The sequence below is a fragment of the Streptomyces sp. AJS327 genome (genome assembly GCF_013450295.1).
Classification (GTDB): Bacteria; Actinomycetota; Actinomycetes; order Streptomycetales; family Streptomycetaceae; genus Streptomyces.
Genome location: NZ_SKBR01000004.1, coordinates 547,501 through 662,843, shown reverse-complemented (window position 1 = coordinate 662,843; position 115,343 = coordinate 547,501). Strand labels below are relative to the sequence as shown.

The 115,343-nt window shown below is 73.0% G+C and carries 92 protein-coding genes, 2 rRNA genes and 1 riboswitch (1 of these 95 running past the window's edge); of the genes, 41 read left to right on the top strand and 53 right to left on the bottom strand.

The features are described from left to right. The first annotated feature begins 251 nt into the window (after window positions 1-251). The 6 genes from E0L36_RS24630 to E0L36_RS24605 all read left to right on the top strand — a co-directional run bounded on the left by E0L36_RS24630 (window position 252) and on the right by E0L36_RS24605 (window position 8,650). A complete protein-coding gene (locus E0L36_RS24630; protein ID WP_180931448.1) occupies window positions 252-1,181 on the top strand; it encodes a UbiA family prenyltransferase in 930 nt (309 codons plus the stop codon). A gap of 192 nt (window positions 1,182-1,373) precedes the next feature. Then, entirely contained in the window at window positions 1,374-1,796 is a 423-nt protein-coding gene (locus E0L36_RS24625) for a MerR family transcriptional regulator (protein ID WP_180931447.1), read from the top strand. Window positions 1,797-1,913: 117 nt separating this feature from the next. Next, window positions 1,914-3,200 carry an MFS transporter gene (locus E0L36_RS24620; protein WP_180931446.1) on the top strand — a complete coding sequence of 429 codons (1,287 nt, stop codon included), beginning with the start codon at window positions 1,914-1,916 and terminating at the stop codon, window positions 3,198-3,200. 48 nt (window positions 3,201-3,248) lie between these two features. Further along, window positions 3,249-3,692 (top strand): hypothetical protein, encoded by a 444-nt coding sequence (locus E0L36_RS24615; RefSeq protein ID WP_180931445.1) that lies wholly within the window; start codon window positions 3,249-3,251, stop codon window positions 3,690-3,692. A 143-nt stretch (window positions 3,693-3,835) separates the two neighbouring features. Further along, window positions 3,836-6,217, top strand: a complete 2,382-nt coding sequence (locus tag E0L36_RS24610) for a tetratricopeptide repeat protein (RefSeq protein ID WP_180931444.1) — start codon at window positions 3,836-3,838, stop codon at window positions 6,215-6,217. A 369-nt stretch (window positions 6,218-6,586) separates the two neighbouring features. Then, the gene (locus E0L36_RS24605) at window positions 6,587-8,650 is read left to right on the top strand and encodes a WD40 repeat domain-containing protein (RefSeq protein ID WP_180931443.1); all 2,064 of its coding nucleotides are present in this window, start codon (window positions 6,587-6,589) and stop codon (window positions 8,648-8,650) included. Between the two features lie 44 nt (window positions 8,651-8,694). Here the strand turns inward: E0L36_RS24605 and E0L36_RS24600 are convergent, their stop codons facing one another. Further along, window positions 8,695-9,255, bottom strand: coding sequence for a hypothetical protein (locus E0L36_RS24600; protein WP_180931442.1), 561 nt, complete (start codon window positions 9,253-9,255; stop codon window positions 8,695-8,697). Between the two features lie 273 nt (window positions 9,256-9,528). Between E0L36_RS24600 and E0L36_RS24595 the strand changes: the two genes are divergently transcribed. Further along, complete coding sequence (locus E0L36_RS24595) at window positions 9,529-10,164, top strand: hypothetical protein (protein ID WP_180931441.1); 636 nt, start codon at window positions 9,529-9,531, stop codon at window positions 10,162-10,164. A 54-nt stretch (window positions 10,165-10,218) separates the two neighbouring features. Continuing rightward, window positions 10,219-11,022: an AraC family transcriptional regulator gene (locus E0L36_RS24590; protein WP_180931440.1), complete on the top strand. Its 804-nt coding sequence runs from the start codon at window positions 10,219-10,221 to the stop codon at window positions 11,020-11,022. Window positions 11,023-11,113: 91 nt separating this feature from the next. Here E0L36_RS24590 and E0L36_RS24585 read toward each other — a convergent pair whose 3' ends face one another. The 3 genes from E0L36_RS24585 to E0L36_RS24575 form a co-directional block, all read right to left on the bottom strand. Beyond that, complete coding sequence (locus tag E0L36_RS24585; RefSeq protein WP_180931439.1) at window positions 11,114-12,082, bottom strand: hypothetical protein; 969 nt, start codon at window positions 12,080-12,082, stop codon at window positions 11,114-11,116. Between the two features lie 439 nt (window positions 12,083-12,521). Beyond that, complete coding sequence (locus E0L36_RS24580) at window positions 12,522-14,453, bottom strand: long-chain fatty acid--CoA ligase (RefSeq protein ID WP_180931438.1); 1,932 nt, start codon at window positions 14,451-14,453, stop codon at window positions 12,522-12,524. 484 nt (window positions 14,454-14,937) lie between these two features. Continuing rightward, window positions 14,938-16,248 carry an acetyl-CoA C-acetyltransferase gene (locus E0L36_RS24575; RefSeq protein WP_180931437.1) on the bottom strand — a complete coding sequence of 437 codons (1,311 nt, stop codon included), beginning with the start codon at window positions 16,246-16,248 and terminating at the stop codon, window positions 14,938-14,940. A gap of 71 nt (window positions 16,249-16,319) precedes the next feature. Here E0L36_RS24575 and E0L36_RS24570 point away from each other — a divergent pair, with 71 nt between their 5' ends. Continuing rightward, a complete protein-coding gene (locus E0L36_RS24570; protein WP_180931436.1) occupies window positions 16,320-17,705 on the top strand; it encodes a 3-oxoacyl-ACP reductase in 1,386 nt (461 codons plus the stop codon). Then, on the top strand, window positions 17,706-18,938 hold the full coding sequence (locus tag E0L36_RS24565; protein WP_308416920.1) for a MaoC/PaaZ C-terminal domain-containing protein: 1,233 nt from the start codon (window positions 17,706-17,708) through the stop codon (window positions 18,936-18,938). It begins immediately after the preceding gene. Here the strand turns inward: E0L36_RS24565 and E0L36_RS24560 are convergent. Then, window positions 18,871-19,500: a TetR/AcrR family transcriptional regulator gene (locus E0L36_RS24560; RefSeq protein WP_180931700.1), complete on the bottom strand. Its 630-nt coding sequence runs from the start codon at window positions 19,498-19,500 to the stop codon at window positions 18,871-18,873. The two genes, E0L36_RS24565 and E0L36_RS24560, sit on opposite strands and share 68 nt — an antisense overlap. Before the next feature lie 405 nt (window positions 19,501-19,905). Further along, complete coding sequence (locus tag E0L36_RS24555) at window positions 19,906-20,637, bottom strand: N-acetyltransferase (RefSeq protein ID WP_180931435.1); 732 nt, start codon at window positions 20,635-20,637, stop codon at window positions 19,906-19,908. Between the two features lie 632 nt (window positions 20,638-21,269). On the opposite strand from E0L36_RS24555, the gene E0L36_RS24550 reads away from it, so the two are divergent. The 6 genes from E0L36_RS24550 (at window position 21,270) to E0L36_RS24525 (ending at window position 28,926) form a co-directional block, all read left to right on the top strand. Further along, a complete protein-coding gene (locus E0L36_RS24550; RefSeq protein ID WP_258016541.1) occupies window positions 21,270-22,013 on the top strand; it encodes a hypothetical protein in 744 nt (247 codons plus the stop codon). Between the two features lie 566 nt (window positions 22,014-22,579). Continuing rightward, on the top strand, window positions 22,580-24,238 hold the full coding sequence (gene abc-f / locus E0L36_RS24545; RefSeq protein ID WP_180931434.1) for a ribosomal protection-like ABC-F family protein: 1,659 nt from the start codon (window positions 22,580-22,582) through the stop codon (window positions 24,236-24,238). 142 nt (window positions 24,239-24,380) lie between these two features. After that, a complete protein-coding gene (locus E0L36_RS24540) occupies window positions 24,381-25,331 on the top strand; it encodes a phosphotransferase (RefSeq protein ID WP_180931433.1) in 951 nt (316 codons plus the stop codon). Between the two features lie 311 nt (window positions 25,332-25,642). Beyond that, the gene (locus tag E0L36_RS24535; RefSeq protein WP_180931432.1) at window positions 25,643-26,275 is read left to right on the top strand and encodes a GyrI-like domain-containing protein; all 633 of its coding nucleotides are present in this window, start codon (window positions 25,643-25,645) and stop codon (window positions 26,273-26,275) included. Window positions 26,276-26,452: 177 nt separating this feature from the next. Further along, complete coding sequence (locus tag E0L36_RS24530) at window positions 26,453-27,067, top strand: hypothetical protein (RefSeq protein ID WP_180931431.1); 615 nt, start codon at window positions 26,453-26,455, stop codon at window positions 27,065-27,067. Window positions 27,068-27,717: 650 nt separating this feature from the next. Next, window positions 27,718-28,926, top strand: coding sequence for a Cmx/CmrA family chloramphenicol efflux MFS transporter (locus E0L36_RS24525; protein ID WP_258016606.1), 1,209 nt, complete (start codon window positions 27,718-27,720; stop codon window positions 28,924-28,926). A 296-nt stretch (window positions 28,927-29,222) separates the two neighbouring features. Here E0L36_RS24525 and E0L36_RS24520 read toward each other — a convergent pair whose 3' ends face one another. Then, window positions 29,223-29,579 (bottom strand): hypothetical protein, encoded by a 357-nt coding sequence (locus tag E0L36_RS24520; RefSeq protein WP_180931430.1) that lies wholly within the window; start codon window positions 29,577-29,579, stop codon window positions 29,223-29,225. 333 nt (window positions 29,580-29,912) lie between these two features. Between E0L36_RS24520 and E0L36_RS24515 the strand changes: the two genes are divergently transcribed. The 4 genes from E0L36_RS24515 to E0L36_RS24500 all read left to right on the top strand — a co-directional run bounded on the left by E0L36_RS24515 (window position 29,913) and on the right by E0L36_RS24500 (window position 36,357). Continuing rightward, window positions 29,913-30,857: a MurR/RpiR family transcriptional regulator gene (locus tag E0L36_RS24515; RefSeq protein ID WP_374705585.1), complete on the top strand. Its 945-nt coding sequence runs from the start codon at window positions 29,913-29,915 to the stop codon at window positions 30,855-30,857. A gap of 900 nt (window positions 30,858-31,757) precedes the next feature. After that, on the top strand, window positions 31,758-32,714 hold the full coding sequence (murQ, locus tag E0L36_RS24510) for an N-acetylmuramic acid 6-phosphate etherase (protein ID WP_180931429.1): 957 nt from the start codon (window positions 31,758-31,760) through the stop codon (window positions 32,712-32,714). A gap of 483 nt (window positions 32,715-33,197) precedes the next feature. Next, window positions 33,198-35,246, top strand: coding sequence for a PTS transporter subunit EIIC (locus E0L36_RS24505; RefSeq protein ID WP_180931428.1), 2,049 nt, complete (start codon window positions 33,198-33,200; stop codon window positions 35,244-35,246). Window positions 35,247-35,685: 439 nt separating this feature from the next. Beyond that, on the top strand, window positions 35,686-36,357 hold the full coding sequence (locus E0L36_RS24500; protein WP_308416918.1) for a hydrolase: 672 nt from the start codon (window positions 35,686-35,688) through the stop codon (window positions 36,355-36,357). 172 nt (window positions 36,358-36,529) lie between these two features. Here E0L36_RS24500 and E0L36_RS24495 read toward each other — a convergent pair whose 3' ends face one another. The 5 genes from E0L36_RS24495 to thrC form a co-directional block, all read right to left on the bottom strand. Next, on the bottom strand, window positions 36,530-37,351 hold the full coding sequence (locus E0L36_RS24495) for a MerR family transcriptional regulator (protein ID WP_180931427.1): 822 nt from the start codon (window positions 37,349-37,351) through the stop codon (window positions 36,530-36,532). A 198-nt stretch (window positions 37,352-37,549) separates the two neighbouring features. Continuing rightward, the gene (groL, locus tag E0L36_RS24490; protein ID WP_180931426.1) at window positions 37,550-39,178 is read right to left on the bottom strand and encodes a chaperonin GroEL; all 1,629 of its coding nucleotides are present in this window, start codon (window positions 39,176-39,178) and stop codon (window positions 37,550-37,552) included. A gap of 343 nt (window positions 39,179-39,521) precedes the next feature. Beyond that, window positions 39,522-39,725, bottom strand: a complete 204-nt coding sequence (locus E0L36_RS24485; RefSeq protein ID WP_016472377.1) for a cold-shock protein — start codon at window positions 39,723-39,725, stop codon at window positions 39,522-39,524. Window positions 39,726-40,186: 461 nt separating this feature from the next. Next, entirely contained in the window at window positions 40,187-40,468 is a 282-nt protein-coding gene (locus E0L36_RS24480; RefSeq protein WP_180931425.1) for a MoaD/ThiS family protein, read from the bottom strand. A gap of 602 nt (window positions 40,469-41,070) precedes the next feature. Further along, entirely contained in the window at window positions 41,071-42,372 is a 1,302-nt protein-coding gene (gene thrC, locus E0L36_RS24475) for a threonine synthase (protein ID WP_180931424.1), read from the bottom strand. Between the two features lie 15 nt (window positions 42,373-42,387). Beyond that, window positions 42,388-42,529: riboswitch (SAM riboswitch) on the bottom strand. 138 nt (window positions 42,530-42,667) lie between these two features. On the opposite strand from thrC, the gene E0L36_RS28040 reads away from it, so the two are divergent. Further along, window positions 42,668-43,966 (top strand): glucosyl-3-phosphoglycerate synthase, encoded by a 1,299-nt coding sequence (locus tag E0L36_RS28040; RefSeq protein ID WP_258016539.1) that lies wholly within the window; start codon window positions 42,668-42,670, stop codon window positions 43,964-43,966. A 29-nt stretch (window positions 43,967-43,995) separates the two neighbouring features. Next, window positions 43,996-45,579 (top strand): trehalose-6-phosphate synthase, encoded by a 1,584-nt coding sequence (locus E0L36_RS24460; RefSeq protein WP_180931423.1) that lies wholly within the window; start codon window positions 43,996-43,998, stop codon window positions 45,577-45,579. A 522-nt stretch (window positions 45,580-46,101) separates the two neighbouring features. Here E0L36_RS24460 and E0L36_RS24455 read toward each other — a convergent pair. Then, on the bottom strand, window positions 46,102-46,677 hold the full coding sequence (locus E0L36_RS24455) for a TerD family protein (protein WP_180931422.1): 576 nt from the start codon (window positions 46,675-46,677) through the stop codon (window positions 46,102-46,104). A gap of 309 nt (window positions 46,678-46,986) precedes the next feature. On the opposite strand from E0L36_RS24455, the gene arfB reads away from it, so the two are divergent. Next, complete coding sequence (gene arfB, locus E0L36_RS24450; protein WP_374705584.1) at window positions 46,987-47,415, top strand: alternative ribosome rescue aminoacyl-tRNA hydrolase ArfB; 429 nt, start codon at window positions 46,987-46,989, stop codon at window positions 47,413-47,415. A 212-nt stretch (window positions 47,416-47,627) separates the two neighbouring features. Here the strand turns inward: arfB and E0L36_RS24445 are convergent, their stop codons facing one another. Continuing rightward, entirely contained in the window at window positions 47,628-48,209 is a 582-nt protein-coding gene (locus tag E0L36_RS24445) for a flavin reductase family protein (RefSeq protein ID WP_308416917.1), read from the bottom strand. A 506-nt stretch (window positions 48,210-48,715) separates the two neighbouring features. On the opposite strand from E0L36_RS24445, the gene cdgB reads away from it, so the two are divergent. Continuing rightward, complete coding sequence (gene cdgB / locus E0L36_RS24440; RefSeq protein WP_180931419.1) at window positions 48,716-50,395, top strand: diguanylate cyclase CdgB; 1,680 nt, start codon at window positions 48,716-48,718, stop codon at window positions 50,393-50,395. Window positions 50,396-51,033: 638 nt separating this feature from the next. Then, window positions 51,034-51,978 (top strand): hypothetical protein, encoded by a 945-nt coding sequence (locus E0L36_RS24435; protein WP_180931418.1) that lies wholly within the window; start codon window positions 51,034-51,036, stop codon window positions 51,976-51,978. 185 nt (window positions 51,979-52,163) lie between these two features. Here the strand turns inward: E0L36_RS24435 and E0L36_RS24430 are convergent, their stop codons facing one another. From E0L36_RS24430 to E0L36_RS24420, 3 genes are all read right to left on the bottom strand, one after another. Further along, window positions 52,164-53,093 carry a 1-phosphofructokinase family hexose kinase gene (locus E0L36_RS24430; protein ID WP_180931417.1) on the bottom strand — a complete coding sequence of 310 codons (930 nt, stop codon included), beginning with the start codon at window positions 53,091-53,093 and terminating at the stop codon, window positions 52,164-52,166. Between the two features lie 137 nt (window positions 53,094-53,230). Then, on the bottom strand, window positions 53,231-54,376 hold the full coding sequence (nagA, locus tag E0L36_RS24425; protein ID WP_180931416.1) for an N-acetylglucosamine-6-phosphate deacetylase: 1,146 nt from the start codon (window positions 54,374-54,376) through the stop codon (window positions 53,231-53,233). Beyond that, on the bottom strand, window positions 54,373-55,296 hold the full coding sequence (locus E0L36_RS24420) for an ROK family protein (protein ID WP_308416938.1): 924 nt from the start codon (window positions 55,294-55,296) through the stop codon (window positions 54,373-54,375). The genes nagA and E0L36_RS24420 overlap by 4 nt, the downstream gene beginning before the upstream one ends. A gap of 551 nt (window positions 55,297-55,847) precedes the next feature. Here E0L36_RS24420 and E0L36_RS24415 point away from each other — a divergent pair. From E0L36_RS24415 to E0L36_RS24400, 4 genes are all read left to right on the top strand, one after another. Then, window positions 55,848-57,131, top strand: coding sequence for an extracellular solute-binding protein (locus E0L36_RS24415; protein ID WP_180931415.1), 1,284 nt, complete (start codon window positions 55,848-55,850; stop codon window positions 57,129-57,131). A 98-nt stretch (window positions 57,132-57,229) separates the two neighbouring features. Then, window positions 57,230-57,538, top strand: a complete 309-nt coding sequence (locus tag E0L36_RS24410) for a DUF3263 domain-containing protein (protein WP_180931414.1) — start codon at window positions 57,230-57,232, stop codon at window positions 57,536-57,538. Between the two features lie 65 nt (window positions 57,539-57,603). Then, window positions 57,604-58,488 carry a trehalose-phosphatase gene (gene otsB, locus E0L36_RS24405; RefSeq protein WP_180931413.1) on the top strand — a complete coding sequence of 295 codons (885 nt, stop codon included), beginning with the start codon at window positions 57,604-57,606 and terminating at the stop codon, window positions 58,486-58,488. Between the two features lie 66 nt (window positions 58,489-58,554). Next, window positions 58,555-59,064 (top strand): hypothetical protein, encoded by a 510-nt coding sequence (locus E0L36_RS24400; protein ID WP_180931412.1) that lies wholly within the window; start codon window positions 58,555-58,557, stop codon window positions 59,062-59,064. Between the two features lie 137 nt (window positions 59,065-59,201). Here E0L36_RS24400 and E0L36_RS24395 read toward each other — a convergent pair whose 3' ends face one another. The 5 genes from E0L36_RS24395 to E0L36_RS24375 all read right to left on the bottom strand — a co-directional run bounded on the left by E0L36_RS24395 (window position 59,202) and on the right by E0L36_RS24375 (window position 64,145). Beyond that, the gene (locus E0L36_RS24395) at window positions 59,202-60,596 is read right to left on the bottom strand and encodes a dicarboxylate/amino acid:cation symporter (protein WP_180931694.1); all 1,395 of its coding nucleotides are present in this window, start codon (window positions 60,594-60,596) and stop codon (window positions 59,202-59,204) included. A 516-nt stretch (window positions 60,597-61,112) separates the two neighbouring features. Continuing rightward, window positions 61,113-61,403, bottom strand: coding sequence for a DUF4229 domain-containing protein (locus E0L36_RS24390; protein ID WP_308416916.1), 291 nt, complete (start codon window positions 61,401-61,403; stop codon window positions 61,113-61,115). A 223-nt stretch (window positions 61,404-61,626) separates the two neighbouring features. Then, window positions 61,627-62,721 carry an aminofutalosine synthase MqnE gene (locus E0L36_RS24385; protein WP_180931411.1) on the bottom strand — a complete coding sequence of 365 codons (1,095 nt, stop codon included), beginning with the start codon at window positions 62,719-62,721 and terminating at the stop codon, window positions 61,627-61,629. A 188-nt stretch (window positions 62,722-62,909) separates the two neighbouring features. Beyond that, the gene (locus E0L36_RS24380; RefSeq protein WP_180931410.1) at window positions 62,910-63,362 is read right to left on the bottom strand and encodes an Lrp/AsnC family transcriptional regulator; all 453 of its coding nucleotides are present in this window, start codon (window positions 63,360-63,362) and stop codon (window positions 62,910-62,912) included. Between the two features lie 51 nt (window positions 63,363-63,413). Continuing rightward, window positions 63,414-64,145, bottom strand: coding sequence for a UbiX family flavin prenyltransferase (locus E0L36_RS24375; protein WP_180931409.1), 732 nt, complete (start codon window positions 64,143-64,145; stop codon window positions 63,414-63,416). A 138-nt stretch (window positions 64,146-64,283) separates the two neighbouring features. Here E0L36_RS24375 and E0L36_RS24370 point away from each other — a divergent pair, with 138 nt between their 5' ends. Together E0L36_RS24370 and E0L36_RS24365 are read left to right on the top strand one after the other, a co-directional pair. Beyond that, window positions 64,284-65,648, top strand: a complete 1,365-nt coding sequence (locus E0L36_RS24370) for a hypothetical protein (protein ID WP_258016538.1) — start codon at window positions 64,284-64,286, stop codon at window positions 65,646-65,648. Between the two features lie 132 nt (window positions 65,649-65,780). Next, complete coding sequence (locus E0L36_RS24365) at window positions 65,781-66,377, top strand: rhomboid family intramembrane serine protease (protein WP_180931408.1); 597 nt, start codon at window positions 65,781-65,783, stop codon at window positions 66,375-66,377. Between the two features lie 112 nt (window positions 66,378-66,489). On the opposite strand, the gene mqnP is transcribed toward E0L36_RS24365, so the two are convergent. Continuing rightward, window positions 66,490-67,413, bottom strand: coding sequence for a menaquinone biosynthesis prenyltransferase MqnP (gene mqnP, locus E0L36_RS24360; RefSeq protein ID WP_180931407.1), 924 nt, complete (start codon window positions 67,411-67,413; stop codon window positions 66,490-66,492). 79 nt (window positions 67,414-67,492) lie between these two features. Then, on the bottom strand, window positions 67,493-68,944 hold the full coding sequence (locus tag E0L36_RS24355) for a menaquinone biosynthesis decarboxylase (protein ID WP_180931406.1): 1,452 nt from the start codon (window positions 68,942-68,944) through the stop codon (window positions 67,493-67,495). Between the two features lie 93 nt (window positions 68,945-69,037). On the opposite strand from E0L36_RS24355, the gene E0L36_RS24350 reads away from it, so the two are divergent. Continuing rightward, complete coding sequence (locus E0L36_RS24350; RefSeq protein ID WP_180931405.1) at window positions 69,038-69,535, top strand: PLD nuclease N-terminal domain-containing protein; 498 nt, start codon at window positions 69,038-69,040, stop codon at window positions 69,533-69,535. Between the two features lie 93 nt (window positions 69,536-69,628). On the opposite strand, the gene E0L36_RS24345 is transcribed toward E0L36_RS24350, so the two are convergent. From E0L36_RS24345 to hemL, 10 genes are all read right to left on the bottom strand, one after another. Continuing rightward, window positions 69,629-71,266, bottom strand: coding sequence for an ABC transporter substrate-binding protein (locus E0L36_RS24345; RefSeq protein ID WP_308416915.1), 1,638 nt, complete (start codon window positions 71,264-71,266; stop codon window positions 69,629-69,631). A gap of 8 nt (window positions 71,267-71,274) precedes the next feature. Then, window positions 71,275-73,413 (bottom strand): ATP-binding protein, encoded by a 2,139-nt coding sequence (locus E0L36_RS24340; RefSeq protein WP_180931404.1) that lies wholly within the window; start codon window positions 73,411-73,413, stop codon window positions 71,275-71,277. A gap of 203 nt (window positions 73,414-73,616) precedes the next feature. After that, window positions 73,617-73,901, bottom strand: a complete 285-nt coding sequence (locus tag E0L36_RS24335; protein ID WP_180931403.1) for a hypothetical protein — start codon at window positions 73,899-73,901, stop codon at window positions 73,617-73,619. A 350-nt stretch (window positions 73,902-74,251) separates the two neighbouring features. Continuing rightward, entirely contained in the window at window positions 74,252-75,292 is a 1,041-nt protein-coding gene (locus tag E0L36_RS24330; RefSeq protein WP_308416914.1) for a hypothetical protein, read from the bottom strand. A 146-nt stretch (window positions 75,293-75,438) separates the two neighbouring features. Continuing rightward, window positions 75,439-76,494, bottom strand: a complete 1,056-nt coding sequence (gene ccsB, locus E0L36_RS24325; RefSeq protein WP_180931689.1) for a c-type cytochrome biogenesis protein CcsB — start codon at window positions 76,492-76,494, stop codon at window positions 75,439-75,441. 59 nt (window positions 76,495-76,553) lie between these two features. Then, window positions 76,554-78,416, bottom strand: a complete 1,863-nt coding sequence (locus tag E0L36_RS24320) for a cytochrome c biogenesis protein ResB (protein WP_180931402.1) — start codon at window positions 78,414-78,416, stop codon at window positions 76,554-76,556. A 3-nt stretch (window positions 78,417-78,419) separates the two neighbouring features. After that, window positions 78,420-79,190, bottom strand: a complete 771-nt coding sequence (locus E0L36_RS24315; protein ID WP_180931401.1) for a cytochrome c biogenesis CcdA family protein — start codon at window positions 79,188-79,190, stop codon at window positions 78,420-78,422. Between the two features lie 7 nt (window positions 79,191-79,197). Continuing rightward, window positions 79,198-79,800: a TlpA disulfide reductase family protein gene (locus E0L36_RS24310; RefSeq protein WP_180931400.1), complete on the bottom strand. Its 603-nt coding sequence runs from the start codon at window positions 79,798-79,800 to the stop codon at window positions 79,198-79,200. A gap of 266 nt (window positions 79,801-80,066) precedes the next feature. Then, window positions 80,067-80,714 (bottom strand): histidine phosphatase family protein, encoded by a 648-nt coding sequence (locus E0L36_RS24305; protein WP_258016601.1) that lies wholly within the window; start codon window positions 80,712-80,714, stop codon window positions 80,067-80,069. Window positions 80,715-81,103: 389 nt separating this feature from the next. Then, window positions 81,104-82,423 (bottom strand): glutamate-1-semialdehyde 2,1-aminomutase, encoded by a 1,320-nt coding sequence (hemL, locus tag E0L36_RS24300; protein WP_180931398.1) that lies wholly within the window; start codon window positions 82,421-82,423, stop codon window positions 81,104-81,106. A gap of 116 nt (window positions 82,424-82,539) precedes the next feature. On the opposite strand from hemL, the gene E0L36_RS24295 reads away from it, so the two are divergent. From E0L36_RS24295 to E0L36_RS24285, 3 genes are all read left to right on the top strand, one after another. Continuing rightward, window positions 82,540-83,088: a hypothetical protein gene (locus E0L36_RS24295; protein ID WP_180931397.1), complete on the top strand. Its 549-nt coding sequence runs from the start codon at window positions 82,540-82,542 to the stop codon at window positions 83,086-83,088. An 882-nt stretch (window positions 83,089-83,970) separates the two neighbouring features. Beyond that, window positions 83,971-84,528 (top strand): hypothetical protein, encoded by a 558-nt coding sequence (locus tag E0L36_RS24290; RefSeq protein ID WP_180931396.1) that lies wholly within the window; start codon window positions 83,971-83,973, stop codon window positions 84,526-84,528. Window positions 84,529-85,225: 697 nt separating this feature from the next. Continuing rightward, window positions 85,226-85,618 (top strand): hypothetical protein, encoded by a 393-nt coding sequence (locus tag E0L36_RS24285; RefSeq protein ID WP_180931395.1) that lies wholly within the window; start codon window positions 85,226-85,228, stop codon window positions 85,616-85,618. Between the two features lie 13 nt (window positions 85,619-85,631). Here the strand turns inward: E0L36_RS24285 and E0L36_RS24280 are convergent, their stop codons facing one another. The 3 genes from E0L36_RS24280 to E0L36_RS24270 all read right to left on the bottom strand — a co-directional run bounded on the left by E0L36_RS24280 (window position 85,632) and on the right by E0L36_RS24270 (window position 90,507). Then, a complete protein-coding gene (locus tag E0L36_RS24280) occupies window positions 85,632-86,540 on the bottom strand; it encodes a ketopantoate reductase family protein (RefSeq protein WP_180931688.1) in 909 nt (302 codons plus the stop codon). Between the two features lie 490 nt (window positions 86,541-87,030). After that, window positions 87,031-89,052 carry a long-chain fatty acid--CoA ligase gene (locus E0L36_RS24275; protein WP_180931394.1) on the bottom strand — a complete coding sequence of 674 codons (2,022 nt, stop codon included), beginning with the start codon at window positions 89,050-89,052 and terminating at the stop codon, window positions 87,031-87,033. Between the two features lie 261 nt (window positions 89,053-89,313). Then, a complete protein-coding gene (locus E0L36_RS24270) occupies window positions 89,314-90,507 on the bottom strand; it encodes an RtcB family protein (RefSeq protein ID WP_180931393.1) in 1,194 nt (397 codons plus the stop codon). 292 nt (window positions 90,508-90,799) lie between these two features. Here E0L36_RS24270 and E0L36_RS24265 point away from each other — a divergent pair, with 292 nt between their 5' ends. From E0L36_RS24265 to E0L36_RS24255, 3 genes are all read left to right on the top strand, one after another. Continuing rightward, entirely contained in the window at window positions 90,800-91,720 is a 921-nt protein-coding gene (locus E0L36_RS24265; RefSeq protein WP_180931392.1) for a hypothetical protein, read from the top strand. 186 nt (window positions 91,721-91,906) lie between these two features. Further along, window positions 91,907-92,596, top strand: a complete 690-nt coding sequence (locus E0L36_RS24260) for a DUF3558 family protein (protein WP_308416912.1) — start codon at window positions 91,907-91,909, stop codon at window positions 92,594-92,596. Window positions 92,597-93,309: 713 nt separating this feature from the next. Further along, window positions 93,310-95,094, top strand: a complete 1,785-nt coding sequence (locus E0L36_RS24255) for a DUF2637 domain-containing protein (RefSeq protein WP_180931390.1) — start codon at window positions 93,310-93,312, stop codon at window positions 95,092-95,094. Window positions 95,095-95,246: 152 nt separating this feature from the next. Here E0L36_RS24255 and lysS read toward each other — a convergent pair whose 3' ends face one another. The 7 genes from lysS to E0L36_RS24220 form a co-directional block, all read right to left on the bottom strand. Continuing rightward, entirely contained in the window at window positions 95,247-97,028 is a 1,782-nt protein-coding gene (gene lysS, locus E0L36_RS24250; RefSeq protein ID WP_180931389.1) for a lysine--tRNA ligase, read from the bottom strand. Window positions 97,029-97,367: 339 nt separating this feature from the next. Then, on the bottom strand, window positions 97,368-98,360 hold the full coding sequence (gene hemB, locus E0L36_RS24245; protein WP_180931388.1) for a porphobilinogen synthase: 993 nt from the start codon (window positions 98,358-98,360) through the stop codon (window positions 97,368-97,370). Then, the gene (locus E0L36_RS24240; RefSeq protein WP_180931387.1) at window positions 98,357-100,066 is read right to left on the bottom strand and encodes a uroporphyrinogen-III synthase; all 1,710 of its coding nucleotides are present in this window, start codon (window positions 100,064-100,066) and stop codon (window positions 98,357-98,359) included. Before E0L36_RS24240 ends, hemB begins: the two co-directional genes overlap by 4 nt. Next, a complete protein-coding gene (hemC, locus tag E0L36_RS24235; protein ID WP_180931386.1) occupies window positions 100,063-101,067 on the bottom strand; it encodes a hydroxymethylbilane synthase in 1,005 nt (334 codons plus the stop codon). The genes E0L36_RS24240 and hemC overlap by 4 nt, the downstream gene beginning before the upstream one ends. Next, window positions 101,064-102,419, bottom strand: coding sequence for a glutamyl-tRNA reductase (locus E0L36_RS24230; RefSeq protein ID WP_180931385.1), 1,356 nt, complete (start codon window positions 102,417-102,419; stop codon window positions 101,064-101,066). The genes hemC and E0L36_RS24230 overlap by 4 nt, the downstream gene beginning before the upstream one ends. After that, window positions 102,416-103,228 carry a redox-sensing transcriptional repressor Rex gene (locus tag E0L36_RS24225; protein ID WP_180931384.1) on the bottom strand — a complete coding sequence of 271 codons (813 nt, stop codon included), beginning with the start codon at window positions 103,226-103,228 and terminating at the stop codon, window positions 102,416-102,418. Before E0L36_RS24225 ends, E0L36_RS24230 begins: the two co-directional genes overlap by 4 nt. Window positions 103,229-103,515: 287 nt before the next feature. Continuing rightward, window positions 103,516-103,755, bottom strand: coding sequence for a glutaredoxin family protein (locus E0L36_RS24220; RefSeq protein ID WP_180931383.1), 240 nt, complete (start codon window positions 103,753-103,755; stop codon window positions 103,516-103,518). A 190-nt stretch (window positions 103,756-103,945) separates the two neighbouring features. On the opposite strand from E0L36_RS24220, the gene E0L36_RS24215 reads away from it, so the two are divergent. The 3 genes from E0L36_RS24215 to E0L36_RS24205 all read left to right on the top strand — a co-directional run bounded on the left by E0L36_RS24215 (window position 103,946) and on the right by E0L36_RS24205 (window position 108,135). Beyond that, on the top strand, window positions 103,946-105,046 hold the full coding sequence (locus E0L36_RS24215; RefSeq protein WP_180931382.1) for an HAD family phosphatase: 1,101 nt from the start codon (window positions 103,946-103,948) through the stop codon (window positions 105,044-105,046). 688 nt (window positions 105,047-105,734) lie between these two features. Then, complete coding sequence (locus E0L36_RS24210; RefSeq protein ID WP_180931381.1) at window positions 105,735-106,583, top strand: ECF subfamily RNA polymerase sigma factor, BldN family; 849 nt, start codon at window positions 105,735-105,737, stop codon at window positions 106,581-106,583. 256 nt (window positions 106,584-106,839) lie between these two features. Then, window positions 106,840-108,135, top strand: a complete 1,296-nt coding sequence (locus tag E0L36_RS24205; protein WP_180931380.1) for a DUF5667 domain-containing protein — start codon at window positions 106,840-106,842, stop codon at window positions 108,133-108,135. 114 nt (window positions 108,136-108,249) lie between these two features. Here E0L36_RS24205 and E0L36_RS24200 read toward each other — a convergent pair whose 3' ends face one another. The 9 genes from E0L36_RS24200 to E0L36_RS24160 all read right to left on the bottom strand — a co-directional run. Then, window positions 108,250-109,209 (bottom strand): lysophospholipid acyltransferase family protein, encoded by a 960-nt coding sequence (locus tag E0L36_RS24200; RefSeq protein ID WP_180931687.1) that lies wholly within the window; start codon window positions 109,207-109,209, stop codon window positions 108,250-108,252. A gap of 91 nt (window positions 109,210-109,300) precedes the next feature. Next, window positions 109,301-110,392, bottom strand: coding sequence for an NAD-dependent epimerase/dehydratase family protein (locus E0L36_RS24195; protein ID WP_258016537.1), 1,092 nt, complete (start codon window positions 110,390-110,392; stop codon window positions 109,301-109,303). Between the two features lie 196 nt (window positions 110,393-110,588). After that, the gene (locus E0L36_RS24190) at window positions 110,589-110,687 is read right to left on the bottom strand and encodes a 30S ribosomal protein bS22 (protein ID WP_003948845.1); all 99 of its coding nucleotides are present in this window, start codon (window positions 110,685-110,687) and stop codon (window positions 110,589-110,591) included. 157 nt (window positions 110,688-110,844) lie between these two features. Then, window positions 110,845-111,054, bottom strand: coding sequence for a helix-turn-helix domain-containing protein (locus E0L36_RS24185; RefSeq protein ID WP_180931378.1), 210 nt, complete (start codon window positions 111,052-111,054; stop codon window positions 110,845-110,847). Window positions 111,055-111,182: 128 nt separating this feature from the next. Continuing rightward, the gene (locus E0L36_RS24180) at window positions 111,183-111,302 is read right to left on the bottom strand and encodes a phosphatase (protein ID WP_374705583.1); all 120 of its coding nucleotides are present in this window, start codon (window positions 111,300-111,302) and stop codon (window positions 111,183-111,185) included. Between the two features lie 479 nt (window positions 111,303-111,781). After that, on the bottom strand, window positions 111,782-112,963 hold the full coding sequence (locus E0L36_RS24175) for an acetoin utilization protein AcuC (RefSeq protein WP_180931377.1): 1,182 nt from the start codon (window positions 112,961-112,963) through the stop codon (window positions 111,782-111,784). 22 nt (window positions 112,964-112,985) lie between these two features. After that, window positions 112,986-113,633, bottom strand: coding sequence for an HAD family phosphatase (locus E0L36_RS24170; protein ID WP_180931376.1), 648 nt, complete (start codon window positions 113,631-113,633; stop codon window positions 112,986-112,988). A 124-nt stretch (window positions 113,634-113,757) separates the two neighbouring features. Further along, a 5S ribosomal RNA gene (rrf, locus tag E0L36_RS24165) occupies window positions 113,758-113,874 on the bottom strand. Between the two features lie 140 nt (window positions 113,875-114,014). Further along, a 23S ribosomal RNA gene (locus E0L36_RS24160) occupies window positions 114,015-115,343 on the bottom strand; it runs 1,797 nt beyond the window's last position.

Sequence of the window (115,343 nt, the reverse complement as noted above, 5' to 3'; positions counted from 1 at the left end):
GGCGTCAGCCACCCACCGCACGGGGCGAGTTGCGAGCGGCCCCGACCCGCGCGAGGCGTCACCCCGTCCCCGGCGGGGTCGTTGTGCCGCACGTGAACGCTGACCTCTCCCCCGGCCGCGTACGCCGCGCTCTCGGTCGCGCGCGTCGCTCTTCCGACGCCGCGCGGAGCACCCCCGGCCCGCCACCCCCCACACCCTCCTCCCCGGGGCCCGCCGGCTCCCGCCTCCGGACCTGGGCGCGGCTCAGCAAGGTGGACTCGGCCGCGATCTACTGGGTTCCCCTCCTGGTAGCCGCCTCCCTCGTACCCGCCGGGGCGTGGACGCCACGGACCGCCTGCGTGGCGCTGCTCGCCCTGCTCGGCTCCGTGGGACTGTTCACCGCGACCGTCGCGCTGGACGACGTGCAGGGCCACCGGGACGGCAGCGACGCCGCCAACTACGCCCACCACGAGGCCCGTCGGGACGCCAGCCGGAAACCTCTCGTCTCCGGTGTCATCCCACCCCGGCGTGCGCTCGCCTTCGGCTACGCGACCTGGGCGGCCGGTGCGGCGCTGTGGTGCGCGGCGGTGGCCGTCGCCCCGGTGCGGCCGGTCGTCGCGGTGGCGTTGACGGCTGGCCTCGTCGTCATCGCCCCGCAGTACTCGTGGGGCCTCCGGCTGAGCTACCGGTGCCTGGGCGAGGCGCTGATGGCGTACTTCTCGATCACGCTGGTCGTCGTGCCCACGCTGCTCTGCGGCGGAACAGCCGGAACAGCCGGAACAGCCGGAACAGCCGGAACAGCCGGAACAGCCGGAACCAGTCTGGTCTGCCAGGCGGCGCTGGTCGGGCTCTGGCACCTAACGGTCAGCTCGTACGCGAACACCGCGGACGCGGCCGGGGACGGCGCGGCGGGCCGCCGCACCCTGACGACGCTGCTCGGCCCGGGACGTAACCTCCGCTACCTCGCCCTGCTGACGACGGCCGACCCGGTGCTGGTGGCGGCGGTCGTCCTCACCTCCCCGCCGTCGTGGTGGAGCGGGCTGCTCCTCGCGCCCCTGCTCTGCCTGCGGACCCGCCAGGCGTGGCTGTTCTCCGCGACCCGGGACGCGCGGGCGGCCAACGACGGCTTCTGGCGGCTGTACTGCGCGGGCGGCTGTGTACTCGTCGCCGCGAACCTGGTGGGGCAGGCCCTCACCGGGTAGTCCCCTCCCCCGCCCGGGCGCCGGTCGGCCCGTCGGGGCGCCGGTCCGGTTCCGCCCGTTTCCACCCGATTCCCGGTTCCCCGGCTGGCGGGGCGGCCGGGCATCTTCCGGCCGTGTCCGGTGTTGTCCCAGGCAGGGAACCAGCCGGGCGGCAGAGCGTCCGGCTCCACACGAGTGCCGGGAGGCAGCGGGATGCAGATCGGGGAACTGGCGCGGCGCACCGGGGCGAGCCGCCGGTCGATCCGGTACTACGAGCAGCGGGGACTGCTGGAGGCCGCCCGGACGGGCAAGGGCTGGCGGGCGTACGACGAGCGGAGCGTGCACCGGGTCATGAACGTCCGGGCGCTGCTCGGCGCCGGGCTCACGGTGGACGACATCGGGCACGTGGTCCCCTGTCTGGACATGAAGACGGAGGACTTCCTGGCCTGCCGGGACAGCCCGGACGGCGTCCTCGCGATGTACGAGGGACGGCTCGCGGCGGTCGAGGAGAAGGCGGCGGAGCTGGAGCGGTACCGGGCCGAGCTGGTCGAGCGGATCGCGACGCTCCGTGCCGGGCGGCCGGACGGCGACCTGGGCGAGGTGCTGCGCCGCGCCGAGGCGGCCTCCCCAGCCTGAAGCCCGCACACCCGCCCCCGGAACCGCCACCCGCTCCCGCGCGTGGCGGCGGCCCGCGCCCTCGGGCGACGGCGGACTTGAAGGTGACACCGGTGTCAGTACCTACCGTCCGACGGCATGGGTACGACAACCGGAGAGAAGCCCGCGCTGCCGGGCTGGCTGTACGTGGTGTTCCTGGCGCTGCTGGCCACGGCCACCGACGAGTTCGTCATCGCGGGGGTGCTGCCCGCGCTCGCCGACGACCTGGGGGTGAGTACCGGCGCTGCCGGGCAGCTCGTGACCGTGTTCGCCGTGGTGTACGCGGTGGGCGCGCCGACGCTGGCGGTGGTGTGCGAGCGGTTCCCGCGCCGCACCGTGATGGCGGCCGCGCTGGCCGCGTTCGTCCTGGCCAACGTGGCCGCCGCGGTGGCGCCCGGCTACTGGTGGCTGATGGCGGCGCGGGTCGTCGCCGCGCTGGCCGCCGCGATCGTCGCCGCGGCCGCCTTCGCCACGGCGGCGGCCGGTGCCCCACCGGGGGAACAGGGCCGCTACCTGGGGGTGGTGACGGCGGGCATGACCGCGGCGCTGTTCACCGGCGTACCGCTGGGCTCCTGGCTGGGCGGCGCGCTGGGCTGGCGGGCCACGTTCTGGCTGATCGCCGCCGTGGGCACGGTCGCGGTCTGCGGGTTCCTGCTCACCGCGCCGTCGGTGCCGGGCGGGGCCCCGGTGCCCCTGCGCGAACGGCTGGCGCCGCTACGGAACACGGCCGTGCTGCGACTCGTCTCGGTGACCTTCCTCGCGGCCAGCGGCGGCCTGATGTTCTACACCTACCTCGGCCCCTACACGGCACGGGTCTCCGCCGGGGCCTCCGCGTCCTCGGGGGCCTCCGGTCCGCTGCCCCTGGCGCTGTTCCTGGTCGGTGTGGCGGGTCTGGCCGGTGCGCTGCTGGCGGGGCGGCTCACGGACGTCTGGGGGCCCAGGCGGACGCTGCGGACGGTGCTCGGGGGGCACGCGGTGGCGCTGGGACTCGCCGCGGCGCTGGTCCTCACCGGGGTGGACAGCCGTCTCGTCCTCCTCGCGGTGATCGCCTGCTGGGGTCTCTTCGCCTGGGGCCTCGCGCCACCGGTACAGGGCTTGGTCCTCGCGGCGGCCGGTCCGTCCGCCGGGATGACCGCGCTCGCGCTGAACATCTCCGGTCTCTACCTGGGCACCGGGGTCGCGGGGGCGCTCGGCGGGGCGGTGGTCAGCGTGGCCGACGTACGGTTCCTGCCGGTCGCGGCGACGGCGCTGATGGTGCTGTCCCTCGCCCTGACCTTGCGCCCGACCACCAACGCCCGCCCGGCCACCGGGGGTTCGGGGAACGACGCGGCCTCCCCGGCCACGGCGGGAGGGCGCGGGGACGGCCGGAACGCTCGTTCCCGGTGACAGTCCCATCGCCTAGAGTCAACCCCCACGGCGTCCCCGGGGGTGTGTATGGACCCGATCGTCCTGGCCGCGAGCACCGCGCTGGTCAGCGCCATGGCCACGGACAGCTGGGAGCAGGTCAGAACCGCCGTGACCGCCTGGTGGGGGCGCGTGCGCCCCGGGCGGGAGGACGGCGTCGACACCGACCTCACGACCCTGCGGGGGCAGGTCCTGGCCGCCCGCCAGGAACCGGATCCAGCCGCCGCCGAGCGCGAACTCGTCGCCGCCTGGCGCGCGCGCCTCCAGCGGCTGCTGGCGGAGGGCCCGGAGGAGAGCCCGGAGGAGAGCCCGGCACTGGCCGGGGAGTTGGCGCGGCTGCTGGAGGAACGGCTCGTCCCCGTGCTGCCGCCCGAGGAGCGGGAGCCGGTGCGGCGCGTCGTGCAGCACGTCGACGCCCGGGACAGTGCCCGGGTGTACGTGGCCGGGCGCGACCAGCACATCACCGAAGCGTGACACCCCCGACGGGACCCCCGGGCCCCGCGGATCCCCCCGGCCCACCGGGTCCCCCGGAACCACCGAAGCCCCTGAAGCCTCCGGAACCATCGGAGCCGCCAGGGCGGACGGACCGGAGCGACCCCGCCGACCCGCCGGGGACGGTGCGCCAGACCACGCACGCCAGGGACCGGGCCCGGGTGTACGAGGCCGGGCGCGACATCACCGTCTACGAGAGCCCCCGCCCCACCGCCGCCACCGGCCCCGCCCGCGAACTCCCGCGCGACCTACCGACCTTCACCGGCCGCGAGGCGGAACTCGCCCGGCTGCTCAGCGCCGCCGGGACGGGCGGGGTGGTCGCCGTCCACACCGTCGACGGTATGCCGGGCGTCGGCAAGACCACCCTCGTCACCCGCGCCGCGCACACGCTCGCGGACCGCTTCCCGGACGGGCAGCTCTTCGTCCGGCTGGACGCGCACACGCCCGGGCGGGAGCCGGCGGACCCGTCAACGGTCCTGGAGTCACTGCTCATCGGCGAGGGGATGGCCCCGCAGGAGATCCCCGCCACGCTGGACGGGCGGGCGCGGCGCTGGCGGGACCGGCTGGCCGGGCGGCGGGTCCTGCTGGTCCTGGACGACGCGCTGAACGAGGGGCAGATCGAGCCGCTGCTCCCGGGCGGTCCCGGCGCCCTCGTGCTGATCACCAGCCGGAACCGGCTGGTGGCCTTCGAGAGCACGGACTCCCTCGCGCTGGACGTGCTCCCGCCCGACGAGGCCGCGCTGCTCCTCAACCGGCTGTCCCGGCACACTCCCACGCCGGACGAGGTCCCGCTGGTGGCCGAACTGGTCGGCATGCTGGGCAGGTTGCCGCTGGCCATCTCGCTGGCAGCCGGCCGGCTCCGGCACGGCGGAACGGACCTCACCGAGCTGACCGTTCGCCTCCGTTCGGCCGATCCGCCGGACCTCCTCGGGGAGTTGACCACCACTACGGGCAGGGCGGTGGCCGCCGCCTTCGACATGTCCTACGGGGCCCAACCACCTGCTCGGCGGCGGCTGTTCCGCCATCTGAGCCTGCATCCCGGTGGTGAGGTGGACGGTTACGCCACCGCCGCGCTGGCGGACGTGCCCCTGGCCGAGGCGCGCGCGCTGCTGGCGGCGCTCTACGAGGAACACCTCATCGAGCAGCCCGCCACCGGCCGCTACCGCCTCCACGACCTGCTGCGCTCCTACAGCCGCACCCTTCTCGCCCAGGACCCGCCCGCCAGCCGCGAACCGGCCGCGGCACGGCTGCTGGACTACTACCAGCACGTCGCGGGCATGGCCGACCGCCATCTCACCGACACCCCGCTGCTGGCCGATCCCGCCGCCGGGGAAGGCGTCGCCGCACCGCGGTTCGCCACCTACGGGGAGGCCGTGCGCTGGATGCGCGTGGAGCACCCCAACCTGCTCGCCTGCGCCCGGCACGCCCTGGCCACCGGGCGGGACGACCGCGTCGTCGCCCTGCACATCGCGCTCACCGCGTTCCTGCGTCAGCAGGGGCCGTGGGGCGAGGCGGTCAGGCTGCACGAGGCCGCCGCCGAGATCGGGCGGCGGACCGGTGACCCGTTCAGCGAGGCGCACGCGCGGTGGGCGCTGGGCCGCGTGCGGACCTGGACCGGGGAGTACGAGGAGGCCGCCGCGCTGCTCCAGCGGGCCCTCGTCCTCATCCGCGAGGTCGGTTTCGAACTGGGCGAGGCCGGAGGGCTATGGGCGCTCGGCCGCCTGCGGACGGTGACCGGGGAGTACCCCGAGGCCGCCGAACTCCTCCAGCGTTCCCTGGAGTTGTTCCGCGCGGGTGGGTTCCCCCGGGGCGAGGCCGGTTCGCTCTGGGCGCTCGGCCGGGTGCGGACCCTCACCGGGGAGTACGCCGAGGCGAGCACGTTCCTCCAGGGGGCCCTGGAGCTGCACCACGCCGCCGGCTACCAGCAGAGCGAGGCCGACGCGCTCCAGGAGCTGGGCCGGGTGCGGATGCTCACCGGCGACTACCCGGAGGCCGCCGAACTCCTGGGCCGGGCCCTGACGTTGATGCGGGCCATCGGCTACCAGCACGGCGAGGCCGACGCGCTGCGCACCCTGGGCCGCGTCCGGCAGCTGACCGGCGAGTACCCCTCGGCACGCCAGCTCCTCGGCCAGTCCCGGGCCCTGTTCCACGACCTGGGGGACGTGCAGGGCGAGGCCGAGGTGCTGAACAGCACGGGAGCGCTGCTCGCGGAGGCGGACGGTCCGGGCCCCGCGCTCGCCGTCTTCCAGCGCGCGCTGGAACTGGCCCGGCGGGTGCACAGCCCGCTGGACGAGGCCCGCGCGCTGGAGGGCGCGGCCCACTGCCGGGCGGCGGCCGGGAACGTCCGCGAGGCGCTGGCCGACCAGCGGGAGGCGGTGGCCCGCTACCGCCGTATCGGCGCCGCCGAGACCGCCGCCGCCGAGACCTTCCTGGCGACCCTCGCGGCACCGGCCCCCGGCACCGAGGGGCCGACGGGGAGCGGGGCGGAGGACGCGCCGCCGGGCTGACCACACACGGGGCTGGCACGGAGGCGCGGCCGGAGCGGGAGCGGGACGGACGGCCTCAACCCCGCCGGGTGGGCGAGGCGTTGACCGAGGCGGGAGGGCATCCACCCCGGCCACACCCCGGCTCGGCGGCCGCTCCGCCCCAGCCCTTCCCCGGCCACCACACGGACGGCCACCGGTCGGCCCCCGCACGGCCGCCGGAGAACCGCTCGACGACCGCCGGAGGGGCCACCGGACGAGGCTCGCGGGAGCCGTCCGCGAACCCGGCCCAACCCGGGGCGTCCCGGGACCTCTTCGGAGGCCGGAGGCGTGCCGTTCGGAGGCCGGAGGCGTGTCTCGCGGTGTCGCCCGGGGGTAATAGGGTCGCCCGGCATGGACATCAGGAACCGCGCCGTCGGGATTCGCGGCACCTTCACGACTCTCGACGAGGGCGAGGCCGAGCGGCGACTGCGGGCCGCCGGGGTACGGGTGACGGACGAACTGGCCGAAACGGACGTACTGTTCGTCGGCGAGCGGCTGTCCGAGGGGGAGCGGGAGGACTGCGAGCGGGCGAGCGCCGAGGGCATCCTCCAGTACGAGAACGAGGAGGCGCTGCTGCGCGCGCTGGACGAGGTGGAGCGCCCCGACGAACCCTCCCCCGACGACGCCCCGGGGGCCACCCCGGAGCTGGAGGACGTGTCGGGCGACGCGGCCCCGCCGGAGGCGCCCGCGCGGTTCGTCGACCACGCCGAGCTGCGCGACGCGGAACCGGACCGGCTCGTGGAGCTGCTGGACGAGGCGGACTGGGCGCGCTTCCTCCCCGAGCGGGACCTGTTGCCGCTGCGGGAGCGGCTGTCGGAGCTGGAGGCGGCGCACGGCGTGACCCCGGCGCACCGCGTCGCGACCGACGGGGTGCGGAGCTACGGCACCCTGCTCAGCCGCCCCTACGGCCACCGTTCGACGCTGGTCGCGCTGGCGTTGAGCCCCGACGGCCACCACCTGGCCACCGGCAGCTGGTACCACGAGGACCAGTACGGGGAGAACGGTGTCCTCCAGGTCTGGGAGCTGGCCACCGGCCGCTGCGTCAACACCCTCGACTTCGTTGAGGGCGGGCTCGGTTGGTACGGCCACCGGCGCACCATGCAGTGGTCCGCCGACGGCCGGACGCTCGGCATGGTCGTCAACACCAACGAGGTCAGCACCTGGGACCCGTTCGGCGCGTCCATCGAGCCCTGGTCCGCCGCCGACGTGACGCCCGGAGTGCCCCGCCCGCCCTCCTGGGCGCTGCACCCCGACGGCCGCCGCGCCTACATAGCGGCCGGGAAGGCGAAGCGTGAGGGGGTGAACGGCGCTCTGGTCCCGCTGGACCGGGGGAGGCTGCACTGGCCCGCCGAACGGGCCCCGAAACAGCACCCGTTCTGGCTGGACGCGAAGCTGCCCACCTCGCGGGACGGACGGCATCCCCGGTCGCTCTGGGTGGAGAACCCCCAGTGGTCCGCCGACGGCCAGCGGCTCTACTCCCGTGGGCGGCGCGACGCGTTCGTCGTCGACCTGGAGCGCGGGGAGGTGCGATGGCACGCCCCGGTCGGTGACGTGTCCGCCTGGAGCCCCGACTTTCGCTACCTGGCGCACACCCAGCGGCGGCGGATCCACTTCCTCGACGCCGAGACCGGCGAGGAGGTGGAGCGCTCCGGCGGGCGGGAGCCCGCCGACCTGCTCCCGAAGCGCACCCTCGGGCGGGCCAACGCCGGGCTGTACTGGGCGGCCCGGGGATCGGTGGCCCGGCTGGCCGCGGTACTCGGCCCCGGCTCCCCGCAGCCCGGTGTGCACCTCTACGAGGACGGCGTCCACCGCCACCACCTGCCCGTCCAGCCGGCACGGGCGCAGGGCGGCACCGACTTCGAGCCGTGGGCCTGGGCGCCCTCCGGCGAGCGGGCGGCCCTCCTCACACACGACGGCGGCGTCGAGATCTGGGCCCTGGACGGCGCGGAGCCGGAGTTGCTGCGCACCGAGAACGCGCCGTACGACGCGCTCGGGCTGGTCTGGGGCGCGGGGGACGTCCTCGTCGCCGCCGGACCCCGGTCCCTGCGGTTCCTGTGTGCCGTGACCGGTGAACTCCTCGGCGACTACACCTTCCTGCGTACCCCGGACGCCGAACCGCCGCTGGCGGAGGAGGCGATGGAGGAGCTGTGGGGCATCGTCTTCGCCCTCGACGAGGAGACCTGGTGCCTCCCCGTCGAGCCGGAGTCCGCCATCGCACCGCCCGAGCGGCGGGAGGAGGTGGAGGCAGTGCAGGCGTGGACGGTCGACCGCCGCTACTCCTGGCCGCTGCGCTGGGGCCGGTTCGATATCTGGCCGGACGCCGAGACCGCCTCACCGCGGCTCCGCTACGACTCCTTCACCTCCGACTTCGTCCACCGGTACCCCCACGAGGTCATCGACGACGCCGACATCTGACCCACCGGGCTCCCCCGCCCCGCCACCCGTCCCCGCCGGGTGGGTCACCCGGGGCACCGGAGGTCGGCGAGGAGAGTGTCGAGGGCCTGCCTGCTCCTGCCCCAGTCCAGGAGCTGACCGGGGATCTCGGCCCGGGCCCGCACCGTGGTGTGGCCCTCGGCGCCCCGGCCGACGGTGACCGTCAGCACACCGCCGAAGGTGCGGGCGTCGGAGGGGATCTCGGCGGTCAGCGTGCAGCCGTCCGCGTGCTGTTCCACCGCGCTGACCGGCTGGGCGTGCCGGGCGAGGGAGCAGAGCACGGCGGTGGTGACCCAGCCCACCGGCCGGGGGAGCGCCTCCTCGCGCGTCCTACCGGTCCGCAGCCCCAGTCTCCTCCCGAGCCGGTTGCCGTGGGCGGCGCCGTGGACCGCCTGGTGGCCCACGAACGGCAGTACCGCGAACGCCCGGGCGAGGAACTCCTCCGCGCTCATCGGGGCGCGTGCCCCGGCGGCGCTGGCGCTGACCGCCTCGCGGACCTCCGGGGTGGAGACCAGCACCTCGTATCGGTGCTCGTCCCACCAACCTCCTTGGTGCGGCGATTCGTTGGTGTGTGGCGCTGATGGCATGACCGTTCCCCCTCACCCGGAGTCCCCCGGCCGCGGGAGCCTCCGGCCACGTGACGACCCGCACACCCGGGCCGGGTGGCCCGGTGACGGAACGCGGTGGCCGCCGGACCGTCCGTCGGGAACCGTACAGCGCGGCGGCGGCGTCTCGGCGCACAACGTCCCATCGGTCCGACGTCACCCCGAGCCCACGACATTCCGGTCCGGCGTCGCCCGATCCAACGACACGACGCCGCCCGGACGTTCGCGTGCGGGCGAGGTCGCGGGAGGAGACCCGTGTTTCCACGCCGCGCGCTTCCGGCCGAGCTGGGCAGAGCGATCCACGTGGACCGGCCACGTCATCCGGCGGGCTGGCTGGGCCCGTTGGTCTTCGCGGCGGTGTTCGCGATCCCCGCGGGGTTCGGCCCGCCGGGGCCCCTCATCGGGCTGCTGGTCCTCCTGCTGATCGGTGTGCCGATGGTGTACGGGGTCTCGGAGTGGTTCCTGCTCCAGCACCGGATCCACGAGCACGGGCTGGTCCTGCGTACCGAACTCCCCGGCACCTACGCCTACGTCGTGCCGCTGTCCACCATCGACCCCGCCCGGGTCGAGGTGGGGACGCGCACCCGCTTCGCGTCGGACGCCCCGATGGCCGAGCGGGCGTCCCGGAGCTACCGCCAGAACCCGCTCCTGCGGGGCACGGTCATCGTCGAGGGCCTCGACCCCCACCCCGCACGGCAGTTGGCCAAGCGGCGGATCCCGTGGCGGGTCGCCGCCCACGAGAACATCCCGCCGGGCCCCAAGCGCTGGGAACTCAGCACCCGCGACCCGGAGGCCCTGCGGCGGCGCCTCGTCGCGGCGATCCACGCGAGCCACGCGGTCCGGCCCCCGGACGGCCCCGGCCCCGACGGGACGCGGGGCGGCGAGGGCTGACCGCCCGCTCGACCCGCGCCCGTCGCGGCCCCGGCCAGCGCCTAGGCTCCCTCCATGGACGCACCGGAGTGGACGTTCGTCAGCCGCGCGCCGGACGCGCGGCTGGCCGGGCTGGTGCTGAACTACGAGGGGTACACGATCTCCTCGGAGCGGCATCAGCGGCGGCGCGAACTGCCGCGCACCACCCTTCCGTTGGTGATCTCCTTCGGTGACGCCTTCCAGCTCGACGGGCAGCCGCTGGCCGCGTTCACCACCGGTATCCGGCAGAACAGCGTGGTCACCCGCTGGCCCACGCGCGTGTGGGGGATGCAGGTCGACCTGTCGCTGCCCGGGGCCCGGTCGCTGTTCGGCATGCCGGTGTCCGTCCTGACCAGCCGCATCGTGTCGCTGGACGAGGTGCTGGGGCCGATGGCCGGTCAACTGGCTGAGCGGCTGCCCACGTTGCCGGACTGGTCCGCCCGGTTCGCCCTGCTCGACGAGGTGTTCCTGGCCCGGCTCGACGCGGCCCGGTCACCGGACCCCGCCCTGCTCCGCGCCTGGCGGCGCATCCACGACAGCGGCGGAAACGTGGACATCCTCGGCCTGTCCACCGAACTCTCCTACAGCCGCCAGTACCTGAGCACCCACTTCCGGCACACCTTCGGGGTGCCACCGAAGACCCTGGCGCGGCTGCGCCGGTTCGAGCGGGCGGCGATGCTGGTGGAGCACGGCGAACTGACCCTGGCCGACGTGGCGTTCCGCACCGGCTACAGCGATCAGGCGCACTTCAACCGGGAGTTCCGGCGGCTCGCGGGGTGCAGCCCGCGGGAGCACCTGCGGCTGCGCCGAGCCGAGCCCGCCGAGACGGCCCGCTACTGAGCCTCCAGCCGGGGAGGCGCGGAGGGCCGGGTGGCCGCTGGCCACCCGGCCCTCCGGGGGTGCGCACGGGTCCCGGGCGCGGTCGGACGCCCTACTTGGGCGTGCGGACCTCGTCCCGGATGGTGTTGACACGCTCGGCGAACTTCTCCAGGTCGTACGAGCGCGGCTTGATCGAGTACGTGGCGGCGCTGTCCTCCGCGACGTATCCGCCGCTGCCGGGGTTGGCCCAGGCGCAGACGGGGATGGTGAGCTTCTCGCCACCCTGGCTCTTCACCAGGATCTGGCAGCGCAGCGACTCCGAGGCGCCCTTCGGCGTGATGTCGCGCCGCTGGACGGCCACCTTCATGCCGTTGCTGGTCTCCATGCCGTCCAGCATGGCGTCCTTGGTGTTCTCCGGGCTGCCGCCGTCGTCGCCCATCATGCCCGCGTAGAGCAGCTGGCGGGCGCTGGAGCTCTTGGAGACGTACTTCCCGAGGTGTGCCGTGGTGCCCGGGGGCATGTCGTTGCCCACGCTGTCGCTGAGGTCCTCGGTACGGCGGTACTCGCCGCCCTCCAGGGTGCGCGGGAACGCCAGCTTGTACTCGGTGTCCTCGTCCGAGCCGTCCTCCGAGGGCGACTCCGAGGGGTCCGCGGAGGGCGAGGAGTCGTCGCCGCCGGACTGTCCCTCGGAGGACTTCTCGGGGGCGTTGGTCTGCTTGTCGTCCGCCTTGTTGTCGTCGGAGTCGTCGTCCCCGCTGAACAGCAGGATCGACCCGCCGACTATGAGCGCGACGACCAGCACGCAGGCCGCGATGATCGCCGCGATCGTGCCGGAGCTGCGGCGCGGCGGCTGGGGCTGCGGCGAGCCGAACGGGCTGGGTCCTCCGGGACCGGGCGGACCGCCCCAGCCTCCGGGCGCGCCCGGGCCTCCGGGCGGCGGGACGCCGGGTCCGCCCGGTCCGGGCGGACCTGCGGAACCGGGGGGCGGCGGCGCGCCGAACCCACCGGGCGGCGGCCCGGGCGGGCCGGGCGGGTTGGCCGGGCCGAACGACCCGGGCGGCTGTTGCGGCGGAGTGGCCATGCCGTCCTCTCTTCGGGTTTCCCCGTCCCCCTGTAGTGCCTGGAGCGGTGCGGGTACGGCCACCGGGGTGGCCTGCGGGTGTGGTCACCGGTTGGTGGCCCACCGTCCACGGTAGCGGCAGACTCCGCACGCTTCCGGGTCGGTCAAGGGGACCATACGCTGCGGCGCGCTCCTTCGGCACGGGGTATCAAAGGGCGGGATACCCAGGTAAGTACCGTTACGGAACAGTGACGGAGGCGGGACCGAGAGAAGCGCGAACACCCTTCTTTCCCGAAATCACCCCTCTCGCCCCACCCATCCCCATCCACCCTCCCCGCGCACCCAACTCGCCCGGAAACGCGCACACTCCGCCTTATTCGCCCATACGGTGCGTATCGGACAGTGGCCGGTCCGGCGCCTCCGACGCACCCGGTCCGCAGCTCCCCGGGCTCCACCGCCGTCACCTCGCGTACAGCTCGTCGATCCGGTCGGCGTAGTCCAGCACGATCTCGGCACGCTTGAGCTTGAGCGACGGCGTGAGATGGCCCTTCTCCTCGCTGAAGTCGCGGTGCAGCACGGTGAACCGGCGGATCGACTCCGCCCGCGACACCTGGGTGTTGACCTCGTTCACCGCCTGCTGGAGGTTGCGTCGCAGGTCCTCGTCCTCGGCGAGCTGTTTGGCCGTCATGTGCTGCTTGCCGTGCATCCGTTGCCAGTGCGCCACCCCGTCCGGGTCGAGGGTGATGAGCGCGGCGACGTAGGGCCGGTCGTCGCCCACCACGAGGCACTGGCTGACCAGCGGGTGCGCGCGCATCCAGTCCTCCAGCGGGCCGGGGACGAGGTTCTTGCCGCCCGAGGTGATGATGACGTCCTTCTTGCGGCCGGTGATGGTGAGGTAGCCGTCCTCGTCGAGCGCGCCGAGGTCCCCGGTGGCGAACCAGCCCTCCGCGTTCAGCCAGGGGACGGCGGTCTGGCTCTCCGCGTCCCAGTACCCGGCGAAGACGTTGTCGCCCCTCAGCAGCACCTCACCGTCGTCGGCGATGCGCACCGCGCTGCCCGGGAGCGGCCAACCGACCGTGCCCAGACGGGGTTTGAGGGGTGGGGTGACGGTGGCGGCGGCGGAGGTCTCGGTGAGCCCGTACCCCTCGAAGATCTCGACCCCGGCGCCGTTGTAGAACTCGCCGAGGCGCCGTCCGAGGGGCGAGCCGCCGCACACCACGTACCGGCACCGGCCGCCCAGCGCGTCCCGGATACGGCGGAAGACGAGCACGTCGTACAGGGTGCGCGCGGCCCTGAGCCCGAGCCCCGGGCCGGGGCCGCCGCGGTGCACGCGGTCCTCCACCGCGGCGGCGTGGCGGCGGGCGATGTCGGCGCCACGGTCGAAGGCGGCGGCACGGCCCATCTTCTCGGCGGTGGCGCGGGCGGTGTTGTAGACCTTCTCCAGCACGTAGGGGATGCCGAGCAGGAAGGTGGGCTGGAACCCGGCGAGGTCGGCGAGCAGGTCGTCGGTCTTGATGCTGGGGGCGTGCCCGAGGCGGACGCGTTCGCGCAGGCAGGCGACGGCCACCATCCGGCCGAAGACGTGCGAGAGCGGCAGGAACAGCAGGGTGGAAGCGGGCTCCGTGGTACGGGACTTGAAGACCGGGTGCAGCAGCTCGATGGCGTTGTCGACCTCGGCGAAGAAGTTGCCGTGGGTGAGGACGCAGCCCTTGGGTGAACCGGTGGTGCCCGAGGTGTAGATGAGGGTCGCCGCGTGGTGCGGGCCGACCCGCTCCCGGCGTCCGCTGATCGCGCTGTCCGGCAAGTGCCGTCCACCGTCGCGGACTTGGTTCATCGCGCCGGTGTCCAGCTGCCAGAGGCTGTGCAGCGCCGGGAGGTTGCCGCGCTCGGCGCTGAGCAGCCGGGCGTGCTCCACGTTCTCCACGAAGCAGGCGCGGGCGCCGGAGTCCTGGAGGATGTGCCGGGCCTGCCGGGCCGAGGAGGTGGGGTAGATGGGCACCGTGACGAGTCCGGCAGCCCAGGCGGCGAAGTCGAGCAGCGTCCAGTCGTAGACGGTCCTGGACATGATGGCGACGCGGTCGCCCGGCTCCAGCCCGCTGGCGATCAGCCCCTTGGCGGTGAGCAGTACCTCCTCGGCGAAGACGCGGGCGGTGACGTCCCGCCAGCCGTCGCCCTCCTTGCGGCTGAGCACCGGCGCGTCCGGCGCCTCCACGGCGTTGGTGAACGGGATGTCACCGAGCTGGCCGCTGGTGACGCGCGGCGCGACGGGCGGTACCGACACCTCGCGCACCGCGCCGCCGACGGTGCGTTTCGTCGGCTCGACGAGCCGGGGTTCGGGCGTGGGCCCACCCTCGGAGGCGGGGGCGGCCGACGCGCTGGGCTGTCCTGACATGGCGGCTCCTCACTGCTCGGCTCCCGGACGAGCTACGCGTGCGCGTCAACTGACGGCGGCCCGGCGGGCGTTGACCCACCCGGCCCCGTCGCCGTGACGTCCGGCCGCCGCCCCCACGCGGCGGGCCACCGTCGCCCCGGACCCGCGGGCGACCGGGCCGTCGCCTCCGCTGGCTGGGCGGGGGCGGCCGGGCGGGCCACCGCGGTGTGCCACCGGCGCCCGGCGGACCGGGCGGTCGGCGGTACGGGGCGGACGCGTCCACATGCCGGACACGGGGTTTCCTCTCCCACCCTTCGTACCCCGTCACTCCCAGCACGTATGCCACGGGACAGCTGTCCACCACGTGCCCGACACGACCTCTCCACACCGCGTGCCCGACGCCCGGCCGCCCCGGCCTCCGGCCCGGCCGCCCCGACCGGGGCCACGGACCCGGCCGACTCCCCCGCTCCTCCGAAGGGTGGCGGAACACGGCCGGTTGGGCCGCTCAGGCACGTTCGAGGATCGCGGTGACGCCCTGCCCACCGGCGGCGCAGATGGAGATCAGCCCCCGGTCGCCGGGCTGCCCTCCCTCCCGCTCGGCCAGCAGTTTCGCCAGGGTGGCCACGATGCGGGCGCCGGTGGCCGCGAAGGGGTGGCCGGTGGCGAGCGAGGACCCGGCGACGTTCAGCCGGTCCCGGCCGACGGGGGCGAGACCGCGCTTCTCCCAGGCGGCGAGCGTGGCGAGCACCTGGGAGGCGAACGCCTCGTGCACCTCGAACAGCTGGAAGTCCTCGAAACCGAGCCCGGCCCGCTCCAGCATCCGGGGAACCGCGTGCGCGGGGGCCATCAGCAGCCCGTCGCACTCGCCCTCGCCGTCGACGAAGTCCACGGCACCGGTCTCGTAGGCGGTGAGGTAGGCGAGCGGGGCGAGGCCCCGGCGCTCCGCCCACTCCTCGCTGGCCAGCAGCACCGTGGCGGCGCCGTCGGTGAGCGGCGTCGAGTTGCCGGGCGTCATGGTGGCGCCCTCGGGGTCACCGTCCTTCCCGAGCCCGAACACCGGGGTGAGCGTGGCCAGTTTCTCCGGTGTGCTGCCCGGCCGCAGGTTCTGGTCCCGGGCGAGGCCGTTGAAGGGCACCACCAGGTCGTGCAGGAACCCCCGGTCGTAGGCTCCGGCCAGCCGCTGGTGGCTGGCGGCGGCCAGCGCGTCCTGGTCCTCGCGGGACACGCCCCAGGCCCTCGCCGTACGCGCCGCGTGCTCCCCCATCGACAGCCGGGTGCGGGGCTCGGCGTTCCGGGGGATCTCCGGTACGAGGTGCCGGGGGCGGACGCGGGCGATCAGCCGGGCGCGTTCCTTCGCCGTCCTGGCACGGCGGGCGGCGAGCAGGAGGCGGCGGAGCGCGTCGTTGATGCCGAGCGGCGCGTCACTCGCGGTGTCGGCGCCGCCCGCGACACCCGAGTCGAGCTGGCCGAGGGCGATCTTGTTGGCGACGGTGATGACGGCCTGGAGTCCGGTGCCGCACGCCTGCTGGATGTCGAACGCCGGGGTGCGCGGGTCGAGTTCGGATCCGAGTACGGTCTCGCGGGCGAGGTTGAAGTCGCGGCTGTGCTTGAGCACGGCACCGGCGGTGAACTCCCCCACAGCGCCCGGTTCCCGGAGCGCGTACCGCTCGACGAGGCCGTTCAGCGCGGCCGTCAGCATCTCCTGGTTCGAGCAGGTCGCATAGGGTCCGTCCGAGCGCGCGAAGGGGATCCGGCTGCCACCGACCACCGCCACCCGGCGGGGGCTCCCGGACCGTATGAGGCCGTTGGAACTCATCCTCGACCGACTCCTGACTTCGAAGTAACCTTACTCATAAGTTAAGTTACGCGAGCCGGAGGAGTCTGGGAATGGCCGATCGCTACCTTCGTCTGACGAACACGGGGCCGGGCCGCTTCCTCTCCCGCCGACTCGGCCTCCCCCAGCCCACGCCCCTGCACCGCTGGTCGGCCGAGCGCCCCACGCTCGACGGCGGCCCGCTGCTGTGGCGCACGGCCGCCTCCCCGGCCCTGGACGAGAAGGAACTCGGCGCCGTCCTGGACCACTCGGGCCTCACCGTGCGCGCCGAGGCCGAGGGCGGCGAGCGGTACGGGGCCGTCGTCCTCGACGCCACCGGCGTCGACTCCGTCTCGGCGCTCGCCGCCGTCCACGCCGAACTCCACCCGGTCGTACGGTCGGTAGCGCGCTGCGGCCGGGTCGTGGTGCTCGGCTCCCGACCGGAGCCCGGCGACCACCACCAGGCCGCCGTCCAGCAGGGGCTGGAGGGCCTCGTCCGGTCGCTCGGCAAGGAACTGGGCGGCGGCAGGACCGCCCAGCTGGTCCGCTTCGCGCCCGGCGCCACCCCTCAACACGCCCGAACCACACTGGACTTCCTTCTCTCGCCCCGGTCCGCCTACGTCAGCGGGCAGGTGATCGAGATCGCGGCGGAGAGCACCGCCGCACCCGGAGCGGACGCGGGAACGGACGCCGGACGGAGCGACCAACCGACCGTCGTCCAGGGGCCGTTGGCGGGTCGCACCGCCCTGGTCACCGGCGCCGCCCGGGGCATCGGGGAAGCCGTCGCCCGGACCCTGGCCCGGGACGGCGCCACCGTCATCTGCCTGGACGTGCCGTCGTCCGAGGACGACCTCTACCGGCTCGCCAGCGAACTCGGCGGCACCGCCCTCCCGTTGGACATCACCAGTGCGGAGGCGGGCCGCAGCGTCGCCGGGCACCTGCCGCCCGGGGGGCTGGACGTCCTGGTGCACAACGCGGGCATCACCCGGGACCGGAAGCTCGCCAACATGTCCGCCGACCGCTGGTCTTCGGTGCTGGACGTCAACCTGGACAGCGTGCTGCGCACCACCGACCACCTGCTCACCGAGGGAGCGCTCCGGCGCGGCACCGGCCGTGTCGTCGCCACCGCCTCCATCGCGGGTATCGCGGGCAACGTCGGCCAGACCAACTACGCGGCCAGCAAGGCCGGAATCATCGGTCTGGTCCGCTCACTGGCGCCGCGCGCCGCCGCCGAGCACGGCGTCACCGTCAACGCGGTCGCCCCCGGTTTCATCGAGACGAGGATGACGGCGGCGGTGCCGCTCGTCATCCGGGAGGCCGGACGCCGTATGAACTCCCACTCCCAGGGCGGCCTCCCCATCGACGTGGCCGAGACCACCGCCTGGTTCAGCCACCCCGGCTCGGGCGCGGTGAACGGGCAGGTTGTCCGGGTGTGCGGCCAGAGCCTGCTGGGGGCCTGAGTGCGCACCGCCGACGCCCCGCGCGTCCAGCACCTGTCCGACAGCCCGCCGTTGCTCCCCTCCTTCCTGCGCGGCGCGCTCGCCACCCCCCGTAAACGCGCCCCATACGACGCGGCACGCCTGCCCACCCGGCGGCTGGTCCTCAACCGGGCCCGGATCAGCACGGATCGGCTCCGGGCCTACGAACGGGTTTGCGGATACGGCGACTTCGGCACCCGCGCCGCCTCCGCCAACACCGGCGCTCCCCTGCCTCCCGCCTACCCGCACCTGCTGGGCTTCCCGTTGGCGATGCGGCTCCTCAGCGACCGCGCCTTCCCCTTCCCCCTGCCCGGTCTGGTGCACACCGCGATCGACCTCACCCAGGAGCGTCCGCTGGACGCCGCCGAGAGGCCCGATGTCGAGGTACACACCGAGGAGTTGCGGCCCCACCGCAGGGGCAGCCAGTTCACCGTGGTCACCCGGGCACGAGTGGGCGACGAGGTGGTGTGGAGCTCGCGCAGCACCTACCTCTGCCGCCACCGCCCCGGCACCACCGCCCCGGACGCCAGCGCGCGGGACACCGGCACGGGCCCCAACCCTCCGACGGAACCCGACAACTCCCTGCACGACAACTCCCTGACGGAACAAGACGGTTCAGGGACGCGTCCGGCCGGTGCGGAGGAGGAGACGGCGGCGCACACCGCTACCTGGGACCTGCCCACCACGCTCGGCCGCCAGTACGGGGCGGCCTCGGGCGACCGCAACCCGATCCACCTCCACCCGCTGAGCGCCCGGCTGTTCGGCTTCCCCCGGCACATCGCGCACGGTATGTGGACCTTCGCCCGCTGCCTCGCCGAACTCGGCGGCCTGGACGAGGAGTCGTGGACCGGACGGTTCACCGCCGAGGCCGAGTTCAGGGCCCCGGTGCCGCTGCCCAGCGCCGTCACCTTCCACGGCGGAGCGCCGCACCGGCCCGGCCCCCCGAGCGGGACCAACGGCGCGGATCGTACGGACGACGCCCCCGGCGCGGGCGGCACACCCGGCGAACCCGGCACGGTGGCCCGGGAGAAGAGCCCGGACAAGGGCCCGGACAAGGGCCCGGACAAGGGCCCGGACAAGACCAACGAGTGTGCCACGACGGTACGTTCGTTCAGCCTGCGGGACAGCGGCGGTGACCGCCTCCACCTCACTGGCCGGGTCGCCAGCGGGCCCCGTTCATCAGGTCCCCCAGACCGACCCAGCAGAAGTTCATGAGCGTCGCCGCGGTCTCCTTCGCGGAGGGCGGGTCCTCACCGGCGCGCCCGATGCCCCACTCGGCGAGGGACTCCGCGGCACCCACCAGCGCGTGCGCGAGCCCGGTCACCTCCCGCTCGGCCGGGCGCCCCGCCTCGCACTCCGCCGCCCGCGCCGACTGCGCCAGCAGCTCCGTCACCAGCGCGGTCATCTGCACCCGCATGCCCTCGACCTCGGCCGCGAACGGCTCGCCCTGCGTACGGGCGCGGAAGAGCACCGCCGTCCCGTCCGGGTGCGCGTAGGTGTGCGCGAAGAACGCGCACAGGCCGTTCCACAACTGCCGGTCGGCGGGGGCGTTCCGCTCCAGGGTGCCCTCCCGCACCGCCTCCAGCAGCCCGGCGGCCTCCCGCTTGATGCAGGCGAGGAACAGTTCCTCCTTGGACTTCAGGTAGAGGTAGACCAGCGGTTTGGAGACACCCGCCGCCTCCGCTATGTCGTCCATCGAGGCGGACTGGTATCCGTGGCGCGCGAACCCCGCCGTCGCCGCGTCGAGCATCTGCTGCTCGCGCACCTCGCGGGGCATCCTCTTGTGGCGGGTGCCCTTGCCCTTCCCCGTCGCTCCGGCCGTCGTCTTCGCCGCCACGGTCCCGCCCCTCTCCCCCGCTGGTCCCCCGCCGATCCCCCGTCGGTCCTCCACCACCAGCGTACGGCGCGGCCCGCCACCGGGCGACATGCCCAGGTCACCCCGGAACGCCGGACCGGAGCGCGTCCCCACCGCGCGCGCCCGCGACTGCCGCCCTGGATACGGCCGTTGACCACGGGCGCCGATGACGGCCGGTGGGGCGGTTGCCGGTGAAGCCGTTGCCGGTGGGGCGGTTGAGCGCGGGCGCGAGACGCCCCGGCCCAGGAACGCCCGGAACCACGGCCGTCCAAGCCCGGAGCCGCGAACGCGGGTGCCACGGCCCGCCCGGAGCCGCGGCCGCCCCGGCTACGGCACGAGGTCGCTCGCCACGTGCGCCGAACGGCCCTGGCGCCACATCGGCTGTGGTTGGGGCCCGTCGTCCGGCAGCACGATCGGCTCGCCCACCGCGACGAATCCGTGCCGCTCGTACAGCGCCCGGCTCCGGGGCGTGCTGGCCTCCAGCCAGGTTCCGGCCCGCTCCTCGTCGATCCGCGTCAACTGCCGCCGCAGCAGCGCCCCGCCGTACCCGCGTCCCCGGCACTCCGGCAGCACCGCCGTCTGCGACAGGTACCAGTACGGCAGCCCCGTCGGCTGCCGCTCGGCCACCATCCCGTACGCCTGGAAGAACCGGTGCGCCGCGTCCCCGTAGAGGCGCTGGAGCAGCCCGGCCTTCCCCTCGCCGAAGCCGTCCGCCCCGCCCTCGTCCTCCCCACCGCCGGAAGCCAGCTCGCCGCCGGACGCCGACTCGGCCTCGCTGGAGGCGTCTTCGGCCGACCGCCCGTCGACGTACTGCCACACCGCGAAGCCCGCGATCGCACCGTCCTCGCCGCCGACGAACACCAGCTCCGCCGAACACCGCACCCCGTCCAGCCAGTCGACCAACTCCCCGTGGAACTCGGCGAACCGGCGCTCCCGGTACGCGGAGTCCGGGATCACCCAGTCGCTCACCGCCTCGTCGGCGGAGGCCCTGCCCACCGCGCGCACCGCCGCGTCCATGTCCTCGGCCGTCGCCTTCCACACCTCGCCCGGCTGTCTCATCCGCACGCCCCTCGCTCTCGTCCGTCTCGTGGCCCTCGCGACTCCCGCGGTCCCGGCCGTGCTCACGGCTCCGGCGCCCCCGGGGCCCTGGCGGCGCTCGTCGGACCGGCCACGGACCGGCCGATCCGCCGGTCCGCGCCACCACCGGTGCCGTGGGCGCCGCGCACCACGCGCCGCACACACCACCCCCTGCTCACACGCCCCACCCGGCTCACATGCCCACCCGGCTCACCGCTCGCACCGCTCACCGGCAGGGACGCCAGCGAGGTGGCCGGACGTTGAGCGGCCCGCCACCACCCCGCACCAGCCTCACGGACCGTGGTCGACACGCGGGGCGGGGTCACACACGGTGGTCACCCCGGGTGGCAGGCGCGACCGGCGGCCGCGTACCGACCCGGTAGCTCGCTCCCCGAGGGCTGGCCTCTCGGACGGCTGGCCTCTCGGACGGCTGGCCTCTCCGACGGCCGGGGTGTCCGCCGGCCGCCCTCCCGGCAGCTGGCCGTCACGGACGGTGGCTGGCGTCCCCGTCGTCACCACGGACCGTGGCTGCCACCGATCCGGCTCGGCCACCGCCCCGGAAGCGGCCGGGTGCGTACTGGCTGGCCGCGATCACGGGAGCCCACAATGGGGCCATGGGCACCCCGACGCCACCCGACCGCGCGTACGGCGTATCCGCCGCACACGAGGCGCACGACCTCCACGAGTCGCTGCTCTCCCGCTGGAACACGCTGCTCCGCAGCGCCAGGGACGGAGACCCCGAACCGGACCCGGCCCCCTACGGCGAGAACCTGCTGGCCCGCTGGGCCGAACCCCAGCGCCGCTACCACACGATGACCCACCTGCGGACCGTCCTGAACCGCGTCGACGAACTGGCGCAGGACATCCCGCCCAGCGCCCTGGACCTCAACGCGGTCCTGCTCGCCGCCTGGTTCCACGACGCCGTCTACCGTCCGGAGCGCTCCGAGAACGAGGAACGCAGCGCCCGGCTCGCGGAACGCGCGCTGCCCGAGGCCGGGGTCAGCGCGGTCCGTACGGCCGAAGTGGCCCGGCTGGTCCGGCTGACCGCCACCCACGACCCCGCCCCCGGAGACACCAACGGAGCCGCGCTCTGCGACGCCGACCTCTCCGTACTCGCCGGGTCACCGCAGGAGTACGCCCACTACGCGGCCGCCGTCCGCGAGGAGTACGACTTCGTGCCGGACGACGCCTTCGGCCGGGGCCGCGCCGGGATACTCCGCCAACTCCTCGCCGCACCACGGCTGTTCCGGACCTCGTACGGCCAACGGCACTGGGAGCACGCGGCCCGCCGCAACGCCGCCACCGAACTCGACCTCCTCACCACCGCCCCCATCCCACCGGCACCCGCCACCGACTGATTCGGCAACTCCCCGCCCGTCCTCGCGCGTTACCCCCGTCCTCGGGCATGCGAAGACCATCGGGCGTACGGCGGCCACCGGACGTGGGGCTGCCGCCGGACGTAGCGCTGCCGCCGGGGGGAGGGCTGCCGCCGGGGGCGACGTCCAGGCGTACAGTCCTCAGGGCGCCGTTCGGGGCCCCTCGGGACGCCGTCCAGGACAACCCCCGGGACGCGTGACGTCCGAACACCCGGCGATCCAGGCCGGGTTGGGGCTCCGTCGCGTCGAGTGCCCCCGGTGCCCGGCGCGTCCCGCTTCCGGTCGGCAACGCAGCGGGCGGAGGCCGCCGCGTACCCCCGTACGGCGGCTCCCGCATGGAGGGGGACGAGGCGTCCGGCGGGCGGGGTGCCGCGGGAGGATCACGGGCCTCGTCCCGCGCGCACGGCCACACGAATAACCAGGGGTGCGCGACATCCCCCCTTGCTACAGTGCCGGTATGGCTTTCCTCTTCTTCGTCTGAGTCCGGGCACGGCCCCCGCGCCGTTTCTGCTGTCCGTAGACCTTTCGTACGCCCAGGGAAAAGCCCCATGCGCGAACGCGCCCGTACCTCCCTGCCCACCGCCCGTTCCGTGGTGGCGCAGCTGTCCGTGAAGTCCGTCACCAAGTCGTACGGCACCCGGACCATCCTCGACCAGGTCTCCTTCACCGTCCGGCCGGGCGAGAGGGCCGCCGTCATCGGCGAGAACGGCTCCGGCAAGTCCACCCTGCTGCGGCTCCTCGCCTCGGCCGAGACGCCGGACGACGGGGAGATCACCGTCCGCTTCCCCGGCGGAACCGGCCACCTCGCCCAGACCCTCGACCTCGACGCGGACCGTACCGTGCAGGACGCCGTCGATCTCGCCCTGACCGAACTGCGGGACACGGAACGGGCCCTCCGTGCCGCGGAGGCCACCCTGGCCGACGCGTCGGCCGACGAACTCGACGCGTACGGCGAACTGTTGACCGCCTACGAGGAACGCGGCGGATACGAGGCGGACGCCCGGGTGGACGCCGCCCTGCACGGCCTCGGACTCGCCCGGATCGCCCGGGAGCGCCCACTCGGCTCACTCTCCGGCGGCGAACGGTCACGCCTCGCGCTCGCCTGCGTCCTGGCCGCCGCCCCCGAACTGCTGCTCCTGGACGAGCCGACGAACCACCTCGACGCGGCGGCCGTGCGCTGGCTGGAGGAACACCTGCGCGCGCACCGCGGCACCGTCGTCGCTGTCACCCACGACCGTGGCTTCCTGGAGCGCGTCGCCACCACGATCCTGGAGGTCGACCGGGACGAGCGCACCGTGTACCGGCACGGCGACGGCTGGTCCGGCTACCGCGCCGCGAAGGCCGCCGCCCGGCGCGGAGCCGAACAGCGGTACGCGGACTGGGTCGAGGAGGTGGCTCGCGCGCAGGAGCTGCTGGAGACCGCCAGCAGGCGGCTGGCCGGCACCGGACGCGACCCGAGACAGGGCTTCGGCAAGCACCGCCGCTCCAGCGAGGCGAAGCTCGGCGGTCAGGTGCGCTCGGTGCGGGAGCGCCTGGAACGGCTACGGCGCGAGCCGGTGGCGGAACCGCCGGTACCGCTCCGGTTCACGACGCCGCTGCCCACGACGGCCGACGCCGACGACGACGCCGAGGGCACGCTCGCCGAACTCGACACCGTTCGGGTCGGGGAACGGCTGCGCCTGGACGGACTCCTGACGATCGCGCCCGGCGGACGCCTCCTCGTCACGGGAGAGAACGGCGCGGGCAAGACGACGCTGCTCCGCGTCCTCGCGGGCGACCTGCGACCGGACGCGGGCACGGTGCGCCGCCCCGCCCGGATCGGCTACCTCCCCCAGGAACCGCCCCCGCACGCCGGTTCGTTGCCGCTGCTCGCCGCGTTCGCCGCCGGGCGGTCCGGGCCGCCGGACGAGCACGCCGAACAGCTCCTGTCCCTCGGCCTGTTCCGCGAACAGGACCTGCGGGTCCCGGTCGGCGCCCTGTCGGTGGGACAGCGGCGGCGGCTCCAGATCGCGACCCTGGTGACCCGCCCCGCCGACCTCCTCGTCCTCGACGAGCCCACCAACCACATCGCGCTCGACCTCGTCGAGGACCTTCAGGCCGCGCTCGCGGCGTATCCGGGCGCCGTGGTCGCGGTCTCGCACGACCGCGACTTCCGGGCGCGCTTCGACGCCGAACGCCTGGAACTACGCGTCGGCCGCGGGTACTGACCCCCGGCCGGGCTGGCCGGGGCCGTACCGGAACAGTCCGGGCCGGGCCGGGGCAACCCGCCGAACCGGACCGCCCAACCCCAGCCCGTCATCCACCAGTTCACCCATCCACCGAAACAACGAACGAACCAGGGGACACTCCATGACCACCTTCCTCACCCCACGCCAGCGCGCCGACCGCACCTCCGCCGCCGTCGACGCGGCCGTCGCGGCCGGGCGTGAACTCGGCCTGACCGTCACCGAACCCACGGTGCTCCACGACCTCTTCTCGGTCGTCGTCCACCTGGCCCCCTCACCCGTCGTGGCCCGGATCCCCACCGTCCTGCCCAGCCCGGACGATCTGGCCGCCCTCGCACGCCGCCAGCGGGACGAACTGGACGTCACCCGCTGGCTGGCCGACCAGGGGGTCCCCGTGATCGCGCCCAGCCCGCTCGTACCCAGCGAACCCGTACGGCGTGACGGGTTCTCGATGACGTTCTGGCCGTTCGTCGAGGAGGCCCGGGACCGGGAACCCGACTACGTCGCCAACGCCGAGAGCGCCGCCGACCTGCACGCGGCGATGCGCGCCTACCCGGGACACCTGGAGTTCCTGTCCTCGGCGGACCCCGGGTTCATCACGGACAGCCTCACCCGCCTCGACGAGCACCCCGATCTGGTCGGGGCGGCCGAACTGGACCGGGCCCGCCGCGAATGGCGGGCCCTGGAACCCCTCGTACGCTCACGCGACGCCTTCGAGACCCGGTTTCCCGGCGTCGAACTCCAGCCGCTGCACGGCGACTCACCGCCCGCCAACATCTTCAACGCGGTGGACGGCGACCTCTACTCCGACTTCGAACTGGTCACGCTCGGCCCCGTGGAGTGGGATCTGGCCGCCCTCGGCCCGGAGCTGGTGGCCGCCTACAACCACGGTGCCCTCCGCAACGGCACGCGGCAGCTCGACGAGGAGGTCCTCGCCTTCGTCAACGCCCTGGGCATGCTGCGGGTCATCGCCACCCTCACCCTGGTCCCGCAGCTCCCCGAGCTACTGGACTACCTCAGGCCCGCGATCGAGCACTGGCGGACGACACCCTCCGCCTTCGACACCAGCGACTGACCCCGTCCACCTGACAACCGGACCGGAGGCCCCGGCAGTTCGGCTCCTCACCTGAGCAGCCGCCCCCGGGGCCTCTCCCCGGCCAGATCGAACCCGCCGGGCTTCCCGCCATCTCCGGTACGCGGCCGACGCGTTCCGTACGCGGGTTCCGTCGGACGGCCAGTACCCCGCAACCATCGGGGAGTTGGACGGTAAACGGCGCCTCCACCAGACACCTCCGCACCGGCGGTGCCGGTGCGGCGCCGTGTCTGACGCGCGGTGGGACGGCGCGTTGTCCGCCGTTGTCGGACACTCGTGACAGGGTCCTCCGCATGACCGCCACGTACGACGTCAAGCGTCAGCTGAAGGGGTGCTACGCGCCCAGGAACACCGACTGGGAGCTGGTCGACGTCCCCGAGTTGACCTTCGTCGCCGTCGACGGGCAGGGCGATCCCAACACCTCCGCCGGGTACCGCCGTTCGGTCGAGGCGCTGTACACGGTGGCCTACACCGTGAAGTTCACGAGCAAGCGTGAGCTGGGCAGGGACTTCGTCGTAGGCCCCCTGGAGGGGCTGTGGTGGGCGGACGACATGGACGACTTCCTCAGCCGTCGCAAGGACAACTGGCGGTGGAGACTGCTCATCAACGTCCCCAGCTGGATCACCCCCGGCCTGATCGATGATGCCCGGCGAACCGCCCTTGCCAAGAAGGGACTTCCGGCCATCGAGGACGTTCGGGCGGAGACGCTGCACGAGGGAACGGCCGCCCAGGTCCTCCACGTCGGCTCCTACGACGCGGAGACGGCGATCCTCACCCGGCTGCACCGTGACTACCTCCCCGCCAACGACCTCCGCGAGACGGGGTCGCACCACGAGATCTACCTCAGCGACCCGCGCAGGACGGACCCCGCCAGGCTCCGGACCGTGCTACGGCAACCCGTGGAGACCCGAACGGAAGGGGCCTGAGGTGGTGTTCGCCCACGACATCAGGATCAGGATGTCCACCCGCCCGCCCCAGACCGGTCCGGTCCTCGGATCGGAGGAGTGAGACCCGCGCGTATACGCCTGGCCGGAGCAGCGACCGACTCCTGTGACGGGCCGGGTCGTTGAGTTCACACCGTACGGTCCGCCAGGCTGCTGGCCATGCACCGCCCGACCTTCACGGCGCCGCCGCCCGATCCCGAACCTCCCGCCGTGGACGCCTTTCTGTCCGCCGCCGACCGCGTCATGAACGGCAACACCCTGTTGCTCACGGCCTCCTGCGACATTCCCGTCACGGTCGGCAACCGGCAGGTCGTCCTTCACGCCTTCCTGCGCGACGCCGTGTTCGAGCAGCGAACGCGCGCCGCCGACCGCCACCGCGGCTGGTTCAACCTGGGTGACGAGGACGGGGAACGGCCTCCTCAACGACCGCTTGCGCGCGCCGACTTCGACGCCACGCTCCACCCCCTCGACCATGCCGGATTCCTGGACCGGCTTCGCTGGATGCTCCGCGAGGCATTCAGCCCCTACCACGGCCACTACCCGGCGGCGGAGGCCGAACCGCTGGTCCACGACTTCGCCCGGGCCCTGCTCGGTACGGACGGGCCGTCGTGGTCCTTCGCCGCCATCAGCCCCGACTTCCTGCGCGACAGCGGCTACCACACCGGTGAAGAGCCGCAGGAACCGGTGTACTTCGACGGAGGCGCCTCCGACACCGCCACGCTCGTGCACCGGCACCACACCCTCCATCTCCTGCTCACCAACGGCTCGCCCTGAACCGGAAGTTGACGAACCGCGCACCTCCCGGCGCGGCAACCGGACGAGCCACCGCCACCCACGACACCACCGACCCGGGGCCCGGAGAGGCGAAGCACTGTGCACGCGAGGTGACGGACACCGTGATGTCCAACGTCAGTGATCCGAGAGTCCCTTTGGATGCGACACCGCCGTTTACCTCAGATTCGTACCAATTGAGACTGTTATGCAGAACATGCCCTAATCAGGGACGCTCTGCTCCTGTTGCGCCGGGAAACGTCTCCCTTATGCGGGACTTGGAGGGAGGCACCTACGGCCACGCGGCAGCGCGGCGCCTGGCGCCCCCGTGGTGAGCTGGAATGTCTCGTCGGGCGGGGTGGTTGACAGCGAATATGTCCAGTCACCGCTCCCAGCCCGGCCCTTCCCAGACGCCGGTCCCCGCCGACCGTCCCGCCGCCTCCTCGCCCGCACCGGGCCACGTCGGGCGGCAACCCCAACGCACGGACAGTGACGGTCAGTCCACGTCCGGCGACGGCGAGTCCGCGTCCGACGACGGCGACACCGGGGCGGGGGCCAGGGCCGGGACCGGGAAGGTCGACGGCGGCACGGGGGTCCCCCTCGCGGTGTGGGTTCTCGGCCTCTCGGTGGCCGCCCTGGGCACGAGCGAGTTCATGCTCTCCGGGATACTCCAGCCGCTCGCCCGCGACATGGGCGTCAGCATCCCCCAAGCCGGGCTGCTGATCTCGGCGTTCGCGATCGGCATGGTGGTGGGCGCGCCCGTCCTGGCCGCCGCCACCCTGCGGCTCCCTCGTCGTACCACGCTGATCGCGCTGCTGAGCGTGTTCGGTCTGGGGCAGGTCGCGGGCGCGCTGGCACCCACCTACGGCGTACTCTTCGCCTCCCGCGTGGTCAGCGCGCTGGCCTGCGCCGGGTTCTGGGCGGTCGGCGCGGCCGTGGCCGTCTCGCTGGTACCGGTCACCGCGCGGGCCCGGGCCATGGCCATCATGCTGGGCGGCCTCAGCATCGCCAACGTCGGTGGTGTGCCCGCCGGTTCACTGCTCGGCCAGGAGTTCGGCTGGCGGTCCGCGTTCTGGGCGGTGGCCATCCTCTCGGCGGTGGGGCTGGTCGGCGTGATCGCGTTCGTCCCGGCCACCCGCCCGCCGAGCGGCGCCGACGCGCCACGGCTGCGCGCCGAGATCCGTATCTACGCCGACCGGCAGGTGTGGCTAGCCCTCATCACCATCGCCCTGAACGCCGGTGCCGTCTTCGCGCTCTTCTCGTACCTCTCCCCGCTCCTCACCGACGTGGCGGGACTCGACGAACGCTGGGTCCCCACCGTGCTCGGCCTGTTCGGGCTCGGCGGACTTCTCGGTACGGTGCTCGGCGGGCGCATAGCCGACGCCCACCTGTTCGGCACGATGTACGGCGGCATCGCGGCCTCCGCCGCGGTGCTGGCCCTGCTCGCCCTGCTGGCGGAGAGCGCCCCCGCCGCGATCGGACTGTCGCTGCTGCTCGGGCTGGCGGCGTTCACGACCGGACCGGCCCTGAACGCCCGCATGTTCAACGTGGCGGATGCCGCCCCCACCCTCGCGGGCGCCACCGCGACCGCGTCGTTCAACATCGGCAACACCATCGGCCCCTGGCTGGGCGGCCTGGTGATCAGTGCGGGCTGGGGCTACCAGGCGGTCGCCTGGACCGGCGCCGCGCTCGCCGCCGCGGGCGTGCTGGTGACCGCGTACGCCTCCCGCGTCCACCAGCGCACCGCCGCCGTACGGCGCCAGGCCACCGCGCCGCTCCACGACGAGGCCCCGGGCGCCCCCCGGCCGACGGAGCCGGAACGACCGTCCCCGCCCCACGATCCCGCGCGGGCCCGGACGTAGCACGACGGACTGTCGGAGCCGAACGGCCGCAGGACCCTAGGTCGTTGGCGGTGCCGAACGGCCACCCGACACAGGGCCGTTGGAGCGGCGAAGAGCGGTTGGGTCGCGGGGGGGGCGAACGGACGGATGCGGCAGGGGCGTTGGACTGATGTGAACCGGCGGATGCGGCAGGGGCGTTGGGCGGGCGGATGTGTGGGCCGTTCGGCGGGCGGAGGGGGCGGGACCGGCGGGTGAGCCGGGACGGCCGGTCCTCGCGGGTGTGGCTCGGCCCGAACCGTCGCTGTCCGCCCGGTGGTTCAGGAGCGGGCGCCGAGGGCGCCGACGGGGGCCACCACGCGTTCCGACTCCGGGCAGACCCAGTGGGGGTCGACGCCGAGTTCGGGCTCCACTCCGAGGGAGTGTTCCATCTCGGTGTCGCCCAGCGGACAGCGCGGCCACCGGGTGCCGCGCCGGTCCATCAGCGCGTCCTGTACGTCCTGGGCGAGCAGCCCGTCCACGAAGACGGCACCGTCCGGCCACTGTTCGACCCACCACCGGCGGTGGGCGACCGCCTCCTCCACCAGCGAGACCACCTCCGCCTCGGCCGCTCCGCTCGCCTCCAGGTCGGCGAGGACCCGTGCTCGTGCCGTGTGCAGCGCCCGCTCAAGTTCCATCCGTCCATTGGATCAGAGTGCGGCCGGAGACCCGGTATGCCCGGACGCGCACGGGAACGCCCCCACGGGTTGCTCCGCACACGCGTCACGCGCCCCACACTCGTAACGGACGCGAACCACGAACCGTGGACACGCACCCGTAAGGCCGTGAACAGCGAGCGCGTGGACCTACCGGTGCGGCTCCACGGGAGAGCACACAAGTGAACTGGAGCTAACAGCGAGTCCACGGCGGGCGGTTCGGACGCGGAACGCGGGACGGGCGGTGCTCAGCGGCGCGAAATTCCTCGCGGCGACTCCTTGACCGCCCCCTCCGAGTGAAAATATGTTCCGCCTGTGATGAGCCACCTGAAGGAAAGTTTCGCCGCTCGGGGAAGCGAGACGCCGGCCGCCATGCGCGCGTCTCCCGGCGCGCTCGCTGCGAAGGTCCGCACCATGGCGCCTTCGATGACGCGCTCGATGCAACGCGTCGCGGAGACCGTCGCGGGCGATCCGGCGGGCTGTGCCCAACTCACCGTGACCGGGCTCGCCGAGCGCACCGGTACCAGCGAGGCGACCGTGGTCCGCACCTCGCGTCTGCTGGGCTACCCCGGGTACCGGGATCTGCGGCTGGCCCTCGCCGGGCTCGCCGCCCAACAGGCCTCCGGCGCCGCGCCGTCGGTGACCGCCGACATCGCGGTGGACGATCCGATCTCGGACGTCGTCGCGAAGGTCGCCCTGGACGAGCAGCAGACGCTGGCCGACACCGCGGCCGGGCTGGACACCACGCAGGTCGAGGCGGCGGTCGCCGCGCTCGCCACCGCCCGGCGCATCGACATCTACGGGGTGGGCAACTCCGCGCTGGTGGGCCAGGACCTGTCGCAGAAGCTCCTCCGGATCGGCAGCGTGACCCACGCGCACGCCGACCCGCATCTGGCCGTCACCACCGCCGTCCAGCTCCGCGCGGGGGACGTGGCGCTCGCGATCACCCACTCGGGCAGCACCGTTGACGTGATCGAGCCCCTTCGGGTGGCCTTCGACCGGGGCGCCGTCACCATCGCCATCACCGGACGCCCGGACAGCGAGATCGCCCAGTACGCCGACCACGTGCTGACGACCTCGACGGCCCGCGAGAGCGAGCTGCGCCCGGCCGCCATGTCCAGCCGGACGAGCCAACTGTTCGTGGTGGACTGTCTGTTCATCGGAGTCGCCCAGCGCACCTACGAGACGACCGCCCCGGCGCTGTCCGCCTCCTACGAGGCACTGGCGCACCGTCACTCGCCGCGCCCGCGCACCCGTTGACCTCATCGACCCCCCGGCGTACCCCCCGGGGAGCCGCCTGTGGCCGCCCCGCGTCCGGGGATCCGGACGCCGGGGAGCCGCACTGTAGCCCGGTGCCGGAGCGGCGCTCCGCCCCGTCCCACCGGGCCCACCCCTCCGCCGCGAGCGGCGCTCGGCCCCCCGTCCCCTCATCCGGCGGCGGCGAGGCGCCCTCCTCCATCAACTCCCGTCCGGTGGCCACCCCTTCACGCGGCGTCGGCCGAGCCCCGGCCCGCGCCCACACCCTCCGCGCCCCCGGCCCGCGCCCCCTCCCAGTCGCGGCGTTCGGCCGCCCGGCGCTCCCTCCAGCGGTCCGCCCGGCGCCCCCGGTCCCCCGTCCGGCGGTCGTGCGATGGCCCCTCTCGCGCGAGGTCGGGGGCGGGGAAGGCGGCGGGGGCGGTCCGTGTCCCGGCCCACGCGCCCGTTCCCTTCCCGTCCACCGTCCGGACGCTGGGCGCGCCCCCGCCCGTGAGCCGAGCCGGGGCCCGCCCGCCCATCGGAACGCCGGGCGCCTCGTACCTGGTGCGCCGGCCGCGGGACCGTCACCCGCTCGCCTTCCTCCGCGATCCCTCACCCGTCCTCGATCCGTCACCCGCGATCCGTCATCCGCCAGGACCGAAGCCACCAACGAATCGAAACGGACCCAGAACAACGCGAGCCGAAGACCCAGCGAACGCACCAGCCCAGGACACTGACCTCCGTGCCCACAGCACGGACGTGAACGCCCGGAGCGCGGACCGTGGTGCCCGGGACGCCGACGCGACAGCGCCCGACGCGGACGCGCGGGCCCGGGAACCACACCACCCACCTCGCCCCACGAGCACCGACGCCGAGAACCCCGCGAGCATGTCTCAGAGAAAGCCCGGAGAGAGCCGCACCGCCATGACCACGCCCTCCCACGCCGAGGCCCCCGGGCCGAACGGCACCCTGCGCGCCCAGATGGAGACGTTGACCACCGAGGCGTTCCGCAGTGACCTGTCCGATATCGACCAACTGACCACGCTGGAAATCGCCAAGATCATGAACGGCGAGGACGTCACGGTGCCGCACGCCGTGGCCCAGCAGCTGCCCCGTATCGCCGAAGCCATCGACGCGACCGCCGAACGGATGGCGCGCGGCGGCCGTCTCGTCTACGCCGGGGCGGGCACCGCGGGCCGCCTCGGGGTGCTCGACTCCAGCGAGTGCCCACCCACCTTCAACACCGCGCCCGGACAGGTGGTCGGGCTGATCGCCGGAGGCACCGACGCCATGGTGTCCTCGGTCGAGGGCGCCGAGGACAGCGCCGAACTGGCCGCCTCCGACCTGGACTCCCTTCGGCTGACGGCGGACGACACCGTGGTCGGCGTCTCCGCCTCGGGCCGCACCCCGTACGCCGTCGGCGCCGTCCGGCACGCCCGTGTCGCGCACGGCGCGCTGACCATCGGACTGTCCTGCAACGCGGGCTCCGAGCTGGCCGCGGAGGCGGAGCACGGTATCGAAGTGGTCGTCGGACCCGAGCTGTTGACGGGCTCCACCCGGCTGAAGGCCGGAACCGCGCAGAAACTGGTCGTCAACATGCTCTCCACGATCACGATGATCCGGCTCGGTAAGACCTACGGAAACCTGATGGTCGACGTACGGGCGTCCAACGAGAAGCTCCGCGCGCGCTCCCGGCGGATCGTCCAGCTGGCCACGGGCGCCAGCGACGAGGAGATCGAGCGGGCGCTCGCCGCCACCGACGGCGAGGTGAAGCACGCGATCCTGGCGATCCTCGGCTCCGTGGACGGCCCCACCGCGGCCCGTCTGCTCGACGAGGCCCACGGCCACCTCCGGGTGGCACTCCGCGCCGCCGCGGCCTGAGCACCCATGGACCGGTGACCCAGCGTCACCGGCACGCGGTACGGCGGCGGCGACCGGGGACGGCCAGCCGGGGGGCTGGCCGTCCCGGGACCGCCCGGCGAGCACCGCGCCTGACGGGTCGCCGGTCCATGGGAGTGGGGTGCGGGCGGACGGCGCGTGACGCACCGTCGACGCGCCGCCCGCTGCCCACTCACCCGAGCCGGCCCGCCCCACCGGACCCCGGCTGGCCGACCCGCGCCGCCCGGCCCACCTGACCCCCATCAGCCCACCGGGCCACCGCGCTCGGTCGCGGTGTCGCCCCGCCCCCGCCCGTCGTTGAGGCCCGCCCCGCACCGCTCGGCCGTTGGAGGGGTACCCGACGGACTCCCGGGACCGTGCCCGAATTGCTTCCGTTTCTGACACGTTTCTGCCGAATAGCGACCATTCCGTGTCCTACGTTCGCTCCCAAGAGCACGCGCCCCCACACGGAAGAGCGCCAGTGTCATGAGCGACCAGCAGCACCGTGAGATCGCGGCGGCGATTCTCCCCCTGGTGGGAGGCGCCGGGAACGTCACCTCCGTCGCGCAGTGCATGACCCGCCTGCGCCTGACCCTCGTCCACCGCTCCCTCGTCCAGGACGAGGCCCTGACCGCGCTCCCCGCGGTGCTCGGCGTGGTGGAGGACGACACCTACCAGATCGTCCTCGGCCCCGGGAAGGTCGCCCGGATCGCCCCGGCCTTCGAGGCGCTGCTCCACGAGGAGCGCGCGGCGTCGACCGGCCCCACCACCCCCGCGTCAGCCCCGCCCGGCGGCGCGGACCACCCCCGCCACCCACACCCCGCCAATCCCGCAGCCCCCCACGGCCAGCCCCCACACGACACGGCACACGGCGGCGGCACGCCCCCGGACGGCGCCACCCCGAACCGTACGACCCGGGGGGCGGCCGACGCGGACGGACCGGCCCCCACGGCGGAGAGCCTGGCGGCGGAGGGGGCCGCGCTGCGCGCCGAGCGCAAGCGCCGCAACGCGACCCCGGTGAAGCTGCTGCTCCGCCGGATCGCCAACATCTTCGTCCCGCTCATCCCGGCGCTGATCGGCGCGGGCATCGTCGCGGGGCTCAGCGGCGTACTGGGCAACGCGGGCTGGCTGCCTGGACTGACCCCGGCCCTGAACGCGATCAGCGCCGGGTTCATGTCACTGATCGCGGTGTTCGTCGGGATCAACACCGCACGGGAGTTCGGCGGTACCCCGGTACTCGGGGGCGCGGCTGCGAGCGTCATCGTCTTCGCCGGGGTCTCCGAGGTGTCCGTCCTCGGAGAGCGGCTCTCCCCGGGACAGGGCGGGGTGCTCGGCGCGCTCGGCGCCGCCCTGCTGGCCACGTTCCTGGAGCGGGGCTGCCGCAGGGTGGTACCCGAGGCGGTGGACGTGCTCGTCACACCCACCGTGACGCTCCTGGTCACCGGCCTCGTCACGCTGTTCGGGCTGATGTTCCTGGCCGGTGAGGTGGCCACCGGGATCGGCCGTCTCGCCGACTGGCTGCTCGCGCACGGCGGAGCCGTCGCGGGTCTCGTCCTCGGTGGGCTCTTCCTGCCGCTGGTCATGCTCGGGCTGCACCAGGCGCTGATCCCCATCCACACCACCCTGATCGAACAGGACGGATTCACCGTGCTGCTGCCGATCCTGGCGATGGCCGGAGCGGGCCAGGTGGGCGCCGCCATCGCCGTCTACCTGCGGCTGCGGGAGAACGCCTCGATCCGCCGGACGATCCGCTCGGCGCTGCCCGCCGGGTTCCTCGGCGTGGGGGAACCACTGATCTACGGGGTCTCCCTCCCGCTCGGCCGCCCCTTCGTCACCGCCTGCCTGGGCGGTGCCGTCGGCGGCGGGGTCATCGGTCTCTGCTACCAGTTGGGCGGCGCGGTCGGCTCCACCGCGATCGGCCCCTCGGGCTGGGCGCTGTTCCCCCTCCTCAAGGGGGACACCGGACTGGGCACGAGCGCGGCGGTCTACGGCGCCGGACTGCTCGCGGGCTACCTGGCGGGCTTCGGGCTCACCTACTGCTTCGGCTTCACCCGTCAGATGCTCACCGAACTCAACGCCACCACCGAGAGCACGGCGGTCGCCCCCCACTCCACCCCCGCCGCCCCCGATCCCGCACCCGCGCCCCCGTCCGCGCCGGCACCGGCACCGGCGGCCACCGGAGGACCGGCGCCCGCCACCCCCGTCCCAGCCGAAGCCACCGGACGCCCCCCGCGGACCGGGGCCGCCGCGTCCGGCCCGGCAAGAGGTGGCCCGGATCCGTCCGGCATGGCGCACGGTGGCCCGGACCCGGCGGCGATCCTCCACCCGGAGGCTCCCACCGCCCGTCCGCGCCACACCGGCCCCGGCTCCCCGGTCGCGGCTCACCCCCCGCACGACCCGAACACCCCCGAGGGACACGACGAGCCGGACGACCCGGACGGAGCCGGAGGACCGGACGGGACCGGCGGCCCGGACGACCCCGACGGCCCGGACACGGCGGGCGGCCCCCGCCCCCGCACCCCCGCCGGCGTCTGACCCCACGGCTCCGGCCAAGAGGGCAGCGCCGGGCGGGCGCGCCGTGGGTGGACGGTGCTTGGCCCGGCGGGCGACGGCGTCGACAATCCGAGCCGACCCGCCGGACACCCGGCACACCACCCGGAAGGGACCACTCCCCGCCCCTCACCACCCACCTCGCCCACCTCCAGCGGTCCGGCGGCCCGACGCCTCGACGTCCCGACACCCCGTGACCTCGGACACCCCGGGTGACCAGCCGGACGAGACCGAACAGGCCGAACAGGCCGAACAGTTGGAAACGGCCAGACCGGACGGTGACCCATCGGGGTGGAAGCGGGGGCGAACAGCACGGACAGGCCGGGACGGACAGGCCGGGCGGACGGGACCGGGCGGACGGGCGAGGCCTCCGCCCGGTCCGGCACGCCGGGGTCAGGCACACCAGGAGCGCAGGAGGAACACCGTGAGCACGGCACACAGGGCACCCGTATCGGACCGGTTGCTGACCCCGACCAACCACACACTGATGCTGATCGACCACGAGAGCCAGATGGGGTTCGCGGTCGGTTCGCACTCGATGGAGATGGTCATCAACGCCACCCACGGACTGGCCAGGACAGCCGCGCTGTTCGAGGTGCCGACCATCGTCACCACCGTCATGGAACGGCACTTCAGCGGGCCGCTGTTCCAGGGCGTCCGCGAGGTGTTCCCCGACGCGGACACCTGGATCGACCGCACGACGATGAACCCGTGGGAGGACGAGCGGGTGCGGCTGCGCGTCAACGAGGCCGGCCGCCCCAAACTCGTGCTCGCCGGGCTGTGGACCGAGGTCTGCGTGGTCCTGCCCGCGCTCTGCGCCGTCGACGAGGGGTTCGACGTCTACGTCGTCGCCGACGCCTGCGGGGGCGTCAGCACCGAGGCGCACGAACGAGCCATCCAGCGTCTGATGCTGGCTGGGGTCGCGCCGCTGACCTGGCTCCAGTACCTGCTGGAACTCCAGCGGGACTGGGCCAGGACCGCGACCTCGTCCGCCGTCGGGGACATCGCCCGGACGCACGGCGGCACCTACGGGCTCGGCGCCGAGTACATCTACCGGATGCTGGACTGGGACCGCGCCGAACGCCCGTCCTCCTGACCGGCCGACCACCCGCCTCCCTCCGCCCGGCCAACGGCCACGCACCTGCCCAACCGGGCTGCCGGATCCGTCAATCCGCCGGTCGACCGGCCCGCCCCCAGGAGACGGTCCTCACCGGCCAGGGGTAGCTCAGGAGCCGGACAGAGGGCGGTCAGGGGTGGTCGGAAGCCGGTCAGGCGGGGACGACCGGCTCCTGGAGTTCGGTCACCCAGGTCTCCGGGTCACCGTCGCACTCCAGCGTCAGCTCACGGGAGTTCCCGTACGAGCGGTAGCCGTTGGCCTCGATCCAGCGGCCGAGGGCCTGGTGCGTGGGGGCGACCCGGTCCATCGAGCCGTGGTGCACGGTCGTCGCCGCGCGCTCCACCCCGGGCAGGTCGACAACGTCGAAGTCGTACCGCGCGTCCGGCGCGGCCGAGACCGTCACCCCGGCGTGCACGGTGACGGCCACGTCGTCCTCGGCGCACTCGTAGTAAGCGACGCCGGGACCCGAGGGGGTGACCCCGGCCCGCTCCAGGCGCCGGAACAGCTCCTCGTACAGCGGCTGGATGACCGGCCCGATGTGTTCCGGTCCGAACCCCTCGGCGGTACCGCTGAGTTCCGCCACCCGCACCGGTGGCAGCGTCTTCACGACAACGTCCTGCTCGTTCATGTGGCCCTCTCGCTGGATGGTTCGGAGCCGCACCTCGACCCGCGTCAGCCGCGCGGCCCCCTCGGCCACCGCCGCCTCCTGCTCCGCCCGCCGCAGCCGCAGCATGCCGCAGAGGTGCTCGACGTCGACGCGTTCGTCCAGGATCGAGCGGACCTGGTCGAGCGTGAACCCGAGATCCTTCAGCGCGATGACGCGGTTGAGCTGGCTGAGCTGGGCCGCCTCGTAGAAGCGGTACCCGGTGACGGGGTCGGTGTGGGCGGGGCGCAGCAGACCTATGGCGTCGTAGTGCCGCAGCATGCGGACCGAGACGCTGCCGTGCCGGGCGAAGTCTCCGATGGTGAACATGGTGCTTCCAGTGCAGGGTCTGACACGGGGTGAGGGTCAAGTCCACACCGCGGGCCACGGGCCGGAGCCACCCCGGCGGCCCTCGCCACAGCGGCCCGCACACGCCGAGGGCGGCACCCCGCGTGGGGGTGCCGCCCTCGGAGCGGACCGGATGGGCCGGGGTTCGGGCGGTGCCCGAACCCGGCCCGCGCGGCTGGATCAGAAGTCCATGCCACCCATGCCACCGGCGGCGGCAGCGTCCGCACCAGCGGCGGCCTTCTCCGGCTTGTCGGCGATGACGGCCTCGGTGGTGAGGAACAGCGCCGCGATGGAGGCGGCGTTCTGGAGCGCCGAACGCGTCACCTTCGCCGGGTCGTTGATGCCCTCGGCGAGCATGTCGACGTACTCACCAGTCGCGGCGTTCAGGCCGTGGCCCGGGGTCAGGTTGCGCACCTTCTCCGTGACCACACCGCCCTCAAGGCCGGCGTTGACGGCGATCTGCTTCAGCGGGGCGGCCAGCGCCAGCTTGACGGCGGCGGCACCGGTGGCCTCGTCGCCCTCCAGCTCCAGCTTCTCGAAGACGCTGGAAGCCTGGAGCAGGGCCACGCCACCACCGGCGACGATGCCCTCCTCGACGGCGGCCTTGGCGTTCCGCACCGCGTCCTCGATGCGGTGCTTCCGCTCCTTCAGCTCGACCTCGGTCGCGGCACCGGCCTTGATGACGGCCACGCCACCGGCCAGCTTCGCGAGGCGCTCCTGGAGCTTCTCGCGGTCGTAGTCCGAGTCGGAGTTCTCGATCTCGGCGCGGATCTGCGCGACGCGACCGGCGACCTGGTCGGTGTCGCCCGAGCCGTCCACGATCGTGGTCTCGTCCTTGGTGATGACGACCTTGCGGGCGCGGCCCAGCAGCTCCAGACCGGCGTTCTCCAGCTTGAGGCCGACCTCCTCGGAGATGACCTGACCACCGGTGAGGATGGCGATGTCACCGAGCATGGCCTTGCGACGGTCACCGAAGCCCGGGGCCTTCACGGCGACGGACTTGAAGGTGCCGCGGATCTTGTTGACGACCAGCGTCGACAGGGCCTCGCCCTCAACGTCCTCGGCGATGATCAGCAGCGGCTTGCCGGACTGCATGACCTTCTCCAGCAGCGGAAGGAGGTCCTTCACGTTGCTGATCTTGGAGTTGACGATGAGGATGTAGGGGTCCTCCAGCTCCGCCTCCATCCGCTCCATGTCGGTGGCGAAGTAGGCGGAGATGTAGCCCTTGTCGAAGCGCATGCCCTCGGTGAGCTCCAGCTCCAGCCCGAAGGTCTGCGACTCCTCGACGGTGATGACGCCTTCCTTGCCGACCTTGTCCATCGCCTCGGCGATCAGCTCGCCGATCTGCGGGTCACCGGCGGAGATGGAGGCGGTGGAGGCGATCTGCTCGCGGGTCTCCACGTCCTTCGCCTGCTCCAGCAGGGCGGCGGAGACGGCCTCGGTGGCGCGCTCGATGCCGCGCTTCAGCGCCATCGGGTTGGCGCCCGCGGCGACGTTGCGCAGACCTTCCTTGACGAGGGCCTGGGCCAGGACGGTCGCGGTCGTCGTGCCGTCACCGGCGACGTCGTCCGTCTTCTTCGCGACCTCCTTGACCAGCTCAGCGCCGATCTTCTCGTAGGAGTCCTCGAGCTCGATCTCCTTGGCGATGGAGACACCGTCGTTGGTGATCGTGGGGGCGCCCCACTTCTTCTCCAGCACGACGTTGCGGCCCTTCGGGCCGAGCGTGACCTTGACGGCGTCAGCGAGCTGGTTCATACCGCGCTCAAGGCCGCGCCGCGCCTCCTCATCGAACGCGATGATCTTGGCCATGTGAAGTGGTCCTCCCTGGAGGTCCCGCCCGCGGCCGAAGCCCACGGGTGAGGGGTGGATTGCTCCGGACCGCGCTGGCGCCCGCGACGGACGGCCCACCGCCCGGCGGTCCCTTGCCCCACCCGGCTTGCGGACCTCACCGACCCGGTCCTTCTGTCACTCTCATGCTGTGAGTGCTAACGCCCATGATTAGCACTCACCCCCTCAGAGTGCAAGCGCCGCAGGCGCCACCCGAGGGCGGTGGCCGGGAGACCAACCAGGAGACACGGGCGGGCACACAGGTGGGGCCGCATCCCCGAGGGATGCGGCCCCACCTTCAGTCAGCGCAGTATGTGGTCGGCGCTCAGCCCGTCACACGGACCATGTCCGCCTGCGGCCCTTTCTGACCCTGCGAAATCTCGAACTCGACCCGCTGTCCTTCGTCCAGGGTGCGGTAGCCGTCCATCTGGATCGCGCTGTAGTGGACGAACACGTCCGCACCACCGTCGACCGCGATGAAGCCGTACCCCTTCTCCGCGTTGAACCACTTGACGGTGCCCTGAGCCATTCCTAACTCCCCTATTACTGGCCCTTGCACGAGCCCGCACTTCACGAACCCGGGTCAGACCTCACCTCCGGATGGACGGAGGTGTGCGCCGGAACGCGTCGACCGCCGCTGAATGTATCTGGACGGACGCCCAGTGCAACAGGTCAATCGGACGAGAATTCTGGGCGCGGCCTTTTACCGATTACCGCTGAATTCGGGGAAAAGCGGGGCAACTCGGGCCCGGCAAACACCACCAACACGACAAATGCCGCTCCGATTTCGGGCACAACTTGTCGCGATCTCATATGTGTTTGACACAAGTGGAGCTGGGGGATGCTGCCACTCTACCGTCTCGGAACGGGTGCTCACGCCCATCTCCGAGAGGCCGCGCGACCCCCTGCCACCGGGCGTGACCTCCGTACGACGGTGGCCCCGGGACCGAGCGGGCCCCGGGACCACCGTGGGACCTCGGGAGGGGCGCGTCAGCGCGCGCCCCCCGCGACGGCCGGGATGATCGAGACCCCGGCACCGTCCGGCGTCGGCGTCTCCAGACCCTGCTCGAAACGCACGTCGTCGTCGTTCACGTAGACGTTCACGAAGCGGCGCAGCTTGCCCTCGTCGTCCAGCACCCGGGCGGCGATTCCGGGGTGGTTCTTCTCCAGGTCAGCCAGGACCTCGGCGAGCTTTCCGCCGTCGGCGGTCACCTCGGACTCGCCCCCGGTGTAGGTGCGCAGGATGGTCGGGATTCGGACGTTGACGCTCATGCGATTCACTCTCTCTGCGATGTGTGTGGTGTTCACGGTGTTCCGCACCGTCCGCGACACAGATGGGATTCGTCCGGAATCACGGGATGTGCGGGATATACGGGCTCGTGGGCTGAACGCAGGCTGACGAGGGGTACGGGGTACGGGATGGACGCGGCTCGCGCGCCGCGCCCACCGGACGAGGCTCGGGTCAGGACGGTCGCGCCCGCCCGTCCGGCCACTTCCCGGTTCCACGCCGCACCGCGCCGAGGGGCGGTGGCGACGCCCGGTCGGCCGCGGAGCCGGGCGACCGGAGCCCGCGCCGCCGGCCCACCGACGTTCACCTCCGACACCCTCGGGCCCTCGCCAGGCGTCGGCCCTCGGCTCCGGGTCCGATCCGTTCGGTCGCAGCCGGTCCGGTCCCGTCCGATCTGGTCTGATCTGGTCTGATCCGGTCCGTGCCGGCTTCGTGGCGGTACGGACGGTCCTGGGCCGTTCCGGGGCAACGGGTGGGACGCGGTCCGTCGCGTGGTCCGGAGCCCCCGCCGGTGCCGGGCTCGGTCCCGGGCGGCCGATCGCCTACCGGTTCCGCCGGGTGGTGGGCCGCCGGGGAGCGGCCCGGTTCACCCGGAGAGTCCTGCGGCGCGGAAGGCGTCGAGACTGGGCCTGATCACGGCGGACGGGCCGCAGCTGGGCGCCACCGCGTCGAGCGTCTTGAGGCCGTCGCCCGTGTTCAGCACCACGGTGCTGAGCGTGGGGTCGAGCGCGCCGGCCTCGATCAGCTTCCGGGTGACGCCGAGCGTGACGCCGCCCGCGGTCTCGGCGAAGATCCCCTCGGTACGGGCGAGCAGCTTGATGGCGTCCACCACCTGGGCGTCTGTCACGTCCTCCACCGCTCCGCCGGTCCGGCGGGCGATGTCGAGGACGTAGGGGCCGTCGGCCGGGTTGCCGATCGCCAGGGACTTGGCGATGGTGTCCGGCCGGACGGGACGGACCACGTCGTGGCCCTCCTTGAACGCCCGGGAAACCGGTGAGCAGCCCTCGGCCTGCGCGCCGAAAATCCGGTAGGGACGGTCCTCCACCAGACCGAGCTGGATGAGTTCCTTCAGCCCCTTGTCGATTTTGGTGAGTTGGGAACCGGACGCGATGGGAATGACGATCTGGTCGGGAAGTCGCCAGCCGAGCTGTTCGCAGATCTCGTAGGCGAGCGTTTTGGAACCCTCGCCGTAATACGGCCGGAGATTGACGTTCACAAAGCCCCAGCCCTCACCCAGCGGATCTCCGATGAGTTCCGAGCAGAAGCGGTTCACGTCATCGTAGTTTCCCTCGATGCCGACCAGTTCTCCGCCATAGACGGCGGCCATCACGACCTTTCCCTGTTCCAGGTCGTGCGGGATGAAGACGCAGGAGCGGAATCCCGCGCGGGCCGCCGCCGCGCCCACCGCTCCGGCCAGGTTGCCGGTGGAGGAACAGGAGAGGGTGGTGAAGCCGAAGGTCCGCGCGGCCTCGACGGCGATGGCCACCACCCGGTCCTTGAAGGAGTGCGTCGGGTTACCGGAGTCGTCCTTGACGTGCAGCGAGCCGGTGACGCCCAGCTCACGGGCGAGGTTCCGGGCCTCGACGAGCCGCGTGAACCCGGGGTTGATGTTCGGGTGGGCCGCCACGTCGGCGGGGACCGGCAGCAGCGGCGCGTAGCGCCAGATGTTGTCCGGACCCGACTCGATGCGGCGCCGCAGCGCCTCGGGGTCGCCGACGGGCAGCTCGTAGGCGATCTCCAGCGGGCCGAAACAGCTCTCGCAGGCGAAGATCGGGCTGAGCGGGAAACGCTCTCCGCATTCGCGACAGGACAGCGCCGTGGCGGGACCGAAATCGGCGGAGGTAGCGCGCGCGGCGGGCGCGTCGGGGGCAGCGGTGTGCACAGCCATAAAAAGCGAGGCCCTTCCTCATCTTCCCCGAGGCGTATTTCACTTCGGGCCGGAATTGGCACCTTCCCCACGGCGGCCTCGCAGGAATGAGCGAGTGCGCGCGGGAGGGTTGCCGGGGCTTCAACGGGCCGGATCCCTCTGCCCCTCTGGATGAGCTGTATGGCACCGACAGCGACCGGTACGTCGACGGAGATCGGCGGATGCCGATCGGCGCCGACGCGCGTCGCCTTCCGACGACGGGAGGGCCGTCGGGCGTTTGTGACACGCGGACCCCGATACGCCGTGGTCATGCGCGTTGCTCAAGACTGTAACCGACAACGGGCTGCTCGGAACCAGCTGTCCGTTCCGCGAGATTGATCTTCCAGGAGGCGCGAACGTGCTCGACGAGGTGGGCTCTTGGCTTCGGTGCCGCTCCTGGACCGCGGCCGACTGGCCGCTGGAGCGCCTGCTCGCGGACAAACGGCGGACGGGGGACACGGTCAGCGTAGTGCTGCCCGCGCTGAACGAGGAGCGGACGGTCGGCCGGATAGCGTCCGTGATCCGCGGCGAGCTGATGACCGGGGACGTTCCGCTGGTGGACGAGCTGGTGGTGATGGACTCGGGCTCCAGTGACCGCACGGCCGAGGTGGCCGCGGCAGCGGGAGCCAAGGTGATCCACCGGGACGAGGTGCTGCCCCGGCTGCCCGCCCGGCTCGGGAAGGGCGAGGTGCTGTGGCGCTCACTACTGGTCACCGAGGGCGACCTGGTCTGTTTCGTGGACGCCGACCTGACCAGCTTCTCCCCCGCCTTCGTCACCGGGATCGTCGGTCCCCTGCTGGCCGATCCGAGTCTTCGGCTGGTGAAGGCGATGTACGAGCGTCCGCTGGGCAGCGTGCCGGACGAGCCCACGACGGACTCCTCCCCCACCAGCCCCCCGACTCCGTCCGCGCCCCGGTCAGAGGCCGGGGCGGAAGCCGGGTCCCGTACGGAGTCCGGAACGGAGTCCGGCATCTGGTCGGGTGCCGGGGCCGGGGCCGAGAGCGGGTCCGGGTCCGAGCCCGGGTCCGAGGTCGGCTCGTCCCTGGCCGGAGCCGGGGAGGAGGCGGGAGTGTCCGGGACGGCGTCCGGTGGGCGGGACGGGGACGGCCAGGGACGGGAGGGGAGTCCGAGCGGCGGCGGGAGGGTGACCGAGCTGGTCGCCCGCCCCCTGATCAACCTGCACTGGCCTCGGCTGGCTGGCTTCGTCCAGCCGCTCGGCGGGGAGTACGCGGCCCGGCGGGAGCTGCTGGAGCGGCTGCCCTTCCCGGTCGGCTACGGCGTGGAGCTGGGACTGCTGGTCGACGCGCTGGAGCTGGCCGGCCTGGACGCGCTGGCGCAGGTCGACGTGGGCGTGCGGCACCACAGGCACCAGGACGCGCGGGCGCTGGGCAGGATGGCGGCCGCCATCCTCGCCACCGCCGAGCGGCGGCTGGGCAGGGCGCCCCGGAACCTCCGGCTCACCCAGTTCGACCGCGGCCCTTCGGGCGGCTTCGCTCCGCGCACGTGGCCCGTCGAGGCCGAGGAGAGGCCCCCGATGCGCGGTATCCCCGAGTACCGCGGGGGAACGGGCGTTTGAGCGGTTCGCCCGGAGGCTAGGCTCCGGCCATGGTCGCTCATGCCGAGGTGCGTCCGGCCCAGGTGCTGGTCGCGTCCAATCGCGGGCCGGTCAGCTACACCCGCGCCGAGGGCGGTGGACTCACCGCGAAGCGTGGGGGTGGGGGGCTCGTATCCGGTCTCTCGGCGATCGGGCCGGAGGCGGGGGCGCTCTGGGTGTGCGCCGCGCTGGGCGACGCCGACCGGGCGGCGGCGAGCCGGGCGGGCGCCCGGCTGGACTCGGCGGACACCGGCGGTCAGGCCGTCCGGATGCTGGACATCCCGGCGGAGGTGTTCACCCTCGCCTACAACGGCGTCGCGAACTCGGTCCTCTGGTTCGTCCACCACCTGCTGTACCAGACGCCCCTCGAACCCGCCTTCGCCGAGGAGTTCGAGCGGCAGTGGGCCGCGTACGAGGCGTACAACGCCGCCTTCGCGGAGGCGCTGGCCAGCGAGGCGGCCGACGGCGCCACCGTCCTCGTACAGGACTACCACCTCACCCTGGTCCCGGGGCTGCTCCGGGACCGCCGCCCCGACCTGCGGATCGGCCACTTCTCGCACACCCCGTGGGCACCGCCCGACTACTACCGGCTGCTGCCCGACAGCTGCCCGGACGACGTGGCGGCGCGGGTGCTGCGCGGTGTGCTCGGCGCCGACCGCGCGGCGTTCCTGACCTCGCGCTGGGCCGAGTCCTTCGCCGACTGCTGTGTCCGGGTGCTCGGCGCCGAGGTCAGCGGCGGGGCGCGCGGGAAGGGCGAACTGCGCGTCAGTCACGCCGGGCGCACCACCCGGATCGGGGTGCACGGTCTGGGTGCCGACGGGGACTTCCTGCGCGAGCGCGCGCACCGGCCGGACGTGGCGGAGCGCGTCACCGCCCTCCGCGCACAGATCGACGGCCTCACGGAGACGGGCGCGACGGCGGGCGCGGCGCCGAGCGCCGAGGGCGGGGAGCGGCGGCGGGTGATCGTCCGGGTGGACCGGACGGAGCTGTCCAAGAACATCGTGCGCGGCCTGCGGGCCTACCGCTATCTGCTGACGCACTACCCGCACTGGCAGGAGCGGGTGACGCACCTGGCGTTCGCCTACCCCTCCCGGCAGGACCTCGCCGTCTACCGCGACTACACCGCCGAGGTCGCCCGCGTCGCCGAGGAGATCAACACAGACTTCGGGCGGCCCGGTTGGACCCCGGTGCTGCTGCACGTCAAGGACGACTTCGCGCGCTCGCTCGCCGCCTACCGGATCGCGGACGTGGCGCTGGTCAACCCGATCAGGGACGGGATGAACCTGGTCGCCAAGGAGGTGCCGGTCGTCTCGGACGAGGGGTGCGCGCTGGTGCTCTCCCGCGAGGCGGGCGCCTTCGCGGAGCTGGGTGAGGACGCGATCGCCGTCAATCCGTACGACGTCGCCGGTACGGCGCGGGCGCTGGACGCGGCGCTGACCATGCCGCCGGACGAACGGGCGCGACGGAACCGCCGACTGGCCGCCGCGGCCACCGCGCTCCCCCCGGAGCGCTGGTTCCTCGACCAGCTCGCGGAACTGCGCGAACCGGCTCCGGCCACCGCGCACGCCGATGCCACCTCGTCCACACCCGGGTGAGCGACGCCCGGTACGGCGTCCGCTGAACGCGGCGCGTACGACGGGCGGTCGGGAACAGGGCGTCGATGTCCCGGTTACGGAGCGATCGTTCGGAGGCGGCGCTGGGACCGCGGGTGGAGCGGAGCCGGGTGGTGAGGGTCGGGAGTGAAGAGCTGACCGTGGGGCGGGGCTCCGGCCGACGGACCGCGGGGCGACTGCCCCGGAAGGCGCCCGGGCTCGCGGGCAAGGCGGCCCCCGAGGAACCAGGGGGCCGAGAGCCCGGGGGTTCGGGCCCGGCGGCCCGGGAGGTGGTGCCCGGTGACCGGGCACCACCGCACCGGGGCAGGCACCCACGGCGCGGGACCGGGCGGCGGGGCCAGCCCGACGGCCGGACCCTTCAGCCGTCGGACGCGCACCGCACCGCGGACCGGGCCGCGCGTGGGCACCTGCCGATTGAGCGCCAACCTCCCCTGGAGTCAGGGGAGTTGGCCGGACCATCCGCCCGGCGCGCGGCACGCGGGCGGACGCCTGTCCCGGTACGACTCAGACGTTGACGCCGAAGTCCTGGGCGATACCGGTGAGACCGGCGGCGTAGCCCTGGCCCACCGCGCGGAACTTCCACTCCGCGCCGTTGCGGTACATCTCGCCGAAGACCATGGCGGTCTCGGTGGCGGCGTCCTCGCTCAGGTCGTAGCGAGCGATCTCAGTCTGGTCGGCCTGGTTGAGGATGCGGATGAAGGCGTTCCGCACCTGCCCGAAGTTCTGACCGCGCGAGTCGGCGTCGTAGATCGAGACCGGGAAGACGATCTTATCGACGTCCGCGGGCAGCGTCGCCAGGTTGACGTTGATCTGCTCGTCGTCACCCTCGCCCTCACCGGTGACATTGTCCCCGGTGTGCACGATCGCCTGCTCCGGCGAGGTCTTGTTGTTGAAGAAGATGAAGTGCTGGTCGGAGTAGACCTTGCCGCTGGGGTTCACCGCGATGGCGCTCGCGTCGAGGTCGAAGTCCGTGCCGGTGGTGGTGCGGACGTCCCAGCCGAGGCCAACCGTGACGGCGGTCAGGCCCGGTGCCTCCTTGGTGAGCGAGACGTTGCCGCCCTTGGACAGGCTTACAGCCATGGGGATGCCCTTCTCTTGAGTCTCGGATGACGATCCGTGCGGATGCGTCGGCGCGGGCACCGCTACCACGGGCCACGCGCCTACCTGCCCAACGCTATAAGCGCTGGCGGGAGTTCCGTGTTCCTTTACCTTCTTTGCGGAAAGCGGAGCGGGACGTGGGGCGCCGAGGCGCCTGCCCCCCCCCAGCCCGACAGCCGGTCGGGGCGAAAGCGGGGCCCGGCGGCCAGGCGGGCCGGGAGCGGGGCCCGGCGGCCAGGCGGGCTCAAATACGGGTGACGGCGGGGGGTGGGAGGCGCGACCATGGTGAACATGTCAGGCCCACTCTTCATCCGAGGCTCGGTCTCCCTCCCGGAGTCCGAGCTGACCTGGCGTTTCTCGCGGTCCTCCGGCCCGGGGGGCCAGCACGTCAACACCAGCGACAGCCAGGTGGAACTCCGCTTCGACCTGGCGCGCAGCGGCACGTTGCCCGAGGTCTGGAAGCAGCGCGCGCTGGAGCGGCTGGCCGGTCGGCTGACCGGCGGCGTCCTGGCGGTCCGCGCCAGCGACCACCGTTCCCAGTGGCGCAACCGCGAGACGGCGGCGGAGCGTCTGGCGGCGCTGCTGGCCGAGGCGACGGCGCCGCCCGCGCCGCCCCGCCGCAGGAAGCCGAAGCCGCGTGGGCTCAACGAGCGGCGGCTGGAGCAGAAGAAGCGGCGCGGCCAGCTCAAGCAGGGCCGCTCCAGCCGGAGTTGGGACTGACCCCGACTGACCCCGACTGGCCGACCGACCCCGACTGGCCGGCTGATCCGCGCTGATCCGGCCGGTGTCGGGGACGGACCCGACCGCGCGGGCCGGGAGCCCCGGCGGTCACCCGGAAACCCCGCGGAGGCGCGAGGACGCGACGGGCGCGAGAACGTCGCCTGACGTCAGGGACTCCGGGGACGTCCGGGGGACGCCGGGGCCCAGGTGGGTCAGCGCAGGAAACGGTAGTGGCCCCGGTAGTAGGTGAGGGGGCCCGCGGAGTCCTCGTGGGCGAGGGTCGTGGCCAGCACACCGCCGATGAACAGCGTGTGGTCGCCCGCCCGCACGCTCCGCTCGGTACGGCACTCGACGGCGGCCAGCGCCCCGTCCACCAGCGGGGCCCCGGAGGCGGCGCCCCGGGTGTGCGGGAGTTCACGGAACAGGAGCCGGTCGCTCAGCCGTCCCTTCATGGCGAAACGTCCCGCCGACTGACGCTGCCCCTCGGTGAGCAGGGAGGCCGCCCACAGGGGCTGGCGCTCCAGCAGTTCGGCCATTCGCGAACCGGTGCGGACGCTGGCGAGGACGAGGGGCGGTTCCAGTGAGACGGACATGAAGGCGGTCGCCGTCATCCCGACGTCCGCGCCGTCCGGCTCGTCCTCCGGGTCGTGTGCCGCCAGCAGCACGACTCCCGCCGCGAGACGTGCCATGGCGGCCCGGAACTCGTCCTCGCTCACCCCTCCAGCATGAGGTACGGGCCGGTCCTCCGGCCGCTCGGCTGACTGCTGCTGGGCTCGTTGCGCTGTGTAAGACACGTCTCGCACGGTAACCGGCCCCTGGCGGGAACACATCGGCCTCGGGGACCAGCCGGGGACTAGGACCGCCCCCGGCCCGCCCACCCCGGGGCGGATTCCCGGCGGGACCGGGCGGACGGGGGAGACGAGAGAGGGGTCGCCGTGAGCGAGAACACAGAAGCGGAGGGAGCGGGCAAAGCCGGGAGGGGGCCGCCCGCCGGGACCCGCGTCGCCGGGCGGCGCGAATCCCCCCGGTCCCCCGAGCGTCGCGATCCTCCCGGCCCTCCGGGTCCTCCCGGCGGCGAACGGAGCGGAACGGTCAGCACGGAGGGGCGGACGGGCCGGAGGGTCTGACTCCGCACTGCGAGCAAGTGCGCACGCTGCGCTGTGACTTGAGTCACAGACAGCATTAATTGTTGACCCTGTGTACCGAGTGAACAGCTCGCTGTGATTCAGTGGCCGTGGCAGTCGGACAGCGACGTCCCGCGAAAACCTGGAGTTGACGACCAAGGCTCAGGGGGAGGGCGATGGAAACCGAGTCGGAGCCCTATGTCCGCCTCGCCAGTCTGCGTCAGCTGCACCACGTCGTGGCGCAGTTGAACACCGCCCGCAGCCTCGCCGACACCCTCCAGACCGTCGCCGACGGCGCGGTCACGGGGCTCGGTTTCGAGATATCCGCGGTGAACCTCGTACGCCCCGACGGCGACCTCGTGGTCGCGGCCGTCGCGGGGAGCGAGGGCGCCGAGGCGATGCTGGCGGGGCGCGTGGGGCCGCGCGAGGCCTGGGACCGGCGGCTCTCGATGGCCGAGCGGTGGGGCGACCTCCGGTTCATCCCCTACACCGAGGGCTGGGTGCTGGACGACGACGACGTACCGCAGTGGCACTCCGCGGGCCCCGCCCCCCGCTTCTACGAGGAGTGGCACCCGATGGACCGGCTCTTCGCGCCGCTCTACGCCTCGGACACCGAACTGCTCGGCGTGCTCTCCGTGGACCGGCCGCGGAACGGGCGCAGGCCCGGCGCCTGGGGGTGCGAGGCGCTCCAGATGTACGCCTCCCAGGCCGCCATCGCGATCAGCAACGCCAGGCTGCGGTCGAACATGCAGCGCGCGCTGGTCCGGCTGGAGCGGGAGCAGCAGGCGCTGCGGGCGAGCGAGGAGAGCTTCCGGCAGGCCTTCGAGTACGCGCCGAGCGGGATGGCGGTCGCGGAGATGGGCGGGGACCAGCACGGTCGCCTGGTGCGGATCAACGACGCGCTCTGCCGGCTGCTGGGCCGACCGGCGTCGGCGATGCGCCGGTACTCCTTCTCCGACCTGGTCCACCCGGAGGACATCAGCACCCTGCTGCGCACCTCGGCGGAGGGCGGGCGGGCGGAGCTCCGGCTGGCCCGGCGGGACAGCTCGTACGTCTGGGTGTCGCTGCGCAACTCGGTGGTGGCGGACACCGCGGACGGCCCGCGCTTCCTGCTGACGCACGTCGAGGACATCGAGGAGCGCAAGCGGCACGAGTTGCAGCTCGCGCACCGCGCGAGCCACGACTCCCTGACCGGGCTGCCCAACAGCGCCGAGCTGCGCGCCCGGCTCAGCTCCCGGCTCTGCCCCGATCCGGGGCCCACGGTCTCCGGCGCCGCGCGGAGCGATCCGCACGCGGCGCCGTCCGGGGACCCGGCGGACACCGGCGGGCACCGGTTCAGCCTGGACGGGTTCGACGGGGTGCGCGGGGCCCCGTACGGCGGGCCCGGCGCGGGCGGACCAGCCGCGTACGACAGCCACCACGTGCACATGGTGCCGCCGCGGGGCGAGGGGCCGGGCGAGAAGGGGCTCGCGGTGCTCTTCTGCGATCTGGACGGCTTCAAGTCCATAAACGACCGTTTCGGGCACAACTGTGGTGACGCGGTGCTGATCGAGGTCGCCCGGCGGCTCTCCGTCGGGGTACGGGACAACGACACCGTGGCCCGGCTCGGCGGCGACGAGTTCGTGGTCCTGGCGGACGGCCTGGGGCAGGCCGAGGCGCAGGACCTCGCCGTGCGGCTGCGGAACGCGATCATTCCGCCGATCCGGGTGGACGGGCGGGGGGTGCGGGTCGGCGCCAGCTTCGGCATCGGCTGGGCGAGTTGTGGTCTGTCGGCCGAGGAGGTTCTCCAGTCGGCGGACCAGCGGATGTACGTCGAGAAGCGCTCGCGGGCCAAGGGGCAGCGGCGCGCCGGGTGACACACCTCACCCCGGACCCGTCTCCCCACCCGGCCTCCGGCCCCCTCGCCGCGGCCTCCCCCGGACCTCCCAGCGCCTCCCCCGCACCTCCCCCGCGCCCCTCCCCTTACGGTTTCCCGCCTCGGCTCCGGTGCGGCACGTCCGAGAGCGCGCGCCAGCGGGCGGACCGGGGGCGGGTGCGGGAGCGGCGAGCGCCCGGTTCGCGGCGGTGTCGCCCGGTGTGCGTAACTCGCCCTTCCCGGGCGGGAGTTGACGCTCCCGCGCGACGCGCGGCGGAGCGCTCCCCGGCTGGCGCCGGGGGCACCCGGTGGCCGTTTCACCGGACCGTCCGCCGGACCACGGGGGTTCCCGGGTGGCCCGCCTCGGCATGTCGAGGGGCCCCGCCAGGGGCGCGGTGGGCGCGGCGGGTGCGGTCCGGCGGACGGTTCGCGGGGGGGGGCGAGGCGCGGGGTAAGACCGGGGTCACGAAGCGGTTGCGCGCGCTGGCGGCGCGGATCGGAAAGGTCGCAGGTGAGACGGGGGACACGGGGGATAAGGCCCCTCCAGGAGCGCGGGAAGGGCGCGCGCGGGGCACTCACGCCCTCACTCAGGAGAGGTAGGCTCGCCCGCGTACCTGACGCAGTAGGGAGTGACAGGGGATGACCGCCGAGAACGAGGGCTCGGACGCGCCGCGCGGCGGCGACGATCCGTTCGCCTACCTGTACCGCCAGGACGGCGGGGACGGCTCGACGGATCAGGCGGCCTCGACCTCGCGTCCCGGGCAGCCCGGTCAGCCCGGGGTGCCGCGCCGCTCGTACAACCAGGTGCGCCCGGTCGGCCAGCGCCAGTACGGCATGCCGCAGCAGCGCCCGCAGCCCCCGGGCGACAGCGCGCACTACGCCGCGCCGGAGACCATGCCGGGCGGCCGGGTGGCGGCGCGGCAGCACGGCCAGCCCTCGTCGGGCCCGAACCGGAACGGTCTGCTGATCGGTGCCATCGCGGTCGTCGCCGCGGTGGTCGTCGGTATCGGCGCGGCCGTCCTCTTCAACGGTGACGACACGGCCGTCGGGGACGAGCCCCGCGCCGGCGCGGACGCCGGGCAGCGCGGCGGCGACGAGGACCGGGACTCCCAGGGCGGCGGGGACGAGGAGGACGAGGACGCCGACCAGGGGGAGAAGCCCCAGGGGCTCCCCAAGGAGGCGGCGGCCAGCCTGCGGCTGGAGGGCGGCACCAAGACGGCCAGCGACATCCCGGGCGCCGAGTCGCCCGGCGGCACCTACGTCGCGGGGATCGACTCCGGGGAGGGCGCGTCCGCGAGCTGGCAGCCGGAGCTGGCCGAGGCCGGGACGTACAACCTCTACGTCCGCTACGGCGTTCCGGGGGAGGACATGCACCTCTCCCTGACGGTCAACGGCAAGGCACACGGCACCGGGCTGGACATGAAGAACCACGCCAGGGCGGAGAAGGGCGACTGGGAGAAGGGCTGGTCGTACACCTACTCCACGGTGCAGCTGACCAAGGGGAAGAACGACGTGCGCATCTCCTGCGAGGACGGCGACAGGTGCGGCGTGAACCTCGACCGGGTCTGGATCAAGCCCGCCTGACCGTCCGCCGCGGTGCGTAGCGCTCGCACCCTCGGGCGGAGAAGCCCGCGCCCCCGTTCCTGACGCGCCGTCCGGCGCCCGAGGGACGCCGGGGGACGCGGGTTTCGTGCTGTGCGGCGGCGGTCGGCACGCCGGGCCCGGGCCGGGCGATTCCCGGCGGGCAAGTGTCAGGCGCGGAGCAAGTGTCAGGCGGGGCCGGGGAGTTCCTCGGGCACCGTGCGCTCCAGCAGCTCGCGGTAGCGCGTCTCGTCGAACTCCCCGGCGGCGGGCGCCCGCACCGTGGCCGCCGAGAGCGCGACCGCGCGGGCCAGCCGCAGTGGCCAGGGCAGGCCGTCGGCGAGGCCGGAGAGCAGCCCGGCGACGGCGGAGTCCCCGGCGCCGGTGGGGTTCCCGGCGAGCCGTTCGGGCGGTGCCGCGCGCCAGCCGCCGTCCGGGGTGAGCAGCAGCATCCCGTCGGGCCCGAGGGAGGCGGCGACCGCGCCCGCGCCGCGGCGGCGGGCCGTGCGGGCGGCGCCGAGGGGTTCGGTACTGCCGGTCAGCCCGGCCAGTTCGGGCGCGTTGGGCTTGATGAGGTCGGGACGGGCCGCGAGTCCGCGGGCCAGGGGTTCGCCGCTGGTGTCGAGGAGGACGGGCACGCCCGCGCCGCGCGCCTCGCGGACGAGCGTGGCGTAGGCGCCGACGGGCAGGCCGGGCGGCAGGCTGCCGCAGAGCGCCACGGCCGCGCACTCGCCCAGCACCCGGCGGTACTCCGCGAGGAAGCGGTCCCACTCGGCGGCGGTGACGTGCGGGCCGGGCTCGTTGAACTGGGTGGTGTCCCCGGCGGCGCGGTCGGCGACACCGATGGTGCGGCGGGTGTCGCCGCCGATGGGGGTCAGCGCGTCGGTCACCCCGGGTTCCGCGGCGAGCAGGTCGCGCAGGACCGTCCCGGTGGCGCCGCCCGCGAAGCCGGTGACGGTGGTGGGGTGGCCGAGGGCGCCCAGCACCCGGGCCACGTTGACGCCCTTGCCGCCGGGGCGTTGCAGCACCTCGCGGACGCGGTGCGAGCCGCGCGGTTCCAGCCGGGCGACCCGGTAGGTGAGGTCCAGGGCGGCGTTGAGTGTCACCGTCTGGATCACTGGGCACCCCCTGCGACTGGCTTCGGCTGGGCGCGGCCGTACCGCGGGTACGGGGACCGCGCGTGGGATCATGCCATTGCCCCGCCGGGTGAGGCGACCCCCCGTCACCCACCGCCTGGCCGCTCAGCGGACAGCCGTCACCGCACTTCGGGCGCAACCACCCATTCCCCCTTGCGCAACACGCCACGGAGGGTGAACTCGGCGTCCAGCACCACGAGATCGGCGTCCCTGCCGGGCTCCAGGGAGCCGACGCGGTCGTCCACGCCGAGGACCCGGGCGGGGGTGGTGGACAGCGCCCGCACCGCGTGCTCGACGGGCAGCCCGTCGACGGTGACGGCGCGGCGCAGCGCCTCGTCGAGGGTGAGGGTGGACCCGGCGATCGAGCCGCCCTCCAGGAGCCGGGCGACGCCGTCGCGCACCTCGACCTCCATCGGGCCGAGCGGGTACCGGCCGTCGCCCATGCCGGCGGCGCCCATCGCGTCGGTGATGAAGGAGACGCGGTCGGGGCCCGCGGAGCCGAAGGCGAGGCCGAGTACCGCCGGGTGCAGGTGGGTTCCGTCGTTGATCAGCTCGATGGTGACGCGCTCGTCGCCGAGCAGCGCGGCGATGGGGCCGGGAGCGCGGTGGCCGAGCGCGGGCATGGCGTTGAACAGGTGGGTTGCGACCCGGGCTCCGGCGTCGATGGCGCGCGTGGTCACCTCGTAGTCGGCGTCGGTGTGGCCGACGGCGGCGATGACGCCGCGTTCGGCCAGCAGCCGTACGGAGTCGAGTCCGCCGGGGAGTTCGGGGGCGAGGGTCATCATCACGGCGCTGCCGCGCGCGGCCTCGACCAGCTTCCGCACGGCCTCCGGGTCCGGGTCGCGGAGCAGGGAGGGCTCGTGGGCGCCGCAGCGGCCGGGGGCGATGAACGGTCCCTCGAAGTGGACCCCGGCGAGTTCGCCGTCCTCGACGAACTCGCTCAGCACCCCGGCCTGGCGGGCCAGTTCGTCCAGTTCGCCGGTGACGGTGGAGGCGACCATGGTGGTGGTGCCGTGCCGCCGGTGGGTGCCGATGACGGTGCTGACCTGCTCGGCGGTGGCCGCGGAGAAGGAGGCGCTGCCGCCGCCGTGGACGTGGATGTCGACGAAGCCGGGGACGATCCAGTGCCCCGCGAGGTCCATGGTGGACGGTTCGCCGGGATCGCCGTCCACTAGGACGCGGCCGTCGACGGTCACCCGGCCATCCTCGGCCACCCCGGACGGCAGGACCACGCGCGCCCCCGTCAGCACCTTGCGCTTGCTCATCGGCTCGTAACCTCCGCGGAGAGAAGGTCCCAGGCGAGGAGACCCGCGCCCAGGCATCCCGCGGCGTCCCCGAGCGCCGCGGGGATGATCGTGGGGAGTTGCTGGAAGGTGACCCGCCGCCGGACGGCCTCGCGCAGCGGGCCGAAGAGCACGTCACCCGCCTCGGCGAGCCCGCCACCGATGATCACGGTACGCGGGTCGAGCAGGGTGATGGCGGTGACGAGCCCGTCCGCGAGGGCGGCCAGCGCGTCCTCCCAGACGGCGAGGGCGCGCGCGTCGCCCCGTTCGACGGCCCGGGCGGCGTCGACGGCCGAGGCGACGGGGTCGCCGCAGACGTCCCGCCAGGCGCGGCCGACGGCGGAGGCGGAGGCCAGCGTCTCCAGGCAGCCGCGCTGCCCGCAGCCGCACTCGGGCCCGTCCGGGCGCACGACGATGTGCCCGATCTCGCCCGCGCCGCCGTGCGCCCCGGGTTCGACCCGGCCGTCGATACCGATCGCTCCGGCGATGCCGGTGCCCAGCGGCAGGAAGAGGAAGCGGTCCACTCCGCTTCCGGCGCCGATCCGGCCCTCCGCGACGCCGCCGGAGCGCACGTCGTGGCCGAGCGCGACGGGCACTCCGCCGAGTCGCTGGGCCAGCAGTTCGCGCAGCGGCACGTCCCGCCAGCCGAGGTTCGCGGAGTACACGGCGACGCCCCGCGGTTCGTCGATGATGCCGGGCACCGCGACCCCGGCGGCGACGGGTGGGGCGCCGAGCAGCCCGGTTCCGGTGGCGGCCAGTTCGGCGGCGAAGCCGAGCACCTCCTCCAGCACCGGTTCCGGGCCGCGTTCGCGGTCGGTGGCGCGGCGCGCCTCGTGCAGCCGCTCGTTGTCCGGCCCGACGAGGGCGGCCTTCATGCCGGTGCCACCGACGTCGAGGGCGATGACGTAGGCGCGGTCCCGTTCTGAACTGTCGGCGCCGCCAGCCGGGTTGACCGGCCGAGGCGTCGCGGACCTTCGAGGTTCCCGAAAACTCACGTCGGTCAGTCTCCCGCGAGAGACCCCAACAGGTCTAGTCCACTTGTTGACCTAGTTCCGCCGTTGCCGAAGCGATACCGACCGTGGTGTAGACCTCGGGAAGTTCCCGTACGAGACTTCCCCGCGAGGGTCTGGTCCAGACCTGCCGCTCAGCAATCCACGATCACGGAACGACCGCAGACCCCGCCACCGGAGCGCACACGACCGGGTGCGGCGCACCGCGAGCCAGCGACGCCGGCCACCACGCCGGGCGGCGGACCCGCCCCGCGCCGGACCCGCACCGCACCGGCCCGGGGTGACGGCCCGCCCGGCACCGACGCTGAACCGCATGAGGGCACCCACCCCTCATGCGGGCACCACCCGGACCAGTCGGCCGACCCGGCCCCGTCCAGCGCCGCGCACCCCGCGGCCAGGGGCCGGAAGCGCGGGACACCCTGCGTGTCAACGGGGAGGCGCACATGGAACGACGGCGTTTACTGCGACTCGGCGCCGCGGGCGCGGCCACCGGCGCCGCCGCGCTGGCCACCTCCGCCTGCGGGGCGGGCTCCGGCTCGGAGAAGGTGACGCTGCGGCTGGTGGCCGCGGACTACGGCGAACCCGGCGGGGACAACGGCAGCCAGGGGTACTGGGCCCAGCTCGTCCGGGGGTTCGAGCAGCGGCACCCGGACATCAGGGTCAAGGTCACCGTGCACAGCTGGAACAACGTGGAGCGGAAGGTCGCGGAACTCGTCAGGGCCGGGAAGGCCCCGCACCTGGCCCAGATCGGCAGCTTCGCCGACTACGCCTCGCAGGACCACCTCCACAAGGTCAGCGAACTGCTGTCGATCCCCGTCCAGGCCGACTTCCTGCCCGCCCTCGCCGAGGCGGGCCGGGTGCGGCGGGTGCAGTACGCCATCCCGTTCGCGGCCAGCACCCGGCGGCTCTTCTACAACCGGACGCTCTTCGAGCGGGCCGGGCTCGACCCCGACACCCCGCCCCGCGACTGGGGCGAACTCGCCTCCGCGGCCCGCGCGTTGAGGTCGGCCGACGTGCGCATCCCCTACGGTCTGCCGCTCGGGCCCGAGGAGGCCCCCGCCGAGACGCTGATGTGGATGCTGAGCGGCGGGGGCGGCTACACCGACACCGTCGGCCGCTACACCATCGACTCGGTGGAGAACATCCGCACCTTCACCTGGATCCGGGACACCCTCGTGAAGCCCGAGCTGACCGGCACCAACCCCTCCCACACCGACCGCCAGACGCTGTTCAACGCCTTCAGCGCGGGCGAGGTCGGCATGCTCAACGGCCACCCCTCGCTGATGCGGCAGGCCGACCGGGCCGAGGTCCGCTACGGCACCGGCCGGCTGCCCGGCCGGACGGGACTCACCAGCGGCACCCTCGGCGTCGCCGACTGGATCATCGCCTTCCGGGAGCCGGGCCACCGCGAGGAGATCGGCACCTTCCTGGACTACGTCTACCGCGAGAAGCGGCACTACGCGTTCGCCAGCCAGTTCAACCTGCTGCCCGTCACCACCTCCGCCTCCCGCCGGATGCGCGACGCCCCCCGCCACCGGCGGCTGCGGGGCTTTCTCAGCCAACTCTCCGGCGCCGAGTTCTACCCGGTCGGAAAGGTGTCCTGGAGCAAGGTCAGCGCGGACATCAAGGACGCCATCGGGGAGGCCGTCGGCGGCGACTCCACCCCGCACACCGTGCTCAGCGGCATCCAGCGCCGCGCCGTCACCGCCGACTCCCCGAGTCGCTGACCCCGCCCACCGCGCCCCCGCGACGGCCCCGCCGGGCGCCCCGGGTTCGGCCGGAAGCCGCCGCCGCGCCTCCCGGAGCCGGGAGTACGGTGGTCCGCATGAGCGGACACGGCCGGGAGCCCGAACCGGAACACCAGCCCGCCGGGGGCCACCCCCGGCCGACGGTGCCCGCCCGCCGCCGCAGCGTCCTCACCGAACGGGACAAGGCGGTGCTGGCTCTGGCACAGCGCTCCTGGGCCTCGCCCGGCACCCGCGAACGCGCCATCCGCGAGCGGCTCGGCATGTCACCGGCACGCTACTTCCAGCTGCTCAACGCCCTGCTGGACGACCCCGCCGCACTGGAGCACGCCCCGATGACCGTCCACCGGCTGCGCCGGCTCCGCGCCGAGCGCCGCGCCCGCCGCTGACCGCCTCCCACCGCGCGCGGCCGCCGGGCGGGCGCGCCCGGCGCGCGCTGGATAGGCTGCCCGGTATGGGCAGTTCCCTCCCCGTCCCCGCCACCTCCGACGGCCGGGCCGGACTCGACGCCATCCTCGCCGCCCCCCACCGCGCCGTCGTCGCCCTCGACTTCGACGGGACGCTCGCCCCGATCGTCAGCGACCCCGAACAGGCCCGCCCGCACCCCGAGGTGCTGCCCGCGCTCGCCCGACTGGCGCCAGCGCTGGGCGCGTTGGCCGTCGTCACGGGCCGCTCGGCGCGCACCGCCGTGCGCTACGGCGGCTTCGCCGGGGTCCCCGGCCTGGAGCGGCTGACCGTGCTCGGCGCCTACGGGGCGGAGCGCTGGTCGGCCGCCACCGGCCGCTTCGAGGCGCCGCCGCCCCCACCGGGCGTGGCCGCCGTCCGCGCCGAACTGCCCCGGCTCCTGGCGGAGTCGGGCGCGCCCGACGGCGTCTGGACGGAGGACAAGGGCCGGGCGGTCGCCGTCCACACCCGGCGCGCCGCCGACCCGGCGGCCACCCTCGCGCTGCTCCGCGCGCCCCTCACGGAGCTGGCCGAACAGCACCAACTGCGCGTCGAGCCGGGTCGGATGGTGCTGGAGCTGCGCCCGCCCGGCATGGACAAGGGCGCGGCGCTGCTGGCCTTCCTGCGGGAGGTGGGCGCCGGGGAGGGCGCCCCGCCGCCGGACCGGCCGGGCGCCTTCCCCGCCGCGCCCCCGGTGCTGTACGCGGGGGACGACCTCGGGGACCTCGCCGCCTTCGCCGCCGTACGGGAGCGCCGGGCCGAGGGCGGCCCGGGGCTGCTGGTGTGCAGCGGCTCGGCCGAGGTCACCGAACTCGCGGACCGGGCCGACCTGGTGGTCGACGGCCCGCCCGGGGTCGCGCGGCTGCTCGGCGCCCTCGCCACCGCCCTGTCCTGAGCACCGACCGGCCCCGGGCGGGGCGGCGGGCGGTCCCGGGCGAGGCGGGGCGGCGGGCGTGACACGATGCCTGCCGTGTTCGACATCGGCTACTCGCTCTCCCCCCGCTTCCCCGACCCCCCGCAGACCGACTACCGCACGGTGGACGTGCGGACCCTCCGGCACGACCTGTTCTGCGGCGACGTCTACCTCGCGGACACCGAAGCCGACGGCGAACTCGCCACCCGCCGTGGCTGGTTGCCGGTGCTCGACTTCGCCTGGGCGCTGTGTGACGTGGCGGAGGCCCTGGACGCCGACCCGCTGGGCGGCCGCTCCCCCGGACCGCACCGGGCCGAGCTGGACTTCACCGAGACCACCGACCGGGTGCTCTTCGTCCGGCGCTTCGGCAGCGTCGACGTCACCGCGGACTGGCCGGGCGCCGAACGGCTGCCCACGCTCACCGTGGGGCACGCCGTGCTGCGCCGCGAGGCCCGCGACTTCCTGCACGACCTGCTGGCCGACCTCGGCGAGACACACGAGGGACTGGGCGACAACCCGGCGATCTGGGGCCTGGAGGCCAGGTTCCCGCGCGTCTGAGCGCGCGCCCGCCCCGACTCTCCCGCTCTCCCGGCTCTCTTCCGGGGCGGCCACCCCGGAGACGGCGGCGCCCGGGGCCCGCCGGTGCGGGCCCCGGGCGCCGGGGAAGCCGGGTGAGGGATCGGGCCGGGACCCGGTCAGCTGGCGCCGGAGGGGGAGGCGGCGGCCGGAACCGTGGCCCGCCCCTCCGCGTCCCGGGTCTCCCCGCCGTCCGCGTCCTCGTCGGTCTCGCGCTGGGCGTCCTCGATCGAGAAGGACTTCGCCGTGGCGAACTTCTCCCGGTCCAGGATCTGTTCGCGCGCCGCGACCAGCACCGGGATGGCGGCCTGCCCCGCGACGTTGGTCGCGGTGCGGATCATGTCGAGGATCGGGTCGATGGCGAGCAGCAGGCCCACGCCCTCCAGGGGCAGCCCGAGGGTGGAGAGCGTCAGGGTCAGCATGACCGTCGCGCCGGTGAGGCCCGCCGTCGCGGCGGAGCCGATCACCGAGACGAACGCGATCAGCAGGTACTCCTTGATCCCCAGCTCGACGTGGAAGAACTCGGCGACGAAGATCGCCGCGATGGCCGGGTAGATGGAGGCGCAGCCGTCCATCTTCGTGGTCGCGCCGAACGGCACCGCGAAGGAGGTGTACTCCTTGGGCACGCCCAGCCGTTCCGTCACCTTCTGGGTCAGCGGCATGGTGCCGACCGAGGAGCGGGAGACGAAGGCGAGCTGGAGGGCGGGCCAGGCGCCCTTGAAGAACTGGACCGGGTTGACCTTCGCGACGGTCGCGAGCAGCAGCGGGTAGACGCCGAACAGCACGAGCGCGCAGCCGACGTACACGTCGGCGGTGAAGGTCGCGTAGTCCCCGATCAGGTCCCAGCCGTACTCCCGGACGGCGTTGCCGATCAGGCCGACGGTGCCCAGCGGCGCCAGCCGGATGATCCACCACAGCGCCTTCTGGAGCAGTTGGAGCGCGGCCTCCCCGAAGGACAGCAGCGGCGCCGCCTTCGGGCCGAGCTTCAGCGCGGCGATCCCGACCACCACGGCGAGGAACACGATCTGGAGGACCTGGAGTTCGGCGAACGGCGTGACGATGTCGGTCGGCACGATGCCGGTCAGGAAGTCCAGCCAGGAGCCGGACGAGTGCTCGTCGCCGCTCCTGGTCACCTCGGCGCTGGAGCCGGGGTCGGTGAGCAGCCCGATGGTCAGGCCGATGACGACGGCGATCAGCGAGGTCGCCATGAACCACAGCAGCGTGCGGGTCGCCAGCCGGGCGGCGTTCTGCACGTTCCGCAGGTTGGTGATGGAGATGGTGATCGCGAAGAAGACGAGCGGGGCGACGGCCAGCTTCAGCAGCTGGATGAAGATCTCCCCGATGTGGGTGAGGGTGGTCTCCAGCCAGTCGACGTCGTAGCGGCGGGCGACGAACCCGAGGACGACGCCGAGGACGAGACCCAGCAGGATCTGGGCCCAGAACGGGACCCGGGGTATGCGCGGTCTCGCGGCGGGGCGGGACGCGGCGGGCGCGGGCGACTGTGTCACGGACAGACTCCGGTCAGGCGTGGGGAGGGGAGGACAGCGCGGAACGGTCAGAGCGACGGAACGGCGTGCTGTGGGGAACGTGCGCGGAGGGCCGGGTCATTCCGGCCGGCGGGTCAACGACAGGTCGCGGACATGCAGCGGCACAGGTCGACATGCAGCCGCTCGACGAGCATCAGGCTCGTCGGCTGAAGGAGCGGGGCTGCTGTCGGCATACCCTTCACGCTAGCACCCGGCCGGTCCGCTCCCCAGGGGTCCGCAGCCGGAGATGGGCCGCGCGAGCGCCCAACTCGCCCTCGACGCGCGGGAGTCGGCGCCGGACGCGGGCACCGTCCGGCCCCGCGGTGTGATGAGCACGACAGCCACTGCCGCGCTCCCCCGCTCCCCTGACCGGGGCGTCAGGCGGGGGCGCCGCACACGACACCGGGGCACCGCGCGTGGGGCGCCGGAGCGCGCGGAGTAGGCGGAACGGTGGCCGCGCGGTCCGGGCGAGCCCGGCGACACCGGCACCCGGGCGCTCCGGGGTCAGGAAACCCCGTCCTCCTGGCTCTGGTTGGCGGCCAGCCGCTTCTTGGCGCGGCCGACGCCGTCCACGATCTGCTCGGACATCGCGTCGCGCTGCTTGCGCAGGACGATGTAGCTGAGCGGACCCGAGATGACGAGCGCGAGGAGCACCACCCACAGCGGGTTGGACTTGCCGATGCCCTCCGGGATGATCCCGGCGTAGGCCAGCGCCGCCACCACGAGCAGGCAGCCGAGGAAGATCCCCAGCCGCATCGCGGTGTAGCGGAGTGTTGCGTTCGGCGTACTGCTCACGGTGACCTCTTTGTTCGACTCATCCGGTTCATCCGGTTCCACCCGACGTGATCCGGTTCCCACGGGTGCGGCGCGCGCGGGCCGGGGACCGCCCCCGCCCCGCCGGACGGGCACCCCACCCGCGTACGGACCACGCGGGCCGCGCGAGCCCCACCGGCCGCGCGGACTCCGCGAGCCGACGGCCGTCTGGGCCTTTAAGCCATCAGACAGTGAAACACAAGCGTCAGAGCCGCATCGGCTGGGGGGACTCCCGGCGGTCCGGGTCCGGGCCCGGGTAGGCCCGCAGCTCGGCGTAGGCGGAGGTCCGCTCGACGGGCCGGAACCCGGCGTCGGTGATCAGGTCGAGGAGTTCGCTCCGGCCCGGTCCCTCCGCGCCGGACGCCTCCGGCGCGGCGCCGGTGGTCCCGCCCGCGACGGTGACCGCGCCGAAGAGGTCGTCGGCGCCGTGCAGCAGCGCCAGCTGCGCGGTCTGCGTCTCGTGCGGGCCCCACACCGCCTGGACGTGCGGCACGTTGTCGACCAGCAGCCGGGCGAGGGCGAAGACCCGGAGCACCTCGGCGCCGGTCGCCGTCGGCCCCGCGGCCTTGGGGTCCGGAGCGGCGCCGAGCGGGCCGGTCAGCGCGCGCAGCGGCGTGACGGCCCGGAAACCGCCGGTCTCGTCCTGGAGTTCACGGATCCGCAGCAGCCGCTCCACCCGGTGCGCGGCCCCCTCGGAGTGCCCGTAGAGCAGGGTGGCCTGGGTACGCAGCCCCCTGGCGTGCGCGAGGCGCTGCACCCGCGCCCAGTTCTCGCCGTACCCCTCGGGGTCGGCGGTGTACCGCCCGGCCTCCCAGGCGGTGGCCTCGGTGGCGCCTCCGGCGAGCGACTCCACGCCCGCCTCCAGCAGATCGTCCAGCAGCGCCTCGGCCGGCACCCCGAAGGTCCGCCCGAGGTGGTGGATCTCCGTGGGGGTGAGGGCGCCCAGCGTGACGCCCTCCGGCAGCCGCCCCCGCACCTCGCGCAGCGCGCGCGGGTAGGCGGCCCAGTCGGCGAGGGTCTCCGGGGCGCCCCCGGAGACGTGCACCTCGGTGAACCCGGCCCCGGCGGCCTCCGCCGCGACCGCCTCGGCCGCTCCGGCCTCCGGGGCTGGCGCCAGCGTCAACCGGCGGGCCACCGCGAAGTGCCCGGCGTCGTCGTGGTGCCGGAGGCGTGCCGCGTGGGCGAGGCCCCCGAGCCAGGCGAGGTCGTCGCAGTCGTGGAGTGCGAGACCGTCCGCCTGGGAGAGCCGTTCCGTGGAGCGGACCTTCTCCTCCAGCTCCCGCCTGAGCCCAGCGTCCATGCGTCGCGCCTCCCGACCTTCCGCTTCGCCGCGCCGCGCGCCCTACGCCGCGCCACCCTAGAGCCTACGCTCCGGCCGCCCGCTCCCCGGCGGCGGCCCGGGTCCGCGACCGGACCATGGCTGGTCAGCGCCCTTCACGCCAGTCAGCGCCCCAGCCGACCGGACGGGTAGCGGACCGGCGGGCCGGGTCAGTCCTCGGGGAGTCCGCCGACGCGGTTCTCCCACTTGGTGGAGAGCACGATCGTCGTCCGGGTGCGGGAGACGCCCTTGGTGCCGGAGAGGCGGCGGATGGTCCGCTCCAGCCCGTCCACGTCACCGGCCCGCACCTTGAGCATGTAGGAGTCGTCGCCCGCGATGAACCAGCAGTCCTCGACCTCGTGGAGGTCGCGCAGTCGGCCGGCCACGTCCTCGTGGTCGGTGGCGTCGCTGAGCTGGATACCGATCAGCGCGGTGACGCCGAGCCCGAGGGAGGTGGCGTCCACCGTCGCGCGGTAGCCGGTGATCACTCCGGCCGCCTCAAGACGGTTGATGCGGTCGGTGACGCTCGGACCGGAGAGCCCCACCAGCCTGCCCAGCTCGGCGTAGGACGCTCTGCCGTTCTCGCGCAGCGCCTGGATGAGCTGCCTGTCCACCGAATCCATCAGTCTTGGTGCCTTCCATCCGTGCCAGTCCCGAAGTCTCCGACAACGAATCTAAGGCATGGAGGCGGTCGCGCCTGCCGAGAGCCCTTCCGGAGGGCCACCAGACAAGCCACCCGCCAACTCCCCGTCCCAGCGCCGGTAGAGGGTGTGCTCCACCCCCACCGCGTCCAGCGCACGGCCCGCCACGAAGTTGACCAGATCCTGGATGTGCCGGGCGCCCGCGTAGAAGGCGGGCGAGGTCGGCAGCACCACCGCCCCCGCCTCGTCCAGCGCCACCAGCTGCCGCAGCGTCGCGCCGTTGAGCGGGGCCTCCCGCACCGCCACGACCAGCGGACGCCGCTCCTTGAGGGTCACGCTCGCGGCCCGCTGGAGCAGGTCCTTGGAGAGGCCCAGCGCGACCCCGGCGACGCAGGCGGTGCTGGCCGGGACGATCAACATCCCTTTGGCCGGATACGACCCGGAGGACGGACCCGCCGCGAGATCGCCCGGCGTCCAGTGGCGGACCGCGTCGACCTCGGGGGCGAAGGTGTCCGGGGTGCCGTCCGCGCCCCGGGCCAGCCAGCGGCGCAGGTCCTCGGTGGCGTGCGCGTCGCGGAAGGGGAGGCCGGTCTCGTCCAGCACCGTCAGCCGGGAGGCGCGGCTGACGACCAGGTCGACCGCCTCCCCCGCGGCCAGCAGGCCGCGGATCACCGCCGCCGCGTAGGGGGTTCCGGAGGCGCCGGACACCCCGACGATCCAGGGGCGGCGGCCGGACTCCGGCGGCTGGGCGGATGGTGCGCTCATGCCGTCGAGCCTACGGCGTCCCTTCCGGACGCCCGGCCCGGGCCGGTCGGCGGGGACGGCCCCGGCGACCAGACGGGAGGCGGGTGGCGGTCGGCCGCTCACTGGCGTTCTTGGAGGTACATGCTGTTGGCTCGGACCATGCACGCCAGCCGTCTCCGCGCACGCCGCGCCTCACGCCGCGCCACGCACCCCTCGCCCCCGGGCGGTTCGCCACGCGCCCCGCGAACGCCCCGTGGGCGCCGGAGCGCCGCCGCGGTCCTCGGCTGCGCGGTCCTGCTGACCACCGCGCTCAGCTCGTGTTCGGCCGCCGAGAAGCTCACCACCGGGATGAAGGTGAAGAGCGCCGTCGAGAAGCTGGGCTCCCAGCCCTCCGCGTCCGTCGTCGCCTCGCTCGACGCCACACCGGGCGACACCTACGCCTACCTGCGCGCCATCCGGGGCGCCTCCGGCGGCGCGGCGCCCACCCGGCACGAGGCGGAGCTGCTGGCGCGGATGGAACTGGCCTTCGCCGTCGGCTCGGAGCGCACCGAGACCGCGCTGAAGGACCTCGACAAGTCGGATCGACTGGACCTCGCCACGGCGGTCACCTTCGGCGGCACGGACGTGATCGGCGTCAAGACGGTCAAGGAGCAGCTTTACGTACGGGTCAACCTGCGCGCTGCCGCCCAGCAGCTCGGCGGCTCGTCCGAGCAGCGCGACCGGGCGAGGACCATCCGCGAGATGGCGGAGAAGCTGCCCTCCTCGCTGCACTCGGCCGCGGACGCGCTGCGCGGCGAGTGGGTGCGCATCGACCCCGAGTCCTTCGACGAGTTCGCCGAGACCGCCGACGAGCTGGTGCGCGACGGCGGTGCCGCGGCGGCCCGGCGGGCCGGGAAGGCGGCGGGCGGCGAGCGGGGCGAGCGCGCCGCCCAGGGGTCGGCGGCGGCGGGCGAGCTGAGCGGCCGGATCACGGACGTCACCTCGACGGTGTCCTCGCTGAACGGCGAGTCGATCCGCGAGTTCGTCGACGGCCTCGGCACCACGCTGCGGCGGCACGCGACGTTCAGCGCCGAGGGCGAACGGCGCGGCGAGGAGCACTACCGGGTGACGATGCCGGGGCGCGCGGCGGCGAAGGGGCTCGTGACGGCGCTGCGCCCGCTGGGCGCCGCCTTCGACCCGACGCTGGCCCCCGACCGGACGGTGCGCGCCGATCTCACCATCCGCCGCGGCCAGTTGACGGGCCTCCGCGTCGACCTGGGCCAGTTCACCACCTGGCCGGGCGAGCGGGACGGGAACCACGGCGAGGACGGCGAGCACGGCAAGGACAGCAAGGACGGGAAACGGGGCGAGGACGGCGGGGGCGGCTCCGGGGAGCGGCCCGCACTGCCGCTCACCCTGGAGTTCGGCGGCGGGGACGTGGTCTCGGTCAGGGCGCCGGACGGAACCCGCGAGCTGAAGCCGCAGGACCTGCTCACCGCGGTGATGTACGGGGCGCTGGGCACCGGCGGCATCCGCAACCCCTGAGCCCGGGAGGGCCCGCGGGTCCGGAGCGCTGGCTGGCCGGAAGCGCCGGCCGGCCGCCCGGCGCGGGGATGGCCGCGCGGAGGCCGGGGAACACACGAGGGATCGGCTTCGTTCTCAGGTGGGGTGAACGTGATGGCGCATGGTGGTTCGGTTTCCAGGGCTCGTTCGGCTGGGCAGCTGATCGCGCTGTGGGTCGGCCTGCTCTGGTTCCTGGAGATCGTGGACTACGCCTCGGGGCACTCACTCGACACCTTCGGGATCGAGCCCCGGCGGATGGACGAGCTGGTCGACGTCCTCCCGGCCTCGTTCATGCACTTCGGATTCGACCACCTCATGGCGAACACCGTGCCCCTGCTGGTGCTCGGCTTCCTCGCCGCGCTGCGCGGCACCGGCCGGTTCCTGGCCGTCGCGCTGGTCATCATGGGCGTCAGCGGTCTCGGGGTCTGGCTCGTCGCCCCGGAGGGCAGCAACACGGCGGGCGCCTCCGGTCTGATCTTCGGCCTCTTCGGCTACCTCGTCATCCGTGGCTTCGTCGAACGCCGGATCACCGACGTGGCCCTGGGCGCGGTCGTCGCGGTGTTCTACGGCTCGATCCTCTGGGGCGTGCTGCCCACGGACGCCGGAGTCTCCTGGCAGGGCCACCTCTTCGGGCTGATAGGCGGGGTGCTGGCCGCCTTCGTCACCGCCAGCTCCCGGCCCCTCGGCGCCCCCAAACCCGCCTGGCACTGACGCGGTCCGGCACCACCGGGGCCCGCCCGGCCGGCGGGGCCGATGTGCTCGGGCGGGTCGGGCCCGGTCGGACGGGTCAGGCGGGTCAGGCGGGTCAGGCGGGTCAGGCGGATCAGACGGAGAGGCCGCGCAGGGCGAGGTCGAGCAGCGCGCAGACGAACAGCGCGATCCCGATGAACCCGTTGACGGTGAAGAACGCCCGGTTCAGCCGGGAGAGGTCGCGCGGGGTGACCAGCGAGTGCTCGTAGACGAACGCGCCGACCACGATCGTCAGGCCCGTCCAGTAGAAGATCCCGGCGTCGGTCAGCAGCCCGAAGGTGACGAACAGCGCCACCGAGACGACGTGCGCGGCGCGCGCCCCGTACAGCGCGGCGGCGATGCCCCAGCGCGCGGGCACCGAGCGCACGCCCTCGGCGCGGTCCGCCGCCACGTCCTGACAGCCGAAGATCAGGTCGAAGCCGCCGATCCACACGCCGACCGCGAAGCCGAGCACCACCGCCTCCCAGGACCAGGCGCCGGTGACGGCCAGCCAGGCCCCGATGGGGCCTATGGCCTGCGCCAGTCCGAGGATGGCGTGCGGGAGGTCGGTGAAGCGCTTGCCGTAGGGGTAGACCACCATCGGGACGACGGCGAGCGGGGCGAGCGCCAGGCAGAGCGGGTTGAGCAGCGCCGCCGAGCCGAGGAACAGGACCAGCGCCACGCTGGCGCCGATCCATGCGGTGCGGACCGAGACGGCGCCGGTGACGAGTTCCCGCCCGGCGGTGCGCGGATTGCGCGCGTCGATCTCCCGGTCGATGATCCGGTTCGCCGCCATCGCGAAGGTGCGCAGCGTGACCATGGCGACCGTCACCAGGCAGAGCTGCCACCAGTGGACGCCGCGGCTCTCGCGGAACATCGCGGTGAGGGCCGCGATGTAGGCGAAGGGCAGCGCGAAGATCGAGTGCTCGATCATCACCAGTCGCAGGAACGCCTTGACCCGGCCGCTGCTGGGCACCGCCGGTCCGGGCGGCCCGACGACGCCCTCGGCGGCGCTCACCGGGCACCCCCGGCGGGGCCCCGTCCGGCTCTCCGGTCCGGGGCCGGGGTGGCCGGGCGGGCGGGGAAGGCGCGGCGGGTCACAGCCCGTACTCCTTCCAGCGGCGGGTGACCAGCTCCGCGACGGCGGGGTCGGACTCGACCATGTTCGGCCAGCCGCCGTCGCGCGTGTACCCCTCCTCGGGGAGTTTCCGGGTCGCGTCGACGCCCGCCTTGCCGCCCCAGAACTGCTGGTAGGAGGCGTGGTCCAGATGGTCGACGGGGCCCTCGACGACGGTCAGGTCCCGGCCGTAGTCGACGTTGCCGAGCGCCCGCCAGGCGACCTCCTGGAGGTCGCGCACGTCGCAGTCCGAGTCGACGACCACGATCAGCTTCTCCAGGGAGAGCATGTGCGCTCCCCAGATCGCGTGCATGACCTTCTGCGCGTGCTTCGGGTACTTCTTGTCGATCGCGACGATCATGCAGTTGTGGAAGCCGCCCGCCTCCGGCAGGTGGTAGTCCACGACGTCCGGGACGATGATCCGGAACAGCGGCAGGAAGAAGCGCTCCGTGGCCCGGCCGAACGGCCCGTCCTCGGTCGGCGGGCGGCCGACCACGATCGACTGGAACATGGGGCGCTTCCGTGTCGTCACGCAGTCGATCCGCAGCGCCGGGAAGGGCTCCTGCGGGGTGTAGAAGCCGGTGTGGTCGCCGAACGGGCCCTCCGGCAGCATCTCGCCGGGCTCCAGCCAGCCCTCCAGCACCACCTCCGCCTCGGCGGGCACCTGGAGCGGCACGGTCTTGCAGTCCACCATCTCCACGCGCTTGCCCTGGACGAAGCCCGCGAAGAGGTACTCGTCGATATCGCCGGGCAGCGGCGCGGTGGAGGCGTAGGTGACGGCGGGCGGGCAGCCGAAGGCGATCGCGACCGGCAGCCGCTCCCCGCGCCGCGCCGCGACCTGGTAGTGGTTCCGGCTGTCCTTGTGGATCTGCCAGTGCATGCCGATGGTGCGCCGGTCGTGCCGCTGGAGCCGGTACAGCCCGAGGTTGCGCACCCCGGTCTCCGGGTCCTTGGTGTGGGTGAGGCCGAGGTTGAAGAAGGAGCCGCCGTCCTCGGGCCAGGTGAAGAGGGCGGGCAGCTGGTCGAGGTCCACCTGGTCGCCCCGGAGCACCACCTCCTGGACCGGGCCCTCCTTGACCTTCTTCGGCGGGACGTGGGTCATCGCGCCGAGCTTGCCGAACGCCTCGCGGATCCCGACGAAGCCGTGCGGCAGCTCGGGTTTGAGCAGTCCGCCGATCTTCTCGCTAATCTCGTCGTACGAGCTGAGGCCGAGGGCCTTGAGTAGTCTGCGGTCGGTCCCGAAGACGTTCATGGCCAGCGGCATCGAGGAACCCCTGACGTTCTCGAAGAGCAGCGCCGGGCCACCGGCCTTGTTCACCCGGTCGACGATCTCGCCGACTTCCAGGTGGGGGTCGACCTCGGCCTTGATCCGCTTCAGGTCACGGTCCCGCTCCAGCGCCCGCAGCAGCGAGCGGAGATCGTCGTATGCCATGCGCCCCAGTATCCGCCACCCAGTACCCTGGTTTCGTACGGGGGCCGCCACGGCCCGACGCGTCGCGTCAACACGCACCAGGGGGCGTTCCGCTTGCTCAGGTATCTGCCGTTCGTTCTGGTCCTGGCCGTGTGGATCTACGCGTTCATCGACTGTCTGAACACCCCGGAGAACGAGGTCCGGAAGCTGCCCAAGGTGGCATGGGTGATCATCATCCTGCTCTTCGGTCAGGTGCTCCTCGGTCCGGTCGTCTGGTTCGCGGTCGGCCGTCCCCGGAAGAACGCGCCCTACGGCGCGACCAAGCCGGCCGAGCGGCGCTGGGTGGCGCCGGACGACAACCCCGACTTCCTGAAGTCGCTCGGGGAGGACCGTCGGCCCCCGAAGGAGGAGGAGCCCCCCGCCGGGCCGTCCCCGTCGGGGGACACCCCCGAGACCGACCGCCTCCGGAAGCCGGAGAACCGGTCGGACGAGGGCGGACGCCCGGGCCAGGAGCCCGGTTCCGCCCGTGAGGGGCATGATCCGTCGCACCGCGAGGAGTCCCGCCGCAAGGAGAACGGCGGCGGGCCGGACGACCCGCCCGCCACGAGCTGACACCAGCCGCACGGCTGATCGTCCACCCGGGCGGGCCGCCCCGGAGGCCGGGGCCCAGCGACTACAGACCGGCTAAGGGCTGCTACAGGCTGGCTACAGGCCGGAGGGGCACTCTCCGGAGAACTCGTCCGCGTAGGTGCGGTAGGGCTTCTCGGGTGGGCCGTCCTCCCCCTCGCGTCGCTTCGTCGGCACCGGGTGTTCCTGGATGTGCACCGCCTTGCAGACCGGCCAGAGCGTCTTGCTGGTGGGGATGTTGAATCCGTAGGTGCCGCTCGCGCCCTCCACGCAGGGGCTGCACCCGTCGGCGCCGCCCCGCCGGTTGGGCTTGAGGTTGAGCAGTTTGTGGTACACGTCCTCCCGCACGCGCTCGGCGGCGGCCGAGGCGTTCTCGTCCGGAGTCTCCTGGTCCTGCTCCGCCTTCTCCAGCTCCGCGCTGCCCACGTCCTCGTAGGCCAGCCCGGACGCCTCGCTGACCGCGCGGAACGCGTCGTAGTACATGATCGCGTAACCGTCGTCGAGCGGCTTCGAGCCCATCTTCTGCCGCTTGGCCAGCGCCGTGAACTGCTCCTCGAACTCGGCGAACCCGGTGGGCAGTTCCCCGGACTTCCTGGTGTCCTTCGCCCGCGCCCAACTCGGGTCGACGGAAGCGGCGTTGACGATGCGGATGTCCGCCCGCTCCATCCTGTCGGTCAGGTCCTTGGTGGTCAGCTCGGGCGGCAGGCCGATGCCGACCTTCAGCACCCGCAGCGGCTTCTGGTAGCCGCAGCGCGGGGTCGCAGCCAGCCCTTTGATCAGCGCGGGCAGGTCCTCGTCCCGCCCGGCGTAGAAGACGGTGTCGGCTTCGGCGGCGCAGATGTTCAGCACCGGCATCTTGAAGAGCCGTGGGGTGCCCGCCTCCTCGCCGCGCGTACCGGCGAAGTCGGCGAAGTTCGTGTCCAGGTCGTACTTCCGCCCGAAGGCGTCGCGCAGCTTCTCCTCCAGGTCGCGCGCGTAGGTGTCCTCGTCCCGCCTGTCGAACACCAGGTAGCCCTTGCCCTTACCGGGGTTGTCCGCCAGGTACTCCTTCAGCGCCTCGCTGAAATGGGTGTTGGACGGCGAGGTCTTGAAGAAGTACTCCTTCGAGTGCATGTCGGACGAGGTGATCACCGGTCCGACGGAGGGGATCGCCTTCCTGGCGAGGGCGCGCATCGCGTCCCGTGAGTCGTCGGTGCTGCTGGGCAGGCCGATGGTGGCGATCAGCGGCGAACGCGTGTCGGACATCCGCACCAGCTGGTCGGTGACCGGCCGCCACTGCTTCATGCCCCTCCCGATGTCGGCGAGCAGCAGTTGGTAGTCGGGCCCCGGGCCCTTGTTGGCGGCCCGCTGCCCGGCCAGCGCGCCCGCGAGCCCGTTGCGGATCAGGTCGAGCGGCATCGCGCTGGTCTCGTCGGAGCTGAACGGCATGGTCAGCGCGATCCGCCGGACCGGCTCGTCGCTGTCCTCGACCGAGGCGTTCTCCCGCGCGACCGCCCGTACCAGTTCCTTGATCTCCGGGGCGTAGGCGAAGTCGCCCTGGGCGAGGGCCATGCAGGCGCCCTCGACCCGTTGCAGGTCGTGCCGGCACTCCTCGGTGTCGTCGGAGCGCCAGACGGTGATGGCGGTGACCAGCCCGGCGATCAGGGCGAGGCCCAGTACCAGCCCGAGTATCTTCTCGCCCGGGCCGAACGGACGGCGGCGCGTGTGGTTCAGCACGGTTCCAGTCAGTCCAATCCTTCGACGGGGTAGGGCCGGCGGCCCTCCCACGCGGCCGTCGGCCAGGAGCTGGCCGCCGCGTTGAGCACCGGATGTCCCGAGGCGTGCCGCAGGGACAGGAAGTCCAGTTCGGTCCCGATCCCGGAGCACAGCTCGCGCAGCGGCTCCCGCACCGGGTCGTCCAGGAACCACAGCGCGTGCAGCAGCCGGTTGACGGAGCGCTGCACGTCGTCGGCGCTGGGCTGCCGGTGGTCGCAGGAGCCCCGCGCGATGTCGGTGCGCTCGTCCCGCCACTCCCCGGACGGCGGGTGCGGCGCCGAGGCGACGTGCCGCAGCGCCGCGAGGAAGCCGCGCACGTCCTCCTGTTCGGTGAACATACGCGTCAACTCCAGGACCACGCCCTGTGCGTAGCCGAGGGCGAGCGTGTGCCGCAGCGCGTCCACCTCGTCGCCCGGGGCGCCGCGCTGCTCGTGGTAGCGGCGCAGGAAGTCGTGCAGGTCGCCCCACTGGCGTCCGGTCTGCTCCTCGGGGGAGCGGCGCCGGGTCTCGTGCACCAGCAGCGCGTACAGCAGCGGGTCGGCGACGAAGGAGGGCGCGGGGGCGTACGGGGTGCCGCGCGGAGGCGTCCACCACTCGCGCTCCAGATAGCGCGCGGCCTCCAGCACCCGGGAGCGCTCGGCGTCCACGATGCCGGTGCCGCCGCCCGGCGCCTCCCCGGTCAGTCCCTCGGCCACCAGGGCCTCGGCGGCCTCCCGGTCACGGGCGAGGGCCAGCACCATCAGGTGGTGCCGGGTCGGCAGCACCGGGACGAGGCGGCGCAGCAGACGTTCGGCGACCGGCGCCGCGCCGTTCTCCTCCTCCGCGCCGCCGTCGCCCTCCCCACCGGTGCGCAGGTCGAACAGCTCCTCGGGCTCGACGGAGCGGTCGGCGGAGGCGGCCACCACCGCCTCGCAGAGCATCCGCCCACTGAGTGGGTGACCGCCCGTCAACCGGTGGACGACAGTGCAGAGTTGGGCGTGTCCCGGACGGGATGTGCGTTGCAGCATGCTGAGCAGGTCGCCGGAGGACAGCGCGGGCAGCGGCAGCGTCAGCACACCTGCGGACGGCTTGTCCGGCGAGCGCCGCTCCCAGCCGGTTCCGTGTGCCAGCTCCGCCAACTCGCCCCGGGAGGCGTGCGGGTAGTGTTCCGCACCGTCCCCGAGCAGACTCGCGAGGACGATCAGCGGGTCGGTGCCACCGGACGTGGCGCTCGACTGCCGGTGCTCCAGGAGCCGTTCGAGGAAGGCGGCGCCGGTCGTGGTGTGCGCGTCGTCCAGCAGCACCAGCGGTCGCGGCACCCGGTTGATCCGTTTCCACCAGCCCCGGTAGCCGTCGACCAGGTCCTCCAACAGGGCCGCCACCAGCGTCTGTTCGACGGGGGGCAGGAGGTCGCCGCCCTGGTGGAAGTCGAGGCAGAGCCGGACCAGCGGATCACCCTGCTCCTCGACGGCGGCCTGCGGCCGGGCCCGGTACCAGGCGCGCACCGGCTCGCCCCCACCGGAGCCCGCGTGCCGCCGGACGTACTCCTCGACGACCAGCCGGGCTACCGGCTCCAGGTCGTCCTCTCCCAGCGCCGCACCGGAGTTGGCGACCAGTTGCCCGCCGATCGCCGCGACCCACTCCTCACCCTCCTCCTCGCCGCCCTGCCCCGGATGGTCGGCCAGCGGCAGCAGCGCGCCGATCCGGGAGGCCGCCACGGCGCGCTGCCCCTGATCCCCGCGCCGCCAGCTGGAGACGGCGAACAGTCCGGCCAGCAGCCGGGGGAAGCGACAGGGACGGTAGCCGGGAACGGGGCGGGCGAGCCCCACCGCGATCCGCTCCAGTACCTCGACCACACCGGAGGTGTTGGGCTGGGCGGCCATCCCCTCGCCGCCCGCCGCGCGGGGGTCGGCCAGATCGACGCGGGCGAGCGGGAGCAGTTCGGTGTAGTGCCGCTGGACGGCGTCGAGCGCGGCGGTCTTCCCGGCACCGTGCTGCCCGGTGAGCACCACGACCGGGGGATCGTCCCGGTGTTCCTGCCGGACCAGCCGGGGGCGGTCGCTGGACGTCAGGCCGACGAGCCGTGGCACCAGCTCGCCCAGGAGCGGTTCCTGCCCGTACAACTCCATCGCGTCCCCCGCGTCTCGTACACGTTCCGGTGGCCCGTACGTGCTCTTCCGTGTGCGCGTTCCCGTCTCACGCCCGTCCCGTCCGGGGACTCGCGTGTCTCTCTCCCGTTCCGTCGGCCCGGCCGCCGCGCCGGGCCCGTCGACCGTCCGGCCGCCGCGCGCGGCGTGCGCCGCGGTGCCGTCGGTGCGCCCCTGGCACCGTGTCACGCGAAGCGCGCCCCGGCACCCGGTCCCCCGGCCACCTCGGCCAACTCCCCGTCGGGGGTGAGCCGTTCGCCGCCCGCCGCCCCGGCGGCGGGTGCGGCGCCGCGCGGGCCAACCCCGGCGGCGGTGTCCCCGCCCGTCCCGAGGTGCCCGGCGACCGCTCGTCCGAGGTGGCGGCCCGGTGGCCCTGGGGCACCCGTCCACCGCACCTCGCCTTCCGCGCCCCGCACCGGACCGGCGCCCTTCGGCCACCTACCCGGAATCCGGCGGCCCACCACTGCCACGAACCACTCGTCTATTGGTATACCCCTTGGGATCGTTTTCCGGCCGCTGGAAGGGCGTGCACGGCGCGGATTTGGCTGAAGTACGCGGTTGGGCGGGCGGGTTGGCCGGGCAGTGCCCTGCGGTGCGGTCGGTGAACTCCGGGCGGGACGGGGCCCGCGGGGACCCCGGGGCGGCACGGCGGGCGCGCCCTGGCACCCGGAGTGGCCGAATCCAACCCCCTGGGCCACCCGGCCCGTTGGTGAGTACCCCGCGCCCGTCCTCCAACCGCCCTCCCACGGTGGATGGTTCGGGACCACCCGACACCCCGACGCCTCGACACCGACGGCTCGCGGGAGGGGCGCGTGGCGGGTCAGCCGCCGAGGGCCCGGGAGAGGACCTGGCCGATGACCACGTCCACCACCTCGCGGGCGCTGCCCCGCGAGGCCACCGACACCAGCTCGCGCATCCGGCGCAGCGTGCCCCGCACCCGCCCGTCGTCCGGATCGCCGTCACCGGAACCGGAACCGGCAGCGGAACCGCCGTCGCCCGGCCCGGCGTCCGGGTCGTAGCGCGTCAACTGGCGGCTAAGCCGGAGGAGTTCGTCGAGCGAGTCCGCGTCCAGCTCCAGCTGCGGCGCCAGCGCGCCGATGAGCACGCCCAGTTCGGCCGGGCGCAGCTCGACGGAGTAACGCACGTCGGCGCTGTGCAGATCGCGGCCGGCGATCTGCACCTTGTCGGCGCGCGCGATGTGGGTGCGCACCACCGGCCGCGCCCGCTCCCGGCGCTGGCGCAGGTACTCCTCCAGCCGGGCGCCGCTCCAGACGAACTCGCGGCCGTCCCCGGTGAGCGACACCCGGGGGCCGCGCGCGTCCCCCGGCTCGGCCTCCGTCCGGACCAGCAGGTCCACGTCGGACAGCCAGTCCACCGCGTCCGAGACCTCCTCCCAGGAGAGCGCGGTGCCGAGGAAGAAGATCTGCGCGGAGTCGAAGAACTCCCCGAGCCGGGGCTCCGTGTGGCCCCGGCGCTGCCGCAGCCACTCCAGTACGGCGCGGAGCGCGTACTGCCGCCGCTCGCCGTCGTTCTCCCGGCGGCGGGCCAGCCTGCGGGCCTGTTCGGCCCCCTCGGGCCGCAGCAGCACCAGCGGCCCGCCCGCGCCGGATCCGCCGTACCCCGCGTACCGCCGGACGAAGCCCAGCGCGACCACGTGGTCGATCAGCGTGGCCAGCACCTCCGGCTCGATCCGCTGCCAGGCACGGAACTCGGCGCAGCCGACCGGGGCGTGGCTCTCGCCCGCGCGCTCCCACAGCCACAGCAGGAAGCGCGGGGCGTAGCGGTCGAAGTCGGCGTTGTGGACGGCGGGTTCACCGGGTACGGGAACGGGACCGGCGGGGTCCGGTGGCGGGGCAGTCACGATGCGGTGAGGGTACCCTCGCCTCCCGGACCCACCAAGTAAGCCCGCGCGCCCGCCCGTTGGCGACCCCGCCGGGGGAGGCACGGTCAGCGGGACGGCGGCCGGGGTCAGCGGGACGGCGGCCGGTCAAGGCCGGGGCGGCCCGGTCAGACGTCGGCGTAGGAGTGCTGACCGTCGAAGAGGACGTTGACGCCGTAGTAGTTGAAGAGCCAGGTGGCGAAGGCGAGCAGCGCCAGGTAGGCGGCCTTGCGGCCCTTCCACCCGGCCGTCGCGCGGGCGTGCAGGTAACAGGCGTACACGACCCAGGTGATGAACGACCAGACCTCCTTGGGGTCCCAGCCCCAGTACCGGCCCCAGGCGTCACCGGCCCAGATGGCCCCGGCGACGATCGTGAAGGTCCAGAACGGGAAGACCGCCGCGTTGATCCGGTAGGCGAACTTGTCCAGCGAGGCCGCGGAGGGCAGCCGCTCCAGGACGGAGGTGGCGAAGGCGCTCGGCTTGCCGCCGGCGATCAGCTTCGTCTCGTAGCGGTCCCGGAAGAGGTAGAGGATCGTGCCGACGCAGCCGAGGTAGAACAGAGCGCCGCAGACGATGGCCAGCGAGACGTGGATCCACAGCCAGTAGGAGTCCAGCGCGGGTACCAGCTGGTCACTCTCGGTGTAGAGGACGGTGACGGCCAGACCGAGGTCCAGCAGCACCGTCGTCACCAGCGGCAGTCCGATCCAGCGGACGTTCTTCCGCGCCACCAGGAAGCCCAGGTACGCGCCGACCGCCACCATCGAGAAGGTGGTGGAGAACTCGTACATGTTGCCCCAGGGCGCCCGCTGCACCGAGAGGGAGCGGGTGAGCACCCCGCTGAAGTGCAGCAGGAAGGCGAGCACCATCAGCGAGACGGCGATCCGCCCGTACAGGTCGCCCTGCTCGTCCCCCGCCGCCGCGCCCGGCCCGTCCGGCAGGTCCCCGCGGCGCCCGGACGAGGAGCGGGTGACGACCCGGGGCCGCTCCAGCACCGCGGTGCCGCCGCCCTCGGACTCCTTGCCCGCCGCCCCGGCCTGCGCCGGAACCGCGGCGCCGCCCTTGGCGCTCTTCCCGCCACCGGTCTTGCCACCGGTCAGTTCGGCCGCCGTACGGGCGACCCGGCTGCGGCTGCCGAACACCCACTCCGCGATGTACGCGAAGAAGGTGAGGATGTAGACGGCCATCGCCGAGTAGACGAAGTAGTTGCTGATCTCGGCGAGGCTCTCGTTCGCCGCTGCGATGATCACTGGCGCTCTCCTCGGGGCGAGGTCGCGGCGCCGTCCTCGGCGTCGCCTGCGGTGGGGGGGGTGGGCCCGGCCTCAGCACCGGGCTCGGGGTCGGACGCGGAACCGGAGCCGGAACCGGTATCGGGCTCGCCCGCGCCGGACCCGGCGCCGGACCCAGCGGCGTCGGAGTCGGAGTCGGCGGTGGTGGGCTCGGGCGGGGCGGCGACCGGGGCGTCCCGCCGCAGCTCGTCGGCGAGTTCGCCCAGCTCCTCGGGGAGTCGCGCGGAGTCGCTCCGGCCGAGTCCGGCCATCTCGACGACCGTCTGGCCGTCCGGGCCGGTGGCCGCCCGCACCCAGACCCGGCGGCGCTGGATGAACAGCGAACCGGCCAGGCCCACGATCGCGGCGAGCGCCCCGGCGAGCGCCCAGCCGTTGCCCTTCTGGTGGGAGACGGTGAAGTTCGCCCACTCCTCGATGCCCTCGAACTTCAGCGTGCCCGCGCCGTTCGGGAGCTTCATCGTGCCGCCCGGGTCGAGGCGCTTGGCGAAGGCCCGTCCGTTCTTCTCCTTGAACTGCTTCATGTTCGAGGTGTCGAGCTGGTAGACGCTCTGCGCGAGGCCCGCGTCCAGCCCGAGGTCGCCCCGGTAGGCGGTCAGGAACATGACCGGGTTCTTCGGCATCGGCGACTGGGAGAACATCGTCCCCGACTTCGGGTCGAAGTGCGGTACGAAGAAGCCCTGGAAGCCGAGCTGGTCCTTGCGCCCCCTGGCGTCCCGGTAGTCCGTCACCTTCACGACGCCGCTGGAGGTCAGGTTGGTGTCCTGCTGGAGGAAGGGCACCGGACCGCGGTACGCGATGTCGCCCTTGCCGTCCTTCACCGAGACGATCGGCGCGTAGCCGTGCGCGATCAGGTACACCTTCGAGTCGCCCACCTGGAGCGGCTTGTTGACCTCGATCCGCGCGGGCTTCTCGGCGCCGTCCGCGCCCTCCCAGTAGGTGATGTCGGCGCGGTAGTCGCGCGGGGTGTTCTTGTTCGGCCCGCTGCTCTCGAAGGAGGCGTGGAAGTCCTTCAGGGTGAACCCGAAGGTGTCCAGGTCGTCCGCGCTGAAGAGCGAACCGGAGCGGAAGTCGTCGTACTGGGTCATGGTGTTGGCGAAGCCGTCACCCTTGATCACCAGCTTGCTGCCCTCGGCCTTCCACAGCTGACCGGCGGCGAAGGCCAGCAGCAGCACGATCAGCGCGATGTGGAAGACGAGGTTGCCCGCCTCGCGCAGGTAGCCCTTCTCCGCGGCGACCGAGTCCGCGCCCTCCGCCCGGTCGGTGCGGAACCGCTTCCCGCCCAGCAGGGAGCGCGCGGCGCCCAGCACCTCCTCCGGAGCGGCGTCGGTGCGCCAGGTGGTGTAGGCGGGCATCCGGTTCAGCCGCCGGGGGGCGCGTGGCGGCCTGCTGCGCAGCTGGCCGACGAACTGCCAGCTGCGCGGCACGATGCAGCCCGCCAGCGAGATGAACAGCAGGATGTAGATCGCGGAGAACCAGACCGAGCTGTAGACGTCGAACAGCTGGAGCCTGTCGTAGATCGGTGCCAGGACGTCGTGCTTCTGCCGGAACTCCTCGACCTTGACGGCGTCGACCGAGGTCTGCGGGATGACGGAGCCCGGCACCGCGCCCAGCGAGACCAGGAACAGCAGTATCAGCGCGACGCGCATCGAGGTCAGCTGCCGCCAGGTCCAGCGCAGCCAGCCCAGCAGCCCCAGCGAGGGGACGTTCAGCCGGTCCTCGCCCGGGGCGGTGGACAGCTGCGCCCCGGCCTCCCGGGACGCCTCGGCGTCCTCGGTGCCGCCGGCCGGCGCCGGGTCGCTGTCGGTCTGCGTGGTGCTCATGGTTCAGATCCCCACCGTGAAGTCGGACGACCAGACCTGGATCTCGTAGACGATCCGGTCCCAGATCCCGGTGACCAGCAACAGTCCCACCGCGACCAGCATCCCGCCGCCGATCCGCATCACCAGGGCGTAGTGCCGCTTCACCCAGCCGAAGGCGCCCAGCGCCCGGCGGAACGCGACGGCGGCGATCACGAACGGCAGGCCCAGCCCCAGACAGTACGCCACGGTCAGCAGCGCCCCGCGGCCCGCGCTCGCCTCGGTCAGCGCGAGGGTCTGCACGGCGGCCAGCGTCGGCCCGATGCACGGCGTCCAGCCGACGCCGAACAGCACCCCGAGCATCGGCGCCCCGGCCAGCCCGATCGCCGGCTTCCTGTGGAACCGCAGCTCGCGCGAGGTGAACCGGGAGAGCGGCCCGAGGGCGCCCATGAAGGCCAGGCCCAGCAGTATCGTCAACCCGCCCAGCACCTGGGAGATGGTCTCGCGGTGCTGCTGGAGGGTGGCGCCGAAGCCGCCGAAGAACGCGCCGGTCGAGACGAAGACCGCGGTGAACCCGAGGACGAACAGGCCCGCGCCCGCGGCCATCCGCCCGCGCCGCGCCTCCGCCAGGTCGGCGCCGCTCACCCCGGTGACGTAGGAGAGGTAGCCGGGGACGAGCGGCAGCACGCAGGGCGAGAAGAAGGAGACCAGACCGCCGAGGACCGCGATCGGGATCGCCAGCAGCAGCGCCCCGGAGAGGACGGTCTGGTTCATGCCGGTGGCGAGGAGCGTGTCCATGCCCCGGTCACTTCTCCTTGATCAGGGGCTCGATGGCGTCGCGCAGCTCCTTCTCGCTGAGCTCCTTCAGCGCGCGCACGGCGATCCGGCCCTTCCGGTCCAGGATGGCGGTGGACGGGATGGTCTGGAGAGAGAGGCTGTACTTGGGGAACCGCAGGATCTGCTTCCCGCTCGGGTCGTAGATGCTGGGGTAGTCCACGTTGAAGTTGCGCTCGAAGGCCAGCGCGGGGGCCTTGTCCGGGTCGCGGGTGTTGAGCCCGACGAACTCGACACCCCGGTCCTTGGTGTCCTTGGCCACCTTGGCGAGGTTCGGCGCCTCGGCCCGGCACGGCGCGCACCAGGAGCCCCAGACGTTCAGCACCACGACCTTGCCGCGGTACTCCTTGAGTTTCAGGGTGTCGCCGTCGAGGGTCTCGCCCTCGATGTCCGGCGCCTTCTTCCGGTCGCCCTTCGCCACCTTCGTCAGCTCGCCGGTGCCCTGCACGAACTTGGTGTCCCCGGAGGCCGATCCGGTCTCGCCCGCACCGCAGCCGGTGAGCGCCAGCGCCCCGGCCGCCACGGTGGCGAACAGGGCGGCGAGACGACGGCGTGGGGCACGACTCTGGCTCATGTGAAAAGTTTCGCATGGGCATAACGGGGATCTTCCGCACCCCCCGGACTCCCCCGTCCCGGGCTGGTCAGCGGCTCACACCCGCTCCCCCGGCCCCACCGGCGCCCCGGAGGTCACCGGACCTCCCCCACCGCGTTCCGGCCCCCAGCCGTCCGGCCGCCCCCGCGGACGGAACCGGCCGGACGGAACCGGCCGGACGGCCGACCGCCGGAGCGACAACCGCCGAACGACGGGCGGCCGGACAACCACCGGACACCCGACGGACATCACGCCCCGAAACCGGGCGAACCTCCCTTTACCGGGCGGGCGCCCGCCAGCAGATGCGCCGGGACCAGATCGCGGGCCGGTTCGGTGTAGCCGACCGAGACCAGCCGGTCCCCGAGGTAGGTGAAGCTGGTCAGCGAGGCCAGCGTGCACTGCCGCTTCCGCGGGTCGTGCCACAGCCGCCGCCGCTCGACGTAGCTGCGGAGGATCCAGATGGGCAGCTGGTGGCTGACGCAGACCGCCTCGTGTCCCCGGGCCGCGTCCCGCGCCGCGTCCAGCGCCGCGCGCATCCGCACCACCTGGTCCACGTACGGCTCACCCCAGGACGGACGGAACGGGTTGCGCAGGTACGGCCAGTTCCCCGGCTTGCGCAGCGCGCCGTCGCCCACCCCGAAGGTCTTCCCCTCGAAGACGTTCGCCGCCTCGATGAGCCGCCGGTCGACGGCGGTGTCGAGGCCGTGCGCCGCGGAGATCGGCGCCGCGGTCTCCCGGGCCCGCTCCAGCGGGGAGGCGACGACGTACGTGACGTCCCGCTCGGCCAGGTGCTCGGCGACCCGCTCGGCCATCCGCCGCCCCAGCTCCGAGAGGCGGTAACCGGGCAGCCGCCCGTACAGGACGCCCTCCGGGTTCTCCACCTCACCGTGCCGCATCACGTGGACGACGGTGACGGTCTTGTCGTTCACATCCCCGCCGACCGGCACGTCCCCGCCCGTCAGGCCCGTCACGCCCGGCCGTCCGCCGTCCGGTCCGACCGCTCCGTTCTCACCCGCGCTGCCCATACCCGTCCCCGGCTCCGTCCTGTCACTGTCAACTCCGCACCCCCGCTCCCCCACCCCGGCGGGCCCGTGCGCCTCCTCGGCCCATCCGTCCCAGCGCCCCCACGCACGCCCGGCGTTCACCTGCCGGCCCGGCCGGGCCCGCACCGGGCCGGGCGCCTCGGAGCGGGGTGTCCTCCCGGCGGCCACGCCACCCTGGCCGCGCCGCCACCGCGACCCGGCCCACCACGCGACCGCTCACCGCGCCGCCGTCGCGGCGCGGATCACGCCGGGGTCGCCTGGGCGGCGGCCCGGGCCGCCGCCGGAAGGGCGTCAGCGACGCGCTCCAGCGCCCGCTCGTCATGGGCCGCCGAGACGAACCACGACTCGAAGGCGGACGGCGGGAGGTACACGCCCCGCTCCAGCATCGCGTGGAAGAACGCGGTGAACCGGAACGTCTCCTGCCGCCTGGCGTCCTCGTAGTTCCGGACCGGCTGGTCAGTGAAGAAGACCGAGAACATGTTGCCGGCGACCTGGATCCGGTGCGCCACACCCTCCTGCGCCAGCGCCTCGGCCGTCAACTCCCGCAGCTGCTGGGAGGCCGCGTTGACCACCGCGTACGCGGCGTCGTCCAGCAGCCGCAGCTGCGCGACGCCCGCCGCCGTGGCGACCGGGTTCCCCGCGAGCGTCCCCGCCTGGTAGACCGGACCGGCCGGGGCCAGCTGCGCCATGACGTCGGCCCGGCCGCCGAAGGCCGCGGCCGGAAAGCCACCGCCCATCACCTTCCCGAAGGTCATCAGATCGGGTACGACTCCGTCGATCCCGAACCAGCCCTGGCGGCTCACCCGGAAGCCGGTCATGACCTCGTCCGAGACGTACAGCGCGCCCTCGGCCGCGCACAGCTCCCTCAGCCCCTGGTTGAAGCCGTCGAGCGGCGGCACGATGCCCATGTTCCCCGGCGACGCCTCGGTGATCACACAGGCGATCTCCCCCGGGTGGGCGGCGAACGCGGCCCGCACCGACTCCAGGTCGTTGTACGGGAGCACGATCGTGTCCCCGGCGGAGGCGCCGGTCACGCCCGGGGTGTCCGGCAGCCCGAAGGTGGCGACCCCGGATCCGGCGGCGGCCAGCAGCGCGTCCACGTGCCCGTGGTAACAGCCGGCGAACTTGACGACCTTGGCGCGGCCGGTGAAGGCCCGGGCCAGCCGGATCGCGGACATCGTCGCCTCGGTACCGGAGGAGACCAGCCGCACCCGCTCGACCGGGTCGATCCGGGAGACGATCTCCTCCGCCAGCTCCACCTCGCCCGCGCCCGGCGTACCGAAGGAGGTCCCGGCCTCCACCGCCGCCCGCACGGCGGCCCGCACCTGAGGGTGCGAGTGGCCGAGGATCATCGGTCCCCAGGAGCAGACGAGATCGACGTACTCCCGGCCGTCCGCGTCAGTGAGGTACGGACCCGTACCGGACACCATGAACCGGGGCGTTCCGCCCACGGCGTGGAAGGCGCGCACCGGAGAGTTCACGCCTCCTGGCGTCACGACGGCGGCACGCTCGAAGAGCGACTGCGATACTGGGGCGTTGTACGAATACGTCACGTTGCCCATGGTGTCAGAGGCTCGGGCGCTTGTACGGCGGGGCGTTTCACAGCCCGCCGGGTGGGGAGGTCTCTGTCACGATGATCGGGTTGCGCGGCGGCGGTCGCGAATGGTCGGGTGGTGACATGCATCGCAGTGGCGGACTGGGAGAGGGGACCGGCGACCTCGGACCGGAACCGGCGCGCGGACGCCACCGGCGCGATGCGGGGGAGTTCGGGAACAACAGGGGTGGCGGGCGCGTGGGGGTGACCTACAAGTACTTCGGCGCACCTGACGGCGCCACAGCGGCGCGCGTGCCCATCTCGATGCGCCCGGAGGAGCTGGGCGGCGACGAACTCGGGCACGGCATGTTCACCAAGATCAAGCCGGAGACGATGGCCGCCATGGTGCTCACCGGCATCGAGGGCATACCTCTCTACCGCGTCCCGCCGCTCGAACTCGTCGTGCTGCACCCGGACTACGCCGTGGTGAAGCTCCCCATGACGGTCGTCGACCCGCTCCGTGGCGTCGGTGACGAGACCGTCGGCGCCGCCGCCTTCATCTGGTCCACCGTCCCGGATCGCGCCGGACCGCAGGACGCCTTCAACGTCTACCAACTCCTGCACGAGTGGCAGGACTTCAGCGACCGTCTGCACGCCGCGGGCCACCAGCCGTACTGCCTGGTCTGGCCCTGACACCGGAACCAACCCGCGCCGCACGGTAGTTCACGGCCTCCACACGAGGCGCACCCCCGTCCCGCCCCCATCCAGCGAGGGCCGCACGGGGGTTCGACGTCTCCGGCCCCGACACTCCCACCAGCACCGGATCGTGGTGCTCCTCGGGCGCGTTACCGCTGACGGTTCGGACACGTCACCGCCCACGGCACGGGAGCCCGGGCCCCGGCGGCACCTCGTACGCGAACCGGTCCCGGGGTGGGGTGACTTCGTTCCGACCGGTCCCAACCCCGGGGCGTGACCGGTCCGATGGGCACGGACGGCGGCTACGGCGACGGCGACCGGCCGCGGTGACGGGTGGCCGGCCGCGGTGACGGGTGGCCGGGACGGCCACGACGGAGACGGAGACGGAGCCGGACGCGGGGGACGCGACGGGGACGGAGACGGGCCGGGCCGGGCCGGGCCGGGCCGGGCGAAGAACGGGGCGGGGGGACCGGGAAGAGACGTGTGGCGCGGCCAATGATCTCGGCTCAATATCGCCGGTGACCGTGGCGGATCAGGTCGCGATATCCCTGGCCACTGGAAATGCGGTTTCACTGGTGTGACAACTGGCAGGGGTTCGGGGATTCCGTTTCCGTACTGCTCAGCTGGTTCGGTTCACGACACACGCGCCGCGTCGCTTTCAGGATCGAGCGGGTCCGCGATATCCGTTGGAGCGGCAGAAATCCCGGTATTCCTCCGCGTGTTGGGCGCCCGTTGGCCCCGGTGTGCCCGAGAAGGTGACCATTGACGTGTCCTCGCCACACCGTTTACGGTCCGCTGGAATTGGCACGGCCAAACCCCCCACACACAGTTCCCGGCAGGACGGCTTCACCCTGCGCGGAACTGAGAGGAGACATTTCGATGTCGAGCACACCCAAGAATTCCAGACTGCGGTCGAAGCTCTTCCGACGGACCGCGATCGGCGTGGCCTCCGGAGTTCTGCTCGCGGGCAGCGTGACCGCCGCGACCTCCTTCGCCAGCCCCTCCGAGGACCCGCGGCACCGCGCCAACGCCGAGATCCTGGACTCGCGTTGCGCCGTCCCGCCGGACCGCGACCTGAACATCACCAAGACCGTCTACAGCATCGCGAAGGAGCGCAACGTCACCGACAAGGTGCTCCTCGCCGCCTTCGAGGCCGGCTGGGTCGAGTCCCACATGAACAACCTGAACTGCGGCGACCGGGACTCGCTCGGCGTCTTCCAGCAGCGTCCCAGCCAGGGTTGGGGCACCCCGGAACAGTGCATGGACCCGGTGCACGCGACCAACGCGTTCCTGGACCAGGCCATCCCGAACGACGCCAACAACCCGAACTTCACCGCGGGTGAGCTGGCGCAGAGCGTCCAGCGCTCGGCCTACCCGGAGCGGTACGACCAGAGCGAGGAGAAGGCCCGCTCGATGATCGCGGAAGTCCAGGGCTGACACCCGTCCGCGACGCGGGCCGATCCCCCCACGGATCGATCCGCGCGGCACTCCGCCCGGTGCGGGCGTGAGGGGAGTCCGTCCGGCATCAGGGGGTGCGCGACGGACTCCCGCCCGGTACGCCGGGTGACCCGGGTCCCCGGGCCCGGCGGGGGTGTTCCGCGAACGACGGTCTCCGTGCCGACCGTCCGCCACGGAACACCCCCGCGCCCCGTTCGGGCCCGTGTGCCCCGCGCGCCCCGACGACCCACCGCTCCCCGGCTCTCGCGGCCCCGGGACCATCCGGCTGGCCCGACTCACCCGGCCCCGACGGCCCGCGACCGTCGTGCCTCCCGCGGCCGTTCAGCTGCCGCAACCCCAATGTGGCGGGCGCCTCCACCTGTTGTGGCCACTCCGACGGTCCGGGGCTCCGACGGTCCGGCGGCTCTGACCGTTCTGGCCCACCGTTCGCCGGGGTCAGGCGTGTGGGCCGAACCGCGCCTCGTCCAGGTGCGGTTGATCGGTGGACGCCGAACGGAGACGGCGCGGTCCGGGTTTCGTCCCCATCCGTCACCCACCGCCCCGTCCCCCCGCGGACGCGTCATCATCGATGCGATCGACGGGATCGACGGGCGAGGGGACGTCCGACGGGCCGGACGGCGGCGGCCCACGCTGCCCGGCGTCCGGGAACAGGCGACGCTGAGGACACGGGGGAACGATGAGTACACGGTGGGGTCTGATCGTCGAGGAGAACGACGGCCGCGGACTCGACACGAGCTGGTCGGGGAGGGTCCTGACACACGTCACGGGCACCCGTGAGGAGGCCATGGCACGCCTGGAGGAGTACGCCCGCGCCTACACGCCCAAGCGCCCGGCGGGCGCCCGCGAACCCCGGCTGTACCAGACCGACGAGGGCTTCCTGCTCCTGGAGGAGGGACTGCCACGCGGTCACGGCTGCCGCTTCACCCTCGCGCGGCTGCTGTACGACGGCGTCGCGGAGAAGCGGGCCGCCACCGCCGCCCGGCAGGCGGAACAGCAACGGCGCCAGGCCCAGCGGGACGCCGAGAAGGCGGCGCGCCGCGCTGAGCGCGGGAGTTGGTGGAAACGCTGACCGTCCCCACCGCTCACCCTGGGGCGGACCCCAACCCCGGGGCGAGGCGGGTCAGTTCGCCGACCAACCGCTCGGCCACCGGGACGGGAACGCCGTGCCGGGCGGCGGCCCGCAGCAACGCGCCGCCGATGGCGTCGAGTTCGAGTGGACGCCCGGCCTCGGCGTCACGCTGCATGGAGGACCTGGTGGCAGCGGGGAAGGCGTCGTACAGCGCGGCGCCCGCGGTCTGGTCCACGGACGTTCCGTTCGCCTCGCACACGGCCGCGATCTCGGCCAGCAACGCCCGCAGTTCGTCCCGGTGTTCGCCCACCACGCCTCCGGCGAGTACCGCGTAGCGGGTGCTGAGCAGCGCCATCGGCGCGAGGAACGCCATCTTGTTCCACAGCACTTCGTCCTCGTCGTCCCGCACCCGCGTGGTCACCCCGACCTGGTTCAGCGGCTCCGCCAGAGCCGCGAGCCGCTCGGACGGGGTATGCGCACTCGCCAGGTCCAGCCGCACGAAGGGGCTGCCGTGCTCGACGACGCCCGGCTCAACCCGCGTCGACTCGACACGGATGGCGCCCGGCACCACCAACTCCGGGGCGTAGTACCGCCGGAGGAGTACGGGATGCTCCACACCGTTCAGCAGCGGGACGAGCAGGCCCTCGCCCAGCGCCTCGGCGGGGACCCGCTCCAGCGCGGACGGCAGGGCCGTGGCCTTGACCGCGACCACGCAGGCGTCCACCCGCTCCCGCAGGACGGTGTCGGCCAGCACCGGAGCGGTGAAGTCCCCGAACACCCCACTGCGCACACGGATTCCGCCGGTACGCAACGTCTCGGCGGTCGTCTCCCGGGCGAGGCAGATCACCCGGTGCCCGGCACGGGAGAGCAAACCGGCCAACAGCCCGCCGACTCCGCCGGGGCCGAGGATCGCGAACGTCATTGGATGGTCGGTGAGTTCGGGCTGAGACTGTCGCACGGGAACACGCTCCTCCACGTCGTCACTTCCGGCCCCGAGGGGTCCGGCGTCCGGTACCGCCCCTCCAGTGTCCCGCCCCACCCCGCCCTGTCCCCACCCAGCTGTCCCCACCCCACCCGGCGCGCTTCCCGGCTCCGGCCTCACCCGCCCAGGCACCGCCCCGCGCGGGCGGGGAACAGCCGCTGGACACACCGGTCTTCACGGTCGTGAGCCCAACCTCGCGTCGGCGGCGATCAGTTGTCGTCGAGCCGCCGCACCGCGTAGTGCGTGGGACCAGCCCCGCTCGGGCGGGGACCAGGCACGGCGATCTGGGGGCCGGGGGCGGCGGGGGGCCGTCCGCCCGGGTGGGTGGGGCTCGGGCCCTTTGGCTCCCCCGGGGTGGGGCGTCGGCGACGGTACCCCGACGGGCGGCCTACGCGGGTCTCCGCACCGTTCATCCGCGCCCGTACGGCGGTCAGTCGTCGCGGTAGAGCGCTTCGATCTCGCGCTGGTAGGTCGCGGTGACCGTCTCGCGGCGGAGGGTCAGAGCGGGGGTGAGCATACCGTTCCGCGGCGTGAACTCCCCGTCGAGCAGCCGGAAGCGGCGGATCGCGCCGGTCGCGGGTGCCTCGTTGGCGTCGTCCACGGCCTGTTGCACTATCGCCAACAGCTCGGGTAGTGCGATGAGTTGGGGGAAGGGGAGGTCGGGTGGGAGGCCCCGCGCCGCGAGCCAGGGCTCCAGTGCCGGACGGTCCAGGGTGATCAGCGCGGCGACATAGGGCCTGCCCTCGCCCACGACCAGGCAGTGGCCGATCAGTGGGCGGTCGCGCAGCCGGTCCTCCAGCGCCGCGGGCGAGACGTTCTCGCCAGCGCTGGTCACCAGGATGTCCTTCTTCCGGCCGACGAGGTGCAGGTAGCCGTCGTCGTCGAGGTAGCCCAGGTCCCCGGTGGCGAGCCAGCCGTCGCGCAGCGCCACCCGGGTGGCCTCCGGGTCCATCCAGTACGAGCCGAACACCACGCGTCCGCCGACCAGCACCTCGGAGTCGTCCGCGATCCGCACGGCGTTCCCCGGCACGGGGTGGCCGACCGAGCCCACCCGTGGTGCCAGCGGGGGTGTCAGGGTCACCGCGGCGGTGGTCTCGGTCAGTCCGTAGCCCTCGTGGACGAGGATTCCGCAGCCGAGGAGGAACAGGTGCAGCCGCGGGTCGAGCGCGGCTCCGCCGCTGATCGCGTACCGCGCCCGGCCGCCGAGGGATCCGCGGATCCGGCGGTAGACGAGCGTGTCGTACAGCCGTCTGGCCAGTCGCAGCGCGGGCGAGGGGCCGTCGCCGGTTCCGCGTAATCGTCGCAGTTCGGCCTCGCCGTACCGCACGGCGACCCGGTAGGCGCGGGCGAACACGACTGCTCTGCCTCGGCGTTCGGCCTCGCGGCGGGCGGTGTCGCGGACCGACTCGAAGAAGGACGGGACGGCGGGAAGGAACGTCGGGGCGAACGCCTCCAGTTCGGGTTGGAGTTCCTCGGGGGTGCCGCCGGGCCAGAGGCCGAGGGTGATCCGGTCGAGCAGGCAGGCCACCATGACGACCCGGCCGAGGATGTGCGCGAGCGGCAGGAACAGCAGGGTGGCTGGAGCCTCGCGGGCGGTCCCGACGAGTACCGGGCGTAACAGCCGTACCAGGTTTGCGGCTTCGGCGTGCAGGTTCGCGTGGCTGAGCACGCAGCCCTTCGGCGGCCCGGTGGTGCCCGAGGTGTAGACGAGGGTGGCCGTGCTCTCCGGGGTCACGCCGCGCCGTCGTTCCGCGACCACCCGGGGCGAGATGTCCCGTCCGATCTGGACGAGTTCGTCGAGCGCCCCGGCGTCGATCTGCCAGATCCGGAGGGAACGCCCCAGCCCCGCGAGGGCCTTCTCGGCGACGCGCGCGTGTCCGGGGTTCTCCACGACGAGGAACACCGCGCCGGAGTCCTCCAGAACCCAGGCGGCCTGCTCGGCGGTGGAGTTGGCGTAGAGCGGGACGGTCTGGCCACCCGCCGCCCAGACGGCGAAGTCGAGTACGGCCCACTCGTAGCGGGTGCCGCACATCAGGGCGACCCGGTCGCCGGGGGCGAGCCCGGCCGCGATCAGTCCCCGGGCCAGGGCCGAGACCTCCCGGGCGAAGGTGGCGGCGCTGACCGGCTCCCACGTGCCGTCCGTGCCGGGGCCCGCGTAACGGCCGCCGAAGTCCCCTGGCCGCCCGGGAGTTCGTAAGGGGCCACCGGGTCCGGCGGCCGTGGGGCGGTCGGATGGGAGGGGTTCGCGGCGGCGCAGCACCACGGATCGGGGAGCGTGCGCGGCGTTGTCGAAGGGGATGTCCGCGAGGCCGCCGCGGGTGAGTTCGTCCGCCAGCGGCGCGGTGCGCACCTCCCGCACGACGCCGTCGACTTCGGTGACCTCGACGGCCACCGGCTCCGCCAGCCCGGAGGCGCGCAGTGCGGAGGTGAGGTCCTTGCCGATACCGCCCATGTCAGCTCCGGAGGCTCGTCCCTACCCAAAAGTCAACTTACGGACGGGTAAGGAGTCAATGGGCGTGCGCGGATGGGGACTCAGCGAACCACGGCGCGAACTGGCCTACGCGAAGGGTCACATGGGTCGCCGCCCGGCCCAGGGGATTCAGCCCCCTGGACCGGACGGCGGTCGCGGCCGCTCACCGGCGGGCGGCGGTCACCCGCACGGCGGCGGTCGCGGCGGCTCCCCGGCCGGGACGGCGGTGACGGCGCTCCGGGCTCACCCCTTCACGCAGACGACCTGCTTGAGTTTGGCGACCACCTCGACCAGGTCCCGCTGCTGGTCGATGACGCGCTCGATGGGCTTGTAGGCGCCGGGGATCTCGTCGACCACACCGGAGTCCTTACGGCACTCCACTCCCCGCGTCTGCTCCTCCAGGTCCCGCGCCGAGTACCTCCGCTTCGCCGCGTTCCGGCTCATCCGCCGACCGGCGCCGTGCGAGGCCGAGTTGAACGACTTCTCGTTCCCCAGCCCCTTCACGATGTACGAACCGGTGCCCATGGAACCGGGGATGATGCCGTACTCGCCGCCGCCCGCCCGGATCGCGCCCTTCCGGGTGACCAGCAGGTCCACCCCGTCGTACCGCTCCTCCGCGACGTAGTTGTGGTGACAGGAGATCACCGGGTCGAAGACCGGCCTGGCCTTCTTGAACTCCTTGCGCACCACGTCCTGGAACAGGCCCATCATCAGCGCGCGGTTGTACTTCGCGTACTCCTGGGCCCAGAACAGGTCGTGCCGGTAGTCCGCCATCTGCGGGGTGTCCCGCACGAACACGGCCAGGTCGCGGTCCACCAGCCCCTGGTTGTGCGGGAGTTTCTGGGCCTGGCCGATGTGGTACTCCGCGAGTTCCTTGCCGATGTTCCGCGAACCGGAGTGCAGCATCAGCCACACCGCGCCCTCGGTGTCGACGCAGACCTCGCAGAAGTGGTTGCCGCCACCGAGGGAACCCAGCTGCTTCGTGGCGCGCTCCCGGCGGAACCGCACGGCCTCCGCCACCCCGTCGAAGCGGGCCCAGAAGTCGTCGAACCCGGCCGTGGGGAAGGCGTGCACCCGCGCCGGATCGACCGGTTCGTCGTGCATGGCGCGGCCGACCGGGATCGCGGCCTCGATCTGGGAACGCAGCCGGGAGAGGTCCCCCGGCAGGTCGTTCTCGGTCAGCGAGGTCCGCACGGCGGACATGCCGCAGCCGATGTCGACGCCGACGGCGGCCGGACAGACCGCCCCCGCCATCGCGATGACCGAGCCCACGGTGGCGCCCTTGCCGAAGTGCACGTCCGGCATCACGGCCAGGCCCTTGATCCACGGCAGCGTCGCGACGTTCCGCAACTGCCGGAGGGCGACCTCCTCCACGGACTCGGGGTCGGCCCACATCCGGATCGGCACCCGGGCTCCCGGCATCTCCACATACGACATGGTCAATTCCCCCTGAAATTCCCTGAATATCAACATCGGCCAACCGAACGGGCATTCACAATGAACCCTTATGGAACGCCTGAACAGCGGACGAATCGTGCGCGGCCCCACCAGCCGCGAAGTACGACCGAACCGACCGAATCCGGTGAAGCGGAAAAGGCGGACTTCCCCTGACATTGATGCCACGGGACCGGACGGCCGTGCGCCCTGTGCGGTAGACATTGTGTTCCGCCGCGCCCCAGCGGCGGCAACACGTTTTCCCCGTTACCGCCACACGACCGGGAGGCCGCCAGTGCCGCCGAGGGCCAGGACACACCTCACCGGCATCGCGCTCGCGCTGGCGCTCGCCGGCACCCTGACCAGCTGCACGGACTCCTCCGGAGCCAGCGAGAGCGACAACGACAACCCCGGCGCCGCCGCCAGCACCCAGGCCGCCGAACCCGGCAAGTACCGCACGCTGCCCGAGCCCTGCGGGGCGGTGAGCGCCAGCATCCTCAAGGAGATGCTCCCGGGCGCGACCGGGGACCAGAGCGACGCGAGCGGCGCGGCGCCGTACGAGGGCGAGCGGGCCGTGACGTACGACACGGACCGCCGGGTCGGCTGCCGCTGGAAGAGTTCGACGACGCTCGGCTCCCACCACCTCACCATCGACCTGGAGCGCGTCGTCTCCTACGACTCCGCCGTCAGCGACGGGGAGCGCGCGGAGCACCGGTTCGAGGAGAAGCGGGAGACGGCGCGCGTCCCCTCCACCGCCCCCTCCGAGACCTCGGACGACGACTCGGGGGACGACGAACCGAAGGACGAGAAAGGCGACGAAGGAGGTAAGGACGGTAACGGGGAGAAAGGAGACAAAGGAGATAAGGGGGGCGGATCCTCACCGAGTGAGGGCGGCGCGAAGCCGAGCGGCTCACCCTCCGACTCCGCCTCCGCCAGCCCGGACAGCCCGGACGACTCCCCCACCCCGTCCGGCTCCCTCGCCCCCCGCCCGCTCGACGGCGTCGGCGACAGCGCGTTCCTCAATGACCGACTGCACACGGCGGACTCCGGAGTGCACCGCGACATCACGCTCGTCTTCCGGACCGCCAACGTGATCGCCACCGTCGAATATGACCGATGGGTCACCGACAAACGCACCATTCCGGGCAGCGAGGAGCTTCAGGAGAAGGCCCAACGGCTCGCCACGGAACTCGCGAAGGAGTTCGCCGACGACTGAGCGGACCCGGACGGGAACGCCCGCCGGGCCCACCGGGGAGAGCTGGACCACAGCGTGGGAGGTATCACGAAACGCCCACACCGGGCCATCGTCGGCGTACCGTTCCGCTTGCAGCATCACCCGAACCCTGGAAGCGAAGGAACCATGCACCGAAACGCCCCGCGTGACGCTCGTCGACGGAGCAAGGTGACCAGAGGCGCCATCGCCTGCACGGCGATAGCGCTCCCCGTACTGCTGGTCGCCGGCTGCTCCTCGGACTCGGGCGGTGACGAGGGAGGCGGCAACCCCTCCGCCGACTCCTCCGCTCCCTCCGACGACTCCGCGCCGAGCCTCCCGCCCGGAAAGTTCAAGGCCCTCCCGGACGCCTGCGGGGCCCTGGGCAAGAAGGCGCTCCAGACCCTCGTCCCGAACGCCACCGACGCGGGTGGCAAGCGACTCGGCGACAGCGACGCCAAGGACGCCAGCACCTGCCTCTGGAGCGGGCTCAAGAAGTACGACTACCGGCAGCTGACGATCACACTGAAGCGTTTCGACAGCGACGCCTCGCTGGGCCCGGCCGACAAGCAGGCCGGCGCGTACCTCAAGCAGCAGATCGCCGAGATCAAGGACAACGAGACCAACAAGGGCGTCAAGGAGAAGCCGCTCAAGGGGGTCGGTCAGACCGGCAGCACCCTCGGCTTCACCCACGAGAAGAAGTCGGACAAGGGCAAGAAGAACGAGTTCCGCGCCCAGCACCTGGTCAGCCAGAACCACAACCTGGTCGTGACCGTCGAGTACGAGGGCACCGGCTTCGAGGGCGGCGACCTGCCGAGCGCCGACACCCTCGACAAGGGTGCCGAGAAGGCGGCCCAGCGGATTCTGAGCCAGGTCAGCTGAGGGCGGCCCCGGAGCGTTCGCACGCCCCGGCAGGTGCGCGGCGGGCCCGGCGTCCGGCACCGGTCCCGCCCGCCGCACCCCTCCCGCCCCTCGCGCCCCCGTGGGGCTCCGCACGCACCCCTGGAGCCTTCACACCCCGTGGAGCACGGAACCCCGTTCCGGGCCCACCCAGCGGAGGCGTCGCCCAACTCCCGTGAGTGGCATACGCGTTGGACCCCAGCAGCCCCGGGAGAGCGTCCGTCCCACATCGGTCCCGCCCCGCCGCCCAGAAGCCCCGACGACCCGTCTCCAGCCGTTTACGGGCCTGTTGGAGCCCTCCAGCCCATCCCGGCCCCCGCGCACTGCCGTTGGACCGTAGAGCGGCTTCTCGCATGGCGGGTACGCCCGTTCGAGCTTTCCCGGCCATCTCCCCTCGTGGACACGCCTGTTGGCGCCGTCCTGCCCATCTCGCCCGGCGCGTGGGCCCGTCGGGCACGCGCGGATCGCTCCCGTCCCGCCGTCTCCCGCCTTCCGGTTGGCGGTCACACGCGTTGACGTCCCTCCGCCCCGGCCAGCGCGGAGTCGGCACGGGCGCCCGGCACGGAGGCGCTCGCCCCGCCCGAACGGGCCGGTCGGGAGCGAACGACGGGCCGGACGCCCGGGGTTACGGGCGGCTCCGCTTGACGCGTATGCCAGGCTAGGCTGGCCGGTTTCCGAGGGTGGGGACAACTCCAGTGCAGGCCGTCCAGCTGACACGTACACATCGCATACTCGCGGCGGTGGTCGTCGCCGGTGCCGTGGTGATCGCCGCCATCGGGTTCGCCGGATCGTTCACCGCCGTACGTGACCTCGCCGAGAAGAAGGGCTTCGGCGCCTTCGCCCCCTTCTTCCCCATCGGCATCGACGCGGGCATCGTGGTGCTGCTCGCCCTGGACCTCCTGCTGACCTGGATCCGCATCCCCTTCCCGCTGCTGCGCCAGACCGCGTGGCTGCTGACCGCCGCCACCATCGCCTTCAACGGCGCCGCCGCCTGGCCGGACAAGCTCGGCGTCGGGATGCACGCGGTGATCCCCCTGCTGTTCGTCGTCACGGTGGAGGCCGCGCGGCACGCCGTCGGCCGCGTCGCGGACATCACCGCCGACCGCCACATGGAGGGCGTCCGGCTCTCCCGCTGGCTGCTCGCCTTCCCCTCCACCTTCCGCCTCTGGCGCCGGATGAAGCTGTGGGAGCTGCGCTCCTACGACGAGGTCATCCGTATGGAACAGGACCGGCTGGTCTACGAGGCCCGGCTGCGCGCCCGCTACGGCCGGAGCTGGCGGCGCAAGGCCCCGGTGGAGTCCCTGATGCCGCTGAAGCTCGCGCGCTACGGCATCCCGCTCAGCGAGACCGGCGCCTCCGGGCTGGCCGCCGCGGGCATCTCCCTCCCCTCCGGCGACCGGATCACCCGGGCCGAGGGCGAGGCACCCACCACCGCCCCCACGGGCGGCGGCCTGGAGCGGGGACGGGACGCCGCCCGCCCCCAACTCGACGCCGCCGCCCGCCCCGGCGACGCCCTTGCGCACCCAGAGACCGCCCACCCCGGCGACGCGCCCCAGCCCCACCCCGAGCGGTGGGAGCGGTCGCACCCGTCCGAGGCCGCCACCACGGCCACGCCGCCGCCGGACACCGGCCACCCACACGCCGGTACCGCCGCCGTGCCCGAGGCCGCCCCGTACGAGACCGCGCCGCACGGGGTCGAGGCCGCGCGGGCCGGTACGGACGCCATCCCGCGCTCCGCCGAGCCCCAACACCCGGACACCGCCCCTTCGTTGACGCCGACGAACGCGCACCCGGCCGCCTCCGCGACGGCCCCCACCGGGCCCCCGGCTGACGAGACGGCGTTCACGACCCACACCGGCCACCCGGCACACACCCTCCAGGCCCCCTCCGGATATCCGGACGTGAAGGTGCCGGAGGCCGGGACGACCGACGCTCCCCCGGCGCACGCGGCCAGCTACGCGGCCGGTTCGGCCCGGCCCGGCCCGCAGGTCACCGTCCCCGTCAGCCCCGGCCGCCGCCGGACCCTGGGCACCGCGGGCGGTGGCGGCCCGGCCGCCGCGCGGGAGCAACGGGCCCAGGAGCAGCAGGAGTTGTTCGTCGAGCCGACGCCGGACGACGCCTGGGCGGAGGACCGCGCGACGGCCCCCGCCGACGGGGACGAACGGCCGCCGGAGGTCTCCGCTCCCGCGCCACGGACCGAGCCCGCGCCACGGCCCACCCCCGAGCCGGTGTCCGAACCGGTCAGCGAACCGGTGGGGATACCGAACGGGATGGCGCCGGAGGAGCAGTACTTCCGCGCGTACCGGCAGTTCGTCGCCGCGCACTCCGAGTTCCCCAACGCCCGGCAGCTCTCCCGCACACTGCACGAGACGTACGGGGTGACCAACGCCGACGGCAACCTGCTGAGTGAGGGCTATCTCCGGGGCTATATGCGGGAGTTCAAGGCGCGCTACAACACCGAGATGGGACTCGCGGGCTGAGGCCCGTCCGCGGCACACCCTGACGGCAGACGGCGGACGGCACGGCCCACGGCTCGAACGACGGCTGAGGGCCCGTCCGTTGGGCCGCCGGCCGGCTCGTGGACGGGCCCTCGTGGGCGTCGGCCGGTCGACAGTCGGTCGTCAACCGGTCGTCAGCCGCCGAGCAGTTCGCGGACGCGGTCGGCGCCGACCGCGAGCAGCAGGGTAGGCAGCCGGGGACCGGTGTCCCGGCCGACCAGCAGCTGGTACAGCAGCGCGAAGAACCCGCGCTGGGCCACCTTCAGTTCGGGCGTGGGCTTGGCGTCCGGCGCCAGCCCGGCCCGTACCTTCGGCACGCCGTACACCAGCTGCGTCAGACCGTCCAGCGACCAGTGCTCGTCCAGACCCTCCAGCAACAGCCGCAGGGACTCCCGCTGTTCGGCGTCGAGCGAGCCGAGCAGCGCGGCGTCCGGCTCCTCCAGCACCCTGGTGCGCTGGTCGGCCGGGACCTGGGTGGCGATCCAGCGGTGCGCGCGGTCGAGTCGCGGCCGGACCTCGTCCAGCGAGCGCACCGGCGCCTCGGGGTCGAGTTCGCTGAGGATGCGCAGCGTCTGCTCCTCCTGGCCACCGGTGATGTCGACCACGGAGGCGAGCGTGCGGTACGGCAGCGGGCGCGGGGTGACGGGCAGCGCGCCCTCCGCCGTGCTGGCCGCGCGGGTGCGGGAGGCCAGGTCGGCGGGTTGTGCCTTGCCCTCGTCGATCTTGCGGCCGAGCGCGTCCCACTCGTCGTAGGTGCGCTGGATCTCCTGGTCGAAGGCGACCTTGAAGGACTGGTTGGGGCGGCGTCGGGCGTAGAGCCAGCGCAGCAGCGGGGCCTCCATGATCTCCAGGGCGTCGCCCGGGGTGGGCACCCCGCCCCGTGAGGAGGACATCTTCGCCATGCCGCTGATCCCGACGAAGGCGTACATCGGGCCGATCGGCTGCTCCCCGCCGAAGATCCCCACGATCTCGCCGCCGACCTGGAAGGAGGAGCCGGGCGAGGAGTGGTCGACGCCGCTGGGCTCGAAGACCACGCCCTCCAGCGCCCAGCGCATCGGCCAGTCGACCTTCCACACCAGCTTGCCGTTGTCGAAGCTGGCCAGCTCGACCGTCTCGGCGTGCCCACAGCCCGCGCAGTCGTAGCGCAGCGCCGTCGTCTCGTCGTCGTAGGAGGTGACGCTGGTGAAGTCGGTGCCACACACCGTGCAGTACGGCTTGTACGGGAAGTACCCGGCCGAGCCGCTGCTGTCCTCCTCGCCGGCGGCGCCGGAGCCCTCGGCCGCCGCCAGCTCGGCCGCCTCCGTCTCCGCGTCCTTCGGCTTGCCCTGCTGCTTCCGCTTGTTCGGCCCCGGGGCCGCCTTGGTGCGGTACTGGGCGAGGACCGCGTCGATCTCGCCGCGGTGCCGGACGGCGTGCAGGATCTGCTCGCGGTAGGCGCCGCCGGTGTACCGCTCGGTCTGGCTGATGCCGTCGTAGACGACGCCGAGCTGGGCCAGGGCGTCCTCCATCCCGGCGCGGAAGTGCTCGGCCCAGGAGCCGTACGGGCTGCCGGCCGGCGGCGGGACGGAGGTCAGCGGCTTGCCGATGTGCTCCGTCCAGGAGTCGTCCACACCCGCGACGCCCGCCGGGACCTTGCGGAACCGGTCGTAGTCGTCCCAGGAGATGAGGTGCCGGACCGGATAGCCGCGCCGCCGGACCTCGTCGGCGACCAGGTGCGGGGTCATCACCTCGCGCAGGTTGCCCAGGTGGATCGGGCCGGAGGGGCTGAGCCCGGAGGCGCAGACCACCAGCGGAGCCGCGTCCTGGGCCTCCCCCGACCCCGCGGCCCGTTTGCCCTCCGCGCGGCGCTCCGCTTCGGCGATGACCTCATCGGCGATACGGGAGACCCAGTCGGCCTCGGGGGTGGTCTGAGCCACGTCCGGCCCTTCCTACTTGTCGTGCCTGTCGTGTGGGAACGGCGATCGGTACGACCCCGGGTGATCGCGGTGACCGCGATGGTCCGGTGGCCGGGGTGATCGCCGTGCGTCGGGGTGAGTCACGGGGAGACGGCGCCACGTACCGGGGTCCGCGGGGCTCCCGCCGTGCGGGCGCGGGCCCGGGGCGGCCCCCGCCACCCGGCTCACCACCCGCCCATTCTCCCACCGCGTCGCGCGGCGGCGAGCCACGGGAGCCCGGCCCACCCCGGGCGGTGGAGCGGCGGTGGCGCCAACGGGCCCTGGGCGGCGGTCCGTTCGGCGCCGCACCCACGGGGCCGCTCAGAGGCGGCGAGCGGCCTCGGTCGCCCAGTAGGTGAGGATCATGCTCGCCCCGGCCCGTTTGAAGCCGGTCAGCGTCTCCAGGATCGCCGCCTCCCGGTCGATGACGCCCTTCTCGGCGGCGGCCTCGACCATGGCGTACTCACCGGAGACCTGGTACGCGCCCACCGGCACCTCGGCCACCTCCGCGACCTCGCGCAGCACGTCGAGGTACGGCATCCCCGGCTTGACCATGACCATGTCCGCGCCCTCCGCCAGGTCCAGGGCGAGTTCGCGCAGCGCCTCCCGGCCATTGGCCGGATCCTGCTGGTAGGTCTTCCGGTCGCCGGACAGCGAGGAGGCGACCGCCTCGCGGAACGGGCCGAAGAACGCCGAGCTGTACTTGGCGGTGTACGCGAACAGCGCCACGTCCTGGTGCCCGGCCTCGTCCAGCGCCGCCCGGACGTACCCGACCTGGCCGTCCATCATCCCGCTCGGGCCCAGCACGTGCGCGCCCGCCTCGGCCTGGGCCCGCGCCATCTCCGCGTACCGGTCCAGCGTCGCGTCGTTGTCCACCCGGCCCGCGGCGTCCAGCACCCCGCAGTGACCGTGATCGGTGAACTCGTCCAGGCAGAGGTCGGACATGACCACCAGGTCGTCGCCCACCTCGGCGCGCACCTCGCGCAGCGCCACCTGGAGGATGCCCCGCGGGTCGGTGCCCGCCGACCCCACCGCGTCCTTCTTCGCGTCCTCCGGCACCCCGAAGAGCATGATCCCGCCGACGCCCGCCTCGACCGCCTCGGCCGCCGCCCGGCGCAGCGACTCCAGCGAGTGCTGTACGACGCCCGGCATCGAGGCGATCGGCGTCGGCTCGCTGGCGCCCTCCCGCACGAAGGCGGGCAGGATCAGGTCCGCCGGGGCGACCCGGTGCTCGGCGACCAGCCGCCGCAGCGCGGGCGTACCGCGCAGCCGGCGCGGCCGGGCCGCGGGGAACTCGCCGTGGACACCCCTCATGACGACCGTGCCCTCCTTCTGGCCGGGCGCTTCTCGCTCGGCCGCTTCACCGCGTCGCCCGCCTCGACGGCGGCGGCGCGTCGCCGCGCCCCGTACTCGGCCAGCGCCTCGGCCAGCCGGTGCACCGACGGTTCGGGCGAGAGCACGTCCACCCGCAGTCCGTGCTCCTCGGCGGTCTTGGCGGTGGCCGGGCCGATACAGGCGATGACCGTCACGTTGTGCGGCTTGCCCGCGATCCCGACCAGGTTCCGGACCGTACTCGACGAGGTGAACAGCACCGCGTCGAATCCGCCACCCTTGATCGCCTCCCGGGTGTCGGCGGGCGGCGGCGAGGCGCGCACCGTGCGGTACGCGGTCACGTCGTCCACCTCCCAGCCGAGTTCGATCAACCCGGCGACCAGGGTCTCGGTGGCGATGTCGGCACGCGGCAGGAACACCCGGTCGATCGGGTCGAAGACCGGGTCGTAGGGCGGCCAGTCCTCCAGCAGCCCGGCGGCCGACTGCTCGCCCGAGGGCACCAGGTCCGGCTTGACGCCGAACTCCACCAGCGCCCGCGCCGTCTGCTCCCCCACCGCGGCGACCTTGATCCCCGCGAAGGCCCGGGCGTCCAGCCCGTACTCCTCGAACTTCTCCCGCACCGCCTTGACGGCGTTCACCGAGGTGAAGGCGATCCACTCGTACCGGCCCGTCACCAGGCCCTTCACCGCCCGCTCCATCTGCTGCGGGGTACGCGGCGGCTCCACCGCGATGGTGGGCACCTCCGCGGGCACCGCGCCGTAGCCGCTGAGCTGGTCGGAGAGCGAGGCGGCCTGCTCCTTGGTGCGGGGCACCAGGACCTGCCAGCCGAACAGCGGCTTGGACTCGAACCAGGCCAGCTGCTCCCGCTGCGCCGCCGCGCTGCGCTCCCCGACCACGGCTATGACGGGCTGCCCGCCATCCGCGCTCGGCAGCACCTTCGCGGCCTTCAGCGTCTGCGCCACGCTGCCCAGCGTCGCCGTCCAGCTGCGCTGGCGGGTCGTGGTCCCGGCCAGGGTGACGGTCAGCGGGGTGTCCGGCTTGCGCCCGGCGGCCACCAGTTCCCCGGCGACCGTGCCGACGGACTCCAGCGTGGTGGAGATGACGGCCGTCGCGTCGCTCACCCCCAGCTCGGTCCAGCAGCGGTCGTCCGCCCCGCTCGCGTCGACGAACCGCACGTCGGTCCCCTGCGCGTCCCGCAGCGGCACCCCGGCGTACGCGGGCACCCCGACGGCGGCGGCCACACCCGGCACCACCTCGAACGGAATCCCGGCCGAGGCGAGGGCCAGCATCTCCTCCGCGACGCCCGCGTCGAGGCCCGGGTCGCCCGGGACGGCACGGACCACCCGCTTGCCCGCCTTCGCCGACGCCATGGCAGAATCAGCCGCGTCTGGCACGGCAACACCCGCTGACGCGGGGGCACTTGAGCCCTGCGCACTGGATGCGGGCTGCCCGTCGGCAGGTTGCAGCGGAGTGTCCACCCCCGCCCGCAGATGGGCGCGCACGACCTCGTACACGCGCGCGTCGGCGACCAGCACCTCGGCACGTGCCAGCGCCTCGACGGCGCGTAGCGTCAACAGCCCCGGGTCGCCGGGGCCGGCCCCCAGGAAGGTGACGTGTCCGAGTGCACCGTGGCGGTGCCGCGCACCTCTGTGTGAGGAGCCGGAGTGGTGGGCAGTGGTGGGGCTCAAAGTGCTCGCTCCCCCATCAGACCGGCCGCGCCCTTGGCGAGCATCTCGTCAGCGAGTTCCCGGCCCAGGCGCTGCGGGCCGCTCATGTCACTGCCGGACGCCGGTACGGGACCGGTGGTGGACAGCTGCACCAGCGTCTTGCCGTCGGTCGTGCCGACGACGCCACGCAGGCGCATTTCGGTGGCAACCTGCCCGTCGATAAGCAGGTCGGCCAGCGCACCCACGGGTGCGCTACAGCCGGCCTCCAAAGCGGCGAGCAGGGTTCGCTCGGCGGTCACGGCGGCCCGCGTGCGCGGGTCGTCGAGTTCCGCGAGCTGTGCGGCCAGGTGCGCGTTGCTCGCGGCGCACTCGACGGCCAGTGCCCCCTGGCCGGGGGCGGGCAGAACCGCGTCGGGGGAGATCAGCTCGGTGGCCTCGTCGGGCCGCCCGACACGCCCCAGCCCGGCGGCGGCGAGTACGACCGCGTCGAGCTCGCCGGAACGCACGTACCCGATCCGCGTGTCGATATTCCCCCGGATCGGCACCGTCTCGATCGAGCCACCGAGCGAACGGGCCCAGCCGTGCAGCTGCGCCGCCCGGCGCGGCGAGCCGGTACCGATCCGCGGCGCACCGGCGGTGGTGCGCAGCAACTCCTCGAAGCCCAGGCCGTCCCGGGCGATCACGGCGTCCCGGACGTCCGCCCGCTCCGGGATGGCGGCCAGCGCCAGCTCGGCGGGCTGCGCGGTGGGCAGGTCCTTGAGGCTGTGCACGGCGAAGTCGACCTCACCGGCGAGCAGCGCGTCCCGCAGCGCGTTGACGAACACCCCGGTGCCGCCTATCCGCGCCAGCTCCTCCCGGCTCACGTCCCCGTAGGTGGTGATCGCCACCAGTTCGACGTCGCGCCCGGTGACGCGGCGCACCTCCTCCGCGACCATCCCGGACTGCGCCATGGCCAGCGCGCTGCGTCGGGTGCCCAGCCGGAGGGGTGGCTCGCCCCCCGACGGGCTGTTGGCCTTGCTCATTGCCGCTCCTGTTCCGGATTGCTGACCGCGGCGACCGTCTGCGGGTCGAGGTCGAAGAGGGTGCGCAGGGCGTCCGCGTACCCGGCGCCGCCGGGCTCGCCCGCGAGCTGTTTGACGCGCACCGTCGGCGCGTGGATCAGCTTGTCGACCACCCGCCGCAGGGTCTGGCTGATCTCCGCGCGTTGCCGCTCCTCCAACTCGGGGAGACGGCCGTCGAGTCGGCTCAGCTCACCGGCGACGATCTCCGCCGCCATGGTGCGCAGCGCCACCACCGTCGGGGTGATCGTCGCCGCGCGCTGTGCCGCGCCGAAGGCGGTGACCTCCCCGCTGACGATCCGCCGCACCGCGTCCACGTCGGCGGCCATCGGGGCGTCCGCCTCCGCCTCGGCGAGCGACTCGATGTCGACCAGCCGCACCCCGTCCGCCCGGTGCAGCGCCGGGTCGACGTCCCGGGGCATCGCGAGGTCCAGCACGGCCATCGGCCCGGTGGCGCCGCGCGCGGCACGGGCCGCCAGCGCGGGCTCCACGTCCGCGGCGGACAGCACCAGTCCGGTCGCCCCGGTGCAGGACACCAGGATGTCGGCGTGCGGCAGCTCGCCGGTGAGGTCCTCGAAGGGCAGCGCCCGTACGACGGGGCCACTCCCAGCAGGCCCGGCCTGTCCGGCGAGCCCGGCCGCCAGCCGCTCGGCACGCGCCGGGGTCCGATTGGCGATCACCAGTTCGGCCACGCCCGCGCGCGCCAGCACCGTCGCGGCCAGCGCCGACATCGAACCGGCACCGACCACCAGGGCCCGCTTGCCGGCCACCCACTCCGGAAGCGGAACGCCGTGGGTGAGCTGCCCGAGGCCGAACGTGACCAGCGACTGACCGGCCTTGTCGATACCCGTTTCGCTGTGCGCCCGCTTCCCGACCCGCAGCCCCTGCTGGAACAGGTCGTTCAGCAGTCGCCCGGCGGTGTGCTGCTCCTGCGCCGCGGCGAGCGCGTCCTTGAGCTGCGCGAGGATCTGGCCCTCGCCGACCACCATCGAGTCCAGCCCGCAGGCCACCGTGAAGAGGTGGTGGACCGCCCGGTCCTCGTAGTGCACGTAGAGGTAGGGAGTCAGCTCGTCCAGCGCCACCCCGCAGTGCCGCGCCAGCAGCCCGGACAGCTCGTCGACCGAGGCGTGGAACCGGTCCACCTCCGCGTACAGCTCGACGCGGTTGCAGGTGGTGAGGGCGGCGGCCTCGCTCGCGGGCTCGGCGCTCACCGCGTCCTGGAGCAGCTTGCCCCGGGTGTGCGGGTCCAGCGCCGCCCGCTCCAGCACGCTCACCGGCGCGCTGCGGTGGCTCAGCCCGATGACCAGCAGACTCATGCCGGCATCACGGCGGGTACGTCCCCGTCAGGTCCTGCGTCGGGGCGGGTCTCGGCGCGGGTCACGGACGCCGCGGGCGGGGCGGCGGGAGGCGCCGCCCCAGTGCCCGGATCCACTCCGGACACACCGATCTCGGGGGCCTCCTCGCCCGCCTTGCGCTGCTCGTGGAAGGCGAGGATCTGCAGCTCTATGGACAGGTCGACCTTGCGCACATCCACCCCCTCGGGGACGGACAGCACAGTCGGCGCGAAGTTCAGGATGGAGGTGACACCCGCCGCCACCAGCCGGTCACAGACCTGCTGGGCGCCCCCGGCCGGGGTGGCGATCACGCCGATGGAGACACCGCTCTCCGCGATGATCGCCTCCAGCTCGTCCGTGTGCCGGACCTGGATCCCGGCCACCGGACGCCCGGACAGCGAGGGGTCCGCGTCGATCAGGGCGGCGACCCGGAAGCCACGGGAGGCGAAGCCGCCGTAGTTGGCCAGGGCCGCGCCGAGGTTACCGATACCGACGATCACGACGGGCCAGTCCTGCGTCAGCCCCAGCTCCCGGGAGATCTGGTAGACGAGGTACTCGACGTCGTACCCCACGCCCCGGGTGCCGTACGAGCCGAGGTACGAGAGGTCCTTGCGCAGCTTCGCCGAGTTGACCCCGGCCGCGCTCGCCAGCTCCTCCGAGGAGACGGTGGGTACCGAACGCTCCGAGAGCGCGGTCAGTGCCCGCAGGTACAGCGGAAGCCGGGCGACGGTGGCCTCGGGGATTCCTCGGCTGCGACTCGTCGCCGGTCGGTGGTTTCGGCCAGTTGCCACGGTGCTCCTGCCGGTTGCGCGAAGCGGTGAGCGGCCGTCCGCGAGACGCGTTCCCTGACCGCTCCGTCGGCCCCAGGCTATGTCTTTGTGAACGCGTGCACAAAGATAGTGTCCGCTTTGTCCGCCCAACGTGACCGGTGCCACACACGCCAAGGGGGACACCCGGCCACACTCCTCACGTATACGCCTGCGAACGGCAAAACGAACACGATGGTAATCGAATCCCCGTCGAAAACCGACTCGCGCGAACCGGCCCCGAACCATCGGTTCCGCCCGCTGTCCTGCGACTACCCGCTGGCCAGGGCCTTGCGAAGCCGATCCGGGTCGACCCGCCAGAAGTCGTGCTGCGCCCCGTCCACCAGCACCACCGGAATCTGTTCCCAGTACAGCCGGTACAGCTCGGCGTCCTGGTTGATGTCCCTCTCCTCCCAGGCCGCCCCCATCTCGTCGCACACCCGGTCAACCACGTCCCGGGCCACCTCACAGAGGTGACAGCCCGGCTTTCCGATCAACGTGACGGTCTTCATCCCGCCATTCTCCCGCCCCGCTCGCGCCGCGGCGAACCCCGAGAACACCGCAGGGAACCAGCCACCCCGGCGCCCCCGGCCACCACCCCACGCCCCTCCCCCGCGGCCCGGCCCCCGCCCGCTTCCCGCCCCCCTCCCGCCGGGGTGCGCGGATGACGGCCGCACCGAACAGACTGGCTATGCTCGCCGCATGGCCGCCCTTCCCCCGCCCGACCGGCGCCCGCCCCGCAACCCGCTCCGCGCCCTGCCCTGGCGCCGCCTCACCCCCCGCCGTGCGACGGCCCGCAGCGTGCTCGCCGGAGAGGCCGCGGCCGAGGCCGCCCGCAAGCAGGAACAGGCCGACGAGGAACAGCGCCGCGCGCGGGAGGACCTCCAGGACGCGGAACGGCCCGAGGAGCCGCGGGAGGGCCGGAGGACCGTCGACAGGATCCGGGGCCGCCGAAGCGCGGAGCCCACGGGTACGGCACCCCCGGCGGCCGAGCCGGAGGAAGCGGCCGAGCCGGAGTTCCCCGTCGCGGGGGACGCGCTCGCGGCGGCCTTCTTCGACCTGGACAACACCGTGATGCAGGGCGCCGCCCTCTTCCACTTCGGACGCGGCCTGTACAAGCGGAAGTTCTTCAGCAAACGCGAACTCGCCCGCTTCGCCTGGCAGCAGGCGTACTTCCGGATGGCGGGCTCCGAGAACCCCGACCACATGCGCGACGCCCGGGACAGCGCGCTGTCCATCGTGCGCGGCCACCGGGTCTCCGAACTGATGGCGATCGGCGAGGAGATCTACGACGAGTACATGGCGGGCCGTATCTGGCCGGGCACCCGGGCCCTCGCGGAGGCCCACCTGGCCGCCGGGCAGAAGGTCTGGCTGGTGACCGCCGCCCCGGTGGAGGCCGCGACGATCATCGCCAAGCGGCTCGGTCTGACCGGTGCCCTCGGCACCGTCGCGGAGTCCGTCGGCGGCGTCTACACCGGCCGCCTGGTCGGCGAACCGCTCCACGGCCCCGCCAAGGCCGAGGCCGTCCGCGCGCTCGCCACCGCCGAGTCACTGGAGCTGGAGCGGTGTGCCGCCTACAGCGACTCGGCGAACGACATCCCGATGCTCTCCCTGGTCGGCTACCCCTACGCGATCAACCCGGACAGTCAGCTCCTCGCGCACGCACGGGAGATGGGCTGGCGCCTGCGCGACTACCGCACCGCCCGGAAGGCCGCCAGGGTCGGCATCCCCGCCGCCGCCGGCGTGGGCGCCGTCGCGGGCGGAGCCGCCGCCGCGGCGGCCCTGCACCGCCGCCGCCGCTGACCCCACCCCCGCGAACCGGAACGCCATCGCACGCGGGTCCGCCCGTGGTCCCGCGCACCGGCGCACCCGGACCCGAACTCCCCGTTCGCGCCCCACGCCAGCGCTCCCGGCGAGGGTGGAGCGGCACCGCGCCGCCCGCCGCGCCCCACCGAGGACGAGCCGAACCGCCCGCCGCCGTACGGCACTCCGGCACCGAGCGGGAACGCCCCGGACCGCGACGGGTGTTCATCCGCGACCCGCGCGCCGGACTTCCCTGGACGGTCCACGACCCGCCCCACCGTGGCCGGAGCGAACGCGCCCCCGGCCGCGCCGTCGTACGCCGGAAGGGCTGGCCGACGGCCCGTGGCCCCCGCCGCACCCCCGTACGAACCCGCAACGCCCGGGCAATTCAACTGTCTTACCCTCGCCCCGGTCCCGCCAGTCACCCTCTGGCCAGTCAGCCACAAGTCATCACCGACAAGACAAAATCGGGCACAGAACCGATCAGATAGCCGATCGTCATCTCTAAGGTTCTGGACGCTAATTCGTAACAGAGCGAACCGAATCGACGATTTCAGCAACTAGGTGTAGCGCCGCCTTTACGAAGCGTTATTCTCCTCAGATGCAATCCGGAACCTCACGCCCCGTCAGCGGGCGGCCGGTCCCGCACTGCTCGTGATGGATGGAAAGCTCTGCCTCTGGGAGTCCCGTGTACCCACACGTCGGGGTTGACGCCTCGGGCCTGGCTACGCTGCGTACAACGGTCGTCACAGCCGTCGATCACCTGCGCACATTTGTCCCAACCGCGTACGCCGTCCCTGCTCTCATCGCCTCCCCTGTCCCCGCCAGTCCCTGCTACGCCCTCTCGGGCGGCGCGCCCAGCGCCGCCACCACGACCACCCCCGCCCCGACCACCCCCGGCGCACCGGCCGCCCCCACCACCGGAAGACGCTCCCGCGGCGGAGCGTCGGCCAGCACGGCGAGCCGCCGACCGGCCCCGACCGACGCCGAGAGCCGCCGGATGATGGATCTCGTCGAACGTGCCCAGGGCGGCGAGACCGACGCCTTCGGCAGCCTGTACGACCAGTACAGCGACACCGTCTACCGGTACATCTACTACCGGGTCGGCGGACGGGCCACGGCGGAGGACCTCACCAGCGAGACCTTCCTCCGCGCGCTGCGCCGGATCTCCACCTTCACCTGGCAGGGCCGCGACTTCGGCGCCTGGCTGGTCACCATCGCCCGCAACCTGGTCGCGGACCACTTCAAGTCCAGCCGCTTCCGGCTGGAGGTCACCACCGGCGAGATGCTGGACGCGAACGAGGTGGAGCGCAGCCCCGAGGACTCCGTCCTGGAGTCACTGTCCAACGCCGCGCTCCTGGAAGCCGTACGGAAGCTCAACCCGCAGCAACAGGAGTGCGTGACCCTGCGCTTCCTGCACGGCCTCTCGGTCGCGGAGACGGCACGGATCATGGGCAAGAACGAGGGCGCCATCAAGACACTCCAGTACCGAGCCGTGCGCACCCTCGCCCGACTCCTTCCGGACAGCGCCCGCTAGGCCCTTCCTCACCAGGCGCAGGACGCCGTACGACACCGCATCCCAGGAACCGGCCTCGCATGACGCCGGTCACATCATCAGCGCTCCGTAACCCGACTGGCGTGCCACTCGTTGTCGGGATGGCAGACTCCCGCTGTCCTGGCCTGCCCGGGTTCGCTCTCTCCACCGCTTCACCTCATCGAGTGGATACGAGCCGCCCGCGCAACCATGCCACCGCGCCGGGGGTTCACCGTGCTGATGAGAGGAGGTGCCGCCCGTGCTCGGAGCCGTGTCGACGAACCGGCGGGCATCCGCCTTCGCCCGGGTCCTGGCCGAGCGGGAGTTCGGCGGGGGCGCGGCGTCGGCCGAGGCGACCGGTGACACACCCGCACCGCCTCCGGGCGGCGCGAACGCCGGGGGCCCCGAGGGCAGCGCGGCGGAACAGAGCGAACTGGTCGCGGTCGCGGAGGACTTGGAGCGGCTGCCCAAACCGGTGCTGGCCCCCGAGGTCAAGTCCGCGCAGCGAGCCCGTCTCCTCGCCGCGATGGAGAGCACCCTCGACTCCACCGACTCCCCGGAGGGCGCACCGGTACCGGGCCAGCGCGCGGCCCGCCGCTCCCGTGGGGACACCCCGGAAGGCGGTTGCGGCGGCGCCCATCGCGCCCCGGACTCCGGGCCGTTCGGCAAACTGCGCCGCCTCTGCCCCGGTTCCCGCTGGGGCAAGGGGCTCGCGGCCGGGGGCCTCAGCATCGGGGTGGCCGCTTCAGCGCTCGGCGGCATCTCGGCGGCCAGCACCGACGCACTGCCCGGAGACTCCCTCTACGGCCTCAAACGCGGCATGGAGGACCTCCAATTGAACCTGGCCAGCGGGGACGCCGACCGGGGCCAGCTCCATCTGACGCACGCGGCCACCCGGCTCCGCGAGGCCCGTCGGCTGCTGGAGCGCGACCGCACCGGGCAGCTGGACGAGGAGTCGCTCACCTCGGTGCGCTCCACCCTCTCCGGCATGCGCCGGGACGTCTCCGAGGGACACCGGCTCCTCAGCGCGGCCTACCGACGGGACGGCGACCTCGGCCGCCTGAAGTCCCTCTCCACCTTCGCCGAGGACCACCGCGCCGGATGGACCCGGCTGCGGGACCGCCTCCCCCGGCAACTCACCGACGTCGGGAACGAGGTGAACTCGGTTTTCGACGCCATAGACAGCGAGGTGCACCCGCTGCGGCAGCTGGCGCGGACCGAGAGCGACCACTCCCCGAGCGGGCCCGAGGCCGACCGCGGGGAGCCGCGAGAGCGTCCCTCGGAGCAACCGCCCACCAGCGGCGAGCCGGAGTCCCTCGACGACGGCCCCACCGGAAGCGACGGCGAACGTCCCGAACCCACGAGCCCCGAGGGGCGGAGCGAAGGGCTGCTCCAGGGCGGCCTGCTCAGCCCACCCTCCGAGCGCCACACCTCCGGCACCCCCTCCGAATCCGGCCCCGCCGACTCCACACCGTTCGGGCAGGAGGAGGTCACGCTGCCGCCGGTGGTCCCGGAGGTCCTGCCCCGCCTCGGGCTGAAGCGCGGAGACGAGTGAGGCGCCCACGGCTCCCGTCCAGGCGGGAGCCGTGGGCACCAACCGACGCCGCACCAGCCGCCGTTCAGCGGAGCCGGGCGGAAGCGTTCAGCTCCGTCCCGCGCGTCGGCGGCATCAGAAGAACACGGAGTCCCGGCGCACCAACAGGGAGTACAGAGTGTGCTGGATGGTCTCGCGCACCTGGTCCGTGAGGTTGAACATCAGCATCGGATCCTCGGCCGCCTCCGGCGCGTAGCCGTCCGTGGGGATCGGCGCACCGAACTGGATCGTCCACTTCGTCGGCAGCGGCACCGCGCCCAGCGGGCCCAGCCAGGGGAACGTCGGAGTGATCGGAAAGTAGGGAAGGTTGAGGAGCCGGGCCAGCGTCCGTGAATCTCCCACCATCGGGTAGATCTCCTCGGCCCCCACGATGGAGCACGGCACGATCGGAGCCCCCGAACGCAACGCCGTCGACACGAAGCCCCCGCGGCCGAACCGCTGCAACCTGTAACGCTGCGAGAACGGCTTGCCCAGCCCCTTGAACCCCTCCGGCATCACCCCGACGAGTTCCCCGCGATCCAGCAGTTCCCGCGCGTCCTCGGTACACGCCAGGGTGTGTCCCGCCTTCCTCGCCAGCTCGTTCACCACCGGCAGCAGGAACACCAAGTCAGCGCCGAGCAGCCGGAGATGACGCCGCGCCGGATGGTGGTCGTGCACCGCGACCTGCAACATCAGCCCGTCCAGCGGCAAGGTGCCGGAGTGGTTGGCGACGACGAGCGCCGCGCCGTCCTCCGGTATGTTCTCCAGCCCCCGCACCTCGACCCGGAAGTACTTCTCGTACACCGGCCTGAGCAGGGACATCAGCACCGTCTCGGTGAGGTCCCGGTCGTACCCGAAGTCGTCCACCTCGTATTCGCCGGTGACCCTGCGGCGCAGGAAGGCGAGGGCGCCGGCCGCCCGCCGTTCCCAGTCCGGCCGTGACTCCGCCCGTTCCCCCTCGTCCTCCGGCGTCGGTGACCCGCCGTCCGCCCCCTCCGCCGGAGTCGCCCTCTCCGGATCCCGTCGCTGGAACGGCACGGACGCCTCTGACCGCACGGACGCCTCGGACGCGGAACGCGGCGGCCCGGCCGCGTCGGAGCCCCGCGGCCGCTCGCCATGGTCGTCGTCGGACGGGATGTCCTGTTGCTCAGCCACGTCGCCCAGCCTCCTCCACGGTCCGGCCCTGCCCGGAGCGCGGCAGCAACTCCGCCACCCGGTCGACCGTACGGGCCACCGTCCGCGGTGGCAGCAGCCCCTCCGCCCGGCCCCGCGCGAAGGCCGTCAGGGTCCCCTCCGTCGTATGGGCGGGCGTGAAGCCCAGCACGTCCCGCGTGTGATCGGTCCGCACCACCCGGCCGTGCGTCAGCATCCGGATCTGCTCGGGCGAGAAGTCGGTCGCCCCCACCGCGCGCAGTGCGCTCCGCCCCCAGCGGATCGCGGGAAGCAGCAGCGGCAGGGTGGGGCGCCCCAATCGCCGCGCGCACTGCGACAACAGCATGACGCCCGCGCCCGCGACGTTGAAGGTGCCCGCCGGTGGCTGGTCCGATCCGGCCATGCCGACGGCCCGGCCCAGGGCACTCAGCACATCGTCCTCGTGCACGAACTGGAGCCGTGGGTCGTAGCCGAGGACGGTCGGCAGCACCGGAAGCGCGAAGTACGCGGCGAGCGGCGACTCTCCGGTCGGCCCCAGTACCTGAGCGAACCGCAGAACCGTCACCGAGACGTCGGGACGGCGGCGGGCGAACCCCCGCACGTAGCCCTCGACTTCGGCCACGTCCTTCGCGAAGCCACCGCTGGGCAACGCCTTCGGCGGCGTCGTCACGTCGAACACCGCCGGGTCCCGGGGCGCGGAACCGTACACGCTGGTACTCGACCTGACCACGAGACGGCGCACCGCGAGCGACCGCTGGCAGGCGCCGAGCAGCTGCATGGTGCCGATGACGTTGGTCTCCTTCGCCACGGCCCGGCCACCACCCACCCCGCCGGTACCACCCGCGCCGGGCGGCGCACCGTGAATGTCCGTGTGCACGACGGTGTCCACCCCGTGCTCCGCCAGCACCGCGCCGATCCCCGGGCGCCGGATGTCGGCCACCACGAACTCCGCGGCGCCCAGGTCCTCGACCGGAGGCGCCATGTCAACGGCGACGACCCGATCGACGCCGGGATCCCGCTGAAGGCGCCGCACGAACCGGGCGCTGAGCGGCCGGGCTGCCCCGGTGACGAGGACGATCTTGCCCAAGATTCCTCCCGAGACCACCGACGCGCGCTCCCACGCCCCACGGCCCCCCTTCGGGACCATGACGAACCTCACCGTATCGGGTGAGGATCTCGCCTCGGCGGCCACGGGCGCCCAGCCCGTCCGGACATACGAAACCGCCACCTCGCTCACACCTCGGTGCGGGAAAGGTGGCGGTCAGCGGCGTATTACACGCTGCTCACTTCTTGTTGCGACGCTGCACGCGCGTGCGCTTCAGCAGCTTGCGATGCTTCTTCTTAGCCATCCGCTTACGCCGCTTCTTGATGACAGAGCCCACGACTACCCTCGCTCACGGATCACCCCCGCGTGTGCGGGGCGAACTACTTCACATGGTGCGGGGCGCCTTGAGCCCACACGACCTACATGGGCCCAAGCCTACCCGTGTCCGCGCGGAGCTCGTAATCAGGGTCGTCGCGCGACTCCGGCGACGTGCCCTAGGCGCTCTCCACCCCCACGTAGGACTCTTGGAGGTACTCGTGGACGGCCTTCTCAGGGACCCGGAATGACCTCCCCACCCGGATCGCCGGCAGATGACCACTGTGCACCAGCCGGTACACGGTCATCTTGGAGACTCGCATTACCGCGGCGACTTCCGCCACGGTCAGGAACACGACCTCGTTCAGAGATCCCTTGCCAGCAGCCATGTCACACCTGAACCTTCCGCACATGTCGGGCACCGGCTTCCCCTCCGGTGACTCCTGGTCGCATGCGCGCTCCTCCCCAGATTAGGGGCGGGTGATGCAAGTGGGGAAGAGGAGTACCGTACGACCGACTACTGTGACAGACACGCCCGATTGAGTACATAGCGAGTAAGCGGTCTGTAGTAAGCGGACCGCGCAGCGTCATCAACCGGAACCCTCCCCCGACGCCCCCCGCGCCATTTCGGGCGCACTGGCGCACAGCGTCGCCGTCTCCCTCTCCTCCGCCCTTCACCACCCGGCTGACCTGCGACGCGAACGCGCCCCGCACCATCCACCCCCGTTCAGCGCCGCACACGGACCCGCATCAACGACCCCTTCGACATCACCTGTGAGGGGTCGGAGCGGGGGTGTGCGCCCCCGGCGCGCCACTGCCGGACAGCACATCCACTTCCCGAGTCCCGGAGACCCGCCCTACGTAACCGACCCGGGCCAGGCGTACCCCGAACCGGGTCGTTTTGTCGATACGTTCCCCATGCGGCGGTGCTAGTACGAGGCGTCTGCACGCCGAGAGCGATGAGGCCCATGTGGCGTAGTGACCCTGGAGTCGGTCAGGGTTCTCAGCTCCCGCCGGGACGACGCCGTCCTCCGGACGCCGATCCACCGCCCACGCCCGACCGTCAACGGCCCGACCCGGGGCACGTGTCCGGGGACCGGCGCCACCACCAGCCGGTCAGGGCAGCAGACCGTGCGCCGGATAGACGGCACGCCGCGTCGCCAGCACCGCCTGGTCGAGCCGGTCCGCCGGGTCATACCCCGAACCGGCCCAGTCCCGCCACACCGGCTCCCGGCCGTCGGTCATCCGCAGCGGCCCCAGCACGCTGCCGGATCGCGCGTACACCAACCGGCGCCACTCCTCGGGTACTTCGGTCTCCGGCGGAACCGGAGCCCCGGCCGCGACGCCGACCAGATGCGCCCAGCTGCGGGGCACCACGTCGACCACCGCGTATCCCCCACCGCCCAACGCGACCCAGCGACCCTCGGCGTACTCGTGCGCCCAGTCGTGGCAGGCGTCGGCCGCCACCCGCTGCGCGTCCACGCTCACCGCCAAGTGCGCCAGCGGATCCTCGATATGCGTGTCGGCACCGTGCTGGGTGACCAGCACCTGCGGCCGGAAGGCACCCAACAGCTCCGGCACCGTGCCGTGCAGGGCCCGCAACCAGCCCTCGTCCGCGGTACCCGGAGGAAGCGTCACGTTGACCGCGCTGCCCTCCGCGTTCGGGCCGCCGCTCTCCTCCGGCCAGCCGGTTCCGGGGAACAGCACCCGTGGGTGCTCGTGCAGCGAGATCGTCAGCACGCGCGGATCGTCCCAGAACATGGCCTGCACTCCGTCACCGTGATGCACGTCCACGTCCAGGTACGCGACCCGCTCGGCCCCCAGCTCCAGCAGCCGGGCGACGGCCAGCGACGCGTCGTTGTACACACAGAACCCGGAGGCCCGGTCCGGCATCGCGTGGTGCAGTCCACCGGCGAAGTTCACCGCGTGCGCGACCTCCCCACGCCACACCGCCTCGCTCGCAGCGACCGACTGACCCGCGATCAGCGCGGACGCCTCGTGCATCCCCGCGAACGCGGGGTCGTCCACGGTGCCCAGCCCGAACGAGCCGTCCGCGGCCTCCGGTTCGACCGACAGCCGCCGGACGGCGTCGATGTACTCCTGGCCATGTACCAGCCGGAGTGTGGCGTCCTCAGCCGCTTCGGCCGCGACCACCTTCAGCTCCGGCGCGCTGTCCAAACCCAACGCCCGTACCAGGCGCATCGTCAGATCGAGACGTACCGGATCCATCGGATGCCCGGCTCCGAAGTTGTAGCCGGTAACTGCCTCGTCCCACATCAGTGCCGCACCGCCGCTCATGCGGCCACCGTACCCGGCGTCGCTAACCGGACAGGAGCCCTGTCAACTCCCCCATGGACGTGAACACTTCCGTGGCCTCTCCAAGTCGCGCCCGCGGCGTCAGCGCCGCGTACCCGAAGACGTCCATACCGGCGAGTCTGGCGGCTCGAACCCCCGCCGGACTGTCCTCCACCACCGCGCACCGACCCGGTTCCACGCCCATCGCCCCAGCGGCACGGAGAAAGAGGTCCGGAGCGGGCTTGCCCTGTCCGACGTCGTCCGCGCTGAAGATCCGTCCCGACCCGACCTGCTCGTACAGCCCCGTCTTCCGCAGAGCCACCCGGATACGCTCATGGCTCCCGGAGGAAGCGACGCAGAACGGCGTCGCGTCCGCCACCAGCTTCTCCAACAGCTCCGGAGCCCCGTCCACCGGCTCCAACTCCCTCCGGAACGCGGCGAACACACGCTCGTGGAAGACTCGGTCAAAGTCGTCCGGGAGCCGACGGCCCGAGCGTTCCAGCACCAGGTCGTGAATCCGGTGTACAGCGGACCCCATGTAGTCGCGCACCGCCTCCTCGTACGTCGTCGGGTGCCCCAACTCCGTCAGGTAGGCGGCCAAGATCCGGTTCGACAGGGGCTCGCTGTCCACAAGCACGCCGTCGTTGTCCAGGATCACCAAGTCGTAGCGCATCCCCACACCCTATGTACCCCGCCCCGAACCCCAGAGGGGTCTGCCCCCGCCAGAGGACTACAACGCAAAAAGGGCAGTGGTTCTCACGGGTAACAACCCATGAAAACCACTGCCCTCAACAAGAGTTCGGCGGTGACCTACTCTCCCACGAGGTCCCCCTCGCAGTACCATCGGCGCTGGCAGGCTTAGCTTCCGGGTTCGGAATGTAACCGGGCGTTCCCCCACCGCTATAACCACCGAAACACACCCACACCAACAACCCACCCCCCACAAACAAGGGCATGAGCCACATCGGCATGGAAAACACGCAACACACTCTTCAAAAATAAACAAAGAAGAATAGTCGTTGTCTCAGAAACCACACAGTGAACGCGAGCACCTACGGACAAGCCCTCGGCCTATTAGTACCGGTCAACTCCACCCATTACTAGGCTTCCATATCCGGCCTATCAACCCCGTCATCTCCAGGGAGCCTTAACCCCACAAGGGGGTGGGAGTCCTCATCTCGAAGCAGGCTTCCCGCTTAGATGCTTTCAGCGGTTATCCCTCCCGAACGTAGCCAACCAGCCATGCCCTTGGCAGAACAACTGGCACACCAGAGGTTCGTCCGTCCCGGTCCTCTCGTACTAGGGACAGCCCTTCTCAAGACTCCTCCGCGCGCAGCGGATAGGGACCGAACTGTCTCACGACGTTCTAAACCCAGCTCGCGTACCGCTTTAATGGGCGAACAGCCCAACCCTTGGGACCGACTCCAGCCCCAGGATGCGACGAGCCGACATCGAGGTGCCAAACCATCCCGTCGATACGGACTCTTGGGGAAGATCAGCCTGTTATCCCCGGGGTACCTTTTATCCGTTGAGCGACGGCGCTTCCACAAGCCACCGCCGGATCACTAGTCCCGACTTTCGTCCCTGCTCGACCCGTCAGTCTCACAGTCAAGCTCCCTTGTGCACTTACACTCACCACCTGATGACCAACCAGGCTGAGGGAACCTTTGGGCGCCTCCGTTACCCTTTAGGAGGCAACCGCCCCAGTTAAACTACCCACCAGACACTGTCCCTGATCCGGATCACGGACCCAGGTTCAGGCATCCAGCACGACCAGAGTGGTATTTCAACAACGACTCCACCAACGCTGGCGCGTCAATATCACAGTCTCCCACCTATCCTACACAAGCCGAACCGAACACCAATATCAAGCTATAGTAAAGGTCCCGGGGTCTTTCCGTCCTGCTGCGCGAAACGAGCATCTTTACTCGTAGTGCAATTTCACCGGGCCTATGGTTGAGACAGCCGAGAAGTCGTTACGCCATTCGTGCAGGTCGGAACTTACCCGACAAGGAATTTCGCTACCTTAGGATGGTTATAGTTACCACCGCCGTTTACTGGCGCTTAAGTTCCCAGCCCCGCCACCCCCAAAAGAGCAGCTCACCGGTCCCCTTAACGTTCCAGCACCGGGCAGGCGTCAGTCCGTATACATCGCCTTACGGCTTCGCACGGACCTGTGTTTTTAATAAACAGTCGCTTCTCGCTGGTCTCTGCGGCCACACCCAGCTCACACCGAAAAGGTGATCACCAAACATGGCCCCCCTTCTCCCGAAGTTACGGGGGCATTTTGCCGAGTTCCTTAACCATAGTTCACCCGAACGCCTCGGTATTCTCTACCAGACCACCTGAGTCGGTTTCGGGTACGGGCCGCCACACACCTCGC

Excerpts from the sequence above, each read along its gene's own strand:
- E0L36_RS24625 (WP_180931447.1), top strand. The coding sequence starts at position 1,374 with ATGCAGATCGGGGAACTGGCGCGGCGCACCGGGGCGAGCCGCCGGTCG.
- E0L36_RS24620 (WP_180931446.1), top strand. The coding sequence starts at position 1,914 with ATGGGTACGACAACCGGAGAGAAGCCCGCGCTGCCGGGCTGGCTGTAC.
- E0L36_RS24615 (WP_180931445.1), top strand. The coding sequence starts at position 3,249 with ATGGACCCGATCGTCCTGGCCGCGAGCACCGCGCTGGTCAGCGCCATG.
- E0L36_RS24605 (WP_180931443.1), top strand. The coding sequence starts at position 6,587 with ATGGACATCAGGAACCGCGCCGTCGGGATTCGCGGCACCTTCACGACT.
- E0L36_RS24600 (WP_180931442.1), bottom strand. The coding sequence starts at position 9,255 with ATGCCATCAGCGCCACACACCAACGAATCGCCGCACCAAGGAGGTTGG.
- E0L36_RS24590 (WP_180931440.1), top strand. The coding sequence starts at position 10,219 with ATGGACGCACCGGAGTGGACGTTCGTCAGCCGCGCGCCGGACGCGCGG.
- E0L36_RS24585 (WP_180931439.1), bottom strand. The coding sequence starts at position 12,082 with ATGGCCACTCCGCCGCAACAGCCGCCCGGGTCGTTCGGCCCGGCCAAC.
- E0L36_RS24580 (WP_180931438.1), bottom strand. The coding sequence starts at position 14,453 with ATGTCAGGACAGCCCAGCGCGTCGGCCGCCCCCGCCTCCGAGGGTGGG.
- E0L36_RS24575 (WP_180931437.1), bottom strand. The coding sequence starts at position 16,248 with ATGAGTTCCAACGGCCTCATACGGTCCGGGAGCCCCCGCCGGGTGGCG.
- E0L36_RS24570 (WP_180931436.1), top strand. The coding sequence starts at position 16,320 with ATGGCCGATCGCTACCTTCGTCTGACGAACACGGGGCCGGGCCGCTTC.
- E0L36_RS24560 (WP_180931700.1), bottom strand. The coding sequence starts at position 19,500 with ATGCCCCGCGAGGTGCGCGAGCAGCAGATGCTCGACGCGGCGACGGCG.
- E0L36_RS24555 (WP_180931435.1), bottom strand. The coding sequence starts at position 20,637 with ATGAGACAGCCGGGCGAGGTGTGGAAGGCGACGGCCGAGGACATGGAC.
- E0L36_RS24550 (WP_258016541.1), top strand. The coding sequence starts at position 21,270 with ATGGGCACCCCGACGCCACCCGACCGCGCGTACGGCGTATCCGCCGCA.
- abc-f (WP_180931434.1), top strand. The coding sequence starts at position 22,580 with ATGCGCGAACGCGCCCGTACCTCCCTGCCCACCGCCCGTTCCGTGGTG.
- E0L36_RS24540 (WP_180931433.1), top strand. The coding sequence starts at position 24,381 with ATGACCACCTTCCTCACCCCACGCCAGCGCGCCGACCGCACCTCCGCC.
- E0L36_RS24535 (WP_180931432.1), top strand. The coding sequence starts at position 25,643 with ATGACCGCCACGTACGACGTCAAGCGTCAGCTGAAGGGGTGCTACGCG.
- E0L36_RS24530 (WP_180931431.1), top strand. The coding sequence starts at position 26,453 with ATGCACCGCCCGACCTTCACGGCGCCGCCGCCCGATCCCGAACCTCCC.
- E0L36_RS24525 (WP_258016606.1), top strand. The coding sequence starts at position 27,718 with ATGCTCTCCGGGATACTCCAGCCGCTCGCCCGCGACATGGGCGTCAGC.
- E0L36_RS24520 (WP_180931430.1), bottom strand. The coding sequence starts at position 29,579 with ATGGAACTTGAGCGGGCGCTGCACACGGCACGAGCACGGGTCCTCGCC.
- murQ (WP_180931429.1), top strand. The coding sequence starts at position 31,758 with ATGACCACGCCCTCCCACGCCGAGGCCCCCGGGCCGAACGGCACCCTG.
- E0L36_RS24505 (WP_180931428.1), top strand. The coding sequence starts at position 33,198 with ATGAGCGACCAGCAGCACCGTGAGATCGCGGCGGCGATTCTCCCCCTG.
- E0L36_RS24495 (WP_180931427.1), bottom strand. The coding sequence starts at position 37,351 with ATGTTCACCATCGGAGACTTCGCCCGGCACGGCAGCGTCTCGGTCCGC.
- groL (WP_180931426.1), bottom strand. The coding sequence starts at position 39,178 with ATGGCCAAGATCATCGCGTTCGATGAGGAGGCGCGGCGCGGCCTTGAG.
- E0L36_RS24485 (WP_016472377.1), bottom strand. The coding sequence starts at position 39,725 with ATGGCTCAGGGCACCGTCAAGTGGTTCAACGCGGAGAAGGGGTACGGC.
- E0L36_RS24480 (WP_180931425.1), bottom strand. The coding sequence starts at position 40,468 with ATGAGCGTCAACGTCCGAATCCCGACCATCCTGCGCACCTACACCGGG.
- thrC (WP_180931424.1), bottom strand. The coding sequence starts at position 42,372 with ATGGCTGTGCACACCGCTGCCCCCGACGCGCCCGCCGCGCGCGCTACC.
- E0L36_RS24460 (WP_180931423.1), top strand. The coding sequence starts at position 43,996 with ATGGTCGCTCATGCCGAGGTGCGTCCGGCCCAGGTGCTGGTCGCGTCC.
- E0L36_RS24455 (WP_180931422.1), bottom strand. The coding sequence starts at position 46,677 with ATGGCTGTAAGCCTGTCCAAGGGCGGCAACGTCTCGCTCACCAAGGAG.
- arfB (WP_374705584.1), top strand. The coding sequence starts at position 46,987 with ATGTCAGGCCCACTCTTCATCCGAGGCTCGGTCTCCCTCCCGGAGTCC.
- cdgB (WP_180931419.1), top strand. The coding sequence starts at position 48,716 with ATGGAAACCGAGTCGGAGCCCTATGTCCGCCTCGCCAGTCTGCGTCAG.
- E0L36_RS24435 (WP_180931418.1), top strand. The coding sequence starts at position 51,034 with ATGACCGCCGAGAACGAGGGCTCGGACGCGCCGCGCGGCGGCGACGAT.
- nagA (WP_180931416.1), bottom strand. The coding sequence starts at position 54,376 with ATGAGCAAGCGCAAGGTGCTGACGGGGGCGCGCGTGGTCCTGCCGTCC.
- E0L36_RS24415 (WP_180931415.1), top strand. The coding sequence starts at position 55,848 with ATGGAACGACGGCGTTTACTGCGACTCGGCGCCGCGGGCGCGGCCACC.
- E0L36_RS24410 (WP_180931414.1), top strand. The coding sequence starts at position 57,230 with ATGAGCGGACACGGCCGGGAGCCCGAACCGGAACACCAGCCCGCCGGG.
- otsB (WP_180931413.1), top strand. The coding sequence starts at position 57,604 with ATGGGCAGTTCCCTCCCCGTCCCCGCCACCTCCGACGGCCGGGCCGGA.
- E0L36_RS24400 (WP_180931412.1), top strand. The coding sequence starts at position 58,555 with ATGCCTGCCGTGTTCGACATCGGCTACTCGCTCTCCCCCCGCTTCCCC.
- E0L36_RS24385 (WP_180931411.1), bottom strand. The coding sequence starts at position 62,721 with ATGGACGCTGGGCTCAGGCGGGAGCTGGAGGAGAAGGTCCGCTCCACG.
- E0L36_RS24380 (WP_180931410.1), bottom strand. The coding sequence starts at position 63,362 with ATGGATTCGGTGGACAGGCAGCTCATCCAGGCGCTGCGCGAGAACGGC.
- E0L36_RS24375 (WP_180931409.1), bottom strand. The coding sequence starts at position 64,145 with ATGAGCGCACCATCCGCCCAGCCGCCGGAGTCCGGCCGCCGCCCCTGG.
- E0L36_RS24370 (WP_258016538.1), top strand. The coding sequence starts at position 64,284 with ATGCACGCCAGCCGTCTCCGCGCACGCCGCGCCTCACGCCGCGCCACG.
- E0L36_RS24365 (WP_180931408.1), top strand. The coding sequence starts at position 65,781 with ATGGCGCATGGTGGTTCGGTTTCCAGGGCTCGTTCGGCTGGGCAGCTG.
- E0L36_RS24355 (WP_180931406.1), bottom strand. The coding sequence starts at position 68,944 with ATGGCATACGACGATCTCCGCTCGCTGCTGCGGGCGCTGGAGCGGGAC.
- E0L36_RS24340 (WP_180931404.1), bottom strand. The coding sequence starts at position 73,413 with ATGGAGTTGTACGGGCAGGAACCGCTCCTGGGCGAGCTGGTGCCACGG.
- ccsB (WP_180931689.1), bottom strand. The coding sequence starts at position 76,494 with ATGGCCGTCTACATCCTCACCTTCTTCGCGTACATCGCGGAGTGGGTG.
- E0L36_RS24320 (WP_180931402.1), bottom strand. The coding sequence starts at position 78,416 with ATGAGCACCACGCAGACCGACAGCGACCCGGCGCCGGCCGGCGGCACC.
- E0L36_RS24315 (WP_180931401.1), bottom strand. The coding sequence starts at position 79,190 with ATGGACACGCTCCTCGCCACCGGCATGAACCAGACCGTCCTCTCCGGG.
- E0L36_RS24310 (WP_180931400.1), bottom strand. The coding sequence starts at position 79,800 with ATGAGCCAGAGTCGTGCCCCACGCCGTCGTCTCGCCGCCCTGTTCGCC.
- E0L36_RS24305 (WP_258016601.1), bottom strand. The coding sequence starts at position 80,714 with ATGCGGCACGGTGAGGTGGAGAACCCGGAGGGCGTCCTGTACGGGCGG.
- hemL (WP_180931398.1), bottom strand. The coding sequence starts at position 82,423 with ATGGGCAACGTGACGTATTCGTACAACGCCCCAGTATCGCAGTCGCTC.
- E0L36_RS24295 (WP_180931397.1), top strand. The coding sequence starts at position 82,540 with ATGCATCGCAGTGGCGGACTGGGAGAGGGGACCGGCGACCTCGGACCG.
- E0L36_RS24290 (WP_180931396.1), top strand. The coding sequence starts at position 83,971 with ATGTCGAGCACACCCAAGAATTCCAGACTGCGGTCGAAGCTCTTCCGA.
- E0L36_RS24285 (WP_180931395.1), top strand. The coding sequence starts at position 85,226 with ATGAGTACACGGTGGGGTCTGATCGTCGAGGAGAACGACGGCCGCGGA.
- E0L36_RS24280 (WP_180931688.1), bottom strand. The coding sequence starts at position 86,540 with ATGACGTTCGCGATCCTCGGCCCCGGCGGAGTCGGCGGGCTGTTGGCC.
- E0L36_RS24275 (WP_180931394.1), bottom strand. The coding sequence starts at position 89,052 with ATGGGCGGTATCGGCAAGGACCTCACCTCCGCACTGCGCGCCTCCGGG.
- E0L36_RS24270 (WP_180931393.1), bottom strand. The coding sequence starts at position 90,507 with ATGTCGTATGTGGAGATGCCGGGAGCCCGGGTGCCGATCCGGATGTGG.
- hemB (WP_180931388.1), bottom strand. The coding sequence starts at position 98,360 with ATGAGGGGTGTCCACGGCGAGTTCCCCGCGGCCCGGCCGCGCCGGCTG.
- hemC (WP_180931386.1), bottom strand. The coding sequence starts at position 101,067 with ATGAGCAAGGCCAACAGCCCGTCGGGGGGCGAGCCACCCCTCCGGCTG.
- E0L36_RS24230 (WP_180931385.1), bottom strand. The coding sequence starts at position 102,419 with ATGAGTCTGCTGGTCATCGGGCTGAGCCACCGCAGCGCGCCGGTGAGC.
- E0L36_RS24220 (WP_180931383.1), bottom strand. The coding sequence starts at position 103,755 with ATGAAGACCGTCACGTTGATCGGAAAGCCGGGCTGTCACCTCTGTGAG.
- E0L36_RS24215 (WP_180931382.1), top strand. The coding sequence starts at position 103,946 with ATGGCCGCCCTTCCCCCGCCCGACCGGCGCCCGCCCCGCAACCCGCTC.
- E0L36_RS24185 (WP_180931378.1), bottom strand. The coding sequence starts at position 111,054 with ATGGCTGCTGGCAAGGGATCTCTGAACGAGGTCGTGTTCCTGACCGTG.
- E0L36_RS24175 (WP_180931377.1), bottom strand. The coding sequence starts at position 112,963 with ATGAGCGGCGGTGCGGCACTGATGTGGGACGAGGCAGTTACCGGCTAC.
- E0L36_RS24170 (WP_180931376.1), bottom strand. The coding sequence starts at position 113,633 with ATGCGCTACGACTTGGTGATCCTGGACAACGACGGCGTGCTTGTGGAC.